At 72.3% G+C, this 113,369-nt stretch carries 108 protein-coding genes, 1 pseudogene, 1 riboswitch and 1 other annotated feature (2 of these 111 cut by a window edge); of the genes and pseudogenes, 73 read left to right on the top strand and 36 right to left on the bottom strand.

Annotated features, from left to right (window positions below):
• A protein-coding gene (locus tag H7A72_RS11600) for a nucleoside triphosphate pyrophosphatase (RefSeq protein ID WP_370543534.1) crosses the window boundary here: on the bottom strand, positions 1-97 show its 5' end (the start). The gene continues 575 nt to the left of window position 1, outside the view; 97 of the gene's 672 nt are visible here — the first part of the coding sequence; its start codon is at positions 95-97; its stop codon lies beyond the left edge, outside the window.
• A gap of 146 nt (positions 98-243) precedes the next feature.
• Between H7A72_RS11600 and H7A72_RS11595 the strand changes: the two genes are divergently transcribed.
• Positions 244-1,506, top strand: a complete 1,263-nt coding sequence (locus tag H7A72_RS11595) for a lipase family protein (RefSeq protein WP_223277623.1) — start codon at positions 244-246, stop codon at positions 1,504-1,506.
• Between the two features lie 62 nt (positions 1,507-1,568).
• Here H7A72_RS11595 and H7A72_RS11590 read toward each other — a convergent pair whose 3' ends face one another.
• Genes H7A72_RS11590 through H7A72_RS16915 form a run of 3 tightly spaced genes read right to left on the bottom strand, consistent with a single transcriptional unit; the run spans position 1,569 to position 4,347 of the window.
• Complete coding sequence (locus H7A72_RS11590; RefSeq protein WP_185220611.1) at positions 1,569-2,465, bottom strand: hypothetical protein; 897 nt, start codon at positions 2,463-2,465, stop codon at positions 1,569-1,571.
• Between the two features lie 49 nt (positions 2,466-2,514).
• Positions 2,515-4,191: a DUF885 domain-containing protein gene (locus H7A72_RS11585; protein ID WP_185220610.1), complete on the bottom strand. Its 1,677-nt coding sequence runs from the start codon at positions 4,189-4,191 to the stop codon at positions 2,515-2,517.
• Positions 4,192-4,221: 30 nt separating this feature from the next.
• Entirely contained in the window at positions 4,222-4,347 is a 126-nt protein-coding gene (locus H7A72_RS16915; RefSeq protein WP_255494307.1) for a hypothetical protein, read from the bottom strand.
• A gap of 60 nt (positions 4,348-4,407) precedes the next feature.
• Here H7A72_RS16915 and H7A72_RS11580 point away from each other — a divergent pair, with 60 nt between their 5' ends.
• Positions 4,408-5,214 carry a methyltransferase domain-containing protein gene (locus tag H7A72_RS11580; RefSeq protein WP_185220609.1) on the top strand — a complete coding sequence of 269 codons (807 nt, stop codon included), beginning with the start codon at positions 4,408-4,410 and terminating at the stop codon, positions 5,212-5,214.
• A 56-nt stretch (positions 5,215-5,270) separates the two neighbouring features.
• A complete protein-coding gene (locus tag H7A72_RS11575; RefSeq protein ID WP_084450332.1) occupies positions 5,271-5,828 on the top strand; it encodes a ribonuclease H in 558 nt (185 codons plus the stop codon).
• 10 nt (positions 5,829-5,838) lie between these two features.
• Here the strand turns inward: H7A72_RS11575 and H7A72_RS11570 are convergent, their stop codons facing one another.
• Entirely contained in the window at positions 5,839-6,495 is a 657-nt protein-coding gene (locus H7A72_RS11570; protein WP_200811168.1) for an MOSC domain-containing protein, read from the bottom strand.
• Between the two features lie 452 nt (positions 6,496-6,947).
• Between H7A72_RS11570 and H7A72_RS11565 the strand changes: the two genes are divergently transcribed.
• Positions 6,948-7,601, top strand: coding sequence for a hypothetical protein (locus tag H7A72_RS11565; protein WP_185220608.1), 654 nt, complete (start codon positions 6,948-6,950; stop codon positions 7,599-7,601).
• A gap of 79 nt (positions 7,602-7,680) precedes the next feature.
• On the opposite strand, the gene H7A72_RS11560 is transcribed toward H7A72_RS11565, so the two are convergent.
• Both H7A72_RS11560 and H7A72_RS11555 read right to left on the bottom strand, forming a co-directional pair.
• Complete coding sequence (locus tag H7A72_RS11560) at positions 7,681-7,944, bottom strand: acyl-CoA carboxylase subunit epsilon (RefSeq protein WP_084450416.1); 264 nt, start codon at positions 7,942-7,944, stop codon at positions 7,681-7,683.
• Between the two features lie 38 nt (positions 7,945-7,982).
• Complete coding sequence (locus H7A72_RS11555) at positions 7,983-9,623, bottom strand: acyl-CoA carboxylase subunit beta (protein WP_072625195.1); 1,641 nt, start codon at positions 9,621-9,623, stop codon at positions 7,983-7,985.
• Positions 9,624-9,647: 24 nt separating this feature from the next.
• On the opposite strand from H7A72_RS11555, the gene H7A72_RS11550 reads away from it, so the two are divergent.
• Genes H7A72_RS11550 through H7A72_RS11535 form a run of 4 tightly spaced genes read left to right on the top strand, consistent with a single transcriptional unit; the run spans position 9,648 to position 13,281 of the window.
• Positions 9,648-10,436 (top strand): biotin--[acetyl-CoA-carboxylase] ligase, encoded by a 789-nt coding sequence (locus H7A72_RS11550; RefSeq protein ID WP_185220607.1) that lies wholly within the window; start codon positions 9,648-9,650, stop codon positions 10,434-10,436.
• A 42-nt stretch (positions 10,437-10,478) separates the two neighbouring features.
• Positions 10,479-11,588, top strand: a complete 1,110-nt coding sequence (locus H7A72_RS11545) for an adenylate/guanylate cyclase domain-containing protein (RefSeq protein ID WP_223277622.1) — start codon at positions 10,479-10,481, stop codon at positions 11,586-11,588.
• A gap of 23 nt (positions 11,589-11,611) precedes the next feature.
• On the top strand, positions 11,612-12,280 hold the full coding sequence (locus H7A72_RS11540; protein ID WP_084450335.1) for a response regulator transcription factor: 669 nt from the start codon (positions 11,612-11,614) through the stop codon (positions 12,278-12,280).
• Positions 12,277-13,281 carry a HAMP domain-containing sensor histidine kinase gene (locus H7A72_RS11535; RefSeq protein WP_223277621.1) on the top strand — a complete coding sequence of 335 codons (1,005 nt, stop codon included), beginning with the start codon at positions 12,277-12,279 and terminating at the stop codon, positions 13,279-13,281. The genes H7A72_RS11540 and H7A72_RS11535 overlap by 4 nt, the downstream gene beginning before the upstream one ends.
• A 5-nt stretch (positions 13,282-13,286) precedes the next feature.
• Here the strand turns inward: H7A72_RS11535 and H7A72_RS11530 are convergent, their stop codons facing one another.
• Positions 13,287-13,820 carry a GtrA family protein gene (locus H7A72_RS11530; protein ID WP_223277620.1) on the bottom strand — a complete coding sequence of 178 codons (534 nt, stop codon included), beginning with the start codon at positions 13,818-13,820 and terminating at the stop codon, positions 13,287-13,289.
• A 55-nt stretch (positions 13,821-13,875) separates the two neighbouring features.
• On the opposite strand from H7A72_RS11530, the gene H7A72_RS11525 reads away from it, so the two are divergent.
• On the top strand, positions 13,876-15,048 hold the full coding sequence (locus H7A72_RS11525) for a 5-(carboxyamino)imidazole ribonucleotide synthase (RefSeq protein WP_185220606.1): 1,173 nt from the start codon (positions 13,876-13,878) through the stop codon (positions 15,046-15,048).
• A 41-nt stretch (positions 15,049-15,089) separates the two neighbouring features.
• Positions 15,090-15,578 (top strand): 5-(carboxyamino)imidazole ribonucleotide mutase, encoded by a 489-nt coding sequence (purE, locus tag H7A72_RS11520; RefSeq protein ID WP_185222375.1) that lies wholly within the window; start codon positions 15,090-15,092, stop codon positions 15,576-15,578.
• Positions 15,579-15,580: 2 nt separating this feature from the next.
• Here the strand turns inward: purE and H7A72_RS11515 are convergent, their stop codons facing one another.
• Entirely contained in the window at positions 15,581-16,033 is a 453-nt protein-coding gene (locus H7A72_RS11515; protein ID WP_072626292.1) for a CoA-binding protein, read from the bottom strand.
• A 128-nt stretch (positions 16,034-16,161) separates the two neighbouring features.
• Between H7A72_RS11515 and H7A72_RS11510 the strand changes: the two genes are divergently transcribed.
• Both H7A72_RS11510 and H7A72_RS11505 read left to right on the top strand, forming a co-directional pair.
• Entirely contained in the window at positions 16,162-17,337 is a 1,176-nt protein-coding gene (locus tag H7A72_RS11510) for a nucleotide sugar dehydrogenase (RefSeq protein WP_223277618.1), read from the top strand.
• 206 nt (positions 17,338-17,543) lie between these two features.
• Positions 17,544-18,699 (top strand): annotated as a pseudogene (locus H7A72_RS11505) (acyl-CoA dehydrogenase family protein).
• A gap of 103 nt (positions 18,700-18,802) precedes the next feature.
• Here H7A72_RS11505 and H7A72_RS11500 read toward each other — a convergent pair.
• The gene (locus tag H7A72_RS11500; protein WP_185220605.1) at positions 18,803-19,663 is read right to left on the bottom strand and encodes a 3-hydroxybutyryl-CoA dehydrogenase; all 861 of its coding nucleotides are present in this window, start codon (positions 19,661-19,663) and stop codon (positions 18,803-18,805) included.
• A 96-nt stretch (positions 19,664-19,759) separates the two neighbouring features.
• Between H7A72_RS11500 and H7A72_RS11495 the strand changes: the two genes are divergently transcribed.
• The 3 genes from H7A72_RS11495 to H7A72_RS11485 are packed head-to-tail and all read left to right on the top strand — an operon-like array spanning position 19,760 to position 22,595.
• Complete coding sequence (locus H7A72_RS11495) at positions 19,760-20,500, top strand: (Fe-S)-binding protein (RefSeq protein ID WP_072625187.1); 741 nt, start codon at positions 19,760-19,762, stop codon at positions 20,498-20,500.
• Positions 20,497-21,972 (top strand): LutB/LldF family L-lactate oxidation iron-sulfur protein, encoded by a 1,476-nt coding sequence (locus tag H7A72_RS11490; protein ID WP_185220604.1) that lies wholly within the window; start codon positions 20,497-20,499, stop codon positions 21,970-21,972. Before H7A72_RS11495 ends, H7A72_RS11490 begins: the two co-directional genes overlap by 4 nt.
• Positions 21,969-22,595 carry an LUD domain-containing protein gene (locus H7A72_RS11485; protein ID WP_185220603.1) on the top strand — a complete coding sequence of 209 codons (627 nt, stop codon included), beginning with the start codon at positions 21,969-21,971 and terminating at the stop codon, positions 22,593-22,595. The genes H7A72_RS11490 and H7A72_RS11485 overlap by 4 nt, the downstream gene beginning before the upstream one ends.
• Before the next feature lie 4 nt (positions 22,596-22,599).
• Here H7A72_RS11485 and H7A72_RS11480 read toward each other — a convergent pair whose 3' ends face one another.
• Entirely contained in the window at positions 22,600-23,964 is a 1,365-nt protein-coding gene (locus H7A72_RS11480) for an LCP family protein (protein WP_223277617.1), read from the bottom strand.
• Positions 23,965-24,057: 93 nt separating this feature from the next.
• Here H7A72_RS11480 and H7A72_RS11475 point away from each other — a divergent pair, with 93 nt between their 5' ends.
• Entirely contained in the window at positions 24,058-25,038 is a 981-nt protein-coding gene (locus tag H7A72_RS11475) for a glycosyltransferase family 2 protein (protein ID WP_223277616.1), read from the top strand.
• Between the two features lie 19 nt (positions 25,039-25,057).
• A complete protein-coding gene (locus tag H7A72_RS11470; RefSeq protein ID WP_185220602.1) occupies positions 25,058-27,220 on the top strand; it encodes a SpoIID/LytB domain-containing protein in 2,163 nt (720 codons plus the stop codon).
• A 9-nt stretch (positions 27,221-27,229) separates the two neighbouring features.
• On the opposite strand, the gene H7A72_RS11465 is transcribed toward H7A72_RS11470, so the two are convergent.
• On the bottom strand, positions 27,230-27,868 hold the full coding sequence (locus H7A72_RS11465; RefSeq protein ID WP_084450343.1) for a CoA transferase subunit B: 639 nt from the start codon (positions 27,866-27,868) through the stop codon (positions 27,230-27,232).
• Between the two features lies 1 nt (position 27,869).
• Positions 27,870-28,691 (bottom strand): CoA transferase subunit A, encoded by an 822-nt coding sequence (locus H7A72_RS11460; protein WP_185220601.1) that lies wholly within the window; start codon positions 28,689-28,691, stop codon positions 27,870-27,872.
• A 296-nt stretch (positions 28,692-28,987) separates the two neighbouring features.
• Between H7A72_RS11460 and H7A72_RS11455 the strand changes: the two genes are divergently transcribed.
• Positions 28,988-30,598 carry a peptidoglycan-binding protein gene (locus H7A72_RS11455; RefSeq protein ID WP_072625182.1) on the top strand — a complete coding sequence of 537 codons (1,611 nt, stop codon included), beginning with the start codon at positions 28,988-28,990 and terminating at the stop codon, positions 30,596-30,598.
• Positions 30,599-30,648: 50 nt separating this feature from the next.
• Here H7A72_RS11455 and H7A72_RS11450 read toward each other — a convergent pair whose 3' ends face one another.
• The gene (locus H7A72_RS11450) at positions 30,649-31,362 is read right to left on the bottom strand and encodes a TIGR03089 family protein (protein ID WP_084450345.1); all 714 of its coding nucleotides are present in this window, start codon (positions 31,360-31,362) and stop codon (positions 30,649-30,651) included.
• Between the two features lie 48 nt (positions 31,363-31,410).
• Between H7A72_RS11450 and H7A72_RS11445 the strand changes: the two genes are divergently transcribed.
• Genes H7A72_RS11445 through H7A72_RS11430 form a run of 4 tightly spaced genes read left to right on the top strand, consistent with a single transcriptional unit; the run spans position 31,411 to position 37,299 of the window.
• Entirely contained in the window at positions 31,411-33,507 is a 2,097-nt protein-coding gene (locus tag H7A72_RS11445) for a PDZ domain-containing protein (RefSeq protein WP_185220600.1), read from the top strand.
• Between the two features lie 32 nt (positions 33,508-33,539).
• Positions 33,540-35,444, top strand: coding sequence for a glycosyltransferase family 4 protein (locus tag H7A72_RS11440; protein ID WP_185220599.1), 1,905 nt, complete (start codon positions 33,540-33,542; stop codon positions 35,442-35,444).
• Positions 35,441-36,451, top strand: coding sequence for a lysylphosphatidylglycerol synthase domain-containing protein (locus tag H7A72_RS11435; RefSeq protein ID WP_185220598.1), 1,011 nt, complete (start codon positions 35,441-35,443; stop codon positions 36,449-36,451). Before H7A72_RS11440 ends, H7A72_RS11435 begins: the two co-directional genes overlap by 4 nt.
• Positions 36,451-37,299 carry a methyltransferase domain-containing protein gene (locus tag H7A72_RS11430; RefSeq protein WP_185220597.1) on the top strand — a complete coding sequence of 283 codons (849 nt, stop codon included), beginning with the start codon at positions 36,451-36,453 and terminating at the stop codon, positions 37,297-37,299. Before H7A72_RS11435 ends, H7A72_RS11430 begins: the two co-directional genes overlap by 1 nt.
• 4 nt (positions 37,300-37,303) lie before the next feature.
• On the opposite strand, the gene H7A72_RS11425 is transcribed toward H7A72_RS11430, so the two are convergent.
• Positions 37,304-38,122: an aminoglycoside phosphotransferase gene (locus H7A72_RS11425; protein WP_185220596.1), complete on the bottom strand. Its 819-nt coding sequence runs from the start codon at positions 38,120-38,122 to the stop codon at positions 37,304-37,306.
• Between the two features lie 32 nt (positions 38,123-38,154).
• Here H7A72_RS11425 and H7A72_RS11420 point away from each other — a divergent pair, with 32 nt between their 5' ends.
• A complete protein-coding gene (locus H7A72_RS11420; protein ID WP_185220595.1) occupies positions 38,155-39,075 on the top strand; it encodes a DNA-3-methyladenine glycosylase in 921 nt (306 codons plus the stop codon).
• Positions 39,076-39,093: 18 nt separating this feature from the next.
• Here the strand turns inward: H7A72_RS11420 and H7A72_RS11415 are convergent, their stop codons facing one another.
• Positions 39,094-39,930 carry a 2-phospho-L-lactate transferase CofD family protein gene (locus H7A72_RS11415; protein ID WP_185220594.1) on the bottom strand — a complete coding sequence of 279 codons (837 nt, stop codon included), beginning with the start codon at positions 39,928-39,930 and terminating at the stop codon, positions 39,094-39,096.
• A 179-nt stretch (positions 39,931-40,109) separates the two neighbouring features.
• On the opposite strand from H7A72_RS11415, the gene H7A72_RS11410 reads away from it, so the two are divergent.
• The 3 genes from H7A72_RS11410 (at position 40,110) to H7A72_RS11400 (ending at position 44,932) form a co-directional block, all read left to right on the top strand.
• On the top strand, positions 40,110-40,379 hold the full coding sequence (locus tag H7A72_RS11410) for a WhiB family transcriptional regulator (protein ID WP_072625172.1): 270 nt from the start codon (positions 40,110-40,112) through the stop codon (positions 40,377-40,379).
• A gap of 14 nt (positions 40,380-40,393) precedes the next feature.
• The gene (locus H7A72_RS11405) at positions 40,394-43,465 is read left to right on the top strand and encodes a glycosyltransferase (protein WP_185220593.1); all 3,072 of its coding nucleotides are present in this window, start codon (positions 40,394-40,396) and stop codon (positions 43,463-43,465) included.
• Positions 43,466-43,540: 75 nt separating this feature from the next.
• Complete coding sequence (locus H7A72_RS11400) at positions 43,541-44,932, top strand: DUF5719 family protein (RefSeq protein WP_185220592.1); 1,392 nt, start codon at positions 43,541-43,543, stop codon at positions 44,930-44,932.
• Between the two features lie 21 nt (positions 44,933-44,953).
• Here H7A72_RS11400 and H7A72_RS11395 read toward each other — a convergent pair whose 3' ends face one another.
• Entirely contained in the window at positions 44,954-45,349 is a 396-nt protein-coding gene (locus H7A72_RS11395) for a metallopeptidase family protein (protein WP_223277615.1), read from the bottom strand.
• 71 nt (positions 45,350-45,420) lie between these two features.
• Here H7A72_RS11395 and H7A72_RS11390 point away from each other — a divergent pair, with 71 nt between their 5' ends.
• From H7A72_RS11390 to H7A72_RS11365, 6 genes are all read left to right on the top strand, one after another.
• A complete protein-coding gene (locus H7A72_RS11390) occupies positions 45,421-45,804 on the top strand; it encodes a DUF3499 domain-containing protein (protein WP_072625168.1) in 384 nt (127 codons plus the stop codon).
• Positions 45,805-45,847: 43 nt separating this feature from the next.
• A complete protein-coding gene (locus H7A72_RS11385; protein ID WP_185220591.1) occupies positions 45,848-47,281 on the top strand; it encodes a phosphomannomutase/phosphoglucomutase in 1,434 nt (477 codons plus the stop codon).
• A gap of 1 nt (position 47,282) precedes the next feature.
• On the top strand, positions 47,283-47,474 hold the full coding sequence (locus H7A72_RS11380; protein ID WP_185220590.1) for a Trm112 family protein: 192 nt from the start codon (positions 47,283-47,285) through the stop codon (positions 47,472-47,474).
• 7 nt (positions 47,475-47,481) lie between these two features.
• A complete protein-coding gene (locus H7A72_RS11375) occupies positions 47,482-48,657 on the top strand; it encodes an SIS domain-containing protein (RefSeq protein WP_185220589.1) in 1,176 nt (391 codons plus the stop codon).
• On the top strand, positions 48,654-50,078 hold the full coding sequence (locus H7A72_RS11370) for a mycothione reductase (RefSeq protein ID WP_185220588.1): 1,425 nt from the start codon (positions 48,654-48,656) through the stop codon (positions 50,076-50,078). The genes H7A72_RS11375 and H7A72_RS11370 overlap by 4 nt, the downstream gene beginning before the upstream one ends.
• A 70-nt stretch (positions 50,079-50,148) precedes the next feature.
• Positions 50,149-51,111, top strand: a complete 963-nt coding sequence (locus tag H7A72_RS11365) for a DUF808 domain-containing protein (protein WP_185220587.1) — start codon at positions 50,149-50,151, stop codon at positions 51,109-51,111.
• 5 nt (positions 51,112-51,116) lie between these two features.
• On the opposite strand, the gene H7A72_RS11360 is transcribed toward H7A72_RS11365, so the two are convergent.
• Positions 51,117-52,580 (bottom strand): DUF222 domain-containing protein, encoded by a 1,464-nt coding sequence (locus H7A72_RS11360; RefSeq protein ID WP_185220586.1) that lies wholly within the window; start codon positions 52,578-52,580, stop codon positions 51,117-51,119.
• A 176-nt stretch (positions 52,581-52,756) separates the two neighbouring features.
• Here H7A72_RS11360 and ahcY point away from each other — a divergent pair, with 176 nt between their 5' ends.
• Entirely contained in the window at positions 52,757-54,202 is a 1,446-nt protein-coding gene (gene ahcY, locus H7A72_RS11355) for an adenosylhomocysteinase (protein WP_084450359.1), read from the top strand.
• 96 nt (positions 54,203-54,298) lie between these two features.
• Here the strand turns inward: ahcY and H7A72_RS11350 are convergent, their stop codons facing one another.
• Both H7A72_RS11350 and H7A72_RS11345 read right to left on the bottom strand, forming a co-directional pair.
• Entirely contained in the window at positions 54,299-55,270 is a 972-nt protein-coding gene (locus H7A72_RS11350; protein WP_185220585.1) for an MsnO8 family LLM class oxidoreductase, read from the bottom strand.
• Between the two features lie 9 nt (positions 55,271-55,279).
• The gene (locus H7A72_RS11345; RefSeq protein ID WP_185220584.1) at positions 55,280-55,627 is read right to left on the bottom strand and encodes a multidrug efflux SMR transporter; all 348 of its coding nucleotides are present in this window, start codon (positions 55,625-55,627) and stop codon (positions 55,280-55,282) included.
• An 11-nt stretch (positions 55,628-55,638) separates the two neighbouring features.
• A riboswitch (guanidine-III (ykkC-III) riboswitch) is annotated at positions 55,639-55,705 on the bottom strand.
• 91 nt (positions 55,706-55,796) lie between these two features.
• On the opposite strand from H7A72_RS11345, the gene mtrA reads away from it, so the two are divergent.
• The 6 genes from mtrA (at position 55,797) to H7A72_RS11315 (ending at position 63,087) form a co-directional block, all read left to right on the top strand.
• Positions 55,797-56,474 carry an MtrAB system response regulator MtrA gene (mtrA, locus tag H7A72_RS11340; protein WP_084450423.1) on the top strand — a complete coding sequence of 226 codons (678 nt, stop codon included), beginning with the start codon at positions 55,797-55,799 and terminating at the stop codon, positions 56,472-56,474.
• A 2-nt stretch (positions 56,475-56,476) separates the two neighbouring features.
• Positions 56,477-58,201 (top strand): MtrAB system histidine kinase MtrB, encoded by a 1,725-nt coding sequence (mtrB, locus tag H7A72_RS16910; protein ID WP_191322184.1) that lies wholly within the window; start codon positions 56,477-56,479, stop codon positions 58,199-58,201.
• Positions 58,198-59,976, top strand: coding sequence for a GerMN domain-containing protein (locus H7A72_RS11330; RefSeq protein ID WP_185220582.1), 1,779 nt, complete (start codon positions 58,198-58,200; stop codon positions 59,974-59,976). Before mtrB ends, H7A72_RS11330 begins: the two co-directional genes overlap by 4 nt.
• Positions 59,977-60,073: 97 nt before the next feature.
• Entirely contained in the window at positions 60,074-60,811 is a 738-nt protein-coding gene (locus H7A72_RS11325; protein ID WP_185220581.1) for a ComF family protein, read from the top strand.
• Between the two features lie 177 nt (positions 60,812-60,988).
• Positions 60,989-61,669: a ribosome hibernation-promoting factor, HPF/YfiA family gene (gene hpf, locus H7A72_RS11320; RefSeq protein ID WP_185220580.1), complete on the top strand. Its 681-nt coding sequence runs from the start codon at positions 60,989-60,991 to the stop codon at positions 61,667-61,669.
• 227 nt (positions 61,670-61,896) lie between these two features.
• Positions 61,897-63,087, top strand: a complete 1,191-nt coding sequence (locus H7A72_RS11315; RefSeq protein ID WP_185220579.1) for a winged helix-turn-helix domain-containing protein — start codon at positions 61,897-61,899, stop codon at positions 63,085-63,087.
• Positions 63,088-63,167: 80 nt separating this feature from the next.
• Here the strand turns inward: H7A72_RS11315 and H7A72_RS11310 are convergent, their stop codons facing one another.
• Positions 63,168-63,374, bottom strand: a complete 207-nt coding sequence (locus tag H7A72_RS11310) for a hypothetical protein (RefSeq protein WP_185220578.1) — start codon at positions 63,372-63,374, stop codon at positions 63,168-63,170.
• 117 nt (positions 63,375-63,491) lie between these two features.
• Between H7A72_RS11310 and secA the strand changes: the two genes are divergently transcribed.
• Positions 63,492-66,281 carry a preprotein translocase subunit SecA gene (gene secA / locus H7A72_RS11305; protein ID WP_084450365.1) on the top strand — a complete coding sequence of 930 codons (2,790 nt, stop codon included), beginning with the start codon at positions 63,492-63,494 and terminating at the stop codon, positions 66,279-66,281.
• A gap of 20 nt (positions 66,282-66,301) precedes the next feature.
• On the opposite strand, the gene H7A72_RS11300 is transcribed toward secA, so the two are convergent.
• Both H7A72_RS11300 and H7A72_RS11295 read right to left on the bottom strand, forming a co-directional pair.
• Positions 66,302-66,838 (bottom strand): Rv3235 family protein, encoded by a 537-nt coding sequence (locus tag H7A72_RS11300; protein ID WP_072625153.1) that lies wholly within the window; start codon positions 66,836-66,838, stop codon positions 66,302-66,304.
• Positions 66,835-67,695, bottom strand: coding sequence for a LysM peptidoglycan-binding domain-containing protein (locus tag H7A72_RS11295; RefSeq protein ID WP_072625152.1), 861 nt, complete (start codon positions 67,693-67,695; stop codon positions 66,835-66,837). Before H7A72_RS11295 ends, H7A72_RS11300 begins: the two co-directional genes overlap by 4 nt.
• 118 nt (positions 67,696-67,813) lie before the next feature.
• Here H7A72_RS11295 and H7A72_RS11290 point away from each other — a divergent pair, with 118 nt between their 5' ends.
• The gene (locus H7A72_RS11290; RefSeq protein ID WP_072625151.1) at positions 67,814-68,353 is read left to right on the top strand and encodes a hypothetical protein; all 540 of its coding nucleotides are present in this window, start codon (positions 67,814-67,816) and stop codon (positions 68,351-68,353) included.
• Between the two features lie 6 nt (positions 68,354-68,359).
• Here the strand turns inward: H7A72_RS11290 and H7A72_RS11285 are convergent, their stop codons facing one another.
• Entirely contained in the window at positions 68,360-68,575 is a 216-nt protein-coding gene (locus H7A72_RS11285; protein WP_072625150.1) for a helix-turn-helix domain-containing protein, read from the bottom strand.
• Between the two features lie 121 nt (positions 68,576-68,696).
• On the opposite strand from H7A72_RS11285, the gene H7A72_RS11280 reads away from it, so the two are divergent.
• Genes H7A72_RS11280 through H7A72_RS11265 form a run of 4 tightly spaced genes read left to right on the top strand, consistent with a single transcriptional unit; the run spans position 68,697 to position 72,517 of the window.
• A complete protein-coding gene (locus H7A72_RS11280) occupies positions 68,697-69,368 on the top strand; it encodes a hypothetical protein (RefSeq protein ID WP_072625149.1) in 672 nt (223 codons plus the stop codon).
• Positions 69,368-70,663 carry a P-loop NTPase gene (locus H7A72_RS11275; RefSeq protein WP_072625148.1) on the top strand — a complete coding sequence of 432 codons (1,296 nt, stop codon included), beginning with the start codon at positions 69,368-69,370 and terminating at the stop codon, positions 70,661-70,663. Before H7A72_RS11280 ends, H7A72_RS11275 begins: the two co-directional genes overlap by 1 nt.
• A 43-nt stretch (positions 70,664-70,706) precedes the next feature.
• The gene (locus H7A72_RS11270; RefSeq protein WP_084450366.1) at positions 70,707-72,131 is read left to right on the top strand and encodes a wax ester/triacylglycerol synthase family O-acyltransferase; all 1,425 of its coding nucleotides are present in this window, start codon (positions 70,707-70,709) and stop codon (positions 72,129-72,131) included.
• Positions 72,131-72,517 carry a hypothetical protein gene (locus tag H7A72_RS11265; protein WP_185220577.1) on the top strand — a complete coding sequence of 129 codons (387 nt, stop codon included), beginning with the start codon at positions 72,131-72,133 and terminating at the stop codon, positions 72,515-72,517. The genes H7A72_RS11270 and H7A72_RS11265 overlap by 1 nt, the downstream gene beginning before the upstream one ends.
• Here the strand turns inward: H7A72_RS11265 and H7A72_RS11260 are convergent.
• The 3 genes from H7A72_RS11260 to H7A72_RS11250 are packed head-to-tail and all read right to left on the bottom strand — an operon-like array spanning position 72,514 to position 73,848.
• Positions 72,514-72,999, bottom strand: a complete 486-nt coding sequence (locus H7A72_RS11260) for a DUF2505 domain-containing protein (protein ID WP_072625145.1) — start codon at positions 72,997-72,999, stop codon at positions 72,514-72,516. The two genes, H7A72_RS11265 and H7A72_RS11260, sit on opposite strands and share 4 nt — an antisense overlap.
• Positions 73,000-73,030: 31 nt before the next feature.
• On the bottom strand, positions 73,031-73,552 hold the full coding sequence (locus tag H7A72_RS11255) for a hypothetical protein (protein WP_084450368.1): 522 nt from the start codon (positions 73,550-73,552) through the stop codon (positions 73,031-73,033).
• Entirely contained in the window at positions 73,549-73,848 is a 300-nt protein-coding gene (locus H7A72_RS11250; protein ID WP_185220576.1) for a hypothetical protein, read from the bottom strand. Before H7A72_RS11250 ends, H7A72_RS11255 begins: the two co-directional genes overlap by 4 nt.
• Before the next feature lie 181 nt (positions 73,849-74,029).
• On the opposite strand from H7A72_RS11250, the gene H7A72_RS11245 reads away from it, so the two are divergent.
• The gene (locus tag H7A72_RS11245) at positions 74,030-78,814 is read left to right on the top strand and encodes an NAD-glutamate dehydrogenase (protein ID WP_185220575.1); all 4,785 of its coding nucleotides are present in this window, start codon (positions 74,030-74,032) and stop codon (positions 78,812-78,814) included.
• A gap of 42 nt (positions 78,815-78,856) precedes the next feature.
• Positions 78,857-80,317 carry a sensor histidine kinase gene (locus H7A72_RS11240; RefSeq protein ID WP_185220574.1) on the top strand — a complete coding sequence of 487 codons (1,461 nt, stop codon included), beginning with the start codon at positions 78,857-78,859 and terminating at the stop codon, positions 80,315-80,317.
• A gap of 74 nt (positions 80,318-80,391) precedes the next feature.
• Here H7A72_RS11240 and H7A72_RS11235 read toward each other — a convergent pair whose 3' ends face one another.
• Positions 80,392-80,640 carry a WhiB family transcriptional regulator gene (locus tag H7A72_RS11235; RefSeq protein ID WP_007925026.1) on the bottom strand — a complete coding sequence of 83 codons (249 nt, stop codon included), beginning with the start codon at positions 80,638-80,640 and terminating at the stop codon, positions 80,392-80,394.
• Between the two features lie 208 nt (positions 80,641-80,848).
• Between H7A72_RS11235 and H7A72_RS11230 the strand changes: the two genes are divergently transcribed.
• Together H7A72_RS11230 and H7A72_RS11225 are read left to right on the top strand one after the other, a co-directional pair.
• Positions 80,849-81,247: a hypothetical protein gene (locus tag H7A72_RS11230; protein ID WP_143445465.1), complete on the top strand. Its 399-nt coding sequence runs from the start codon at positions 80,849-80,851 to the stop codon at positions 81,245-81,247.
• Positions 81,247-82,950, top strand: coding sequence for an amidase (locus H7A72_RS11225; RefSeq protein ID WP_185220573.1), 1,704 nt, complete (start codon positions 81,247-81,249; stop codon positions 82,948-82,950). The genes H7A72_RS11230 and H7A72_RS11225 overlap by 1 nt, the downstream gene beginning before the upstream one ends.
• 44 nt (positions 82,951-82,994) lie before the next feature.
• Here H7A72_RS11225 and H7A72_RS11220 read toward each other — a convergent pair whose 3' ends face one another.
• Genes H7A72_RS11220 through H7A72_RS11195 form a run of 6 tightly spaced genes read right to left on the bottom strand, consistent with a single transcriptional unit; the run spans position 82,995 to position 91,189 of the window.
• Positions 82,995-87,152, bottom strand: a complete 4,158-nt coding sequence (locus H7A72_RS11220) for an FtsK/SpoIIIE domain-containing protein (RefSeq protein WP_185220572.1) — start codon at positions 87,150-87,152, stop codon at positions 82,995-82,997.
• Positions 87,153-87,204: 52 nt separating this feature from the next.
• Positions 87,205-87,801: an energy-coupling factor transporter transmembrane protein EcfT gene (locus tag H7A72_RS11215; RefSeq protein WP_185220571.1), complete on the bottom strand. Its 597-nt coding sequence runs from the start codon at positions 87,799-87,801 to the stop codon at positions 87,205-87,207.
• Positions 87,798-88,487 carry an energy-coupling factor ABC transporter ATP-binding protein gene (locus tag H7A72_RS11210; RefSeq protein WP_185220570.1) on the bottom strand — a complete coding sequence of 230 codons (690 nt, stop codon included), beginning with the start codon at positions 88,485-88,487 and terminating at the stop codon, positions 87,798-87,800. Before H7A72_RS11210 ends, H7A72_RS11215 begins: the two co-directional genes overlap by 4 nt.
• Complete coding sequence (locus tag H7A72_RS11205; RefSeq protein WP_185220569.1) at positions 88,481-89,638, bottom strand: thiolase family protein; 1,158 nt, start codon at positions 89,636-89,638, stop codon at positions 88,481-88,483. Before H7A72_RS11205 ends, H7A72_RS11210 begins: the two co-directional genes overlap by 7 nt.
• A complete protein-coding gene (locus H7A72_RS11200; RefSeq protein ID WP_185220568.1) occupies positions 89,635-90,612 on the bottom strand; it encodes an AMP-binding protein in 978 nt (325 codons plus the stop codon). The genes H7A72_RS11205 and H7A72_RS11200 overlap by 4 nt, the downstream gene beginning before the upstream one ends.
• A complete protein-coding gene (locus H7A72_RS11195) occupies positions 90,599-91,189 on the bottom strand; it encodes a biotin transporter BioY (RefSeq protein WP_185220567.1) in 591 nt (196 codons plus the stop codon). The genes H7A72_RS11200 and H7A72_RS11195 overlap by 14 nt, the downstream gene beginning before the upstream one ends.
• A gap of 196 nt (positions 91,190-91,385) precedes the next feature.
• Here H7A72_RS11195 and H7A72_RS11190 point away from each other — a divergent pair, with 196 nt between their 5' ends.
• The 7 genes from H7A72_RS11190 to H7A72_RS11160 are packed head-to-tail and all read left to right on the top strand — an operon-like array spanning position 91,386 to position 95,983.
• Positions 91,386-92,615, top strand: a complete 1,230-nt coding sequence (locus H7A72_RS11190) for a CpaF family protein (protein WP_185220566.1) — start codon at positions 91,386-91,388, stop codon at positions 92,613-92,615.
• Positions 92,612-93,478 carry a type II secretion system F family protein gene (locus H7A72_RS11185; protein WP_185220565.1) on the top strand — a complete coding sequence of 289 codons (867 nt, stop codon included), beginning with the start codon at positions 92,612-92,614 and terminating at the stop codon, positions 93,476-93,478. Before H7A72_RS11190 ends, H7A72_RS11185 begins: the two co-directional genes overlap by 4 nt.
• Positions 93,475-94,428 carry a type II secretion system F family protein gene (locus tag H7A72_RS11180; protein WP_084450381.1) on the top strand — a complete coding sequence of 318 codons (954 nt, stop codon included), beginning with the start codon at positions 93,475-93,477 and terminating at the stop codon, positions 94,426-94,428. The genes H7A72_RS11185 and H7A72_RS11180 overlap by 4 nt, the downstream gene beginning before the upstream one ends.
• A 28-nt stretch (positions 94,429-94,456) precedes the next feature.
• Positions 94,457-94,681, top strand: a complete 225-nt coding sequence (locus tag H7A72_RS11175) for a hypothetical protein (protein WP_072625131.1) — start codon at positions 94,457-94,459, stop codon at positions 94,679-94,681.
• Positions 94,678-95,073, top strand: a complete 396-nt coding sequence (locus H7A72_RS11170; protein ID WP_223277614.1) for a TadE family protein — start codon at positions 94,678-94,680, stop codon at positions 95,071-95,073. Before H7A72_RS11175 ends, H7A72_RS11170 begins: the two co-directional genes overlap by 4 nt.
• The gene (locus tag H7A72_RS11165; protein WP_185220564.1) at positions 95,070-95,510 is read left to right on the top strand and encodes a pilus assembly protein; all 441 of its coding nucleotides are present in this window, start codon (positions 95,070-95,072) and stop codon (positions 95,508-95,510) included. Before H7A72_RS11170 ends, H7A72_RS11165 begins: the two co-directional genes overlap by 4 nt.
• The gene (locus H7A72_RS11160) at positions 95,507-95,983 is read left to right on the top strand and encodes a pilus assembly protein TadG-related protein (RefSeq protein WP_185220563.1); all 477 of its coding nucleotides are present in this window, start codon (positions 95,507-95,509) and stop codon (positions 95,981-95,983) included. The genes H7A72_RS11165 and H7A72_RS11160 overlap by 4 nt, the downstream gene beginning before the upstream one ends.
• Before the next feature lie 10 nt (positions 95,984-95,993).
• Here H7A72_RS11160 and H7A72_RS11155 read toward each other — a convergent pair whose 3' ends face one another.
• Together H7A72_RS11155 and H7A72_RS11150 are read right to left on the bottom strand one after the other, a co-directional pair.
• A complete protein-coding gene (locus tag H7A72_RS11155) occupies positions 95,994-96,800 on the bottom strand; it encodes an alpha/beta fold hydrolase (RefSeq protein WP_185220562.1) in 807 nt (268 codons plus the stop codon).
• A gap of 338 nt (positions 96,801-97,138) precedes the next feature.
• Positions 97,139-98,406 (bottom strand): IS3-like element ISTesp1 family transposase gene (locus tag H7A72_RS11150; RefSeq protein WP_185220561.1). Its coding sequence is split into 2 segments (ribosomal slippage): positions 97,139-98,103 and positions 98,103-98,406, totalling 1,269 coding nucleotides; the frame shifts between segments, so codons are not numbered across the junction.
• Positions 97,973-98,107: a sequence feature (AL1L pseudoknot), on the bottom strand. It overlaps the preceding gene by 135 nt.
• On the opposite strand from H7A72_RS11150, the gene H7A72_RS11145 reads away from it, so the two are divergent.
• The 17 genes from H7A72_RS11145 to H7A72_RS11065 all read left to right on the top strand — a co-directional run.
• Complete coding sequence (locus H7A72_RS11145) at positions 98,405-98,908, top strand: hypothetical protein (protein WP_185220560.1); 504 nt, start codon at positions 98,405-98,407, stop codon at positions 98,906-98,908. The genes H7A72_RS11150 and H7A72_RS11145 overlap by 2 nt on opposite strands.
• Before the next feature lie 54 nt (positions 98,909-98,962).
• Positions 98,963-99,568, top strand: coding sequence for a hypothetical protein (locus tag H7A72_RS11140; RefSeq protein WP_185220559.1), 606 nt, complete (start codon positions 98,963-98,965; stop codon positions 99,566-99,568).
• A 111-nt stretch (positions 99,569-99,679) separates the two neighbouring features.
• Entirely contained in the window at positions 99,680-100,435 is a 756-nt protein-coding gene (locus tag H7A72_RS11135) for a hypothetical protein (protein ID WP_185220558.1), read from the top strand.
• Between the two features lie 494 nt (positions 100,436-100,929).
• A complete protein-coding gene (locus H7A72_RS11130) occupies positions 100,930-101,523 on the top strand; it encodes a hypothetical protein (RefSeq protein WP_185220557.1) in 594 nt (197 codons plus the stop codon).
• Positions 101,508-102,380, top strand: coding sequence for a hypothetical protein (locus tag H7A72_RS11125; protein ID WP_185220556.1), 873 nt, complete (start codon positions 101,508-101,510; stop codon positions 102,378-102,380). Before H7A72_RS11130 ends, H7A72_RS11125 begins: the two co-directional genes overlap by 16 nt.
• Before the next feature lie 70 nt (positions 102,381-102,450).
• Entirely contained in the window at positions 102,451-103,155 is a 705-nt protein-coding gene (locus H7A72_RS11120) for an SAF domain-containing protein (RefSeq protein ID WP_185220555.1), read from the top strand.
• Between the two features lie 5 nt (positions 103,156-103,160).
• Positions 103,161-103,952, top strand: a complete 792-nt coding sequence (locus H7A72_RS11115; RefSeq protein WP_185220554.1) for a hypothetical protein — start codon at positions 103,161-103,163, stop codon at positions 103,950-103,952.
• The gene (locus tag H7A72_RS11110; RefSeq protein ID WP_185220553.1) at positions 103,949-105,607 is read left to right on the top strand and encodes a CpaF family protein; all 1,659 of its coding nucleotides are present in this window, start codon (positions 103,949-103,951) and stop codon (positions 105,605-105,607) included. The genes H7A72_RS11115 and H7A72_RS11110 overlap by 4 nt, the downstream gene beginning before the upstream one ends.
• A 154-nt stretch (positions 105,608-105,761) precedes the next feature.
• Positions 105,762-106,448 (top strand): type II secretion system F family protein, encoded by a 687-nt coding sequence (locus H7A72_RS11105; RefSeq protein WP_185220552.1) that lies wholly within the window; start codon positions 105,762-105,764, stop codon positions 106,446-106,448.
• The gene (locus H7A72_RS11100; RefSeq protein ID WP_185220551.1) at positions 106,445-107,335 is read left to right on the top strand and encodes a type II secretion system F family protein; all 891 of its coding nucleotides are present in this window, start codon (positions 106,445-106,447) and stop codon (positions 107,333-107,335) included. The genes H7A72_RS11105 and H7A72_RS11100 overlap by 4 nt, the downstream gene beginning before the upstream one ends.
• Positions 107,336-107,388: 53 nt before the next feature.
• Positions 107,389-107,604, top strand: coding sequence for a hypothetical protein (locus H7A72_RS11095; protein WP_084452132.1), 216 nt, complete (start codon positions 107,389-107,391; stop codon positions 107,602-107,604).
• 41 nt (positions 107,605-107,645) lie between these two features.
• Positions 107,646-108,041 (top strand): TadE family protein, encoded by a 396-nt coding sequence (locus tag H7A72_RS11090; RefSeq protein ID WP_185220550.1) that lies wholly within the window; start codon positions 107,646-107,648, stop codon positions 108,039-108,041.
• Positions 108,038-108,454, top strand: a complete 417-nt coding sequence (locus H7A72_RS11085; RefSeq protein ID WP_185220549.1) for a TadE/TadG family type IV pilus assembly protein — start codon at positions 108,038-108,040, stop codon at positions 108,452-108,454. Before H7A72_RS11090 ends, H7A72_RS11085 begins: the two co-directional genes overlap by 4 nt.
• Positions 108,455-108,459: 5 nt before the next feature.
• Positions 108,460-108,882, top strand: a complete 423-nt coding sequence (locus tag H7A72_RS11080) for a TadE/TadG family type IV pilus assembly protein (RefSeq protein WP_084452138.1) — start codon at positions 108,460-108,462, stop codon at positions 108,880-108,882.
• On the top strand, positions 108,879-111,524 hold the full coding sequence (locus tag H7A72_RS11075; RefSeq protein WP_185220548.1) for a LysM peptidoglycan-binding domain-containing protein: 2,646 nt from the start codon (positions 108,879-108,881) through the stop codon (positions 111,522-111,524). The genes H7A72_RS11080 and H7A72_RS11075 overlap by 4 nt, the downstream gene beginning before the upstream one ends.
• The gene (locus H7A72_RS11070; protein ID WP_185220547.1) at positions 111,521-112,939 is read left to right on the top strand and encodes a DNA/RNA non-specific endonuclease; all 1,419 of its coding nucleotides are present in this window, start codon (positions 111,521-111,523) and stop codon (positions 112,937-112,939) included. The genes H7A72_RS11075 and H7A72_RS11070 overlap by 4 nt, the downstream gene beginning before the upstream one ends.
• Position 112,940: 1 nt before the next feature.
• Positions 112,941-113,369: the 5' portion of a hypothetical protein gene (locus H7A72_RS11065; RefSeq protein WP_185220546.1), read on the top strand. Its footprint extends 78 nt past the window's final position; 429 of the gene's 507 nt are visible here — the first part of the coding sequence; it begins with the start codon at positions 112,941-112,943; its stop codon lies off the right edge, out of view.

Below are 113,369 nucleotides of genomic sequence, written 5' to 3'. Positions count from 1 at the left end.
CGTCGACATCGCTGACGACGACGCGGGGGTCGATGCCGGTGGCGCGCAGCAGACCGAGGCGGGCGGGGGAGGCGGAGGCGAGGACGAGTGAGTGCACGACCACATCATCTCCGGTTGTGGGCACGTGACCGGTAGGGAACTATGGTTTCCACCGCCACTGAGACGACGTCGTCCGGCCCAGGAGCACCACACCTGTCCGGGGGACCGCCACCTCTCCTGACAGACAGGACTCGCATGTTTTCAATGACGAAGCGTGCCGTCGCGGCCGCCACCCTCGCGGTGGCCGTGGGCCTCCCCCTCGCCGGGACCGCATCCGCCGGACCCGACGACACCCCGGGCACCGCAGGTGCCGCGACCCTCACCGACACCCCCGAGGCCGCGCGCCCCGCCTTCTACGAGCCGCCGGCGACGATCCCGAGCACGCCCGGCACGATCATCCGCAGCGAGCCGGCCCCGCTGCTGCTCGACCCCTTCAACCTCTCATCGAGTGTCGTCACGGCCACCCGGATCATGTACTCGTCCACCGATGGCGAGGGCACACCGATCGCGGTGACCGGCACGGTCTTCGTCCCCAAGACTCCGTACGTCGGCGCGTCGCGGCGTCCGTTCATCTCCTACACCGCCGGCACCCAGGGCATGGGCGACTCCTGCGCCCCCTCCCGTCAGATGGAGAGCCTCGTCGAGTACGAGGGGCTGGGCATCGCCCGCACCGTCGGCCGCGGCTACGCCGTCGGCGTCACCGACTACCAGGGCCTCGGCACCCCCGGCACGCACACCTACATGATGCGTGAGGCCCAGGGCCGTGCCTCCCTCGACATGGCCCGCGCCGTCAAGAACCTCGAGGGCAGCGGTATGGACGCCCAGACCCCCATCGGCCTCATGGGCTACTCGCAGGGTGGCGGCGCTGCAGCGGCTGCCTCCGAGCTCGCCGCCAGCTACGCACCCGAGCTCAACATCAAGGGCTCGGCCATCGGTGCACCGCCGGCCGACCTCGCCAAGGTCGGGGCCAACATCGACGGCACGACCTATACCCTCTTCGCGCTCTTCGCGACGCTCGGCCTGGCCACCAGCGAGCACATCGACCCGGGCACGGTGTTCAACGCCGAGGGCAAGGAGCTCGCAGGCAGGGTCGAGAGCGCCTGCGTCTTCGACCTCTTCTCGTACGCCAACCTCGACACGTCGAAGTACACCGTGAGCGGCAAAAAGCTCGGGCAGCTGCTCACCGAGGAGCCCTTCGCCACCGCGGTCGGCAAGCAGCGCATCGGCAAGCTCAAGCCCAATGCTCCGGTGCAGATCAACCACTCCATCGGTGACGACGTCATCCCCTACGGGGTGGGCAAGCAGCTCGGGAGCGACTGGTGCGACAAGGGCTCCCGGGTCACCTTCAACGCGGGCGTGGTCCCGACCCACGTCGGCGGGATGCCGGGGCACATCGCCAAGTCCATGGTGTTCTTCGAGGACCGCTTCGCCGGTCGCAACCAGCTGAGCTCCTGCTGGCGCCTCTGACCAGGACGTGACGAAGGGGGGTGCGGCCGGTTGGACCCGGCCACACCCCCTTCGTCATGCCGTCAGGAGAGCGAAGCCCCGGTGATCGCCCCGGCGGAGCCGGAGCCCACGCGCTCGAGGTCGAGGGTGAGTACGAGGGTGCCACCGTCGCGGTTGCCGTAGGTGACGGTCGTGGTGCCGCTCGACGTCCGCGACCACCGCGGTCCGCCCGACGGGTTGGTCGAGCCGAAGGTCAGCTCGACCGCGTCGCTCGTGTAGGTCCACGCGCCGGACTCGCCCTTGCCCCAGGCGAGCACGAAGGCGTCGGCGTAGTCGGTGAGCGAGGTCGGCAGGCCGTCACCGGTCTGCGGTGCGTCGGCGCTGAGCGTCGCGCTGCTCACCGCGTGCTCGGTGCCGGAGGCGGCGTCGCCGGCGTCGAGCCGGACGGTGAGCGTGTCGGTCCCGTCGCTGTAGCGGACCTCGACGGAGCCGCCGTCGTGGGTGAGGCCCTGCCGCTGCCACCCGCCACCGCCGACCGCGCGCTGGCCGAAGAGCGAGCTCACGGCGCTCGCCGAGGCGTAGGTCGAGGCGACCGACCGGTCACCCCGGCCCCAGGCGCGCACGAAGGTGTCGGCGTAGGCGCCGATGTCCTTGGGCGGGGAGGTCGGGGCGCTCGCGCCCGGACCCGACGACGTGGACGAGGGGGAGGACGAGCCACTCGGGTCACCGGCCGAGCCGTCGCCCGTGGCCCGGCTCGTGCCCCCGTCGCCCGTGGCCCGGCTCGTGCCCCCGTCGCCCGGGGAGGGGGAGGAGGTGACCGTCTGCGTCGTCGGTGCATTGCTCGTCGAGCTCGAGTAGGTGACGGTCACCGTGCCGTCGGTCTCGGTGGGCTCGTCGGACCCCGACGAGCACCCCGCGAGCGCCGCCGCGAGCAGTGCGGTGACGGCGAGGACGGACACGGACCCCCTGAAGTGCTTCACGCCCAGCATCGTAGGCCCCGCCCGGGGACGACCTCGTGGGCAAGGGTGCTCAGCCGAGGACGGCCGAGCGCAGGGTGTCCAGGCCCACCCCGCCCACGTCGAGGGCTCGCCGGTGGAAGGCCCGCAGGTCGAAGTCGGCTCCCTCGCGACGGGCGGTCTCCTCGCGCAGCTGCAGCCACAGCCGCTCGCCGATCTTGTAGCTCGGTGCTTGGCCCGGCCACCCGAGATAGCGGTCGAGCTCGAAGCGCAGGAAGCCGTCGTCCATGTTGGCGTGGGCCGAGAGGAAGTCCCACGCCTTGTCGTAGGTCCACGCGCCGCCACCGACCTCGGCCGGCGCCTCGAAGCCGCAGTGCACCCCGATGTCGAGGACGACGCGGGCCGCGCGCAGCGACTGCCCGTCGAGCAGGCCCATCCGGTTGCCGGGGTCGTCCATGTGGCCGAGCTCGGCCATGAGCCACTCCGCGTAGAGGGCCCACCCCTCGCCGTGACCCGACGTCCACGACGCGAGGCGCCGCCAGCGGTTGAGCAGCTCCTTGCGGTGGACCGTCTGGCCGACCTGCAGGTGGTGGCCGGGGACGCCCTCGTGGTAGACGGTCGTCAGCTCGCGCCAGGTGCCGAACTCGGTGACCCCCTTGGGCACCGACCACCACATGCGGCCCGGACGGGAGAAGTCGTCGCTCGGGCCCGTGTAGTAGATGCCGCCGGTCTCGGTCGGCGCGATGCGGCACTCGATGGTGCGCACCGGTTCGGGGATGTCGAGGTGCGGCGAGAGCAGCTTGATGGCCTCGTCGGCGGTGCGCTGCATCCACTCGCGCAGCGCGTCGGTGCCGTGCAGCTGGTAGCGCGGGTCGGCGTCGAGGGCCGCGACGGCCTCCTTGACGTTCGCGCCGGGCTGGATGCGCTCGGCCACGGCCGTCATCTCGGCGGTGATGCGCGCGAGCTCCTCCTGGCCCCAGGCGTAGGTCTCCTCGAGGTCGATGCGCGCACCGAGGAAGGCGCGCGAGTGCAGCGCGTAGCGCTCGCGACCGCAGGCGTCGGCCTCGGGTGCCCGGTCCCGCAGGGGCGCCAGGCGCGACGCGAGGTCACGGTAGGCACCGGCGGCGGCCTCCACCGATCGCCGGAGGTCAGCCGCGACGGAGTCGGGGAGCGGGCCGTCGTCGGTGCGCGCGTCGGTGAGCAGGCCGGCGAAGTAGCCGTCGGGGGCGGTGAGGTCGGTGCACTGCTCGATGCACCGCTCGTACTGACGAAGGGGAGCGATCTCCCCCTTCGTCGCGGCGGCGGTGAGCGAGGCGGTCCACTGGTCGAGCGCGGCGGGCACCCGGCCCATGCGGGCGGCGAGCGTGGCCCAGTCGTCGGCGCTCGCCGTCGGCATGAGGTCGAAGACGTCGCGCACCGACTGCAGCGGCGAGGCGATGACGTTGAGCTCGGCGAGGTCGAGGCCGGCGTCGTGGAACTCCTCGGCCAGCCCGAGCCGCTCGCGCATCGCCTCGACGGTCACCCGGTCGACGTCGTCGACGGGGGTCGCCCGGTCGAGCGAGGCGAGCGTCTCCCGCCGCAGCCGGGAGTGCGCGGCGAAGCCCTCAGGGGACAGGTCGTCGAGCTCGCCATCGTGGCCGGGCAGGCCGAGGTAGGTCGCGGTGATCGGCGACAGGCCCACCTCGCGGTCGAGGTGGGCCTCGGCGATCCGGTCGACGTCGGTCTGGGGGCGGCGCTGCTCGTGGGTCACCCTGCGGACGCTACTCCGAGGCGTCGGCCGTCAGACGAGCGAGGTGGAGATCGCCGTGGCGTAGAGCAGGGGCGGCAGCAACCCGATGAGCACGACCTCGGAGGAGAGGGTGATCTCGGGGAACCACGGGACGAAGGAGGCCGCTGCGCCGGCCACGAGCGTCTCGCGATCCGACGGCACCGCGGCTGGAGGGCGCGCCGGTGCCACGATCGAGGCATGGACCGCTACCTCCACGGCCATGCCGAGCCGGTCGTCGCGTCGCACGCAGCACGGACCGTCGAGAGCTCGGCCGCCTACCTCCTCCCGCGCCTGCGTCCGGGGCTGCGGGTGCTCGACGTCGGGTGCGGGCCGGGCTCGATCACGCTCGACCTCGCGCGACGCGTCTCCCCGGGCGAGGTCGTGGGCGTCGACGCCTCGGCGCAGGTCGTCGCGCAGGCGCGCAGCGCCGCCCGGGAGGCGGGGGACGAGCGCACGACCTTCGAGGTCGCCGATGCGATGGCGCTGCCCTGGGCGGACGACTCCTTCGACGTCGTGCACGCCCACCAGGTGCTCCAGCACGTCACCGACCCCGTCGGCCTGCTCCGCGAGATGGCCCGGGTCGCCCGGCCGGGTGGTCTCGTCGCTGCTCGCGACGCCGACTACGAGGCGATGACCTGGGCGCCCGCGCACCCCGGCCTGACCAGCTGGCTCGAGCTCTACCGGGCGGCAGCGCGGGGGGCGGGCGCCGAGCCCGACGCGGGCCGCCACCTGCTCGGGTGGGCGCACGCCGCCGGCCTCACCGACGTCACCGCGACGGCCTCGGTGTGGTGCTACGCCGACGACGAGGCGCGTGACTGGTGGGGCGGCCAGTGGCAGCGCCGGGCGGTCGAGTCCGGGTTCCACGACGAGGTCCTGCGGCAGGGCCTGGCCGACGAAGGGGGCATCGCCCACGTCGTCGAGGGCTGGCGGGCGTGGACGAGCTCGCCCGACGGATGGTTCGTCGTGGTGCATGGCGAGGTCCTCGCCCGGGTGCCGGCCGGGTGAGTCCCCGGTGCGATACTCGGGGCCGCCCGTGACCCCCCTTCGCCTGGAGTGCCTGCATGACGATCACCGCCGCCGCTGACGGCTCCGCCCTCGGCAACCCCGGCCCCGCCGGCTGGGGCTGGTACATCGACGACGAGCGCTGGGCCTGCGGCGGCTGGCCGCACGGCACCAACAACATGGGCGAGCTGACCGCCGTCCTCGACCTGCTCCAGCAGACGGCGCACCTCGACGAGGAGCTGCACGTCATCTGCGACAGCAAGTACGTCATCAACTCGATCACCCAGTGGATGCCCGGCTGGAAGCGCAAGGGCTGGCGCAAGAAGGACGGCAAGCCGGTCCTCAACGTCGAGATCATGCAGGCGCTCGACGCGGCGATGCAGGGGCGCCGGGTGAGCTTCGAGTGGGTCAAGGGGCACGCCGGCCACGAGCTCAACGAGCACGCCGACCGGCTCGCCACGAGTGCCGCCGCGGCCTGGTCGAAGGGGGCCGCCCCCGAGCCCGGCCCCGGCATCCCGGGTGCCCGGTCGAGTGGTGCGACACCCCCGGCCCCGGTGCTCGGGGCGGCGTCAGGCCGGTCGGCGGCCGAGGACGAGGGTCCGCTCTCGCTCTTCTGAGGGGTGCGGGTCAGAGCCGGGCGAGCAGCTCCTCGCGACGGTGCTCGGCGAGGGCCCCGGATTCGATGGCGAGCCGGACGGCGTCCCGATCCCCGAGGAAGGCCCGCAGCAGGGTCGGCACGCTGAGCCCGGAACCTGACCGGGTGACGGTGATCGGGTCACCCGGGCGGATCTCGCCGGGGTGGTTGACCTGGAGATAGGCCCCGCTGCGTCCGTGCGCGGCGAAGCGCTTGACCCAGCCGCGCTCGCCCATGCGCTCGGCAAAGGTCGCGCACGGCACGCGCGGCCCGCGGACCTCGAGCACGGCGGCCCCGACGTGCCAGACGTCGCCGACCTCGCTCGCGTCGACGTCGAGGCCGCTCGTCGTGAGGTTCTCGCCGAACATGCCGTCGGGCAGCTCTCGGCCGAGGGTCTGCGCCCAGGCGTCGAGCTCCTCGCGGGCGAAGGCGTAGACGGCCTGGTCGCTCCCGCCGTGGTGGCGCCCGTCACCGATGTGGTCACCCGCGACGCCCGAGACACCTGAGCCGTCCTCGACGCGCTTGGGGCCCGGGTCGGCGACGGTGATGACGTCGACCGGCTGCTTGCCGATGCCGGTGGGCCTCCCCTTCGGCACACGCTGGAGCAGTGGTCGGCCGATGTTGACGCTGCGGACGCGGGGCTCACTCACCGGGCGAGCCTACGTCGCCCCCTTCGCTCCGCCCCCGCGGTTGAAATACGCCCCGCGTGTCCGAGCACGCGAGGTGTATTTCAACCGCCGTCCACATCCGGGACGGAAGGGCTGACCTCATCCACAGCCGGGCTGGGTGAGTCGTCCGGCGGCGATGTCCGATCCAGCCTGTACGCATGTTGAGAGCCTCGACGCTGGCGAAGGTGGCTCGAGTCGAGGAAGCCGCCCTCGACTCCGGGGGAGTGCTGAGCCGGCGCCAGACGACGGAGTTCGGCCTGCACCGCGACGTCGTGGCGAGGCTCGTTCGCGATCGTAGGTGGGCCCGGTGCGGCACCCGGTCGGTGGTGACTCACTGCGGGCCGATCGATCCGATCGGCTTGCGTTGGCGAGCGGTCCACGAGGTGGGCGGTGGTGCCCTCGTCGACGGGGTGAGCGCCTTGCAGGCCGCAGGCTTGCGCGGGCTGGCCGACGAGATCGTGCACGTCTCGGTGCACAAGCTGAAAAGGGCTCCGGACGTCGAAGGCGTGGAGGTGCACAAGCTCGCGCGCAGACTGTGCGACGACGATATGCCGACCGGCCTGCCACGGACCCGACCTGCACTGGCCGCCCTCCGCGCGGCGCAGTGGGCGGTCAGCGATCGCCAGGCGGCACTGTTCCTGGTGATGCCGGTCCAGCAGCGCATCGTGACCGGCGAGCACCTGAAGGAGGCCCATCAGTGGTACGTGGGTCGGCGGCGTCGTGCCCTCGTCGCCCGGCTCATCGACGACATCGTCGGCGGCGCCCAGGCGCTCGGGGAGCTCGACCTCGCGGCCCTGTGCCGGGCCCGGGGTTTGCCGTCACCGGAGCGACAGTTCGTGGTCGACGGGCGTGGCGGCCGCTACTACCTCGATGTCCGCTGGAAGATCGGCCTCGTCGTCGAGGTCGACGGACGGCACCATCTGGAGGGTGTCTCACCCGTCGAGGACATGTTGCGCCAGAACGACATCGCGATGCGCAGCGACATGATCCTGCGCGTCCCCCTGCTCGGGCTGCGTCTCGAGCCCGACGCCTTCCTCGACCAGATCGTCGAGGCACACCGCCTGCTCAGCCTGCGAGCGGCTGGGTGACCATCGGGGCTGACGAATGAAATACACCCCGCGTGTCTAAACACGCGGGGTGTATTTCAACCGCCGGAGGGGCAGCGGGTCAGCGGGGGAGGGCCGAGGCTCGCCAGCCGCCGCGCGAGGGGTGGACCGGGCCACGCACGAGGCGCTCGCGGGAGGCCCAGCGCGAAGGGGGAGCCGCCGGGGCCTCGTCCTCGCCGCCACCCAGCCCGGACAGGACCGCGACGAGGGCCGCGACCTGCTCGGGGGAGGCGTCGCCGAGGACCTCGATGCGCGGGCCGGCAGGGGTCTCGGCCTGCTCGGTGGCCTCGGACTGCTCGGTGGGCTGAGCCTGCGAAGCCGTCACAGCGTGGAGCCGCTGGGTGGGCTGAGCCTGCGAAGCCGTCACAGCGGAATGTTCCCGTGCTTCTTGGCCGGCAGGCTCTCGCGCTTGGTGCTCAGGGCCCGCAGCGCCTTGGAGACGTTCATGCGCGTGTTGCTCGGCGTGATGACCGTGTCGATGTAGCCCCGCTCGGCGGCGACGTAGGGGTTGGCCAGCGCGTCCTCGTAGGCGGTGATGAACTCCTGACGCGCCTCGTCGAGGTCGCGCCCCTCGGCCTCGGCGGCCGCGAGCTGCTTGCGGTAAAGGATGTTGACCGCGCCCTGCGCACCCATGACCGCGATCTGGGCGGTCGGCCACGCAAGGTTGATGTCGGCACCGAGGTGCTTGGAGCCCATGACGTCGTAGGCGCCGCCGTAGGCCTTGCGGGTGATGACCGTGACGAGCGGGACGGTCGCCTCGGCGTAGGCGTAGATGAGCTTGGCGCCGCGGCGGATGATGCCGTTCCACTCCTGGTCGGTGCCGGGCAGGAAGCCTGGGACGTCGACGAGGGTGAGGACCGGGACGTTGAAGGCGTCGCACGTGCGCACGAAGCGCGCGGCCTTCTCCGAGGCGTCGATGTCGAGGGTGCCCGCAAACTGCATCGGGTTGTTGGCGACGACACCGATCGAGCGGCCCTCGACGCGGGCGAAGCCGCAGATGATGTTGGGCGCGAAGAGCGGGTGCACCTCGAGGAACTCACCGTCGTCGACGATGGTCTCGATGACCTGCTTCATGTCGTAGGGCATGTTGGCCGAGTCGGGGATGATCGTGTCGAGCACCAGGTCGGTGTCGTTGACCGCGAGGTCGAGCTCCTCACCGAAGCGCGGGGCGTCCTCGAGGTTGTTGCTCGGCAGGTACGACAGGAGCGCCTTGACGTAGTCGATGGCGTCCTCCTCGTCGGAGCCCATGTAGTGCGCGACACCCGACTTGGTGTTGTGCGACCGGGCGCCACCGAGGTCCTCGAACTCGACGTCCTCGCCGGTGACGGTCTTGATGACGTCGGGGCCGGTGATGAACATGTGCGAGGTCTGGTCGACCATGACGGTGAAGTCGGTGACGGCGGGGGAGTAGACGGCACCGCCGGCGCAGGGGCCCATGATGAGCGAGATCTGCGGGATCACACCCGACGCGTGGACGTTGCGCTTGAAGATCTCGCCGTAGAGACCGAGTGAGACGACGCCCTCCTGGATGCGCGCCCCACCGGAGTCGTTGAGACCGATGACCGGGCACCCGATCTTCATCGCGAAGTCCATGACCTTGGTGATCTTCTCGCCGAAGACCTCGCCGAGGGACCCGCCGAAGACGGTGAAGTCCTGGGCGAAGACCGCGACCTGGCGACCGTCGACCGTGCCGTAGCCGGTGACGACGCCGTCGCCGTAGGGGCGGTTGGCCTCCTGGCCGAAGGCGGTTGAGCGGTGCCGCGCGTACTTGTCCATCTCGACGAAGCTGCCCTCGTCGAGGAGGAGGTCGAGGCGCTCGCGGGCGGTCTTCTTGCCGCGCGCGTGCTGCTTCTCGATCGCGCGCTCCGATCCGGCATGCGCGACCTCGGCCACCCGGCGCTTCAGGTCGGCGAGCTTGCCGGCCGTCGTGTGGATGTCGATGTCGGCGGGGACGTCGGTGCCACCGATCGCCTGAGCGTCAGTGGTCTCGGTGCTCTGGGACATGGGGCGCAGCCTAGCCTTGCCGCCATGCTCCCTCCGATCGACGTCCACCGACTGACCGAGGCGTTGCCCACGTCACACGGGTGGGCCCCCGTCACCCATCTCGACGAGGTCGGCTCGACCAACGCCGAGGCCCTCGACCGGGCCCTGCCGTGGTCTCCCGTCCTCGCCGAGCTGCAGACCGCCGGACGCGGTCGTCTGGGCCGGGCCTGGCAGGAGACCCGCAGCGCGGGACTGGCGATGTCCGTCGTCGTGCCCCGCGTGCCCGACCCCGGCTGGCTGCCCCTCGCCGCCGGCCTGGCCGTCCGCGACGCCGTCGCCGCCCTCGGCGTCGAGACCGAGCTGAAGTGGCCCAACGACGTCCTGCTCCCCGCCGACGACGGGCGCAAGGTCTGCGGGATCCTGTGCCAGATGCTGCCCACCGGGGAGGGGGTCGTCGTGGGCATCGGCATCAACGTCCACCACGCACGGGACCAGCTCCCCGTGGCGACGGCGACCTCCCTTCGCCTCGCGGGCGCCGACGCCGACCGCACCGAGCTGGCCGCCGCGGTCCTCACCCGGCTGCGGGCCCTCCACGCTGACCTCGCCGACGGCAGCGACCGGGCGAAGGGGGTCCACCTCGCCTACCGCGCCGCGTGCGGGACCATCGGTCGGCTCGTCGACGTGCACCGGCCCGACGGGTCCGTGGAGACGGCGCGGGCCGTCGACGTCGACGCCGACGGCAGGCTGGTCATCAGCGTTGACGGTCGCTTCGATACGGTGGCGGCAGGTGACGTGCAGCACATCCGCCCCGCGGGCACGCCACCTCGCCCGTGACCGCGACCGGTCACCCGACCCCACACGCGCACGGAGGTGGCCTTGTCGAGCAGCCCGCCTGATGGTCCGTCGCCCCCTCCCGAGCTCTCCCCCGACCCGGCTCTCGAGGCCTTCGAGCGCGCCATGCTCGGCCGCCCCGCGAGCATGGGGCGCCGTGAGGTCTCCCGCGGCGCGGGCGTCTCGATCCGCTCGGCCCGCAAGTTCTGGCACGCCATGGGGTTCCCCGTCGTCCAGGAGGGCGACGCGATGTTCACCGAGGCCGACCTCGACGCGCTGAGCCGCGTCGCGGCGATGGTCCGTGAGGGTGACATCCCCGAGGAGTTCGCCCTCGCGATGACCCGGGCCATCGCCCGCACCATGGACCGCCTGGCGGCCTGGCAGGGCCAGCTGGTCAGCGAGGAGATCGCCCGGCTGCGGCGCGGTGACGCCCTCGAGGGCGACCCCGACGAGCCGGCCGACGACACGACCCCGCGCGGTGCCGCGGCCACCTCGACCCGCGACGCCGAGGCCGCGGCCGCCTGGCTCGCCGAGCTGTCCGACGAGCTCGAGCCGCTGCTGGTCTACGTGTGGCGTCGCCAGCTCACCGCGACGATCCAGCGGCTGCTCACCGTCGAGGAGGACGGCAGCCGGGCCTCGGTCATCGGCTTCGCCGACCTGGTCAACTTCACCTCGGTCGTGCGCCGGCTCACCGAGCGCGACCTCGCCCGCATGGTCCAGCGCTTCGAGGACCTGTGCACCGACGTCGTCACCGCCCACGGCGGCCGGGTGGTCAAGACCGTCGGTGACGAGGTGCTCTTCCAGACCTTCGAGGTCGCGCCCGCGGCGGCCATCGCGCTCGACCTCGTCGAGGCGATGGGCGAGGACGACCTGCTGCCCTCGGCCCGGGTCGGCATGGCCTACGGGCCGGTCGTGCGTCGCCTCGGCGACGTCTTCGGCACGACGGTCAACCGCGCGAGCCGGCTGACCGCGGTGGCACCGCCCGGTGGGGTCTTCGTCGACGACGCGCTCGCCCGCCTCCTGGAGCCGCTGAGCGGCTTCTCGACCCTGCCGACCCGCCCGCGCGAGCTGCGCGGCATCGGCGAGGTGGCCCCGAGTCGCCTCGTGCGCGTCACCGGTGTGCGGCGTCCTGCGGATGTCACCGCGCACGTCTGAGCTCGAGTTCCTATGATCGCGCCATGACACGAGTGCTGCTGGCCGAGGACGACGCCGCGATCTCCGACCCGTTGGCCCGGGCCCTCGTCCGCGAAGGATACGAGGTGACGGTCCACGAGGACGGGCGTGACGCGCTCGACGCGGCGACCGGTGCCCCGCCCGACCTGCTGGTCCTCGACCTGGGTCTGCCCACGCTCGACGGGCTCGAGGTCTGCCGTCGGATGCGCGCGACCGGCTCCGACGTCCCGGTCCTGATCCTCACCGCCCGCGCCGACGAGGTCGACACGGTCGTGGGGCTCGACGCGGGTGCCGACGACTACGTCACCAAGCCCTTCCGCCTCGCCGAGCTCATGGCGCGCGTGCGCGCGCTCCTGCGCCGTCGCTCCGACGACGCCGTCGAGCCGACCGGCCCGCTGCGCATCGACGGCGACAGCCGCCGCGTGTGGTTCCACGGCGAGGAGCTGGCCCTGACGGCCAAGGAGTTCGCCGTGCTGAGCGTCCTCGTCCGCGAGGCCGGTCGGGTCGTCACCCGCGAACAGCTCATGGGTGAGGTCTGGGAGACGGAGTGGTACGGCTCGACCAAGGCCCTCGACATGCACATCAGCGTCCTGCGCCGCAAGCTCGGTGACGACGTCGCCGACCCGAGACACATCGCCACCGTCCGTGGCGTCGGGTTCCGCTTCGACTCGTGACCGGCTCGGGCCGGGTGCGCCGCCTCCTCGTCGCGGCGATCGTCGGGGTGGCCGTCGTCACCGCGCTCGTCCTGGGCAGCGTGGCGATGGTCTCGGGGTCGCCGCACGACGCGGTCCTGGGCCTCGACCTCGTCGCCTGGACCGTCATCTCACCGCTCGTCGCCGTGGTGACGGTCGGCGGGGTGGCGCTGCTCGTCCTGCGCGTCCTCGAGCGACGGCGCCAGCGCGGTCTGGCCTTCCTCGACCGGCAGGTCCGGGCGATCCGCGAGGGGGAGGGGGCACTGCCCCGCCCGCTCGTCGGCCTCACCGAGATCGACAAGGTCACCGGCGACCTCGCGCGGCTGGCCGGTGAGCTCGCCCAGCAGCGCGCCCTCGACCGGGACTTCGCCGCCGACGCCTCGCACCAGCTGCGCACGCCCCTGACCGCCCTGCTCATGCGCCTGGAGGAGATCGGCCAGACCGACGACCTCGAAACGATCCGCGACGAGGCGGCGGTGGCGGTGACCCAGGTCGAGCGGCTCACCGGCGTCGTCGACACGATGCGCTCACGCTCGAAGGGGGAGGCGGCGCAGCTGCCCGAGATCTCCCTCGACTCGGTCCTCGCGGGGCTGCAGCGCGAGTACCAGCCGGCCTTCTCCGCGGCCCACCGCACGATGCGGGTCGTCGGCCCGCCCGGGCTGGCCGTGCGGGCCTCGCCGGTCGACCTCTCCCAGATCCTGCAGACCCTCATCGAAAATGCGCTCGCCCACGGCGCCGGTCGGGTCGAGATCGAGGTGCGCGGCTCGGGCACCTCGGTCGTCATCGAGGTGCGTGACGAGGGCGAAGGGATCCCCGCAGCGATCGCCCCGCACATCTTCGAGCGGTCGGTGACCTCGCACGGCTCCGGGCTCGGCCTGGGACTGGCCCGGCAGCTCGCCGAGCGCAACGGTGGTCGGCTCGAGCTCGTCCAGGCCCAGCCGGCCGTCTTCTCGATCTTCCTCTCCGGCCCCGGCAGCCGCTGAGCGGGTCAGGCCGGGGGGTCCTCGTCCGACAGGGGAGAGGTGCCGACGTCCATCGGCTCGTGCGCGAAGACGAAGCGGCGGTAGGTCCAGAAGCGGAAGAGCGTGCCCAGGCCGATGCCGAAGACGGTCGCGATGTTGTCGGCCAGCCGGGACTCGAAGCCGAGGACGTAGTGCGAGATCACCAGACACAGCGTCGAGATGACCAGCGCGAGGCCGTTGACGACGAAGAAGAGGGTGACCTCGTGGTGCACCGGGCGGGAGCGTCGGTGCGCAAAGGTCCAGCTGCGGTTGCCGAACCACGCGAAGAGCGTCGCGGCGACGCCGCTCAGGATGCGTGCCGTCGTCGGCTTGCCCTCGAGGACGGTGTGGGTCAGGAGGTTCATGCCGCCGAGGTCGATGACGAAGCTGATTGCGCCGATGAGCCCGAACTTCGCGACCTCGTGCCAGATCGTGTCGACGAGGCGCCCGAACCCGCCGCGGCGACGGGGCGGCGTGACGTCGTCTGCGGCCTCGGAGGCCGTCCGTGTGGTGTCTGGCATCCCGAGCAGCGTAATCCGCGACGGCCGGCGCTGTCGGCCACGTATCCTCGGGCAGGTGTCGACACCCCCACGTGCCCCCGGAGGATTCCCCGTCGTCGGTGTGATCGGTGGTGGTCAGCTCGCCCGGATGTGTGCCGGACCGGCCGCCGAGCTCGGCGTCACCCTCGCCGTGCTCGCCGAGGCGCCCGACGCCGCAGCCGCGCTCGTCACCCCCTTCGCCCCGGTCGGTGACCACACCGACGTCGCGTCGGTGCGCGACTTCGCCCGGCACTGCGATGTCGTCACCTTCGACCACGAGCACGTGCCGGCCGACGTCCTCGAGGCGCTGGTCGCCGACGGCGTCGCGGTCCACCCGACCCCTCAGGCGCTGCGGCACGCCCAGGACAAGCTCGTCATGCGGCGCGCCCTCACCGGTGCCGGCGTCCCGTGCCCCCGGTGGGCTGCGGCCCGGACCGAGGCCGACGTCGTGGCCTTCGGCGACGAGACCGGTTGGCCGCTCGTCGTCAAGACCCCGCGCGGCGGTTACGACGGCAAGGGGGTGCTCGTGGCCGACACCGTCGACGACGTGCGCGACTGGCTCGCCGCCGCGGCGGAGCGTGACGAGGAGCTGCTCCTCGAGGAGGCCGTCCCCTTCGTCCGCGAGCTCGCCGTGCTGCTCGCCCGCAGCCCCTCCGGCCAGGCCGCGGCGTGGCCGGTCGTCGAGACCGTCCAGACCGACGGCATCTGCACCGAGGTCATCGCGCCGGCCCCCGACCTGGCCCCCGAGGCCGCCGAGGCGGCGACCCTCGTCGGGCTCGACATCGCGGCCGCCCTGGGCGTCACCGGGGTGATGGCCGTCGAGCTCTTCGAGCTCGCCGACGGCTCGGTCGTCGTCAACGAGCTCGCGATGCGCCCGCACAACTCCGGCCATTGGAGCATGGACGGCGCGGTGACCGGGCAGTTCGAGCAGCACCTGCGCGCCGTCCTCGACCTGCCGCTCGGCTCGCCCCGGGCCCGCGAGCCGTGGACCGTCATGGGCAACGTGCTCGGCGGCGAGCACCAAGACCTCTACCCCACCTACCGGCACCTCATGGCCCGCGACCCCGAGCTCAAGGTGCACCTCTACGGCAAGGGCGTGCGCCCCGGTCGCAAGATCGGCCACGTCAACGTCAGCGGCACCGACCTGACGGACCTGCGGGAGCGGGCACGGCACGCGGCCGACTACATCCAGGGAGTGATCGTGGAATGAGCAGTGTGAGCAGCACCGAGGGTCCACGTGTCGGGCTCGTCATGGGCAGCGACAGCGACTGGCCGACGATGGAGGCGGCCGCCGACGTGCTCGAGGAGTTCGGCATCGCCTTCGAGGCCGACGTCGTCTCCGCGCACCGCATGCCCACCGAGATGGTCGAGTACGGGCAGCAGGCCGAAGGGAGGGGCCTGCGGGTGATCATCGCCGGTGCCGGCGGCGCCGCGCACCTGCCCGGCATGCTCGCCTCGGTGACGCCCCTGCCGGTCGTGGGCGTGCCTGTGCCGCTGAAGCACCTGGACGGCATGGACTCGCTGCTGTCGATCGTGCAGATGCCCGCCGGCATCCCCGTCGCGACCATGGCCGTCGGGGGAGCGCGCAATGCCGGCCTGATGGCCGTGCGCATCCTCGCCGCCGGCGAGGGGGAGGAGCCGCAGCGGCTGCGTCAGGAGCTGGCCCGGTTTGCCGAGGACCTGTCGGCGCAGGCCCACGCGAAGGGGGAGCGGCTGCGCCAGCGCGTCGCCGGCGGCTGAGCTCAGCGCGCGGCGCCCTCGTTGCGCAGCTGGCGCCACTCGATCTTGGGGCAGGTGTTCATGACGACCTGCAGGCCGGCCTCCTTGGCGCGGTCGGCCGCGGCCGGGTCCTCGACGCCGAGCTGCATCCAGATCGCGTCGATCTTCAGGCGGTCCTTGTGGGCGATGGCCTCGTCGACGAGCGCGCCGACCTCGCCGCTGTTGACGAAGAGGTCGATGACCTTGACGTCGCCGTCAGGGATGTCGGAGATGGTGGCGTAGCCCTGATCGCCGTCGACGACCTCGGCCTCGTGGTGCACCGGGATGATCGCCTTGTGCATCTCGTACTTGAGCCAGCGAGCCACGCGGTGCGCGTCGCGCTCGGTGTTGTTGCTCAGTCCGACGACGACCCACGTGCCGGGGTCGGCGATGAGGCGCCGCATGGTCTCGGTGTCGTTCTTGTGCGTCAGGCTCATGGAGACCATCCAACGCCCCCGTGGCCGGGGAATCAACGGCCCACGCCACGCCTTGTCACGGAATGTCCGTCTTCGTCGGCCATAATGCGCCGGGGAGCCCACCCCAGACCCGAGCAGTGAGGAAGCACGTGACTACCAAGATCGCCGTCGTCGGGACCGGATACGTCGGCCTGTCCATGGCCGTCCTGCTGGCCCAGCACAACGAGGTGGTCGGCTTCGACATCGACGCTCGCCGCGTCGAGATGCTGGGTGCCGGCACGAGCCCGATCCAGGACGAGGAGATCATCCACTTCCTCGCCCACCGTGACCTGGACCTGACCTTCACGCTGGACAAGCAGACCGCCTACGCGGGGGCCGACTTCGTCGTCATCGCGACGCCGACCGACTACGACCCGGACACCAACTACTTCAACACCAGCTCGGTCGAGGGCGTCGCGCGCGACGTCATGGAGATCAACCCCGACGCCGTCATGGTCGTCAAGTCCACGATCCCCGTCGGCTTCACCAGCGGGCTGCGCGACAAGCTCGGCACGGACAACCTCATCTTCAGCCCCGAGTTCCTGCGCGAGGGCAAGGCCCTGCAGGACAACCTCCACCCCAGCCGGATCGTCGTCGGCGAGGTCAGCGACCGCGCCCGCCGCTTCGCCGACCTGCTCGTACAGGGCGCCGAGGACACCGACGTGCCGGTGCTGCTCACCGACTCCACCGAGGCCGAGGCGATCAAGCTCTTCGCCAACACCTACCTCGCGATGCGCGTCGCCTACTTCAACGAGCTCGACACCTTCGCGGCCACGCACGGGCTCAACACCCGCCAGATCATCGACGGCGTCGGCCACGACCCGCGCATCGGCACGCACTACAACAACCCGTCCTTCGGCTACGGCGGCTACTGCCTGCCCAAGGACACCAAGCAGCTGCTGGCCAACTACCAGGACGTCCCGCAGAACCTCATGCAGGCCGTCGTGGACTCCAACCGCACCCGCAAGGACTTCGTCGCCGAGGACATCCTGCGCCGCCAGCCCAAGGTCGTCGGCGTCCACCGCCTGATCATGAAGGCCGGGTCGGACAACTTCCGGGCCTCCTCGATCCAAGGCATCATGAAGCGCCTGAAGGGCAAGGGCGTGCAGGTCGTCATCTTCGAGCCGGCGCTCGACGAGGACGAGTTCTTCGGGTCGAAGGTCTACCGCGACCTCGAGGAGTTCAAGGCCGTCGCCGACGTCATCATCGCCAACCGGCAGACCGCCGACCTCGCGGACGTCGCCGACAAGGTCTACACCCGAGACCTCTTCGGCACCGACAGCTGAGTCTCGTCCGGCTGGATCCGGCCAGCTTCGGGTCGGCTCCGGTTGGTCCGGTCGGCTCCACTCGACCTGCGCCTGATCGTGGCTGGCGTCGACGTGGTGTGAGCAGGCGACAGACCGTGGGCGTGCGTCTTGTCGTTGAACACCTGTGCAAGGGCGAGGCGGCGGCCGGTAGCATCACGGCCGTGAGCGCGAACCCCGACTTCGACATGTTCCGTACCTCCGAGGACCACGAGGCGATCCGTGAGGCCGTCCGCGCCGTCGCGGAGGCGAAGATCAAGCCCTTCGCCGCCGAGGTGGACGAGGAGTCCCGCTTCCCGAGCGAGGCCAACCAGGCCCTCATCGCCTCGGACTTCCACGCGGCCCACGTGGCCGAGGAGCACGGCGGCGTCGGTGCCGACGCCCTCGCCGTGTGCATCATCATCGAGGAGGTCGCGCGCGTCTGCGCGTCGTCCTCGCTCATCCCGGCCGTCAACAAGCTCGGCTCGATGCCGGTGATCCTCGGCGGGTCCGAGGAGATCAACGCCCGGTACATGCCGCGCCTGGCGAAGGGGGAGGGCTTCAGCTACGGACTCTCCGAGCGCGAGGCCGGGTCCGACACGGCGGGCATGAAGTGCAAGGCCACCAAGGACGGCGACGACTGGGTCCTCAACGGCCAGAAGGCATGGATCACCAATGCCGGTGAGTCCGAGCTCTACACCCGTCCTGGCGGTCACCGACCCCGACGGTCCGCGCGGCAACAACATCTCGGCCTTCGTCGTCGAGAAGTCCGACGAGGGCTTCGGCTTCTCGGAGAAGGAGCGCAAGCTCGGCATCAAGGGCAGCCCGACGCGAGAGCTGCACTTCGACAACTGCCGCATCCCCGGCGACCGCATCGTCGGCGCCGAGGGCGAGGGCCTGAAGATCGCCCTGCGCACCCTCGACCACACCCGTGTGACGATCGGCGCGCAGGCCGTGGGCATCGCCCAGGGCGCCCTCGACGAGGCGCTGGCCTACGTCAAGGAGCGCCAGCAGTTCGGCAAGCACATCGCCGACTTCCAGGGCATCCAGTTCATGCTCGCCGACATGGCGATGGAGCTCGAGGCCGCGCGCCAGATGGTCTACGTCGCCGCGGCCAAGTCCGAGCGCCACGACGCCGACCTGTCCTTCTTCGGTGCCGCGGCAAAGTGCTTCGCCTCCGACGTCGCGATGAAGGTGACGACCGATGCGGTCCAGCTCCTCGGGGGCGCCGGCTACACGCGCGACTTCCCGCTCGAGCGGATGATGCGTGACGCCAAGATCACCCAGATCTACGAGGGCACCAACCAGGTCCAGCGGGTCGTCATGGCGCGCCAGCTGCTCAAGGGTCTGCCCACCGCGCGCTGACCCGCGTCGGACTCAGCACGAGAAACCTCCCCTTCGCAAGGGTTTCAAACCCTTGCGAAGGGGAGGTTTTCCGGGTGACCCGAGAATCGAGTGACGGGTGAGCTCAGCCGTCGTAGGTGTAGAACCCGCGACCGGCCTTGCGGCCGAGGAGGTTGGCGTCGACCATGCGGGCGAGCAGCGGCGGGGGAGCGTAGAGCGGCTCCTTGAACTCCTCGTAGAGCGACTGGGCGACGGCCATCGTCGTGTCCAGGCCGATGAGGTCGGCGAGGGCGAGCGGGCCCTGCGGGTGGGCCGCGCCCAGGACGAAGCCCTGGTCGATGTCCTCGGCGGTCGCGAAGCCCGACTCGTACATGCGGATCGCGCTGAGGATGAAGGGGATGAGCAGGCTGTTGACGACGAAGCCGGCGCGGTCCTGGCAGGTGATGGCGTGCTTGCCGAGCTCGCCGTCGACGTAGCTGCGGGCCCGCTCGACCGTCTCGTCGGCCGTCATCAGCGACGGGACGAGCTCGACAAGCTTGAGGACCGGCACGGGGTTGAAGAAGTGGACGCCCAGGACGTTCGCCGGACGCTTGGTGACGGTCGCCAGCTTCATGATCGGGATCGAGCTGGTGTTGGAGGCGAGGATCGCGTCCGGCGACTCGACGATCTCGTCGAGCTGCTTGAAGAGGTCGACCTTGGCGCCCTCGTCCTCGACGATCGCCTCGACGACCATGTCGCGGTCGGCGAGCTCGGTGAGCTCGGTGACCACCCGGATCCGCTCGAGGACCGCGTCGGCACTCTCGAGCCGGCCGCGCTCCTGCGCGCGGCGCAGTGACTTCTCCAGCCGTCCGCGACCGGCGTCGGCGCGCTCCTGGCTCGACTCGACGACGACGACGTCCGAGCCCGCCCGGGCACAGACCTCGGCGATTCCGGCACCCATGAGGCCGCACCCGACGACCCCGATCCTCTGCAGCGTGTTGTCCATGGGCCGAGCGTATCCGGCGTGTGATGGGCGTCACCGGGACGGGTCCGTGGCATAGCCTGCAGATGGCACCGGCACCACCGTCGAGGAGGCAGCAGCATGAGAGTCGCCCTCATGGCCACGTGCATCGGGGACACGATGTTCCCCGACGTCGCGCAGGCCACCGTCCGACTGCTCGAGCGGCTGGGGGTGGAGGTCGACGTGCCGCCGGCGCAGACCTGCTGCGGCCAGCCGATGATCAACACCGGCTACTTCGACGAGGCCGAGCCGGTCGTGCGCTCGTACGCGCAGACCTTCGCCGACCACGAGGCCGTCGTCCTCCCTTCGGGATCGTGCGCCGGCTCCGTCCGCCACCAGCACGGCATCATCGCCCGCCGCTCCGGCGACGCCGACCTCGTCGCGGCCGTCGACCGCCACGGCCCGCGTGCCTACGAGCTGTCCGAGTTCCTCGTCGACGTGCTCGGGGTGACCGACGTCGGCGCCTCGTTCCCGCACGCGGTCGCCTACCACCCGACGTGCCACTCCCTGCGCATGCTCGGGGTGGGCGACCGGCCCCGCCGCCTGCTCGAGGCGGTCCGTGGCCTCGAGCTGGTGGACCTGCCGCAGGAGCGGGAGTGCTGTGGTTTCGGCGGGACCTTCGCGGTCAAGAACGCCGACGTCTCCGCCGCGATGGGGCAGGACAAGGCGGCGCACGCGGTCGCGTCGGGTGCCGAGGTCCTCGTCGCCGGCGACTCCTCGTGCCTCATGCAGATCGGCGGAATCCTCTCGCGCCAGGGCTCCGGCGTGCGGACCATGCACCTCGCCGAGGTCCTCGCCGCGACCGAGGAGGTGCCGGCATGAGCAACGCCACCTTCCTCGGCATGCCGCCCTTCCCCGAGGCGGCCGTCGACGCCCTGGCCGACGACCAGCTGCGCCGCAACCTCCACAACGCCACCCACACGATCCGGGACAAGCGCGCCGGGGTCATCGGCGAGCTCGACGACTGGGAGGGTCTGCGCACCCGCGCCGCCAGCCTCAAGGACCGGGCGCTCCACGGGCTCGACGAGCACCTCGTGCGGCTCGAGAATCAGCTGACCGCGCGCGGCGTCACCGTCCACTGGGCGCGCACCGCCGACGAGGCCTGCCAGATCGTCGGTGACATCGCGGCCGGCCACGGCGTCGACGAGGTCGTCAAGGTCAAGTCGATGGCCACCCAGGAGATCGAGCTCAACGAGGCCCTCGAGCGGCGAGGCATCTCCGCCTGGGAGACCGACCTCGCCGAGCTCATCGTCCAGCTCGGGCACGACCTGCCGAGCCACATCCTCGTGCCCGCGATCCACCGCAACCGCACCGAGATCCGCGACATCTTCACCCGCGAGATGGGCCAGGTCGGGCGGCCCGCCCCCGACGACCTGACGGACGACCCGGCGGCCTTGGCCGAGGCGAGCCGCCTGCACCTGCGGGAGAAGTTCCTGCGGGCCAAGGTCGCCGTCTCCGGGGCCAACTTCGCCGTCGCCGAGACGGGGTCGCTCGTCGTCGTCGAGTCCGAGGGCAACGGCCGCATGTGCCTCACGCTGCCCGAGGTCCTCGTGAGCGTCGTCGGGATCGAAAAGGTCGTGCCCACCTGGGACGACCTCGACGTCTTCCTCCAGCTGCTCCCGCGCTCGAGCACGGGGGAGCGGATGAACCCCTACACCTCGACGTGGTCCGGTGTCACCGAGGGTGACGGCCCGCAGGAGTGCCACGTCGTCCTGCTCGACAACGGCCGCTCCCGCGCCCTGGCGGACGAGGTCGGCCGGCAGGCGCTGCGGTGCATCCGCTGCTCCGCCTGCCTCAACATCTGCCCCGTCTACGAGCGCACCGGCGGCCACGCCTACGGCTCGGTCTACCCGGGCCCCATCGGCGCGATCCTCAACCCCCTGCTCAAGGGGGTCGGCGAGAGCGACCAGGTGGACTCCCTCCCCTTCGCCTCGAGCCTGTGCGGGGCCTGCTACGAGGTCTGCCCGGTCAAGATCGACATCCCGAGCGTGCTCGTCGACCTGCGCTCGCAGGTCGTCGACGCGCACCGCGAGGACCGCGTCCCCGCGCCCGAGGCCGCCGCGATGAAGGCGGCCGCCTGGGCCCTGTCGGACGCCCGTCGCCTCTCGCTCGGCCAGCGCGCCAGCGGGCTCGCGGGCCGGGTCCTCGACCGGGTGAGCCGACGCGACAACGCCTCCGGAAGAGCCGTGCTCGGCTGGTTGCCATCGATCGGGCACAAGTGGACCGAGGCGAGGGACCTGCCCGTCCCGCCCCGGCAGTCGTTCCGGCAGTGGTGGAAGGGGAGGTCGCGATGAGCAGCGCGCGTGAGGAGATCCTGGCCGCGGTCCGCGAGGCGGTCCGTGGCGCCGAGTCGGGCGCGGCGCCCGAGCCGCAGCCGACGCTGCCGCCCGCCGATCCCGGGCAGATGCTCGACCGCTTCGCCGAGCTCGTGTCGGACTACCGGGCCACCGTCGTGCGCTGCCGCCCCCACGAGGTGCCGGTCCACGTGCTCACCGCCCTGCGCGAGAGCGAGCGGGTCCTCGTGCCCGAGGGGGTGCCCGACGCGGTCCACGACGCCGTCGTCGAGCGCCTCGGCGCAGCCGCCGTCTCCACGGGCGACGTCGGTGACCACGAGCTCGAGGACTTCGACAGCGTCGTCACGACCTGCGCGGTCGGCATCGCCGCGACCGGCACGGTCGTGCTCGACCACGGCACCGGGCAGGGGCGGCGGGCGCTCACCCTGCTGCCCGATCGGCACGTCGTCATCGTCCGCGCCGGCCAGGTCGTCCCCGACGTGCCGCACGCCGTGCGTCGCCTCGACCCGCTGCGCCCGCAGACCTGGATCAGTGGACCCAGCGCGACGAGCGACATCGAGCTCGACCGGGTCGAGGGCGTGCACGGCCCGCGCACCCTCGTCGTGCTGCTCGTGAGCGACTGAGCGGTCAGCTGTCGTCGGGCTCGACGGTGATCGGCCGGTCCGCCTTGAGGTCCTCGAAGAGCTTGGGTGCCTGCGTCTCGTCCCACTGGACGGCCGAGCCCACCGGCGTCGGTAGGTTGTTGCTGGACACCGGCACGGTCACCGAGTTGCCGTCGCCCTTGGCGATGCTGCGGAAGGCCCAGAAGGCCCGTGCCGTGCCGATCATCGAGTCGTCCTCGCCGACGGTGAGGGCGCCCTCGCTGTCCTTGCCGAGGGAGTGGATCTTCCACGGCTGGAGCATGGTGCTCGGGGTGACGACCTTGCCCATGAGCGCACCGAGGAACTGGCGCTGGCGCTTGGCGCGACCGAGATCGCCCTCGGGGTCGGAGTAGCGGGCGCGCACGTAGCCCAGGGCGGTCTTGCCGTCCATGTCCTGGCAGCCCTTCTTGAGGTCGATGTGCGCCTTGGGGTCGTCCATGTCGTTCTTGACGCAGATGTTGACCCCGCCGACCGCGTCGACGACCTGCGCGAAGCCGCCGAAGCCGATCTCCATGTAGCCGTCCATCTTCAGCCCGGTGTTGTGCTCGATGGTCTGGCTGAGCAGCTTGGGCCCGCCGATGCTGAAGGCGGCATTGATCTTGTTCATGCCGTTGCCCGGGATCTCGACGTAGGAGTCGCGAGGGATCGACAGCAGCGTGGACTTCCCGCCGCCGGTGTGCAGCACGAGGATCGAGTCGGTGCGAGCCCCGCCGGTGTCGGAGCCGGTCCCGAACTCCCGACGCTGCTCGTCGGTCAGGCCCTCACGGGAGTCGCTGCCGACGAGCAGGACGTTGCGGCCCTCGCTGTCGGGGCGCTCGCCCTCGGGGGTCGCGTCGACCTTGGCGACATTGGACCAGGCGCTGTTGACCGCCCAGATCATCCCGCCGCCCCAGAGCAGGGCGAGGACGAGCAGGCAGATGCCCACGGTGCGCAGCGGGTTGCGGCGACCTCCCCCCTTCGGTCCTCCGGTGCCGACGGGGCGGTCTGCAGGCCGGCGGGGGCCGCCCCCACCGCCTGCCGGGCGGCGGGGTCCACCGTCACCCGCGGAGGGGCGACGTGGGCGATCGGGCGACGGGCGCGAAGGGGGAGTCCCAGCGGGCATGACCCGGGTCCGGGGCTCCTCGGTGGGCTGTCGGGGGCGAGACGCCGCCGGACGGGGCCGCGTCGGCCGCTCGCCGGCGGTTGCGGGGGCGCGGCGTGGTGCCTGTCGACGGCCGGTCGGGATGGCCCGCGCGCTCTCGTCGTCGGCACGGCCGCGACGCACGTCGAAGGTCATCGCGTCGTCGTCGCCCCGACGACCTGCGGAGCGGTCGTCGGAGGGCCGACGTGGGCGGTGGGGGCGTTCAGGCATGCCGACGAGGATAAGAGCAAAGGCTGGCAGGTCGCCGGACGAGAGCGGCGAGTCCGAGATGAGGCGACGGTGACGACGTTCATACTGGAGCGCGTGTCCCCCCGAGTCAGCGTCGTCATGCCCGTCCTCAACGAGGAACGCCACCTCGCCGACTCGGTCCGGATGGTCCTCGGCCAGGACTGGCCCGGTGAGCTCGAGGTCGTCCTCGCGCTCGGCCCCTCGCACGACCGCACCGACGCCGTCGCCGCCGACCTGGCGGCCGCGGACCCCCGGGTGCGCACCGTGCCCAACCCCTCCGGGCGGACCCCGGACGCCCTCAACGCCGCCATCGGCGCCTCGACCGGTGACATCGTGGCCCGCGTCGACGCCCACGCCGAGATCCCCGTCGACTACCTCAGCCGAGCCGTCGCGGCCCTCGAGGAGACCGGCGCCGACAACGTCGGCGGGATCATGGACGCCGTCGGGGTCAGCCCGCTCGAGCGGGCCATCGCCTGCGCGATGAAGAGCCCCCTGGGCGTCGGTGGTGCCCGCTTCCACACCGGTGGCGGCGCCGGCGAGGCCGACACGGTCTACCTCGGGGTCTTCCGCCGCTCGGCCCTGGAGCGCGTCGGTGGCTACGACCCGCACTTCGAGCGGGCGCAGGACTGGGAGATGAACCACCGCATCCGCGAGTCCGGGGGCCGGGTGTGGTTCACCCCCGACCTCGTCGTCACCTACCGGCCGCGCTCGACGCTGGGCCGGCTCGCCGACCAGTACTTCAACTACGGCCGGTGGCGCCGGGTCGTCGCCCGCCGGCACCCGGGCACGGCCAATGCCCGCTACCTCGCCCCGCCGACGATGGTCGTCGGGACGCTCGCGGCGACGGCACTGGGCCTCGCCTGGCGCCCGGCCCTGCTCGTGCCCACCGGGTACGCCGCGGCCGTCACGGCGGGCGGATGGCTCATCTCCAAGGGGGAGGACCCGGCCGTGCGCGTGCGCGTCCCCGCCGCGATCGCGACGATGCACTGGTCGTGGGGCGTCGGCTTCCTCACGAGTCCCTCACACCTCTCCCAGGGCCTTCCCGATGGGGCCTGACGGGAGGACAATCACCCACATGATCAGGGTGGTGCCCCGTCGAGGCCTGCGTGCCCTCGTCGCCATGACGAGCGCGCTCGCGATGACCCTCGTCGGGGTCGGTGCCGCCGGTGCCGACACGGACCGGGCCGGTGCGGCGCCGACGACGACCACCGCCGCCGCCGCGGTCCCCGCCTCGTGGTCCTTCTCCGGCAGCGGCTTCGGGCACGGCGTGGGCATGAGCCAGTACGGTGCACTCGCCCAGGCCAAGGCCGGGCGCAGCGCCCAGCAGATCCTCGCGAGCTACTACACCGGCACGACCTACGACCAGGTGCCCGACACCCAGACGATCCGGGTCAACATCGTCTCCGGTGCCACGACGACGAGCGTCAGCGGGCGCGCGACCGGCACCAACGGCGGGCGGCTCACCGTCGTCGGCGGCGGGCGCACCCTGACGACGGGCGCCGGCCAGACCCTCACCCTGCGCCGCAGCGGATCCTCCGTCGTCGCCTCGTGCAGCGGGTGCTCGCCGACCTCGGTCAGCGGCTCGTCGGTCCAGGTGACCTGGGACGAGTCCCGCACCGATCTCGGCCTCGGCGCGAAGAGGTACCGGCACGCCCCCTTCGTCATCACGCCGACCCCGGGCGCCGCGACCCTGCAGGGCGTGCTCCACCTGCGTCTGGCCGACGAGTACCTCGACCAGATCCGCGAGGTGCCGTGGAGCTGGCCGGGCGCCGCGCTCGAGGCCCAGGCCGCGGCCGCTCGCAGCTACGCCCTGCGCAAGGTCTCCGCCGGCGTGCGGTCCGCGTGCGCCTGCCACGTCCACGACAGCATCAGCGACCAGGTCTACGGGCCGGTGCCCGAGGGGGCCGAGGCGAGCGCCTGGCCGCAGTGGCGGGCCGCCGTCGCCGCGGGCGGCAGCAGCACGACGGGCTACGTCCCGCGCTACGGCGGGCAGATCATCGAGGCGCTGTACTCCTCGTCGTCGAGCGGCCGCACGGTCAACAACGAGGATGTCTTCCTCGGGGAGCCGGTGCCCTACCTGCGCAGCGTCTCCGACCCGTGGAGCACCTCGGCCGACAACCCCCGGCGCAGCTGGACGACGACGGTCACCGGCACCAAGCTGGCCAGCGCCTTCGGTCTGCCCGACGTCGCCGCGCTCAACCTCTCCGACCGCACCTCCGCGGGCACCGTGCGCACCGCGGTGGCGACCTCGTCGACGGGTGCCACCCGCAGCATGGGTGGCGACGCCATGCGGCGGGCGCTCGGCCTGTCGTCCGCCGCCACCCAGCGGCCGATCTCCCGGACCGCCGGTGCCAGCGCCGCCGATCTCGCGGCAGAGGTCGCGCGCAGCAGCGTCCCGGTCTCGGCGCGGAGCGTCGTCATCGCCAGCAGCTACGAGAGCGACGTGGCGCACCTCGTCATGGCCCGGCCGCTGGCCGGCTCGCTGGGAGCCCCGCTGCTGCTCAGCGGGCGCAACCAGCTCACCGGGGCGACCGTGCGCGAGCTGGACCGTCGCGGCTCGCAGGTGACGCGGGCCTACGTCGTCGCCGGGTCGCCGATGGTCACCTCGAGCGTCGTCGACCAGCTGCGGGCCCGCGGGATCGCCGTGACCCGGGTCGGCCTGTCCGACAAGGACGCCACGGGTGCCGCCGTGGTCGACCTCATGCGTCAGCAGGGCCCGGTCACCGTGGCCGCGGCCTCGACCCAGGCGAGCGTCCCCGAGGCCGGTGCCTTCGCCGCCGTCGCCGGGCCGCGGCGTGAGCCGATCGTGTGGGCGGGCTCGACGCGGGTCGGCTGGCGGTCCAAGGCCGCCCTGACGCGCGCCGGCGTGCGCACCGTGCGGCTCATCGGCCCGACGACGCGGGTCCCCTCCGCCGTCGCGAGCGACCTGGTTGCCAGCGGCTTCCGGACCATGCGCTTCTCCGGGTCGAGCTCCTCGCTCGTCTCGGCCCAGCTCGCCGACTACTTCCGCAACAGCTACACCGGCACCCGGGTCGTGCTGGCCCGCACGGGCGGGGGCCGCACGAGCGACCCGGCCATCGCCGCCGGGCAGCGCGCGCCCGTGCTCGTCGTCACGACGAGCGCCCCGGGGTCGGTGACCTCTCTCGTGCAGCGCAGCCCGCAATGGCCGGCCGTTCGGGCGCTCGGCCCGACGACCCGGGTCAGCTCCGCGAGCCTGACCAAGGTCCGTCGGGCCTGAACCGGCTCCTCAGACGAGGTCGACGGTCAGCTCGGCACCGGTCTTGTCGACGACCTCTTCGGTGGTGACGCCGGGAGCGAGCTCGCGCAGGACGAGCCCGTCGGGGGTGACGTCGATGACGGCCAGGTCGGTGATGATCCGCTGGACCACGCCCTTGCCCGTCAGGGGCAGGGCGCACTCCTGCACGATCTTGTGCGAGCCGTCCTTGGCGACGTGCTCCATGAGGACGATGACCTTCTTCGCGCCGTGGACGAGGTCCATGGCGCCACCCATGCCCTTGACCATCTTGCCGGGGATCATCCAGTTGGCGATGTCGCCGTTGGCCGCGACCTGCATCGCGCCGAGGATGGCCGCGTCGACCTTGCCGCCGCGGATCATGCCGAAGCTCGTGGCCGAGTCGAAGATCGAGGCGCCCTTGCGCAGGGTGACCGTCTCCTTGCCGGCGTTGATCAGGTCGGCGTCGACGTCCTCGTCGAGCGGGTAGGCGCCCACACCGAGGATGCCGTTCTCCGACTGCAGGACGATCTCGACGTCGTCGGGCACGTAGTTGGGCACGAGGGTCGGCAGGCCGATGCCCAGGTTGACGTAGTCGCCGTCGGTCAGCTCCGCGGCCGCGCGGGCGGCCATCTGCTCACGGGTGAGCGCCATGTCAGGCACCTGCCTTCGTCGAGTCGGTCGTGGGGGTGACGGTGCGCTTCTCGATGCGCTTGTCGGCGGCCTGCTCGGGGGTGAGCGGGACGACGCGCTGGACGTAGATGCCCGGCAGGTGGATCGCGTCGGGGTCGAGGTCGCCGGGCTCGACGAGCTCCTCGACCTCGGCGATCGTCACGCGGCCGGCCATGGCGCACAGGGGGTTGAAGTTGCGGGAGGTGGTGCGGAAGACGAGGTTGCCGTGCCGGTCGCCCCTCCACGCGCGCACGAGCGCGAAGTCGGTGGCGATGGCCTCCTCGAGGACGAACTCGTGGTCCTCGGTCACCGTCGTGCCGTCGGGCTGGCGGGAGGCGACGGCGAAGGTGCGCGTCTCCTTGGCGGGGGAGGCGACCGCGATGTTGCCGGCGTCGTCGTAGCGCCACGGCAGGCCGCCGTCGGCGATCTGCGTGCCGACGCCCGTGCGGGTCCAGAAGCCGGCGATGCCGGCGCCGCCGGCACGCAGCTTCTCCGCGAGGGTGCCCTGCGGCGTCAGCTCGACCTCGAGCTCGCCGGAGAGGTACTGGCGGGCGAACTCCTTGTTCTCCCCGACGTAGGAGGAGACCATCCGCCGGATCTGGCCGCCGGCGAGCAGCAGGCCCAGACCCCAGTCGTCGACGCCGCAGTTGTTGGAGATGCACTCCAGGTCACGCACCCCCGTCGACTGCAGCTCGGCGATGAGCACGCTCGGGATCCCGCAGAGCCCGAAGCCGCCCACCGCCAGGGTGGCGCCGTCGGGGATGTCCGCGACGGCCTCGGCAGATGAGGAGACGACCTTGTCCATGACGGCCACGGTAGACGGTCGTCGACGGTGCACCGGTGTGCCCCCGCCACATGCCTCCCCGGGACGAAGGGGGTGACTCGCCACCTGCGCGCGGGTCGCGTCCTCGCGACAGGGCCGGAACCGCTGGTGAACCACAGGGACGTAATTACCCCAATGGGTCTGGCGTGTTCTGTGTGACTCGTGGAATAAGAGTGACTGGCCTTGATGTCTGGGAGCACTGTGACTGGTGTGACGGGACGGGGAGGCCGACCCCTGATCGGGTTCCCCTGCCCGCGTCCCACCCAAGGAGCTCCTGCGTGTCACGTTCCGTCCGCCTGGTCGGTGCTGCTCTCATCCCGGCCTTCACCCTGCCCATCGCCAGCACCGCCGCCGCTCGGCCCAGCGCCGTCCCCGAGCCGCCGACGAACCGGAACCTGCCCAAGGAGCTGGACGTCGCCTCGCCCTACATCCCGCAGTCGGTGTGCGACCCCGACCCGAAGCCGGGCGTCACGGCCTTCGCCCGACTCATGGCCAACCACTACAGCGAGTTCAACTACGGCATCTCGCGGGCCTGCAACTACGGGCTGACCGAGCACTCCGAGGGTCGCGCCCTGGACTGGATGCTCAATGCCTACGACCCGCACGAGCGCGCCGTCGCCGACGGGGTCATCAGCTGGCTGCTCGCCCCCGACTCCGAGGGCCGGCCCGCGGCGATGGCGCGCCGCTTCGGGATCATGTACATCATCTGGAACCGCCAGATCTGGGGCACCTACAACATGAGCGCCGGCTGGCGCCCCTACAACGGCGTCAGCCCGCACACCGACCACATCCACTTCTCCTTCAGCTGGGACGGCGCGATGCAGCGCACGTCGTGGTGGACGGGCAAGGCGTGGACCGGCGTGACCACCACTCCCGGTGGGCCCTCGGTGCCGATCCCGGACCCGGACTCCTACCCCACGCTGCGGCAGGGGGCCTCCGGCCCGGACGTGCAGCTGGCGCAGAAGGTCATCGGCGTCACCGCAGACGGCGCCTTCGGTCCGGCGACGAAGTCGGCTCTCATCTCGTGGCAGCGCAAGAACGGCGTCCCGGCCACCGGTGTCCTCGACGAGGCGACGTGGAACCGCATGGTCCTGCTCGGCGAGATCCCTGCCCGCGGCGACGACCAGGGCGGCGACCTGGCCAAGCACATGAAGACCTCGGTGCGTCTCGGCTCGACCGGCGAGGCGGTCAAGGCGCTCCAGCGCACGCTGAAGATCTCGGTCGACGGCACCTTCGGCCCCGCGACGGACAAGGCGGTGCGTGCCTTCCAAGAGGAGAAGCAGCTGCGGGTCGACGGCTTCGTCACGCAGAACGTGTGGAAGGCGCTCGCCGGCGTGCCGTACGTCAAGAACGGCACCAAGCCCAAGCCGAAGCCCGAGCACGACCACCCGCCGGTGGCCTCGCCCAAGGCGCCGGCGCCCCCGTCGAGCGCCGTCGTCGTCACCAAGACCGAGTTCGACAAGGTGCGCTCGACGGTCCTGGCGAACGGCGCGCGCGGTGCGACCGTCAAGGTGCTGCAGCGTGCCCTCGGGGGCGTCGCCGTGGACGGCGCCTTCGGCAGCGGTACCGCCAAGGCGGTGCGCAGCTTCCAGCGCTCGGCCGGGCTGTCCGCGACGGGCATCGTCGACGACCGCACGTGGACGGCGCTCGAGGCCCGGGACTACCCCTTCCTCGCCTACCGCCGCACGGTGCTCAAGCCGGGTTCGACCGGCTACCCGGTGCAGGTCGTGCAGACCTACCTCGGCCTCAAGGCCGACGGGAAGTTCGGCACGGCGACCCAGGACGCGGTGCGTGCGCTGCAGGGTCGTCACGGGCTGGCCCGCACGGGCTATGTCGGTGCCGTGACCTGGCAGGCCCTGGAGCGCGAGGTCCGCGCCCGCCGCGGCTGACCGGGCAGGGGTCCGGGGGCTGCACGGCCCGCGACGGAGGGCGTCACAGCTCAGGCGGTGACGCCCTCCGTGCGTGCCCGGCGGTCGAGGGTCGCCTCGTCGGTCTGGCCGAGGTGCACGACGAGCGAGCCGCCGTCGGCCCACACCGCCAGCGCGGTGCGCAGCAGGGCCTCGGCGGAGGGGTCGACGAGCTGCACCCGGGAGCCCGGCGGGCTCGTGGCCCCGGCCCGCGCGAGGGCGACGAGCTCGCCGTAGCCGGTCTCCTCGCCCGCCAGGCGCAGCGCGACGTCGTCGTCCTCGGGCTCGGCCCACGGGCTGAAGAGGTCGCCGAAGGTCGACAGGTCGGCCGCCTCGTCCATGACCCCGTCGGGCAGGTCGTGGTCGGACCGTCGGGCCAGCGCGGCCCGGGTGACGAGGACGGCGGGGCCGTCGTCGGGCAGCCGCTCGGGGTCATCGGTGACGACGAGGTCGGCCCCCGCGCCACCGTCGAGGTCGACGACCGCGCCGACTGACCAGACGGCCCAGGCCCAGTAGAGCAGCCGCCAGTGGGGGCGCAGGGCGAGGCGGACGACGGAGCCGGGCTCGAGATCCCACTCCTCCTGCAGGGCATTGGCCGCCTTGCTGACCCAGGTGCCGAGGACGCGGCCGGACAGCTCGACCCGCTCGCCGGTCGTCGGCCCCGGCAGGTCGTCGTAGCAGGTGACCCGCGGGGCGGCGGAGTCGGTGCGGTTGATCGTCGTCAGGACCTCGGCAGGGGTGGGCATGCCTCCACCCTACGAAGGGGAGTCCGTCCGCCGGATAGCGTGGCCGCCGTGGACCCGTCGACGCACGCCCCGCGTGACCTCGCCCCGGCTCTCGAGCGATGCGTGGTCGCGGCGGCTCTGTGGGTCGTCGTCCTCGGCTTGGCCGGGTCGCTCATCGCGTGGGTCGGCGCCTGGGTGCCGCTCGTCGGCGCGCTGACCGCCGTCATCGCGGCGGCACTCGCCTGGCGCATCTCCGGACGGCTCCCGCGGCCCGGGGGAACCCCCCTTCGTCCCGTGCCGGCGGCGGCGCTCGTCGTGGGCGTCCTCGCGGTGACCGCCTGGACGGGCCTCACGCACTCCGAGCAGGTGCTGCCTCGGCGCGACTCGGCGAGCTATCTGCAGGCGACGATCTACCTCGCCGAGAACGGCGTGCGGCCGGTGGCGATCGACGCCGAGACGATCGGCGGACCCGAGACCCTCGCCGAGGAGGGCCTGACCCTCGAGGCGCCCGCCTTCTACGAGACCGGGTCGCCGCAGGAGCCGGTCGTGCAGCCGCAGTTCGTGCCCGGACCGGCGCTCGTCTACTCGCTGCCCTGGTGGGCCGGGGGCGCGATGGCCACGCTGTGGGCCCCTGCGGCCCTCGGCGGGCTCGCGCTGCTGGCGATCGGCCTGCTCGTCGCCCGCACCGTCTCGCCGTGGGCGGCCGCGCCGGCGGCGGTCCTCGTGGGTGCCTGCTTCCCGTGGCTGCACACCGCCCGGTCGACCTACTCCGAACCCCTCGCCGGGCTGACGCTCGCCGCCGGCTTCCTCGCCCTGACCCTGCTCGTGCGCGCCGCCGAGGACCGCCGGCCCGCGGAGGGCGGGGGTGCTGGCACCTGGGCCGGCGCCGCGCTGCTCGCGGGCGCCCTCGTCGGGGGCACCTCGATCGTGCGCATCGACGCCCTGCGCGAGACGATGCTGCTCATCCCGGTCGCCGCCCTGCTGCTGGCCCGTGGCCGCGGCTGGGCGCGCGGCCTGCTCGTCGGCGCCGGGGCGACCACGCTGGCGGGCTTCGCCGTCGCGGGGGTCATGAGCTGGCGCTACCTCGGCGAGATCGGCTCCTCCCTCGTGCCGCTCGTCGCTCTCGTGGTCCTCATGTCGCTCGTCTGCTGGTGGCTGCTGCGGCGCTCGCGACGCGGCTGGTCCCTGCCCGCCGCGCTCGCGTCGCGGCTGCCCGCCGCCCTCGCCGTCGCCGTGGTCGTCGTCGGGGTGGGGCTCTCCCTTCGACCGCTGGTGATGACGGTGCGGCAGGATCCTCGCGACCCCGGAGCCATGTACGTCGCCCGGATGCAGGCCAAGCTCGGCCTGCCGGTCGACGGCGGCCGCACCTATGCCGAGCACTCCGTCGAATGGCTCGCCTGGTGGGTGGGGCCAGCCGCACTGGTCGTCGCCCTCGTCGCGCTGGCGCTCCTCTGGCGCGCGCTCGGCACCTGGTGGGCGAAGGGGGGACCCGTCCCGTCGTGGGGTGCCGCGCTCTTCGTGACGACCGGATCGACCCTGCTCACGCTGTGGCGCCCGGGCATCACGCCCGACCACCCGTGGGCCGACCGGCGACTGCTCGTCGCCCTGCCGCTCGTCATCGTGCTCGCCGTCGCGGCCGCGGCATGGGCCGGACGGTGGGTTCGTCGTCGCCACGGCACCCTCGCCGCCGGGGTGGTCGCCACCGGGCTCCTCGCGGTGACGGCGGTGCCGACGGCGCTGGCGACCTGGCCGCACCGCGCGGAGCGGGTCGAGGCCGGGGGACTGGCCGCGGCGGCCGACTACTGCCGGGCCCTCGAGCCCGGTGACGTCGTCCTCGCCGTCGACGACTGGGCGGTCAACCACTGGACCCAGGTGACCCGCGGCATGTGCGGTGTGCCGGCCGTCGCCACGACCGGGCGGCTGCGGGACGACCCGGACCGGGTGCGGGCGGCGGCGCAGCGGCTCGACGAGCGGGTCCGGGCGCGCGGTGGCCGGGTGCTCCTCGTCGCACACCGCGAACGCTCCAGCCTCACCGACATCGGTGCCCGCGACGTGCAGGAGGTGCTCGACACGACGATCCCCGAGGACCCGCACGTGCTGGAGACCCGACCGGAGCGACTCGACCCCCTTCACCTCACCGTGTGGACCGGCCGTGTCGGCCGATGAGCCGGCCGGACGTCGCATAGGCTGCCCACGACATGGATGACGCCACGTTGAAGATCGCGGTCGTCGGGCCGACCCACCCCTACAAGGGCGGCGTGGCCTCGCACACCACGACGCTCGCCCACGAGCTCGAGGCGGCCGGTCACGACGTGACCCTGGTGTCCTGGAGCCACCTCTACCCGAGCTTCTTCTACCCGGGGGAGCAGTCGGTGCCGAGCTCCGGCGACCCCGACGTCCCGCCCTTCCCCCGCACCGTCCGCGCGCTGTCCTGGGCCCGTCCCGACTCGCTGGTGCGCGCCGGGCGCAGGCTGCGCGAGGTCGACATCATCATCGTCGTCCACGTCATCCCACCGGTCGTCCCCCTGCATCTGACGCTGCTGCGGGCCGCCGGCGTCGGCCGCACGGCCATGACCGGCCGTGGGCCGCGCAGCGTCGTCATCGCCCACAACGTCCTGCCGCACGAGCCGCACCCCGGTGACGCGGCCCTGATGCGCACCTTCTTCCGCCGGGTCGACGCCGTCGTCGTCCACTCGGCCGAGCAGTCGCGGCTGGCCCGCGAGCTCGACGCCGAGCACGTCGTCGTCACCGACCTGCCGCCGCACCTGCCCGGGGGCGACCCCGCGGAGCGACCGGACCACCGGGGCCCGGCCCGGCTCCTGGCCCTCGGTCTCGTGCGCGGCTACAAGGGGATTGACGTGCTCCTGCGCGCGATGCTGCGGGTGCCCGACGTGACCCTCACGGTGGCCGGCGAGATCTGGGGCGACGCCGGCGACGAGATCCGACGGCTCGCCGAGCACCGCAGCCTGCGCGACCGGGTCGAGATCCACAGCGGCTACGTCCCCGCCGAGCGCATCGCGCCCCTGCTCGCCCAGCACGACGTGCTCTCGCTCACCTACCGCAGCGCGACCGCGAGCCAGAACGTCCTGCTCGCCCACCAGCACGGGCTGGCCGTGCTCGCCTCCGACGTGGGGACCTTCGGCGACCAGGTGCGCGACGGCGTCGACGGCTACCTCGTGCCACCCGAGGACGAGGACGCGATCGTCGAGGTGCTCCAGCGGCTCGTCGACCCCGACGAGGTCGCGCGCATCCGCGGGGGCGTCACGCCGCCCGACCTGCACGCGCCATGGGCCCGCTACGTCGGCACCCTCGAGGCGCTGAGCGCCCCCGACGTCCTGGCCGACCCGACCTTCGCCGCGCCGGCGCGCCGCCAGTCGCGACTCGGGCGGATCGCCGACCGGGCCGAGGACGTCGTCGCCCTCGCCCGCCTCGCCCGTGACCGTCGTCGCCCCCGGCTGGAGCTGAGCCGCAGCGACTTCCCGGCGTGGGTGCGCGCCACCGACGTCCTCGCCCACGACGACGAGGCCCGGCGGGCCCGCGAGCTGGCGCGCGACCTCGGGCTGCCCCGGGGCGGTGACGAGCTCGCCGAGTGGGCGGCGCTCGGCGCGCTCGAGGTGCTCGTCGGGATGCAGGACGACGGCGGGCGGCGTGAGGCACTGATCATCGACGCCTCCGGCAGCGGGTCCCCCTTCGGCCGGTGGGCCCGGGCCGCGGGCTACGTGCCGGTCGAGGTCGAGCTCACCGGAGCCCGCTCGTCGATGACCCTGCTCGACGTCGACACCGCCACGCTCGACGTCGTCACCCGGCTCCACCCCGACGACGCGACCGCCGCCGACATCGACGAGACGCTCACCCAGGCCGGCTGGGCCCTGCGGTCCGGCGGGCTGCTCTGCCTCACCCTCCCCGTCGGCGGCACCGGCGAGGACGTCATCGGGGGAGCGGCCGACCTGCGGGCGGTCGTTGCCCGCGCGGCCGACGCGGGCTTCGCGCTCGTGGGTGACGTCGACGGCGACCTCACGGCGAGGCTGCGGCACGCCTCGCGGGTGAGTGCCGACCCCGACGCCGCCCACGCGCTCGTCCGGCTCACGCTGCGGCGCCGATGAGCCGGGTCGGGGCGGGAGCGCCCGGGAGGCCGCGGCGGACCCGGCGCAAGCGTGTCCTCGACGTGCTGCGCATCGGCTTCCTCTTCCTCGTGCTCGTCGCCGTCGGGGCCGCCCTGTGGTCCAACTGGGAGGAGGTCCGCGGTGACCTCGGGCGGATCGGCCCGGTGACCCTCCTCGCCGCCACCGCGCTCGCGATGCTCTCGCCCTTCGTCACCGTGCTCGGCTGGCGGGTGCTGCTCGCCGACCTCGGGTCCCGTCTGCACATCGCGCCCGCGAGCGGGGTCTTCTTCGTCGGGCAGCTCGGCAAGTACCTGCCCGGGTCGGTGTGGTCGGTCGTCGTGCAGACCGACATGGCCCACCGGCTGGGCGTACCGCGGCGGCGCACGGCGGTCGTCGGGCTGCTGACGATCGCCCTCTCCGCGCTCACCGGCATGATCCTCGGGCTGCCGGCGCTGCCCGTGCTGCTCACCCGCGGGGACGCGGTCGTGCCGTGGTGGTCGCTCGTGCTCATCATCGGCGTGCTCGGGGTGCTGCTCTGGCCGCCGGTGCTCAACCGCGGCATCCGCACGATGCTGCGGCTGCTGCGCCGCGACCCGCTCGAGCACGACCTCACCCACGCGGCCGTCGGCCTGTCGAGCCTGTGGTTCGCCAGCTCCTGGCTCGTCGGTGGGCTGTCGGTGTGGGTCATGGCACGCAACCTCGCACCCGACGACGCCGACGCCTCGCGCCTGCTGCTCGTCGCCGTCTCGGGCTATCTCCTCGCCGCCGGCATCGGCATGTTCAGCATCGTCGTGCCGGCCGGCGTGGGGGTGCGCGACGGCGTGATGATCCTGCTGCTCGCCACGTCGATGTCGGTCTCGGCGGCGACCGCGGTCGTCGTCGTGGCCCGCTTCCTCACCGTCCTGGCCGATGTCGTCTGGGCCGCCGTCGGGTGGCTCTGGGCGAAGACGCACGACCTGCTCCCTTCGCCCGCCGGCCCGGGCGCCGCCCCGCAAGGAGATCGCTGATGACCGACCCGATGCCGACCGGCCAGGTCGCGGCTCCTCCCGGCGGCCGCCTGCTCGCCCTCGCCAAGCGGGGTGCCGAGCACCTGCTGTGGGGCCGCGTCGCCGTCCAACGTCGCCTGGAGGTCCGCACGAAGGGGGCCCGCCCCGTCCCCACGAGCGTGCCCCCGACCGGCGTGCTCACCGACGAGGCGACGTGGCGGCGCGCCACCGAGGAGGCACGCCGGCTCCGCCTGCCGCTCCACCGCGATCTGCCGAAGAACTGGGACGCCCTCGGGGCCGTCGCCGCCGTGCTCGACCTCGTCGACGACGGCACCCGCAGCGCGCGGGTCATGGACGCCGGCAGCGCCCGTTACTCATCGGTGCTGCCGTGGCTGCGCCTCTTCGGCTGCGGCGCCGCCCCCGGGTCGCTCATCGGCATCAACCTCGAGTTCGGCCGGCAGGTGACCCGCGACGGGGTGGTCTTCCGCTACGGCGACGTCACCGACACCGGCCTGCCGACCGGGCACCTCGACGCCATCACCTGCATGTCGGTCATCGAGCACGGCGTCCCGCTCGAGGGCTTCGTCGCCGAGTCGGCGCGCCTGCTGCGCCCCGGCGGTGTGCTCGTCGTCTCGACGGACTACGACCAGGACCCGCCGGACACGACGGGCAAGGTGATCTACGGCTCGCAGGTCCACATCTTCTCGCCGGACGAGATCCGTGACCTCGTGGCCATGGCCGACCGCCACGGCCTCGAGCTCGTCGGCACGATCGATGAGGCGACGCTGGCGCACAGCGAGCGACCGGTCCACTGGGCGAGGATCGACCTCGACTACACCTTCATCCTGCTGACCTTCCGCAGGCGCTGAGGCCTCAGGGCCGGATCCGCGCCAGCAGCGGCCCGAGTGCCGCCTCGTAGGCCCGGAGGTCCGCCGGGCGGTCGCTGACGATGCGGAAGATCGCCGCCCGCAGCATCGCCTGCCTGCGCGGGCCGGTGACCCATGCGTCCATGGCGAGAGGATCAGCGTGCCCGCGCACCACTCCGTCGAGCACCGCCGTCGCCTCGGCCCACAGGGCCGGCCGCCAGTACGGGGCGAGGTCGATGACGACGGGAGCGCCTCGCGGGTCGAGCAGGATGTTGCCGGCGAGGTCGCCGTGGACGAGCTGCGCGGGCCCGAGGTCGGTGTCGTCGCGTGCCGCGGCCAGACGCGCGAGCAGGTCGACGCGCTCGGCCCCGACGGCGTCGGCAGGCAGCGGGCGCTCGCCGAAGGCCACCCGCTCGGCCTCGGCCCACCGCCCCACCGGAGGCTCCTGCGCCGGCGGCCAGGAGGTGACGACCCGGGCGAGCTCCGCGTGCAGCACGGCGCCGACGGCCCGGGTCGCGGCGAGGTCGGTGAGCTGTCGGGTCCCGGGCTCGAAGCGCGAGGCGGCCCAGCCGTCGACGACCCAGCTGCCGTCGCGTGCGGGCACCGGCATCGCGATCCGCAGGTCGCGGTGGTCGCGCCCGGGGCGCATGTCGAGGTCGACCGCCAGCCGGGCGAGCACCGGGCTGAGCAGGTCCTGGACCCGTGGCCCACGCCCGGGGGAGAGCACGAGGTCGCCGGCGCGGACGCTGCCGCCCTGCCCGCCGGTGAGGGGCTCGATGTCGCCCGGGACCGCAAACATGTCGAGCACGTGCTCCGTCGGTCGCATGCCTGTCACCGTACGGCGGCACAATCGACGGCGTGACCTCCGCACCCATCACCCGGCGCCACCGCCCGCCGGTGCCCGTCGACCTCGGGCTGGTGCTGCCCCCCTTCGTCCGTGGTGCCGGGGACCCGACGAGCCACCGCGCCCGCGACGGCTGGTGGTTCGGCTGGACCACGCCGGCCGGCACCGTGACCCTCCACCTCAGGGCCGAAGGGAGCGATGTCGTCGCCTCGGCGTGGGGAGACGGTGGCGACTGGGTGCTCGACCGGCTCCCTGACCTCGTCGGCGGCCGCGACGACCCCGAGGCCTTCGTCCCGCACCACGAGCTCGTCGCCCGCGGGTGGCCGCGGATGCGCGGCTGGCGGGTCCCTGCCAACGGCCTCGTCGTGCAGATGCTCGTGTGCTCCGTGCTCGAGCAGCGGGTCACGGGGCGCGAGGCCTTCAGCAGCCAGCGCCAGCTCGTGCGCCGCTACGGCTCGCCCGCCCCGGGGCCCGGCGAGGAGCTCGGGCTGATCTGCCCGCCCACGCCCGCCGAGTGGGCCCGCATCCCCTCGTGGGCCTGGCTGCGGGCCGGCGTCGACAGTGCCCGGTCACGTGTCGCCGTCGGCGTGGTGCGCGTGGCCGGACGGCTCGACGAGTGCGCCGACCTGCCGCTGGAGCAGGCGCACGCGCGGATGCGCTCGCTCCCCGGCATCGGTGTCTGGACCGCCGCAGAGGTCGCCCAGCGTGCTCTCGGCGATGCCGACTCACCGAGCTTCGGTGACTACCACGTCGCCAAGGACGTGACGCTCGCGCTCGACGGGGTCGTCGGCGACGACGCCCGCATGGCCGAGCTGCTCGAGCCCTATGCCGGTCAGCGCTATCGCGCCCAGAGGGTCATCACCGCCACCGCCGGCCACCGTCCCCGCCGGGGCCCCCGACGGTCCCTGCCGACCCACCTGCCGACGCGCTTCTGAGGCGGCCGGCCGGGCGCGTCAGGCGTGGGCGAGGACGTCGGCGGGGGAGGCGTCGGTGGGCAGCCAGGTGACGCGCAGGTCGCGGTAGAGGCCGGCGACACCGGAGGCCGTGGGGTCGATGCCGACGGCGGCCAGCGAGGGGCCGAGGTCGGTGAGGTCCGGGGTGATGCCGACGATCGTCGCCGAGGTGCCGCGGAGGGCGTCACGGACGCCGGGGACGCCGAGCACGATGCCGATCGACAGGACCGGGTCACCCCCGGGGAGCACGACGACGTCGGCCTCACGGATCGCGTCGAGGACGCCCGGTGCCGCCGCGGCGCGGTCCATGCCCGCGACGACGAAGCGGGTGGCGGTGGGGGAGCCGAGCTCGTGGCGCCACTGCTGGACGTGGACGGCTCGCTGCTCGTCCTGCTCGTCGAGGACGACGTGGGTCTCGACGGGGACATCGCTCATGGGGAGCAGCCGGACCCCCTGCGCCGGCAGGCCGCGGCGCTCGGCGAGGCGCTGGGTGACCTCGCTGGGCGTGGCGCCCTGGCCGAGCCATGCGGTGCGGGCCAGGTGGGTGCCGATCTCGCGGTCGGTGACCGGGTACCACTGGGGCTGGACGCCGAGGGCGTGCAGCTCGTCGGTGACCAGGGAGGGGGCGCCGCCGGCGGTGCCGGGGTCGTCGGGGGAGAGGTCGGCGAGGAGCCCGTCGATCTCCGGGGAGATCCGCAGTCCCCACAGGGAGATGTCGTCGCCGGTGTTGGCGATGACGGTGACCTCGGGGGCCGGGGCGGGGCCCTCGGGGTGGTCGACGAGGCCGCGGACGAGTCGGGAGCCGGCGGGGCCGCCGGAGATCACGGTGATGCGCATGGGGACATGCTCTCAGCCGACGAAGGGAGCGCCGCCCCCAGTGGACCGTTCGACGCTTCCATAGCCTGCTCGGCTTGACGACGCACGCATGACACGCATGTAATTACAGACATGTCAGGCCGAAGAACCATCGGTGTGGCGTGAAGTACAGGGTCGAGTGCCGAGGTCGAGGAGGGACCATGCACGAACTTCAGCTGATCACCGGTGGAGAGCTCGCCGACGAATCCACGGAGCTGTCCTGGCAGGAGCGTTCACTCTGCGCCCAGACGGACCCCGAGGCGTTCTTCCCCGAAAAGGGAGGATCCACGCGCGAGGCCAAGAAGGTCTGCGTCGGGTGCGAGGTGCGACAGGAGTGCCTCGAGTACGCCCTCGAGCACGACGAGCGCTTCGGCATCTGGGGTGGCCTGTCCGAGCGCGAGCGACGCAAGCTCAAGAAGCGCGCAGTCTGACTGTCGGCGAGGTCGTGACGCAGCCCACCCCCGCGAGTTCCACCGCCACACCCTCTCGGCGGACGACGGCGCCCCCGGCGACCGTCACCGCAGTCGTCGTCGCGCGCGACCGTGAGGGGGCCGGGCAGGTCCTGAGCGCCCTCCTCGCCCAGGACCGTCTGCCCGACCGCATCCTCCTCGTCGACGGCGCGATCGACGGACTCGGCGACACGAGCGACCTCCTCGCTCCGGTCGGCGAGGCCGACATCGAGGTCCTCACCACGACCCTCGGCCCCCGACGCGGGGTCCGCCGGATCCTGCCGGCGATGATCGACCGGTTGCCCCGCGCCGACGTGGGCCGCGACCTCGTGTGGGTCCTCACCTCGCGCACGCGACCGCACCCCCAGGCGCTGCGCCGTCTCGTCGCCGCCAGCGGCCGGGGTGTCGGTCTCGCCACGCCCAAGCTCGTCGACGAGCGCGACCCGAGCCGCCTCGTGCGGATGGGCCTGCAGGTGACCCGCTCCGGCCGCATCGTCCCCCACCCCGAGGCCGGCACGACCGACCAGGGCCAGCACGACGCCGACGTCGACGCCATCGCCGCGCCCCTCGAGGGGCTGCTCATCGACCGTGACACCTACGAGCGGCTCGACGGGCACGACCCCTCCCTGGGCGACTTCGGTGGCGACCTCGACCTCGGCTGGCGCTCGCAGCGGGCCGGCCGCCGGGTCGTCGTCGTCCCCACGGCCGCCGTCGCGGTGCAGCCCACGGCGGCCGAGCGGCACCCGTCCCACGAGCACCGGCGTCAGGCCCGCCGGGCTGCGCTGACCCGGGCGCACGTCGCGACCGCGCCACTGCTCGCGCTGTGGGTCCTGCTGAGCAGCCTCGTCACGGGGCTGGCGCTCGTCGTCCTCAAGCGCCCCGGCATGGGGGCCGACGAGCTCGCGAGCATCCCCGCCGCTCTCGACCTGCGGACCCTCCGGTCCCGGCTGCGGGGGCGAGCCCCGCGCGAGGTCGCGCGCGCCGACCTCGACGCGCTCTTCGTCACCCCCGCCGACGCCCGTCGTCGGATCGTCGACGATGCCCGCAGCGGCGTCGGGCGCGATCCGGGCGTCGAGGCCCGCTCCCTCGAGGTCGAGCGCAGGGGAGGGTGGTTCGCCCACCCGCTGCTGTGGCTCGTCCTGCTCGCCGCGGGGCTGTCCGCGTGGTCGGCCCGCCACATCACCGGCGAGCTGCGCCACCGCGTCGACTCGGGTCTGGTCGGCGGCGAGCTGCTCGGCGGTCGCGCGACCGCCGGCCAGCTCTGGGACGCCTGGTGGACCGGCTGGCACGGTCAGGGCTGGGGGGCCGCGGGCGAGCAGAGCCCCGCTCTCGTCGTGCTCGCCGGGCTGTCGGCGCTCGTCTCCTGGCTCCCCGGCCTCGGCGCGAGCCACTCGCCCGCCGGTGTCGTCCTCGCCCTCCTCGTCGTCACGGCCCTGCCGGTCGCGGCGGCCACCGCCTGGGGCGCCAGCCGCACCTTCTCGACGCACCGGTGGGTGCGTGCCGCGGCCGCCCTGGCGTGGGTGACCACCGCGCCGGCCGCGCTGGCCGTGGGCGAAGGGAGGATCGGTGCCCTCCTCGCGCTGGTCCTGCTGCCGCGCATCGCCGCCGGTCTCGTGCGCGCGACGCGCCGTCACACCGCCTACAGCGACACCGTGCGCACGGCGCTGTGGGCGACCCTGCTCGCGACCGTGGCCCCCGTCTTCGGAGTGGCGACGGTCGTCGTCGGCCTCGGTCTGCTCCTCGTCGGTGACGCGCGCCGTCGGGCCCGCGGGATCACCCTCGCGCTCACCCCCTTCGTCCTCGCCGGGCCGTGGCTGCTCGCGCTCCAGGCGCAGCCCGCCCGCCTGCTCTCCGGGTGGGGTCTGACCGACCTGCAGATCGCGACGCCCGCGACCCGGCTCGCCCTGGGGCAGCTGCCCGGTGGAGCCCCGACGACGTGGTGGACCGCGGCGGTCCTCGCCCTCGGGGTCCTCGCCTTGGCCGTGCCCGGCCGGCGCCCCGGCTCGTGGGTCGCCGCCGGAGTCGGTCTGGTCGGTCTGGCCTGGACCCTCGGGGCGCCGCACCTCGTCCTCGGCCACCGTCCGGCCGGTGCCGCGGACCCGGGGGCCGCCGTGACCGCGTGGGCCGGCCTCGGCCAGATCGTGCTCGTCGGCAGTGCCCTCGTCGCGGTGCTCCTCGCCTCCGACACGCTGCCGGACCGGCTGCGCGGTGCCGGCCGTCGACTGTGGCTCCTCGTGCCGGCGGTCGGCCTGACCGTGGCGGCCGTCGGCAGCGGGGTCGTCGTCGGCCAGCACTCCTACGGCGACGGGCTGACGACCTGGCGCGACCCGCGCCCGCTCGTTGCGACCGCCGCTGCCGAGGGGGATCTGGGCGCCAGGACCCTCGTCGTCGAGCCCGCCGGCGAGGGTGTGACCTACCGCCTCGTCGGGGCCGAGCCCGGTGACCTGGTGCGCGACCTGGCCGAGAGCTCGCCCCCCGTACCCGGCGAGGAGGACGTGGCGGCCGCCGTCGCGCAGCTCCTCGGCGCCGGCGAGGGGCAGCGGCTGCCGGCCGACGTACTCGCCGAGCAGGGCGTCTCCCACCTCGTCGTGGTCGACCCGAGCGAGGCCCGGCGCCGACTCGTCGACGCCTCACCGGGCCTGAGCCGACTCGGCTCCAGCGCCGGGACCACGACCTGGGCGGTGCGCTCGGACCTCACCGGCGATTCCGTGCCCTCGCGCGTGCAGGTCTCCACCGAGCGGACCAGCGAGGCCGTCGCCGTCGAGGGCCCGCACGCCGACACCGACGGCGACGTCTCCGTCCCACGGGCCGACACGCTCACCATCGCCGAGTCGCTCGACTGGAGCGACCGCGCGCAGGTGCGCGCCGACGGGCGCCTCCTCACCGCCCAGACGCACAGCGCGGTCCCGACCTACGAGCTGCCGGAGCGCACCGACGAGGTGAGCGTCTCCTTCGGGGCCGGCCACCCGTGGTGGAAGCTCGGGCAGGGGATCGCGCTCGTCCTGGCCCTCTACCTGGCCCTGCCGACCGAGCGGCGGATCGACCCCGACGAGGAGGACGCCCGATGAGCCCGTCCCGCCCCTGGCTGACCCCGGTCTCGCGGGTGCTCGCCGTCGCGGTCGTCGCCGGTGCCGGCGTGGTCGGTGCCGACCGCATCGGGGCCGCGCCCGAGGCGACCTCCGCCCCCGGACGGCGCGTCGAGCGCCGCGCCCACCCTGACGACCTCCTACTGCCCTGGAGACCCCTTCGCGGGTGGGGCAGAGGACTCCCCGGCCGTCGACGTCACGGGGGCGATCGACGCGATGGCCGCTCCCGGCGAGGTGCTCGACGGTGTCGTCAGCCCCTCGGACGACCCGGGCCGGATCACCGTCGAGGAGTTGTCGAAGGCGAGCGCCACCGACCCCAAGGACTCCTCCGAGAGCGGCCCGACGCAGGTGTCGCGCGACGAGCTCGGCGCCGAGTCGGTGCGCGTGCGGGGCACCGGCGAGCGGGCTCCGGGCCTCGTCGCGACCGAGTCCTTCACCGCCTCCGGTGAGGACGTCCAGGGTCTGGCCGCCCTCCCGTGCGCCGCTCCCACGGCCGATGCGTGGCTCGTCGCCGGCGGCGGCGACCGCGGCCGGCAGGAGCGGCTCGTCCTGACCAACCCGGGCGGCAATGCCGTCAGCGCCCGGGTCGAGGCCGTCGGTGCCGATGGCGGCGGCGACGCCAAGGACCGCTCGGTGGTCGTGCCGGCCGGCGGCCGCAGCACCGTGCTGCTCGACAGCCTCGGCGGCACCGAGGCGCCGCAGGCCGTGCACGTGACGACGACCGGCGGTCTCGTGGCCCCGGTGATCGTCGACCAGCATCTCGACGGGCTGACCCCGGCAGGCGTCGACGTCGTGGGCCCGACCGCGCAGCCGGGCACGCGCCTGGTCCTCCCGGGCAATGCCAACGGCTCCGACCGCGGTCTGGTCATCGCGGCTCCCGGCGATCGCGACGCCGTCGTCCAGGTCCGCCGGCTGAGCGAGGATGCCGCCCGCAGCGCCGAGGTCGTCACCGTCCCGGCCGGTGAGGTCGTCGACGTCGACCTCGAGACCTCCGACGGCATGCGCTCCTGGGTCGTCGAGTCCGACGAACCCGTCGTCGCCGCCTCCTGGACCCGGGCCGAGGGCACGCAGGGGCGCAGCGACATGGCCTGGTCGGTCGCCACGCCCGCGATCGGGCGACTGGCCGGGGTGGCGCTGCCGAGCGCGAGCGCCGACGACGCCCGGACCTTCGTCGAGGTGACCGCGGCCGACGCTCCCGCCGAGGTGGAGGTGCTCGTCTCCCGGGACGGTGAGGTGAGCACCGAGGAGGTGAGCCTCGACGAGGCGCGCAGCAAGGCGCTGCCGGTGGGACGGGCCGATGCCGTGTGGGTGCGCCCGGTGAGCGGCCGCGTGCACTCCGCGGCGCTCGTCCTGAGCGCGCCCGGCGCGCAGGAGGCGCAGGCCGCCTCGCTGCCGCTGCTGCCCTCGCGTGTCGCCGTGCGCGACGTGCCGGTTGTCCAGGCCCGCTGACCTCCCTTCGCCGGGTTGGGCTCAGCGGGGCGGATCGACCTCGTCGGGGTCGACCCCGAGCAGGCGCGCGACCTGCTCGACCATGACCTCGTGGACGACCTCCGCCTGGTCGGTGCCGCGGGAGATCGTCTCGACGGGGCGGCGGTAGACGACGATGCGCGCCGGCAGGGGCCCGTGCGCCGGCCACAGCCGGGCGAGGGGCACGCCCTCCTCCCAGCCGGCGGGGTCCGACGGAGGGATGTCCTCGACGGCGAACTCCACGTCGGCCCACCGGCGCCCGAGCACGCCGCGGAAGCGCTGTGCGGTGTCGATGACGAGGTCGTCGAAGGCCTCCGCCCGGGTCGCCATCGCCGGGACGGCAGGGTGCGCGAGCGGGCCGCGCAGGCCCCGGCCACGACGATCTCGATGACGACTCACCCTCCCGATCGTAGGTGGCGGCCGACGGCGTGGCGTCGCACATCGCGGCGATCGTGGCCTAGCCTGCACGGGTGTCCGTCTCTCGCCAGTGCTCCCGTGCCGCGTGCCCGCGACCGGCGGCGCGGACCCTGACCTACGTCTACTCCGACTCCACGGTCGTCCTCGGCCCGCTCGCCACCTACGCCGAGCCCCACGCCTACGACCTGTGCGACGACCACGCCGACCGGCTCACCGCTCCTCGCGGCTGGGACGTCGTGCGGCTGGCCGCCGACCAGCCGGCGCCGGCCACCCACGACGACCTCGTTGCGCTCGCCGAGGTCGTGCGCCGCCGCCCCGAGCCGCAGACCGACTCCGAGCGCACCCGGCACGTCGCCACCAGCGCGCGACCGGAGCCGACGAGCGTCACCGAGACCGGTCGCCGAGGCCACCTGCGCGTGCTGCGCGATCGCGACTGATCCCGCACCCCGACGCCCCCGTCGGGCGAACTAGGCTGGCGCGGTGACCACCACGCTCTCCGACTTCGTCAAGGCCTACGACGTGCGCGGGCTCGTCCCGCAGCAGCTCAACATCGACGTGGCGCACGCCCTCGGTGCCGCTTTCGCCGAGGTCGTCGCCCTCGAGGAGGGCGCCTCGGCCGTCGTCATCGGTCACGACATGCGCCCCAGCTCCCCGGAGCTCGTCGACGCCCTCGCCCGCGGGATCACCGCGCGTGGGGTCGACGCGATCCTCATCGGGCTGGCCAGCACCGACGGCCTCTACTACGCCAGCGGGGCGCTCGGGCTGCCGGGCGCGATGTTCACCGCGAGCCACAACCCGGCCCGCTACAACGGCATCAAGTTCTGCCGCACCGGGGCCCGCCCGGTCGGGCAGGAGTCCGGTCTGGCGCAGATCCGCGACCTCGCCCAGGCCCACCTCGACGCCGGGGTGTCCGCCTTCGACGGGGTCCGCCCCGGCACCGTCACCCGACGAGACGTCCTCGTCGACTACGCCACCTTCCTGCGCGGCCTCGTCGACCTGTCGGGCTGCCGCCCCCTTCGGGTCACCGTCGACGCCGGCAACGGCATGGGTGGGCTGACCGTCCCCGCCGTCCTCGGCACCGACTCGGGGCTGCCCGGCCTGCCCCTGACGATTGACCCGATGTACTTCGAGCTCGACGGCACCTTCCCCAACCACGAGGCCAACCCCCTCGACCCCAAGAACCTCGTCGACCTCCAGGAGCGGGTCCGCAGCCACGGCGCCGACATCGGCATCGCCTTCGACGGCGACGCCGACCGCTGCTTCGTCGTCGACGAGCACGGTGACCCGGTGAGCCCGAGCGCGATCACGGCGATGATCGCCAGTCGCGAGATCGCCCGCGAGGTCGCCGCCGGTCGCGCCGCCGCCGACGTGGCGATCGTGCACAACGCGATCACCTCGGCCGCGGTGCCGCAGATCATCACCGAGGCCGGTGCCCGCCCCGTGCGCACGCGCGTGGGCCACAGCTACGTCAAGGCCGACATGCGCGAGCACGACGCGGTCTTCGGCGGGGAGCACTCGGCGCACTACTACTTCCGCGACTTCTGGTTCGCCGACACCGGCATGCTCGCCGCGATGCACGTGCTCGCCGCGCTCGGCGAGAGCGATGCCCCGCTGAGCCAGGTCATGGCGCCCTACGAGCGCTACGTCGCCTCCGGCGAGATCAACTCGACCGTCGCGGACGCCGCCGCCGTCACCGAGGTCGTGCGGTCGCGGCACGCCACCGAGGGGACGAGCGTCGACGAGCTCGACGGGCTCACCGTCACCCTGCCCGGCGCCGACGGCGCCCCGCAGTGGTGGTTCAACCTGCGCCCGAGCAACACCGAGCCGCTGCTGCGGCTCAACGTCGAGGCCGCCGACGAGGCGACCATGGCGCGGGTGCGCGACGATGTCCTGACGACGATCCGAGAGGCCTGACATGAGCGAGTCCACGATGCAGCCCTGGCTGCGCGAGATCCTGCGCTGCCCCGCGTGCCGCGCCGAGCTGCGCGACGAGACCGGCGCGGCCGGCCCCGAGCTGGTGTGCACCGGCGCCGAGTGCGGCCTGGCCTACCGCGTGGACGACGGCATCCCCGTCCTCCTCGTCGACGAGGCCCGGCCCCGGGGCTGAGGCGACCATGGCCCCCTTCGACGAGACGCTGCTCGACGACGAGGGGCACCGTCGCGCCGTCGACACCACCGACATGCTGCGGGCCCTGGCGGGCTCCGGGGCCCAGGTGCGGCGGGCGATGACCACCTGTGCCGAGACCGATCTGGCCGGTATCTCGCGCGACCGTCCCCGGGCGGTGCACGTCGCCGCGGTCGGGGGAGCGGAGGCGGTCGGCTCGGTCCTCGACCTGCTCGTCTCGCGCAGCGGTCCCGTCCTGCTGAGCGCCGACGGCTCCGGCCCGCTGCCGGGCTGGGTCGGCACCCTCGACCTCGTCATCGCCGTCTCCCTCTCGGGGCGGGCCGAGGGCCCCGTCCGCCAGGCGCGCGAAGCCGCCCGGCGCGGCGCCCAGCTGCTGACGATCGGCGCTCCTGACAGCCGGCTCGCCGATGCGGCCGCGCACGCCCGCGGGGTGCACGTGCCCGTCGAGGTACCGGGTGGGCACTCGCGCACGGCGATGTGGGGGCTGGTCACCCCCGCGCTCTTCGCCGCCACCGCCTGCGGGGTCGCCGAGGTCCCACCCGAGGTGCTCGCCGCCGTGGCCGACCGACTCGACGATCAGGCCGAGCGCTTCCGGCCCGATGCGGAGTACTTCGTCAACCCCGCCAAGACCCTGGCCCTGGAGTTGTCCGAGCTGGCGCCCGTCGTCCTCGGCGACGGACCGGTGACGGGCGTCGCGGCGCACCGAACGAGCGCGATGCTCGCCCGCACGGCGCGCACGCCCGCCACCTGGGGCCGGCTGCCCGATGCGGCGGCCCAGGTCGTCGCCTGCCTGTCCGGTCCCTACGCGGGTGGCCAGCAGGCGCCCGACGGCGGGCGAGACGTCTTCGCCGACCCCTACGTCGACGGCCCCGCTGGTCCACAGCTCGGGCTGCTCCTGCTGCGCGACCCGGTCCCGGCGGCCGGCGACGACCCGAGCGAGGTCGAGCGGCACAACACCGCCCAGTCGGTCGCCGACCACGCCGGGGCCAGCGGGGTCCGGGTCCTCGAGCACACGGCCTCGCCCGGCCACCCGCTCGAGCGGCTCGCCGAGCTCGTCGCGCTCACCGACTTCGCGGCCACCTACCTCGCCATCGGTCACGGGCTCGACCCCGCGACCGCCCCCGGCATCTCCGACCTCCACCTGCCCAGAAAGGCCCCCGAGTGATCGACGTCGACATCGCTGTCATCGGCAGCGGATCCGGCAACAGCCTGCTCACCGACGACCTGTCGGACCGCAGCTTCGCGATGATCGAGGGTGGTGCCGTCTTCGGCGGTACCTGCCTCAACGTCGGCTGCATCCCGACGAAGATGTACGTCCACGTCGCCGAGATCGCCACCGCGGTGCGCGAAGGGGGGCGGCTCGGTGTCGATGCGACGCTCGAGCGGGTGCGCTTCACCGACGTGCGCGACCGCGTCTTCGGGCGGATCGACCCGATCTCCGCGGCCGGTGAGGCCTATCGCCGCGACGAGGAAGGGGTGCACCTGCTGCGCGGTCGGGCGCGTTTCACCGGGCCGCGCGAGCTCGAGGTGGCGCTGCTCGACGGTGGGACCGAGCAGGTCCGTGCCCGCCAGGTGGTCGTGGCCACCGGGTCCCACGCCGTGATCCCCGACGAGCTGGCGGCAGCCGCCGAGCGCGAGGGCGTCGAGCTGCACACCTCCGACACCGTGATGCGGCTGCCTGACCTGCCGGCGCGGATGCTCGTCGTCGGGGCCGGCTACATCGCCATGGAGATGGCGCACGTCTTCTCCGCCTTCGGTACCGAGGTCGTCGTCTCCGCCCGTGGAGACCGCCTGCTGCGCCACCTCGACGGCGACATCTCGGCGGCCTTCACCGCGGCCGCGGCGGAGCAGTGGGACGTGCGCTTCCGGACCACCGTCACCGACCTGCGTCGGACCGGCAGCGGCGTCACGGCCACCCTCTCCGACGGGTCGACGGTCGACACCGACGTCGTGCTCGTCGCCACGGGCCGCCGGCCGAGCACCCAGGACATGGGGCTGGACGTCGCCGGGGTGGAGGTCCACGACGACGACCGGGTCGTCGTCGACGAGCACGGCCGGACCACCGCCGACGGGGTGTGGTCCCTGGGCGACGCGTCATCCCCCTTCCAGCTCAAGCACGTCGCCAACCACGAGGCGCGCGTCGTCGCCCACAACCTCGCCCACCCCGACGACCTGCAGTCCTACACCCACACGGCCGTCCCGGCCGCGGTCTTCACCCACCCCCAGATCGCCTCCGTCGGGCTCACCGAGGAGGAGGCCCGCGCGCAGGGGCTCGACATCAGCGTCAAGGTGCAGCGGTACGGCGACACCGCCTACGGCTGGGCCATGGAGGACACGAGCAGCATCTGCAAGGTCATCGCCGACCGTCGTACCGGGCGTCTGGTCGGTGGGCACCTCGTCGGCCCGCAGGCGTCGACCCTCATCCAGCCGCTCATCCAGATGATGGCCTTCGACCAACCGGTCGCCGACATGGTCCGTGGCCAGTACTGGATCCACCCGGCGCTCACCGAGGTCGTCGAAAATGCGCTGCTCGGGCTCGACTTCAACCCGCCCGAGGACCACGTGGAGTCGCCGCCGCTCGCCTGAGCGCACCGACCGTCCGGCTCCCATACGCTGTCCCCGTGCACACGACCCACACGATGACCGGATCCCGGCGATGAGCGGCGGTCTCTTCGCCCTGCTCGACGACATCTCGGTGCTGGCGCGGGCCGCAGCCGCGTCCATCGACGACGTTGCCGCAGCCTCGGGCCGGGCCAGCGTCAAGGCCGCCGGGGTCGTCGTCGACGACACGGCCGTCACCCCGCGCTACGTCGAGGGGCTCGACCCCAAGCGCGAGCTGCCGATCATCAAGCGGATCACCGTCGGGTCGCTGCGCAACAAGCTCGTCTTCATCGTGCCCGCGATCCTGCTGCTCAACGCCTTCATCCCCTGGCTGCTCTCCCCGCTGCTCATGCTCGGCGGCACCTACCTGTGCTTCGAGGGCGGGGAGAAGATCTGGGAGAAGGTCTCCGGCCACGGCCACCACGCCGGGGAGGAGGAGCAGGTCGGCGACGAGGACACGATCGTCAAGGGTGCCGTGACGACCGACTTCATCCTCTCCGCCGAGATCATGGTCATCTCGCTCAAGGCGGTGCTCGACGAGGGGCTCGACGACTCCTTCTGGTACCTGCTCGCCGTGATGGTCGTCGTGGCGATCGCCATCACCCTGGTCGTCTACGGGACCGTGGCGCTCATCGTCAAGATGGACGACATCGGCCTGGCCCTCTCCAAGCGCGAGTCCGGCCTCTCGCAGACCGTCGGCCAGAGGCTCGTCTCCGGCATGCCCAAGCTGCTCACCGTGCTGTCCGTCGTCGGGGTCGCCGCGATGCTCTGGGTCGGTGGCCACATCATCCTCGTCGGCCTCGAGGAGACCGGCTGGCTCCCGCAGCCCTACGAGTTCGTCCACCACCTCGAGGAGGTCGTCCACGAGGCGACCGGTGCCCTCGGCGGCATCCTCGGGTGGCTGACCAACACCGTGGGCTCGGCGATCCTCGGTCTGCTCGTCGGTGCCGTCGTCGTGGCGGTCATGCACGTGCTGCCCTTCGGCAAGGACGAAGGGGAGACCGCCGGGGCCCACTGACCCGCTTACGCGGCCCTGAGCCACTCCTCGAGGAGGATCTCGACGCGGGACGCGGTGTGGACGTCTCGGCCGTGGCCGAGGATCGGCGGCGCGTGCGAATGGACCGTGCGCCCGGTGGGCGTGGACAGCGTGATCGCGTGGGGCCCTCCGCCGGGGTCGGGACCGTCTGCATCGAGGCCGGTCGACTCGATCCGGACGGTGAACCCCGGGGCCTCCTTGTCGAGGTTGTGGCGCTGACAGACCCCGAGACCATTGCCCGCGGAGGTGGGTCCGCCGCGTGCTGCGGGGAGGGCGTGGTCGATCTGGGTGATGGGGGCATCGCACCACGGGATGCGGCAGGTCTGGTCGCGCAGCTCGATGAGGCGTCGCAGCCCACCGGTGTGCACGCGCTGCCGGGAGGTCATGGCAACCAGGTCTCGTCCGTCTGCCCCGGTCCACAGCCGGCGCAACCAGGTGCCGGCCCCATCGTCGCCCTCGGCGGCGCACACGGCGAGGAGGTGCTCGCGAGCTTGCGTCGCGGGCACGGCCCCAAAGCCGGTGACCTCGACGCGCTCGCCGACGCCCCGGCCGCCGGCCGGACCACGCGTGGGGTCGACGACCGCGGCGTCCATGACCATCCCGATCTCGACGGGTTGGGGCTGCCCGGAAGCTCGTCCGGACAACAGCTCGAGCGCTGTATCGGCCTGCCACGCCCCCGCGCCGCGCTCGTCGGCGGCTCGCTCGGCGTCCATGACCGGGTCACCGGTGGCGGTGCGTCGGGCTGCCTCGGCGGACTTGAGCGCGGCCAGGGCACCGACCACCTGCACGACGGGGCCGAGGATGCTCAGCCGGGCCATGCCATCGGGTGCCGGTCGCGCAGAGACGTGTCGGGAGGCTGCGGCGCGCCGGCGCCGCTCGACGATGGCGGCCTGGTCGAGGTCGATGCAGGCGCGGTGCGCGGCCGCTGCCAGACCTCGGTCACCGAGGGTGGTCAGGCACTTCGTCAGGCGGCGGTCGGCCTCGCGGCGGTTGGCCGGGGACAGGCACGAGGTCTCGCGAGCGACGATGGTGGCGCGCCACTCGCTGATCCGACCCGAGGTCAGGGCGGCCATGGTGTGGGGCAGGTCGGTCACGAGCGCGCGGGCCACGCCCACGTGGCGGTCGGCCTGGCCGGGGGAGCAACGTCGCGCCAGAGCGACCTCGGTCCGCGAAGCTCTGCGCAGGACGGCGGCCTCACGTCGGGTGATCTCACCGCTGGCCCGCTGTTGCCCGGCACGCTCGTCGCGGTCGGCCACGAAGGCTGCGGTGGCTCGGGCCTGCACCGCGGACGCGGCTCCCTTCGCCGCCTCGAGCACGGCGACCACCCCGAGGAGGTCCGCCTCGCCCAGGCCGGTGACGTCGGTGCCCGACAGCTCGGCGAGCGTCGCCCGCAGACCCGCGAGCACGCCCCCTTCGTCGTCAGTGGTCGACGCTGTCGTCGGCTGCGTCATCGCGGCCCCCTTTCCCCACCACCCAGTATCGAACATGTGTTCGAGAACGTCAAGGGTTGGGGCAAGATGGTGGACCGCGGGCACTAGACTGTCGGCGCCGGCGTGGGTGATGACCCGCGACAGGCCCAGAAGGGTCGCGCCGGGTCCGATCCCACACCTGTCACAGGAGTTTTCACGTGTCCTTCGACTACAAGGTCGCCGACCTGGGCCTCGCCGAGGCCGGCCGTCACCAGATCCGCCTCGCCGAGCACGAGATGCCCGGCCTGATGAGCCTGCGCGAAGAATATGGCGAGAGCCAGCCGCTCAAGGGCGCGCGCATCGCCGGCTCGCTGCACATGACCGTCCAGACCGCCGTGCTCATCGAGACCCTCACGGCGCTGGGCGCCGAGGTCCGCTGGGCCAGCTGCAACATCTACTCGACGCAGGACGAGGCCGCCGCGGCGATCGTCGTCGGCGCCGGCACCCCCGAGGACCCGCAGGGCGTCCCGGTCTTCGCGTGGAAGGGCGAGAGCCTGCAGGAGTACTGGGACTGCACCGAGCAGATCCTCACCTGGGCCGACGGCGGGCCCAACATGATCCTCGACGACGGTGGCGACGCCACGATGCTCGTCCACAAGGGCAAGGAGTGGGAGGCCGCCGGTCAGGTGCCGCCCACGACCGACGAGGACTCCGAGGAGTTCGGCGTCTTCAAGGCGCTCGTGCGCCGCACCTTCGAGACCGACCCGCAGAAGTGGACCACGGTCGCCGCCGGCATCAAGGGCGTCACCGAGGAGACCACGACCGGCGTGCACCGCCTCTATCAGCTCGCCGAGGCCGGCGAGCTGCTCTTCCCGGCGATCAACGTCAACGACGCCGTCACCAAGAGCAAGTTCGACAACAAGTACGGCACTCGTCACTCCGTCCTCGACGGTCTCAACCGCGCCACCGACGTCCTCGTCGGCGGCAAGGTGGCCGTCGTCGCGGGCTACGGCGACGTCGGCAAGGGCGTCGCCAGCGCACTCGCCGGTCAGGGCGCCCGCGTCGTCGTCACCGAGGTCGACCCGATCTGCGCGCTCCAGGCCGCGATGGAGGGCTTCGAGGTCACGACGATGGACAAGGCCGCGACCTACGGCGACATCTTCGTCACGACGACCGGCTGCTACGACGTCATCACCGCCGAGCACATGTCGTCGATGAAGAACAAGGCGATCGTCTCCAACATCGGCCACTTCGACAACGAGATCGACATGGCCGGCCTCGCCCGCATCGACGGCGTCACCAAGACCGAGATCAAGCCGCAGGTCCACGAGTGGACCTTCGCCGACGGCCACTCGATCATCGTGCTGTCCGAAGGCCGCCTGATGAACCTCGGCAACGCCACGGGTCACCCGAGCTTCGTCATGTCCAACTCCTTCGCCAACCAGACGATCGCCCAGATCGAGCTCTTCGACAAGGCCGATGAGTACGTCGACGAGGAGGGTCGGCCGAGCGTTACCACCCTGCCCAAGCACCTCGACGAAAAGGTCGCCCGCCTGCACCTCGACGCCCTCGGCGTCGAGCTGACCGAGCTGACCAAGGGTCAGGCCGAGTACCTCGGCGTCGACGTCGCAGGGCCCTACAAGCCGGAGCACTACCGCTACTGAGCCCAGTCACAGCGGGGCCCGGAGACACCCGTCTCCGGGCCTCGCTGCGTCCGGTGGCTGAGGTACGACGCAGGAGCGTCGCAGGCCCCCGGTCGGTCAGGGGTGGAGCGTGGCGAGGGCGGCGTCGCTGTCGCGCAGGGCGGCGCGGTCGTAGGTGGAGGAGAAGGCGAGGACCTCGTCGGCGCCGGTGCGCTCGACGATCGCGGTGAGCTGCTCGGCGACGTCGCCGGCGGTGCCGTGGACCGCCTGGTCGAGGTGCCGCTCGACCTGCTCCTGCTGGCGGGCGGTGAGGCGCAGCGCAGGCTCCGGACGAAGGGGAGGGAAGGCCCCGGTCGTGCGCGACTCCACCATGGCCCAGGCCTCGGGCAGCACGAGGTCGCGGGCGCGTGCGGGTGCGTCGGCGACCAGCACGTCGACGCTGACGAGCACCCGCGGCGCGTCGTCGGGGTGGCGCGGGCGGAAGGCGGCGCGGTAGTCCGCCAACGGCGTCAGATCACCGTGAACCAGCGGCCCACCGACGACCACCGGCAGCCCCAGCCGCGCCGCGACGGCCAGACCCGACCCGGTCGCGAGGACGAAGAGCGGGGGAGCGGGCACCCCCTTCGGCATCGCGGTGACGGGACCGGCATCGGCCAGCAGGTCGACCAGGGCGCTGACGTCGCCCGCGAAGTCGTCCGGGCCGTAGTCGTGCACGCCGAGCGCGTCCCGGACCGGCGCGGTGAAGCCGAGCGACCGCCCGACCCCGAGGTCGACGCGGCCGGGGTGGAGGGCGGTGAGCATCTTCGCCTGCTCGGCCACGACGATCGGCCGGTGGTTGGGCAGCATGACCCCGCCCGAACCGACCCGGATGCGCTCGGTCCGGGCCGCGATCGCCGCCATGAGCAGGGGCGGGCTCCCGCTGGCGATGCCCGGCACGGCGTGGTGCTCCGCCACCCAGATCCGGTCGAAGCCCAGCTCCTCTGCCCGGTGGGCGCGCTCCACGGTGTCGTGCAGCGCGAGGGCGGTCGGCTCCCCGGCCCGGGTGCGTGAGCGGTCGAGCAGGCTGATCGGGACGGGCCGGGTGGTCACCCATCGAGCCTAGGCTGCCCCGGTGTCGTGGGCATCGGAGGGCGAAGGGAGCAGCTTCAGCCCGATGACCGCGCCGACGATGCCCACCAGCAGCAGGGCCTTGAGCGGGGTGAAGGTCTCGGCTCCTGTGACCATCGCCCAGGTGACCGTGAGGGCGGCCCCGACCCCGGTCCACACGGCATAGCCGGTGCCGATGGGGATGGTGCGCACGGCCAAGGCGAGGCCGCCCATGCTCAGGGCGAGGGCGACGAGGAAGAGCAGGGTGGGACGCAGGCGGGTGAAGCCGTGGGACGCGGACAGCGCCGCCGCCCAGACGGCCTCGAGCATCCCCGAGACAACGAGCACGAGCCAGGACATGACAACTCCTCGATGAGTCCGTCGTGTCGTGGTGCGGGTACGGCTCCGTCGTCCGCAGGCCCGATCGCCGGACCTCTGGTCCGAGGCTACCGGCCGTGGCTCACGGTGTCGGCCGGGCCCCTGTGTGATGATGAGCAGGCAGCTGCACACCCCGTGGGAAGGCAAGACCGTGAAGGGACGTGTCCTCGTCGTCGACGACGACCAGGCGCTGGCCGAGATGCTCGGGATCGTCCTGCGCAAGGAGGGCCTCGACGTGGCGCACGTGGGCGACGGTGCGAGGGCGATCGACGCCTTCCACGAGTCGCGACCCGACCTCGTGCTCCTCGACGTCATGCTGCCCGGCATGGACGGCATCGAGATCTGCCGCCGGCTGCGGCAGGAGTCCGGGGTGCCGATCGTCATGCTCACCGCCCGCACCGACACCGTCGACGTCGTCGTCGGTCTCGAGTCCGGCGCCGACGACTACATCGTCAAGCCCTTCAAGCCGCAGGAGCTCATCGCCCGCCTGCGCGCGCGGCTGCGCCGTGGCGACGAGCCCGAGCCCGAGCGGCTGACGATCGGCGACCTGACGATCGACGTCGCCGGTCACTCGGTCAAGCGTGGCGACCAGTCGCTCGGCCTGACCCCTCTCGAGTTCGACCTCCTCGTCGCGCTCGCCCGCAAGCCGTGGCAGGTCTTCAGCCGCGAGGTGCTCCTCGAGCAGGTCTGGGGCTACCGCCACGCCGGTGACACCCGCCTGGTCAACGTGCACGTCCAGCGGCTGCGCTCGAAGATCGAGCACGACCCGGAGAACCCCCAGATCGTCGTCACCGTCCGCGGGGTCGGGTACAAGGCAGGGCCGTCCTGACGATGACCTCGGCCCTCGACACCGAGGAGGCCGGGGCCCCGGACGCGGCGCGCGCCGGGCAGCCGGCCGAGCCCGAGCAGCCCACCGACGGCTGGCTCGTGCGGCAGGTCAAGCAGCTCGTGGGGCACTGGCGGCGCTCGCTGCGCTTCCGGGTCGTGACGAGCACCCTGATCCTCGGCCTCGTCGTCGTCTCGATCATCAGCCTGACGATGTACCGCTCGATCGCCGACGGGCTGATCGACGACCGGATCAACCGCGCCCAGGCCGAGTCGCGTGACCTGACCAACGATGCCCAGGCCCGCTTCAACAGCTACACCGGCGCCGCGGCGGCCGGCGAGCTGTCGGTCTTCGCCAACACCGTCGTCAACAGCACGCTCAAGGCGCCGGCCGGCGACGACAGCCGCTACGTCGTCTTCACCCGCAGCCTCAACAACACGACCGACGTGCGCATCCCCTCCGAGGAGTCGGACGACGTCAGCCTCGAGGCGGTCCCGAGCTCGCTGCGCCAGTCGGTCTCGGCCGACCCGACGAGGCAGTCGACGACGACGATCGAGCTGGCGCGACCGACGCACGACGACGTCGGCTCCGACCTGCCCGGCACGGCCACCACGGCCGACACCGTGCCGGCCGTCGTCGTCGGGTCGCAGGTCGAGCTGCCGAGCGCCGGCACCTACGACATCTACCTGATCTACCCCATGGACCAGGAGGAGGCGACCCTCGACACGATCTCGCGCTCCTTCATCCTCGGTGCGCTCTTCCTCATCGCGCTCGTCTCCGCCATCGCCTACATCGTGACGAGCATGATCGTCACCCCCGTCCGTCGGGCCGCGGCCGCCGCCGAGCGGCTCTCCTCCGGGCACCTCAACGAGCGCATGTCAGCGCGCGGTCACGACGACCTCGCCCTGCTCGGGCAGTCCTTCAACGACATGGCCGACAACCTGCAGACCCAGATCCGCCAGCTCGAGGGGCTGTCGAGGGTGCAGCAGCGCTTCGTCTCGGACGTCTCCCACGAGCTGCGCACGCCGCTGACGACGATCCGCATGGCGGCCGACCTGCTGCACTCCTCGCGCGACGAGATGGACCCGGTCGCCGGCCGGTCGGCCGAGCTGCTCCACGACGAGCTCGACCGCTTCGAGGAGCTGCTCGCCGACCTGCTCGAGATCAGCCGCTACGACGCGGGTGCGGCCGTCCTCGAGCAGGACCCCGTCGACCTCTTCGCCATCGTCGACCGGGTCGTCGACTCCACGGCGTCGATCGCCGACACGCGGGGCAGCGAGGTCACCATCCACCGCCAGCCGGGCCAGACGGCCGTCGCCGAGGTGGACTCCCGGCGCATCGAGCGGGTCCTGCGCAACCTCGTCGTCAACGCCATCGAGCACGGCGAAGGCCGTCCGGTCGACGTCTGGGTGGCCGCCGACGACGATGCCGCGGCCGTGCTGGTCGTCGACCACGGAGTCGGGCTCAAGGCCGGCGAGGCCTCCCTCGTCTTCAACCGCTTCTGGCGGGCCGACCCGGCCCGCACCCGGACCACGGGCGGGTCCGGCCTCGGGCTGGCGATCGCCATCGAGGACGCGCGGCTCCACCACGGCTGGCTGCAGGCGTGGGGCGAGCCGGGGGAGGGGTCGCGGTTCCGGCTCACCGTGCCCCGCACCGCAGGTGGCCAGTTGGCCTCCTCGCCGCTGCCGCTCACCCCGCGTGAGGGCGACCTGCCCCGGGACGAGGCATGAGCCCCGGCGACCTGTCCCGCCGGGGCTTCCTTGGGATCGCGGCGGCCGGCGCCCTGGCCGGTTGCGGGCTCGGCACCGACTCGACGATCCGCCCGGGTCTCGAGGTCGACGGTGAGCCGCCCGTGCCCCTCAACCGCATCCCCAACCGCCCGGAGGAGGGCGCCAGCGCCGACGAGATCATCCTCGGCTTCCTCCATGCCGGGGCCACGAGCGGCGAGCGGCTCGACATCACCCGCTCCTACCTCACCGACGCCATGGCCCGCGGCTGGATCCCCGACAGCCAGACGGTGATCTACGACGACGGCGAGCCGGAGGTGCGGCCCATCACGGGGCGCCGCAATGCCTACCGGATCAAGGTGCACGTCGCGGCGATCATCGACACCGAGGGTCGCTACACCGTCGCGCCGCCCAACCTGTGGGAGGTCTTCGACTTCGAGATGACCCAGGTCGAGGGCGAGTGGCGCATCGACAAGCTCGAGGACGGGTTCGGTCGCCTGCTGCAGGACCAGGAGGTCGGCTACATCTTCCGCGACTTCCCGGTGCACTACCCGGCCATCGGCTGGAACACCCTGGTCGTCGACCAGCGGTGGTTCCCCCAGGACCAGCTGGCGACCCGACTCGTGCGGGCGCAGCTGGGGCGCGTGCCCGACTACCTCGAGGACGCGGTCTCCACGGACAACGGCGCGCGACTGGTCGTCGACGCCGTCCCGGTGCGCGACGGGGTCGCCCGCGTCGACCTCGACGTCGAGTCCGTCGCCGACGACACGACGACCCGCAAGAAGCTCGCGGCCCAGCTCGTGGCCACCCTGATGTCCGTGCCGCAGGTGACCGAGGTGAGCATCACCCTCTCGGGCAACGCCCTTGAGCTGGGGATCGACGCACCGCTGACGACGCCCGAGCAGCTCGGCTTCGTCGACCGCACGCAGACGGGCACCCCGTCGGTCTTCGCCCGGGCCGAGGACAAGGTCGTCAAGGTCGGCGACCGGCTGTCCGCGGTCTCCGAGCAGCACATGCGCACCGCCGCGACGAAGTTCGAGCCGATCCCTGACGGCTCCCGGATCATGGGTGCGCGCCTCGACGGTCAGGAGCTGGGCGTGCTCGACCGCACCCGGCGCGAGCTGACCCGATACCGCGACAACGGCACCCACGTCGCGGTGCCGACCTTCGCCGCCGACATGACCCGCCCCTGCTACGACTACTTCGGGGTGCTGTGGGTCGGCGGCTCGGGGCTGGGCCGCGAGACGGGACACCGGCTCTGGGCCGTCAACGCCACCGCCGACACCGACGACACCTCGGCCTCGGCGCCCAAGCACGTCCCCACCCCGTGGCTGGGTCGGCGCTTCGTGCGCGCGGCCGTCGTGTCACCGGAGGGCAGCCGGATCGCGGTGATCTCCGAGGAGTCGCTGGGCACCGGCAGCACCCTCGAGGTGGCCGGCGTGGTGCGTCGGGCCAACGGCCTGCCGCTCAAGACCTCGCCGCAGACCTTCCGTGTCGGCGCCCAGCTGGTCGAGATGGTCGATGCCGTGTGGGTTGACCCGACGACGCTGGCCGTCATAGGTCGGCGCGACAAGCAGTCGGTGCTCCAGCCCTATCTCGTCCACGTCGGGGGGACGGTCGACGAGGTGGCCGAGCGACCCGGCGCCGCGCGGATCACGACCACCGGCGACGAGCGCGACATCGTGCTCATCACCGAGGGGAACAAGGTGTTCCAGCGCTCGGGTGGGCGGTGGCAGTCCTTGCCCGCCCTCACCGGTGTGGCTGCGGGAGGCGTGTGACCCTCCCTTCGTCCACAGCCCGAAGGGAGTGACCCGCGCCGTCCACAGGAGGTCACCACCGACGACCGCCGGCGTACGACGGAGCAAGACTGCCGTCGTGGGATCTGCGATCGGTGGGGTGCTGCGCGCGGCGGTCGACCTCGTGCTGTCCCGGACGTGTGCGGGGTGTGGTTCGCCCGACGTCGGCCTGTGCCCCGGGTGCCGCCTCGAGCTGGCCGACCTGGCCCTCGACGACCTCGGCCCGCTGGCGCCGCGTCCCGTCCCGCCCGGCTGGCCGGGGTGCCACGGCACGCTGCGCTACGACGGGGTCGCCTCGCGGCTGGCGACGGCCTTCAAGGACGAGGGGCGGCGAGATCTGGCTGCACCCATGGGCGCCCTGCTCGCCGATGCCGTGGCCCGTGCCCTGGCCACGACCTCCCCGTCCGCAGGGCTGCCGGTGCTCCTCGTCCCCGTGCCCTCCTCACGGGTGGCGATCCGCCGTCGGGGAGACCAACCCATGCTCCTGCTCGCCCGCCGGGCGGCCCGCGTCGTGGGTCCCACGGTGCAGGTGGCGACGGCGCTGACGACGGTCCGGCGCACCGCCGACCAGGCCGGTCTCGACCAGGCGTCGCGGCGGGCCAACCTCCACGGGGCGATGCGGGTGACCGACCCCCGCCGGGTCCGCGGCCGGCACGTCCTCGTCGTCGACGACGTGCTGACCTCCGGTGCCACGCTCGCCGAGGCGCACCGCGCGGTGCTCGCCGCGGGGGCGGCCGACGTGTGTCTGGCGGTCGCGATGGTGACCCCGCGCAGGTCATCGGCCGTTCACCTATCTTTCCGTGCGCGCTCGGACTAACGTGTCGTCATGGGTCCCTCGTTCGACCGGCACGGCCGGAGAGACGCAGGGGCCTTCCGCGTCCTCGGGCGGCGGCCCGAGGACGACCCCGGGCCCCGACGGGAGGTGGTGCCCCGGCTGTGAGGCCCTCGCCAGGCGCTTACCCCAAGCACCACCCGACGTCCCCAGGAGGACTCCGTGGAAATTGCCATCACCGGACGCCATGTCACCGTCTCCGACCGACTGCGTGACTACCTCGACAGCAAGCTGTCGAAGGTGCCGCAGCTCGATCCCCGCGTGCAGCGGATCGAGGTCATGGTGAGTCACGAGCCCAACCCCCGGCAGTCCAAGGTCAGCGAGCGCGTCGAGATCACCTGCCGGTCCAAGGGGCCGGTCATCCGCGCCGAGGCCTGCCATGACGACCGCCAGGCGGCTGTGGACCTCGCCGTCGACAAGCTGCTCGAGCGGCTGCGCCGCGCCCACGACAAGCGGCACGTCCTGCGGGGCCGCCGTCGCACGTCGGTGGCCGCCGCGACGGCCGACCTCACCGAGCCCCTGCAGACCGACCTGGCGACCGAGGACGAGGAGACCCCCGACCAGTTCGGCACGATCGGCGACAGCCCGATCGAGGTCCGCGAAAAGGTCCACGAGTCGGCGCCGATGACCCTTGCCGAGGCGGTGCGTCGCATGGAGCTCGTCGGTCACGACTTCTTCCTCTTCCACGACTCCGACAACGACCGGCCGAGCGTCGTCTACCGCCGGCGGGGCTGGTCCTACGGCGTGATCCACCTCGACGTCCAGGACGCCGTCAACGGCACCGCCCTCGACGGCGCCGCGGTCGACGGCACCCGCGTCGACGAGCCCGTCTCCGTCCGCTGAGCCTCTCTTCGTCCGGCACGACCCGCGTGGTCGGGTGGCGCGGACGAAGGCTCGGACGGCCCTAAGGAAAAGTCCGGACCGCTTGGTCTTCGACCTCACGTCGAGCAGGCAGTCCGGACTTTTCCATGAGTCGGGCCGCCCCGACCTTCGTCCGCGCCAGCGGTGATCCGCCGGGTCGGGACTGTCCGAGGTCCGGGTTGTCGGAGGGGGTAGGGCAGTCTGGCCTCGTGCGTACACTGACGGAGGCGGGGGCCCGACGGATCGCGATCGCGGCCCAGGGGCTGGCTCGTCCGCGGCCGGAGCGGGAGCCGACGACGCGGGACCTGCAGCGGGTGGTCGACACCGTCGGGCTCATCCAGATCGACAGCGTCAACGTGCTCGCGCGCAGCCATTACCTGCCCGTCTTCTCCCGCGTCGGCCCCTACGACACCGCCCTGCTCGACCGCATGCGCGACCGGGCGCCGCGGCGACTCGTCGAGTACTGGGCCCACGAGGCCAGCCTGCTGCCGCCGAGCACCTGGCCCCTCATGGAGCACCCACGGATGCGCCGGGCCAGGGAGGAGTCGTGGGGCGGCATGCAGGCGGTCGCGCGCGACCAGCCCGATGTCGTCTCGGCCGTGCTCGCCGAGGTCCGCGCCGGCCGTCCGCGCACGGCCCGGGAGATCGAGGCCGCGCTGGGACACGAGCGCACGGGCGACAAGGAGCACTGGGGCTGGAACTGGTCGCAGGTCAAGCACGCCCTCGAGCACCTCTTCTGGGCGGGCGAGATCAGCTCTGCCGGGCGGACCTCGCAGTTCGAGCGACGCTATGCCGCCCTCGAGCGCGTCGTGCCGCCCGCCCACGCGCCACTCTGGCTCGACCCCGCCGCGCGGCCCGCGGCCGACGAGGCCTACACCGAGCTCGTGCGCATCTCCGCGCGTGCCACGGGTGTGGCGACCGAGGCCGACCTCGCCGACTACTTTCGGCTCAAGCGGGTCCACGTGCGTCCGGCGATCGAGCGGCTCGTCGCCGCGGGTGAGCTCGAACCGGTCGACGTCCGAGGGTGGGCCGAGCCGGCCTGGCTGCACGCCGAGGCGCGTCGGCCCCGGGCCGTGCAAGCCCGGGCGCTGCTGTCCCCCTTCGACAGCCTCGTGTGGTGCCGGCCGCGGGTGGAGCGGATCTTCGACTTCCACTACCGGATCGAGATCTACACGCCGGCCGAGCAACGGGTCCACGGCTACTACGTGCTGCCCTTCCTCCTCGGCGACGAACTCGTCGGTCGGGTCGACCTCAAGGCCGACCGCACCGGCGGGGCGCTGCTGGCCCGCCAGATCTCGTGGGAGCCCGGCCGTGGGGGAGCCGACGACCGGCGCGAGCTCGCCGAGGAGATGGGTCAGATGGCGACCTGGCTGGGGCTGGGCGAGGTCGTCGGCGCCTGAGCCGACCCGGCGGCGTCGGTCACGCCAGGCGTTCCCAGTGGATCGCCGGCCCCACGGATCCGTCGGGTGCCTCGGCGGCCTCAACCGCGTCCACCTGCCGCCGGGTGCAGGGCGAAGCCGATCTCCCACGGCAGCCCCTCCCGCTCGCCGGGGCGCAGGTCCACGACCCCGACGAAGGGGAGGTCGGCACCGGTCATCGCCCGCAGCCGCACGTGACCGTCCGCGAGGACCGGCACGATGCCAGGGAACTGGCCGTGCGGAACCTCGTCGGCGGGGTGCTCGTTCACCCGGGTCAGAGTGCCCGGTCGGTCACCGGGCCCGCAAACGATTAGCCTGTGGTCAGACTGCTCTGGGGCGGCGACGCTGTGCCGTGCCCGGATCGACCACGTCAGGAGTTCAGGTTCGTGAAGATCGTCGAGCGCATCCTCCGCGCCGGAGAGGGCCGCACCGTCAAGCGGCTCGAAGGCATCGCCGCCCAGGTCAACGCCATCGAGGAGGACTTCGAAAAGCTGACCGACGCCGAGCTGCGGGCGGAGACCGATGTCTTCCGCAAGCGCCTGAAGGACGGCGAGACGCTCGACGACATCCTTCCCGAGGCCTTCGCGGCGGTCCGTGAGGCCAGCCGACGCACCATCGGCAAGCGGCACTTCGACGTGCAGATCATGGGTGGCGCGGCCCTGCACCAGGGCAACGTCGCCGAGATGAAGACCGGTGAGGGCAAGACCCTCGTCGCGACCCTGCCGTCGTACCTCAACGCCATCGAGGGCAAGGGCGTGCACGTCGTCACGGTCAACGACTACCTCGCCGAGTACCAGGCCGAGCTCATGGGCCGTGTCCACCGGGCCCTGGGTCTGGAGACGGGCGTGATCCTCGGCTCGATGAACCCCGAGCAGCGCCGCGCCGAGTACGCCAAGGACATCACCTACGGCACCAACAACGAGTTCGGCTTCGACTACCTGCGCGACAACATGGCGTGGAATACCGACGAGCTCGTCCAGCGCGGCCACAACTTCGCCATCGTCGACGAGGTCGACTCGATCCTCATCGACGAGGCCCGCACGCCGCTCATCATCTCCGGCCCGGCCGACCAGCCGACGAAGTGGTACGTCGAGTTCGCCAAGATGGTCCGCAAGCTCGAGCGCGGCCACGGTGCCGACCTCATGCGCGGCATCGAGGCCGAGGGCGACTACGAGGTCGACGAGAAGAAGCGCACCGTCGGCATCCTCGAGCCGGGCATCGAGAAGATCGAGGACCTGCTCGGCATCGACAACCTCTACGAGAGCGTCAACACCCCGCTCATCGGCTACCTCAACAACGCGATCAAGGCCAAGGAGCTCTTCACCCGCGACAAGGACTACGTCGTGATCAACGGAGAGGTCCTCATCGTCGACGAGCACACCGGCCGCATGCTCGCGGGCCGCCGCTACAACGAGGGCATGCACCAGGCGATCGAGGCCAAGGAGGGTGTGGAGATCAAGAACGAGAACCAGACCCTGGCGACGATCACCCTGCAGAACTACTTCCGCATGTACGACACCCTCTCGGGCATGACGGGTACCGCCCAGACCGAGGCGGGCGAGCTCAACTCGATCTACAACCTCGGCGTCGTCCCGATCCGCACCAACAAGCCGATGATCCGCAAGGACCAGGCCGATCTCGTCTACCGGACCGAGCAGGCGAAGTTCAACGCCGTCGTCGACGACATCGCCGAGCGCCACGAGACCGGCCAGCCGGTGCTCGTCGGCACGACGAGCGTCGAGAAGAGCGAGTACCTCTCGCAGGAGCTGCGCAAGCGCAAGATCACGCACGCGGTGCTCAACGCCAAGCACCACGAGAGCGAGGCCGCGATCGTCGCCGACGCCGGCCGCAAGGGCGCCGTCACCGTCGCGACCAACATGGCCGGTCGAGGCACCGACATCATGCTCGGTGGCAACCCCGAGTTCCGTGCCGTCGCCGAGCTGAAGAAGCGCGGGCTCGACCCGGAGGAGACGCCGGAGGAGTACGAGGCGGCGTGGGACGACGCGCTCGCCGCCGCCGAGAAGGCGGTCGAGGCCGAGCACGAGGAGGTCACCGAGCTCGGTGGTCTCTACGTCCTGGGCACCGAGCGGCACGAGTCGCGCCGCATCGACAACCAGCTGCGCGGTCGTTCCGGTCGTCAGGGTGACCCGGGGGAGTCGCGCTTCTACCTCTCCCTCGAGGACAGCCTGATGCGCCTGTTCAACGCCGGCTTCGTCGACCGGGTCATGCAGACGGCCAAGATCGACGACGAGACGCCGATCGCCGGCAAGATGCTCACCAAGTCGATCGAGGGCGCGCAGAGCCAGCTCGAGGGTCAGAACTACGAGACCCGCAAGAACGTCCTCAAGTACGACGACGTCCTCAACCGCCAGCGCACCGTCGTCTACGACGAGCGGCGTCGGGTGCTCAAGGGCGAGGACCTCGAGGAGCAGATCCGCCTCTTCATGACCGATGTCGTCAGCGGCTACGTCGACGCCGAGACGGCCGGCGGATTTTCCGAGGACTGGGACCTCGACCGTCTCTTCACCGCCCTCAAGGCGATCTACCCGGCGACGGTCACGCCCGAGCAGCTCATCGACGGTGCCGGCTCCCGCGCCGGACTGACCGCCGCGAGCCTGCGCGAGGAGATCGTCACCGACATCCACGAGGCCTACGACCGCCGCGAGGCCGAGCTCGGCGAGCCGGTCGCGCGCGAGCTCGAGCGTCGCGTCGTGCTCTCGGTCCTGGACCGCAAGTGGCGCGAGCACCTCTACGAGATGGACTACCTCAAGGAGGGCATCGGCCTGCGTGCGATGGCCCAGCGCGACCCGCTCGTCGAGTACCAGCGCGAGGGCTTCCAGCTCTTCGAGGCGATGAACGAGGCGATCAAGGAGGAGTCGGTCGCCTACCTCTTCAACAGCGAGGTCCAGGTGCCCGAGGTGCCGCAGTCCTCGACCCAGCCCCGCAGCGCCGCCGAGATGTTTGGTGACGCCGACGGTGAGCCGGCCGCTCGCCCGCAGGTCACCGCCAAGGGCCTCGAGGACGGCCCCCGTCAGCGCAACCTGCACTACTCCGCGCCGTCGGAGGACGGCGGGGTCGAGGAGCACGACGAAGGGGGGTCCGCCTCCGGTGGGTCCCGCTCGGAGCGTCGGGCCGCGGCCAAGAAGGCGAAGAAGGCGGCCAAGAAGGGCCGCTGACCGCGGTCGCCGCCGGCGACTCAGCCGACCTGCAGCGCCTGGACGACCCAGCGGTGGTCGCGCCCGGCCAGCCGCAGGGCCAGGGCGCGCACCCGGCCGCCGTCGACGAGGACGACCGAGGCCTCGACGATGTCGTCGGCCGGCTCGCACAGGTGGACGCGCAGCACCCGGGTGCGGTGTGCCGCGCCGGTCGAGGTGCGACGACGGCCGGCGCGTGAGCCGCGACGGGCCACGACGGCGTAGACCTCTGGGCTCGTCCAGCGCATCACCTGGCTCGGCGGCCGGACCCCGTGCATGACCTCGACGAGCCCCTGGGCGATGTGTGCCGCCCACTGGCGTGGGTCGGGCAGGTCGCGGGCCCGGGTGGCCTGCTGCCCGAAGATCTGCTCGTCGCTCGCCGCGGCGAAGTCGACGGCCAGGGCGTCCTGGACGTAGGGCGTGGCCCGACCCGCCTGCTCGGCGGCGCCCTCGGCGTGGGTGGGCAGCGGCACTCCCGGCGGGCTGATCCGGGGTGCTGGCAGGACGCGCAGCGGGGCGCTGGGTGCGGTGCTGGTCATGGGGTCCCCCTCGTGGCCGGGACGGTGCCCGGGTCGTGGTCGTGGCTGGGTGGCGTCAGGCGGGTGCCCGGAAGCAGGTGGTGCGGGTCGGGTCCGATCACGGCGGAGTTGGCGGCGTGCCACCGCGGCCAGGCGGCGGCGACCTCGGCGTCGGTCGCGCCCGGGCCCAGGTGCGTGGCGGCGATCGACCACAGCGTTTCGCCGCGGCGCACGACGACCTCGCGGGTCGAGCTGGGGCGCTGGCGGCCGGTGAGCAGCGTCGGGTCGGTGCGCTGTCGGGCGCGCGGCCGGCTCGGCGTCCACCCGGGCGAAGGGGGTGTCACGGCCACGCGCGGACCGGCACCGGTTGAGGTGGTCGGGCTGGGGAGCCACCCTGGAGCAGGTGCGCTCTCGGCTCGGGTGCTCGGGGACGGGGCGTCACCCGCGCCGGGGGATGGGCGCCACCCCGGCGCGGGGGGCTCGCTGGCGTCGACGACCCGGACCGCGGCCACGGCGGTGCCGGGCAGGACCGAGGCCGTGACGGAGGCCCCCAGGACGATCGCGGCCCACCGGCGCACGATCGCCGGGGTGACCCGGTCGCGTGCCCGGCGGGAGAGCGCCCCCAGTCGCCCGGGCAGCCGGGCGAGCAGGACGAGGGCGAGGGAGAGGGTGAGCCACCCGGCGATGCCGGCGGCCACGAGGGCGGCGAGCCCGGTGATCGCGGCGGCGGGGTCACCGCCGGGGGCGCCCGCCGTCGCGAGCAGCCGCTGCGCGCCCGTGGCGGTCGCGGCAGTGAGGGCCACGCCTCCCGGCAGGGCGCACCCGATGCCGAGGGCGAGGAGTGCCTCGCGTGCCCGGACTGCTCGACCTGCTGCCACCGGGTCCCCCTTCGCTCGTGCTCGTCTGATGTCGAAACGCACCATTCGATGTCGTGTGGTGTTGATTGACAGCAAACCACGTCAAACGAAGGTTGGCAACAGGGTCTACATTGGGCCGGTGCGCTGGGACCGGCTCTTCGACGACCTCGAGGCGCAGCTGGCTGCCCGCGCACGGCTTGAGCTCGACGCCGAGGTGGCCGAGCGCACCCGCACCGAGCGCTCCAAGATCACGCTGGGGGAGCGGGTCGTCGGCGCCACCGGCTCGGCGCTCGTCGTCCGGCTGCGGGGTGCCACCGTCGTGCGCGGTGTCCTCGAGGACAGTGGTGACGGCTGGCTGCTGCTCGTCGAACCCACCGGTCGTCAGTCGCTCGTCGCGACCGCTGCCGTGCTCGGCATCTCGGGCCTGGGGCGCCCGCGCGACGACACCAGGGCGCGCCGCTTCGGCATCGGCTCGGCCCTGCGCGGCATCAGCCGCGACCGCCGGGCCGTCGTCGTCGTGGACGTCGACGGCGGGTCGGTGCACGGCACGATCGACGCCGTCGGTGCCGATGCCTTCGACATCGCCGAGCACCCGCTGGACAGCCCCCGCCGGGCCGAGCACCTGCTGGGCGAGCGGGTCATCCCCTTCGCCGCGGTTGCGGTCGTCGGCTCGGCCTGAGCCGGGTCACTCCTCGCGGCCGCCCTTGGCGACGAACTCGCGGGTCTGGGCGTACATGCGCTCGATGTAGGCGTCGAGCTCGTCGACCTCGACCCGCCACTGGCCACGACCGCCGACCTTGATCGCCGGCAGGTCGCCGCTGCGGACGAGGGCATAGGCCTGCGCGGCGGAGACGCCGAGGACCTCGGAGACCTCGGTGAGCGGGACGAACTTGCGCGGCATGGGGCCAGTCTGCCACCGGGAGGCCGTGCTCCCGAGCAGGCCCTGTGGACAGACGACGCGCGCGGTCGCCCCGCGCGGGGCATGATGCAGGTCAGCCGCACCCGACCCTCGAAGGACCGCCGTGAGCGACCTGCCCACACCCGCTGCCCGCCGCCTGACCAAGCCCTCGTGGAAGGACACCCGGCTGCTCGTCGGGGTCCTGCTGGTCCTGCTGTCGATCATCATCGGCGCGCTGGCGATGCGGGCCGCGGACGACCGTGTCGGCATGTGGGTCGCCTCCGAGCAGCTCACCCCCGGCGAGACGATCGAGACGAGCGACCTCGAGCGGGTCGACGTCCAGCTCGGCGACGCCCAGGGCGACTACCTCATGTCCAACGAGCGCCTGCCCAACGGCGCCGTCATCGACCGCGAGGTCCGCCCCGGCGAGCTCGTGCCACGCGCTGCGGTCGTCAACCCCGTCGACCTCGACGTCCAGCGCGTCGCCGTGCACGTCGACCCCGCCTACACGAGCAACCTCGTCAAGGGCTCGCGGGTCACCGTCTTCACGGCCGCACCCCCGACGAAGGGGGCGGACGGCGCCCCCGCCGGCGACGAGCCTCAGTACGAGGAGTTCATCAGCCGGGCCACGGTCCACTCCCTGCCACGCGGCGGCGGGGTCATGGGGTCGAGCAGCCGGACGTCGGTGATCATCGTCGTCCCCAAGGACCGGGTGCCCGAGCTGCTCACCCTCGACACCGCCGAGACCCCGATCCGGCTGGCCATCGAGTCCGGCAGCCCGGAGAGCCAGGACTGATGGCGACCACCGTCCTCACCGCCCTCGGCCACGACTGGGAGGGCAGCATGGTCCAGGTCGTCGACCAGCTGCCCGGCGTCACCGTCGGCCGACGCTGCGTCGACCTCGCCGACCTGCTCGCCGCCGCGTCCGCCGGTCTCGGCGACGTCGCCCTCGTCTCCGCCGACCTGCGCGGGCTCGACCGGGACGCCCTCGCGCACCTGCGCGCCCACGGGGTCGCGGTCGTCGGGGCCAGCCGTGACGGCCAGGAGGCCCAGGAGCGGCACCTGCGTCAGCTGGGCGTCGAGCGCCACGTCCACACGGGCACGCCCCGGGAGGAACTCGTCGACGTCCTCACCTCGACGACCGCAGCGTCCGCCCCCTTCGTCACGGGGGCGGGGGAGCCGCTGCCGGGGGAGGACCCGCCGACCGCGCCCATCGTCCCCGTCACCGACGAGACGCCCGAGCCGCAGCGTGGGCGGGTGGTCGCCGTGTGGGGCCCCACCGGAGCGCCCGGCCGCAGCACCCTCGCGGTCAACCTCGCGAGCGAGCTCGCGGGTCTCGGCCAGCCCGTCGTGCTCGTCGACCTCGACACCTACGGCGCGTCCGTCGCCCAGCTGCTGAGCGTCCTCGACGAGGCCCCCGGCATCGCGGCCGCGGCCCGCGCGTCCGAGCTGGGCACCCTCGACCTGGCCTCGCTGGCGCGGCTGGCCGTCGAGGTCGCACCCCGCTTCCGCGTCGTCACCGGCATCCCGACGCCGACCCGGTGGACCGAGGTGCGCAGCTCCGCCGTCGAGCAGGTCATCGACCTGTGCCGCTCGCTCGCGGCCTTCGTCGTCCTCGACTGCGGCTTCGGCATCGAGGACGACGAGGAGCTGAGCTACGACACGACGGCGCCGCGACGCAATGCGGCGACGCTCACCGCGCTCGATGCGGCCGACGAGCTCCTGCTCGTCGGTGCTGCCGACCCCGTGGGGCTGCAGCGGATGGTGCGTGCGGTCCAGGCGGTCGGCCAGGTGGCGTCGCCGACGCCACGGCCCGTCGTCAACCGGCTGCGCGCTGGCTCGGTCGGGCCCGACCCGCGCCGTCGGGTCGCCGAGTCGATGGCCCGCTTCGCGGGGCTGGAGGACATCACCTTCCTGCCCGACGATCAGGCCGGCGTCGACGCCGCGGTGCTCGCCGGGCAGACGCTCGCCGAGGCCGCGGCCGGCAGCCCCCTGCGTCAGGCGATTGCCGCCCTGGCCGCCGACCTCGCGGGCGTCGCGGCACCCGTCGGCGAGGTCCGAGGGCGCCGCCGACTGCTGCGACGTGCGTGACGGCGAGGTACCCCGGGGCGCGCGCACGTGCCACGATGTGCCCGTGGTGAACAGACTCGGTGCCCTCGACTCGTCCTTCCTCTACCTCGAGGAGCCCACCCTGCCCATGCACGTGGGGTCGGTCATGGTCTTCGAGCCGCCGGCCGAGGGCTTCGACTACGACAGCTTCGTCGCCGTCGTCGGTGACCGCATCGCCGGGCACTCGCGTTACCGCCAGCGCATCCGCGAGGTCCCGGGGCGCCTGGACAACCCCGTGTGGGTCGATGACGAACACTTCGACATCGGCTACCACGTGCGCCGGTCGGCCATCCCCTCGCCGGGGGCCCGCAGCGACCTCGAGGACTACGTCGCGCAGATCATGACCCGGCCGCTCGACCGGTACCGGCCCCTGTGGGAGGCCTACTTCGTCGAGGGTCTCGACGGGGGGCGCTTCGCCGTCGTCACCAAGGCGCACCAGGCGATGGTCGACGGCATCAGCGCCGTCGACCTGGCCCACCTGCTGCTCGACCCCGACGCCGTCCCCGTCGACGACCGCGAGGGCCAGCCCGGGTCCGCGCCCTCCGACCTGCGCCTGGTCGCCGACGCGCTCCTCGGCTCGGTCCTCAACCCGGCCCGGGTCGTGCGCGGTGTCGGGGCGGGGCTGCGCGACGTCAGCCGCACCGGCCGGGTCGTCACCGGTACCGCCGGCCGCCTCGTTGCGACCCTCGCTCGCGTGGGGGCACGCCCCGCGCCGGACTCGCCGATCAAGGCGACCGTCGGCGCCGCGCGCCGCTACGTCATGGTCGAGACCGATCTGGACGACTACCGCAAGGTGCGCGGCCGGCTGACCCGGGGGCGCTACGTCGACGACGTGTCGATCAACGACGTCATCCTCGCCACGGTGGCCGGGGCGCTGCGGGCCTGGATGCAAAACCGCGGGCTGCCGGTCACGGCCACGACGACCCTGCGGGTCATGGTGCCGCTGAGCATCGTCGACGGCTCCGGCGACCCGCTCACCGACAACGCGATGACCGCGTGCTTCATCGACCTGCCCATCGGCGAGAACACCCCGTCCATGCGGCTGCACCAGATCGCCTTCGCGATGCGGCAGCAGATCGAGTCGATCTCGGTCGAGGGCGTCGGCGCGACGTCGCTGGCGAGCATCGGGGGCTTCGCCCCGCCGACGCTGCACACGCTCGGCGCCCGGCTCGGCAGCGCCATGAGCCGCCGCCTGTTCAACTTCGTCATCACCAACGTGCCCGGTCCGCAGCAGTCCCTGCAGGTGGAGGGCTGCCGGCTCATCGAGACCTACCCGGTCATGCCGCTGGGCCGTGGTCAGGGCCTGGCGATCGGGCTGACCTCCTACGACGGCAAGGTCTACTACGGCCTCACCGGTGACCGTGACTCGATGCCCGACCTCGACCTGCTGGCGCGCTCGATCCAGGACGCGCTCGCCGAGCTGCGCACCGCCCCCAGGGGACGCGCGTGATGCGGGTCTACGTGCCGATGCTCCTGCCCGAGCTCGCCGACGTCGCCGCGACGGGACGTCTGCCGGAGCGCACCCCCTTCGCCGTGACGGACGCGGTCCGCGCCCTCGACCCGACGGCCGACGAGGAGGACCTCGAGTTCGAGGCGATGTGCCAGGCACTCGACGCGGCCCGCGACCTCGGTGCCGGTCGTCGCGTCGTCGCCGCAGCCGACGTCCCCGACGCCCCGGGCACCGGCGATGACGGTCGGCTCGACGCCGCCGTGGTCGTCGCGGTGGCCGACGTCGTGAGCTTCCACGTCGAGGAGGACGCGGGTGGCGTCGGCTCCGGCTACGACGACCTGCTCTGGTACGACGTCACCGAGCTTCCCGACCTCGCCGAGGGTTAGACCAGGCGCTCGGCGAGGAAGCGCGCCTCGGCGTCGATCGAGTCGATGATCGCCGGCTGGGCGGCCTGCTCGACCTTTTTGCCGACGAGCGGGATCGAGCACGTGAGGTCGGCGGCCACGGCCATCCGGGCACCGTTGCCGGCGGGGGTCAGGTCGATGGTGCCGCGCAGGCGCAGCGGGGCTCCCGAGACGGTGAGGTCGAGGTCGGCGCGGCGGGAGCCGTCGGCCGCCGCGGGGTGCCAGGTCTGCTGCTCGTCGATCTGCAGCGTGTCGCCGACCATCGACGCCACGGCCGCGGGCATGCCCTGGGTGGAGAGCGCTCGTCGCGTGCGCACGACGACGTCGGCGCCCTGCTCGGTCACTGACGCGGTCGAGCCGGGCACCTGGGCGTCGACCTTGGCCTGCTGGTACTCCTGCGTCGAGACGAGCGCGAAGGCCTCGTCGGGGCCGGCGGGCAGGGTGGCCTCACGGGTGATCCTCATGGGCACACGCTAGCGCTGCGGACCGGCGTCGTCAGGCACGCAGGGCGGCACTCGTCGTGCGCAGCAGCTCGCTCGCCCGGGCGCACTCGGCCGTGAGCAGCGTGCGGTGCCGACCGAGCGTCGTCACGACGTGGTGCACCCGCTCCTGCAGCGACTCGCGCACCCGCTCGGCCTCGTCGACCGAGTGGGCGTCGGCGACGCCGGTGATGCCCCAGCTGCGCTCGACCGTGCCGTCGCGCACGTCGAGCCCGGCCGCGCGGGCCTCCTCCTCGAGGGCGCGAAGGCGGGCGATCGCCTCGGCGAGCTCGGTGGCCGTCGAGTGCAGGGTGCGCCCGCACACGTCCATGGCATCGGCCGTGGACGCGGTGGCCTCGGCGAGGCGCTCTGCCCGGCGGCGTCGCTCGAGCGCGCTCGGTCCGCGCCACCCGGGTGCGGCGTCGGCCAGCGCAGCGCGCAGTGCCTCGGCGTCGGCGTGCAGCTGCACCGCACGGCTGCGCAAGGAGGATGCCAGGGCACTCAGCGAGCCGGGGTCGCCCAGCAGGGGGTGGCTCATCGCAGCTCGCGGACGTCGGGGCGTGCGTGCTCGCCGCCCCGCGCCGACGAGGAGGCCGACCGGGCGGCGCGCGGCCCCATCGCGAGGGCGAGCTCGCGGCACCCGGCAGAGATCTCGCGGAGGCTGTCGACGGTGTCGTCGACCATGCCGTCGAGCGCCCGCTGGGTCGCGTGGTCCCCGACCGTCACGAGGTGGTCGAGCAGCAGCTCGCCCGTGGCCGCGGTGTGCTCACCGGTGGCGGACAGGGCGTCGACGAGCGCGTCGAGGTCCTCGGGGCGAGGGTGCGAAGGGGGCATGGTCCGGCCAGCCTATCGACGCGCGTCGTCCCCGGGACGCGGGCCGTCCACAGGCCCGCGGCGGTCCCCCCTTCGCTCCGCCGGGGGGTGCACGTGACGCGCGTCATAGGGGGCTAGGCTCGTCGTGAGCGGGACGACGAGGTCCCGCGACACGTGACGATGCGACCGAGGACGCCCATCCATGGCACAGCTGCCTGCCCGCCCCGCCACCGACCCCGAGGGAGTGCTCGTCGACGCCGCCACCGCGGCCGGTGACGACGCCCCCTTCGTCGAGCGGTACCTGCGACACGTCGACGCGACCGCGCTGCGCGGTCGGTCCGCGGAGGACCTGGTGGCGATGGCCACCAGACACCGGGAGGTGGCCGCCACCCGGGCGCCGGGGCAGACGGTCGTCGACGCCGCCGACGGGGTGCTGCACGTCGTCACCTCGGACCGGCCCTTCCTCGTCGACTCGGTCCTCGGCGAGCTCGGGTCCGCCGGCATCGGGGTCTCGCTGCTCCTCCACCCGCTCTTCGTCGTCCGGCGCGACGCGCAGGGCGAGCTCGTCGAGGTGCTCGACACCGACCCCCGCACGCCCCACACCGACCCCGACCTGCACGACGAGTCGTGGATCCGTCTCGAGCTCGCCGACCGGTGCGACATGGCGCTCGTCCAGGACCGCATCGCCGAGGTCGTCGACGCCGTCGCCGCCGCCGTCGACGACTGGGAGAGCATGCGGGCGACGGTGACCGAGCTCGTGCAGGCCCTCGACGAGGGCCGGGGGGCCGGCAGCCGCGAGTCGCAGACCGCGGCCGCGGAGTTCCTGCGCTGGCTCGTCGACGACCACTTCACCTTCATCGGCTCGCGCGACCACACGGTCGACGGCGACGCGGTCACGGCCGTCCCCGGCAGCGGGTTGGGCGTGCTGCGTGACGACTCGACGGCCGAGGCAATCACGCCGCTCGGCGGCACCAGCGACGAGGGTGAGTGCCTGGCGATCGGCAAGTCGCACGCCGTGCTGCCCGTACACCGCGTGACCCACCCCGACCTCGTCGCCGTGCGCTTCCACGACGCCCAGGGCCGACTCGTCGAGCGCCGCCTCGCCGGGCTCTTCGCGTCGACCGCGTACACCAGCTCGGTGCTGACGATCCCGCTCATCGCCGACAAGGTGCAGCAGATCCTCTCCGACTCCGGGTGGGCCCGCGACAGCCACTCGGGCGCCTTCGCGATGCGCCTGTTCGAGACCTTCCCGCGGGACGAGCTCTTCCAGGCGCCGGTCGACCACCTGCGCCAGGTCGTCACCTCGATCCTGCAGATGGTCCACCGCATCCGCACCGCGACCTTCCTGCGGCTCGACACGGGCGGGCAGTTCGTCTCGGCGATCATCTACCTGCCCCGCGACCGCTACACGACCGCCGTGCGCCAGCGGGTCGAGACCGAGCTGCGCGAGGCGACCGGCGCCGACGAGGTGAGCTTCACCGCGCACGTCTCCGACGAGCCGATGGCGCGGCTCTACTACATCCTGCGCGGCTCGCAGGGCGTCGAGCTGCCGACCGGCGAGGCCCAGGAACGGCTCGAGGCGGCCGTCGCCGACGCCACGCTCACCTGGGAGGAGCGCCTCGTGCGTCGCGCCGACGAGCTCGTCGGCAGCGAGGTCGCCAGTTCGCTCATCGCCCCGTGGGCCGGCGGGTTCCCCGTCGACTACGAGGACGACTTCGACGCCGCCCAGGCCGTGGCCGACCTGAAGAACCTCGCCCTGCTGGGGGAGGGGACCCCCTTCGCCTGCGCGCTCTACGACCCCCGCCGCGGCCACGGCGGCGGCGAGGACCCGCGGGTGCGCCGGATCAAGCTCTTCAGCCTCGACGAGCTGATCCTCGACGACCTCATGCCGATCTTCCGCAACCTCGGCACCCAGGTCATCGAGGAGGAGCCCTACACGCTCACCCGCACCGACGGTGTCACCGCCGGTGTCTACGACATGAGCCTGCGGGTGCCCGACGCGGCCCTGTGGGAGGCGCACACCCACGAGGAGCTGCGCGAGCTCGTCGAGTCGGCGGTCATCGCCGTGCGGGCCGGACGTACCGAGTCCGACGGCTTCAACGCGCTGATCATCCGGGCTGGGCTCACCTGGCGGCAGGTCTCGCTGCTGCGCGCGATCGGGCGCTACCTGCGGCAGGCCGGCGGCACGTGGGGCCAGACGAGCCTCGAGTCCGCGCTCGCCGACAACCACACCATCGCCCGTGACGTCGTCGAGCTCTTCGAGACCCGCTTCGACCCCGACCGCTTCGAGGGGGTGGCCGGCGAGGACCGCGCCGCCGCCGAGGCCGAGGTGACCCAGCGCATCCACGACGCGCTCGAGGAGGTCAGCTCGCTCGAGCACGACCGGATCATCCGGGCCTTCGTCGGGGTCATCGCCGCGACCCTGCGCACGAGCTACTTCGTGCGCGACGCCGAGGGCGAGCCGCTGCCGCGCATCTCGCTGAAGCTCGAGCCGGCACGCGTGCCCGACATGCCCAAGCCGCACCCCGCCTTCGAGATCTGGGTGCACAGCCCGCAGGTCGAGGGCGTCCACCTGCGCTTCGGCGCGGTCGCCCGTGGTGGCCTGCGCTGGAGCGACCGACGCGACGACTTCCGCACCGAGGTCCTCGGGCTCGTCAAGGCCCAGATGGTCAAAAATGCCGTCATCGTGCCGACGGGCAGCAAGGGCGGCTTCTTCGGCAAGCAGCTGCCCGACCCGGGCGTTGACCGAGAGGCGTGGATGGAGGCCGGCCGCTCGGCCTACCGGGCCTTCATCTCCGGCCTGCTCGACGTCACCGACAACCGCGTCGAAGGCGCGATCGTCCCGCCCGAGCGGGTCGTGCGCCACGACGGCGACGACTCCTACCTCGTCGTCGCCGCCGACAAGGGCACGGCGACCTTCTCCGACCTGGCCAACTCCATCGCCCGCGAGTACGGCTTCTGGCTCGACGATGCCTTCGCCTCCGGCGGCTCGGTCGGCTACGACCACAAGGGCATGGGCATCACCGCCCGCGGCGCCTGGGAGTCGGTCAAGCGGCACTTCCGCGAGCTCGGCCACGACACCCAGACCGAGGACTTCACCGTCGTCGGCATCGGTGACATGAGCGGTGACGTCTTCGGCAACGGCATGCTGCTGTCCGAGCACATCCGGCTCGTCGCGGCCTTCAACCACCTGCACGTCTTCATCGACCCGCAGCCCGATGCGGCCGGCTCCTTCGCCGAGCGGCGACGGCTTTTCGACCTGCCCCGCAGCTCCTGGGACGACTACGACCGCTCCCTCATCAGCGAGGGGGGTGGCGTGTGGTCGCGCAGCGCCAAGTCGATCCCCGTGAGCGAGCAGGCCGCAGCCGCCCTCGGCCTCGACGGGGCCACGTCGATGACGCCGACCGAGCTGATCCACCTCATCCTCCAGGCGCCCGTCGACCTGCTGTGGAACGGCGGCATCGGCACCTACGTCAAGGCCGCCGACGAGTCCCACACCGAGGTAGGGGACCGGGCCAACGACGCCATCCGCGTCGACGGCGGTCAGGTGCGTGCCCGGGTCATCGGCGAGGGCGGCAACCTCGGGGCCACCCAGCGTGGCCGGATCGAGGCCGCCGGGGCCGGGGTGCGGGTCAACACCGACGCCGTCGACAACTCCGCCGGCGTCGACACCTCCGACCACGAGGTCAACATCAAGATCCTGCTCGGCGAGGCGATCCGCCGCGGCTCCCTCGACGAGGACGCCCGGGTCGAGCTGCTCGCCTCGATGACCGACGAGGTCGCCGAGCAGGTGCTGCGCGACAACTACGAGCAAAACGTCCTGCTCGGCAACGCTCGGGCCCAGCACGGCGACATGCTCGTCGTCCACGAGCGCCTCATGGAGACCCTCACCGCGCGCGGCGAGCTCGACCGCGAGCTGGAGTTCCTCCCGAGCAGCGCCGAGGTGCACGACCGGCTCGACGCCGGCGAGGGCCTGTCCTCGCCGGAGCTGTCGGTCCTGCTCGCCTACTCCAAGCTGGCGCTCAAGACCGACCTGCTCGACTCCGACCTGCCCGACGACCCGGCGACCGAGCGACAGCTGACGGACTACTTCCCGACGCCGCTGCGCGAGCGCTTCCACGACGAGCTGCGGGCACACCCCCTTCGTCGGGAGATCGTGACGACCGCAGTGGCCAACGACCTGGTCAACCGGGGCGGGATCACCTTCGTCCAGCGGGCGGTCGAGGAGACGAGCGCGACGTCCGCCCAGGTGGCGCGGGCCTTCCTCGTCGCCCGCGAGATCTTCGGTCTCGACGACTACGTCGAGCAGGTCGAGGCACTCGACAACGTCGTGCCGACGCAGGTACAGACCCGGCTCTACCTCGAGCTGCGCCGCCTCATGGACCGGGCGGTGCGGTGGTTCCTCGCCAACCGCGCCGGCCGTCTCGACGTCACCGGCGAGATCGAACGCTTCGCCGAGCCGGTCGCGAGCCTCGCCCCGCAGATCCCCGACCTGCTGCGCGGCTCGCAGGCCGAGCGGCTGGCCCGCAAGACGCAGGACCTCGTCGACGCGGGCGTGCCCACCGACCTGGCCCGGCGGACCGCGACCCTGCTCGACCTGTACTCCGTGCTCGACATCGTCGACATGTCCACCGACACCGGGCGCGAGCTCTTCGACGTCGCCGAGACCTACTACCAGGTCTCCGAGACCTTCGGCATCGACGAGCTGCTCATCATGGTGACGACCCTGCCGCGCGAGGAGCGCTGGGACGCCATGGCCCGGGGGGCGCTGCGGGACGACCTCTACGCGACCCTGCAGTCGCTGACGAGCTCGGTCCTCGAGCGCCACGGCGACGATGCCGCCTCGCGGCTGGCGCAGTGGTCGGCGCAGCACGACGAGGCCGTCGAGCGGGTGCAGACCCAGCTCGCCGGCATCCGACAGCTGACCTCGCCCGGTGTCGCGGCCCTGTCGGTGGCGCTGCGCACGCTTCGCTCGGTCACCCGCTGAGCACCCGGTCCGCCGGTGTCCGCACGTCACTAGGATCGTGACGTGCGGACACTGTCGGACTTCCTGCGGACCACCCCCGGCCTCGAGGCGGCCGACACCGAGTGGCTCCACCTGCTCGTCGAGGACTGGCACCTGCTCGCCGACCTGAGCTTCAGCGACCTCGTCCTCTGGCTGCCGCGCGAAGGGGGCTGGGTCGCCGCCGCGCACACCCGCCCCATGACCGGGCCGATGGTCTTCGTCGAGGACATCGTCGGCCAGGGTGAGGCGGCGGTCTTCGGGGACCTCGTGAGCCGGGCGGTGCGCGACGGGCAGAGCGAGCACGTGCGCGAGCGCGGGCAGGACCTGCTCCACGAGCGGGCTCGCCCGGTGCGTCGCGCCGGTCGCATGATCGGCGTGCTCAGCGTGCACGACCAGCTCGACAGCGGTCGGCCGCAGACGCGCCTCGAGGAGAGCTACGGCCACATGAGCGACGAGCTCTTCCTCATGGTCGCCGAGGGCAGCTGGCCGACGACCGGGTCACCGAGCGGCGCCCGCCGGGGCGCACCCCGCGTCGGTGACGGCGTCATGCGGCTCGACGTCGCGGGTGTCGTGGACTACGCCTCGCCCAATGCGCTCAGCGCGATCCGCAAGCTTGGTCACCAGGGCCCGATCGAGGGCGAGGTGCTGCTCCAGGTGATCAGCGGTGTCGCCGGGCAGCCGGGGCAGCTCGACGAGGGCCTGGCCCTCGTCGCCATGGGTCGGGCCGCGTGGCGCTCCGACCTCGCCGCCAACGGCGCTGCGCTCGCGCTGCGGGCGGTGCCGCTCATGCACGGCCGCGAGCGGCACGGCGCGATCGTCCTCGCGCGCGACGTCTCCGAGCTGCGGCGGCGCGGCGACGAGCTGATGACCAAGGACCAGACGATCCGCGAGATCCACCACCGGGTCAAGAACAACCTGCAGACCGTCGCCGCCCTGCTGCGGATGCAGTCGCGACGGGTGCCCGACAGGGTCGCTCGCACGGCCCTGGACGAGGCGGTCCGTCGGGTCGGGGTGATCGCCATGATCTACGAGGCGCTGAGCACCGGCTTCGCCGAGGCACTGGACTTCGACGACGTCGCGGTGCGCGGTCTGCGCGCGATCGTCGAGGTGGCGCGCACGACGGGGGCGATCGACTCCCGCTTCGCAGGGTCCTTCGGGATGATGCGGGCCGAGGACGCCACGGCCGTCGGGTTGATCCTCAGCGAGCTGATCCAGAACGCCGTGGAGCACGGGGTGCCCGAGGGCGGGACGGTCTCGGTCGAGGCCGAGCGCAGCACCGAGGACGACGTCGACATCCTGCGGGTGACCGTCGTCGACGACGGGGCGGGCCTGCCGACGGGCTTCCGCCCGAGCAAGGCGGGGCTGGGCACCCGGATCGTCACCTCGATGATCCATGACCTCGGCGGTCAGATCCGCTGGGACGACGCGGAGCCGCGGGGGACCCGGGTGCGCTTCAGCGCTCGGCTGCGGCCGGTCGACGGCTGACCGGCACCCGCCGGGACACGACGAAACCGCCCCCGAGCAGGTGCTCGGAGACGGCGGTCAGGTGGGACGAGGTCTCAGCCGGCGCGGCGGGCGCGGGCCTTGCGACGCTTGAGCGCGCGGCGCTCGTCCTCGGAGAGGCCACCCCAGACGCCGGCGTCCTGGCCGGACTCGATGGCCCACTTGAGGCAGGTGTCGACGACCTCGCACCGTCGGCAGACCTTCTTGGCCTCCTCGATCTGGGCGATCGCGGGGCCGGTGTTGCCGATGGGGAAGAAGAGCTCGGGGTCTTCGTCGAGACAGGCTGCGCGGTCGCGCCAATCCATGGGGGTGGTGCTCCTTGTCGTCGGGGAGGTCGTGCACGCTGTGTGTCGCTGGCCGAGGCCGACGTGGAGGTCGAGCCGCCGGGGCGTCCACGACCCAAAACACACATCATTGTTCACGCTACTGCTCCGTATGCCAACAGTCTGGGACGACGGCTTTGTTCCGCCGCGTCGTGTGATGAGTCACGAAGGGTCACCTACGCTGCTGGTCGTGACCCCGAGCAATCCCCCTTCGCACCTCACACCACCCGCCCTTGCCGCCGCGGCGGTGAGCGCCGTCGAGGCACTCCTCCTGCTGGTCACGGCCGGCCTCTACGGCCTCGAGCTGGCCGACGGGCGGGCCGAGGACCCGAGCACGGCGTCGATGTCGATGGTCGTGGCGATCATCTTCGCGATCCTGCTCCTGGCCCTCGCCGGCGCGTGGGCGAAGGGGGCCCGGTGGCCGCGCACCCCGACTCTCGTGTGGAACGTCCTGCTGCTGCCGGCCGCCTGGACCCTCGTGCAGAGCTCTGGCCTGTGGATCGGGCTGGGGCTGGCCGTGGTGGCCCTGGCCGGAGTGGTGGCCGCGCTCCTGTCACCCTCACCGGACCTGCCGGACGGGGTGGCCTGATGGGCATCGACGTCGTCGAGGCGAGCATCGCCTCCCTTCGTGCTGCGCTGGAGTCGGGGGAGACGACGAGCGAGGAGCTGGTCCGCGCCTACCTGGCCCGCATCGAGGCCTACGACTCCGCCGGCCCACGGCTCAACGCCGTCGTCGTGCCCAACCCCGCGGCCCTCGACGATGCCCGCGCCAGCGATGCCCGCCGGGCGAAGGGGGAGACCCTCGGCCCGCTCGACGGCATCCCCTACACGGCCAAGGACTCGTATCTTGCGACGGGGCTCACCTGTGCCAGCGGGTCGCCGGCCTTCGCCGACCTCGTCGCGCAGCGCGATGCCTTCACCATCGAGCGGCTGCGCGGGGCCGGTGCGGTGCTCATCGGCCTGACCAACATGCCGCCGATGGCCAACGGCGGCATGCAGCGCGGGGTCTACGGCCGGGCCGAGAGCCCCTACAACGGCGACTTCCTCACCGCGGCCTTCGGCTCCGGCAGCTCCAACGGCTCGGGCACGGCGACGGCGGCGAGCTTCGCGGCCTTCGGCCTGGGGGAGGAAACCTGGTCCTCCGGGCGGGCACCGGCGAGCAACAACGCGCTGTGCGCCTACACGCCCTCGCGGGGCGTGATCTCGGTGCGGGGCAACTGGCCGCTCGTGCCGTCGATGGACGTCGTCGTGCCGCACGCGCGCACGATGGCCGACCTGCTCGAGGTGCTCGACGTGGTCGTCGCCGACGACCCGGACATCACGGGTGACCTGTGGCGCACCCAGCCGTGGATCGAGGTGCCCGCGGCCTCGCAGGTGCGGCCGGGGTCCTACCCGGCGCTCGCCGCGGACGGCGCGGCGCCGCTGCGCGGGCTGCGGCTCGGCGTGCCGCGGATGTACCTCGGCACCGACGAGGAGGCGGGCACGGGCGTCGGCTTCGGCGGGCCGATCGGCGAGCGGATCGTGCCGCGGCCGAGCTCCATGGAGCTCTTCGCGGCGGCGCGAGCGGACCTCGAGGCGGCGGGGGCGGAGGTCGTCGAGACCGACTTCCCCGTGGTGTCCAACTACGACGGTGATCGTGCCGGTGCGCCGACGATCGCGACGCGCGGCCTGCTCCCGGAGGGCTATCTCGAGGAGGAGATCTGGGAGCAGTCGATGTGGGGGTGGGAGACCTTCCTGCGGGCCAACGGCGACCCCGCGCTGCACCGGCTCGCCGATGTCGACGGCTCGCGGATAGTCCCGCACCCCGAGGGCGCGCTGCCCGACCGCTACGGCGAGCTCGACTTCGACCTCGCTGACTACGTCGCCCGGGCGCGGCAGGCAGGGGTCGTCGAGGACGTCACGACCCTGCCCCTGCTCGAAGGGGGTCTGCGTGGCCTGGAGGAGACGCGCCGCGTCGACCTCGAGGCGTGGATGGACGACCTGGGGCTCGACGCGGTGATCTTCCCGGCGGTGGCCGACGTCGGGCCGGCCGATGCGGATGTGCGTGAGGAGTCGGCCGACCTCGCGTGGCGCAACGGCGTGTGGGTGGCCAACGGCAATCTCGTCCCGCGCCACCTCGGCATCCCGACGGTCACGGTGCCGATGGGCACGATGAGCGACATCGGCATGCCGATCGGGCTGACCTTCGCCGGGCGCGGCTGGGACGACAACCGCCTGCTGACGATCGCCGCGGCCTTCGAGGCGACGGGTCAGCGGCGCACCGAGCCCCCGCGCACGCCGCGGCTGGAGTGAGTCTGCCGGTCTCCGGTTGAGTGGGTTGAGGTATCTCCGACCGTCTATCCGGTCGTGGGCACCTCGACCCGCGGGAGGGCGACCTGCACCTCATCCGCTGCCCCGTCGACGACGAGGTATCCCCGACCGGCCACGCGCGGCAGGGGCGGGACCCGCAGGCCGAGCGCGTCGCCGTCTGACCGGGCCGACGGCTGGAGGAGCAGGCCGGTGCGGGTGCGCGCGAGGTCGGAGACCAGCCCGCGCACCTGGCCGACGGCCGTCTGGGTGGCCGTCGCGCCGATGACCAGCCCGCGGTCGGCGTCGAGACGACGCAGGATCTCCTTGAGCACGTCGGCGACGGCGGCACCCTCGAGCCGGTCGAGGTCGTCGGCGATGACCGCGAGGTCGGGGTGCCTCTGGCGCAGGGCGATCAGCTCGTCCCGGTCGTCCGCGCCGAGGACTGGGCAGTCGAGTCCGTCGGCGATCGCCCCCGACCCGACGACGACGAGCGGCTGCCCGGAAGCGGCCACCTGACGGGCGAGCAGCGATAGGGCCGTCGACCGACCACTGCGCGGCGGTCCGCAGACGAGGAACCGCCGCGCGCCGTCCGCCCGCCACACCACCGGGTCGCGACCGGAACCGCCGAGCCCCAGCGGGATCCGCTCCCGCGCCGCTGCGGGCAGCACGTCGAGCGGCACCGACCCGGGGAGCTCCTCGACGACCCACGGCGGCATGGTCGCTTCGCCCCCTCCAGAGGGGGCAAGTGACGGCAGCGCCACCTGCGCGAGGTCGCCGCCCGGCTGGAGCCGAGCCCGCCCGGGGACGAGCCGGTCCGAGACCTCGGTGCGGGTGAGCCCGGCCAGGGCGGCATCGCCCCGGTCGCTCAGGTGCAGCACGAGGCGGGTGCCGACGAGGGAGGAGACCCGGCCCGACAGCAGCTCGCGGCCACCTGCGACGACGACGCGCAGCCCGAGAGCGACGCCGTCGCGCATGAGCGTCTCGAGAGACTCGGCCGTCTCGCCGAGGTCGAGCGAGCCCCGCGGCCGCGTCACCCGGCCCCAGCCGTCGATCGCCAGGAGCAGGTGCGGCGGGGGCGGCGGACCCCCTTCGCCCTCGTGGGTGGCCCACCATGCGTCGAGGGTCGGGTGACCACTGGCCCGCAGCGCCGCCCGCCGCGTCGAGAGGTCGGACTCGAGACGCTCGAGGAAGCGCCCCACGACCGTCGCTGCCTCCCCGTCGACGATGCTCCCGACGTGCGGCAGGGCGGACAGCCCGGCCAACCGCGCAGACCCGTCACCGACGACCTGCACCTGCAGCCGGTCGGCCGACCACCGGTGCGCGGCGGCGGTGACGAGCGAGGCGAGGGCCGTGGTCCGACCTGAGCCGGGACAGCCGACGAGCATCCAGTGACCGTCGGTGGTCGCCCACTCCAGCCGTGACTGGCGCTGCTGCGCCGGCAGGTCCACGAGGCCGAAGGGAGCCCCCGTCACCTCGTCGTCGGGCAGCCGCGCCGCCTCGATGGTCTCCGGCAGCGGCGGCAGCCAGGGTCGGTGGGGCGCCGGGATGGCCAGCGACTGCGCCACCCGGGTCATCGTGCGGGCGAGGCGCTGCAGGTCGGTCGGCCCGAGGTCGTCGACGACGGGCGGCGCGGGCCAGGCCTCGTCGGGGCGGCGCACGAGCAGCGCCCCGCCGACACCGGCGGCGTGCCCGGCGACCCGGCCAGTCTGGAAGGCGCGCGGCGGACCACCACCGGTGCTCGCCAGGGCCCGGCCGGGGGCAGTCTCGGGGATCTCGGCCGCGTCGGGGCAGCCGATGACGTCGTCGCTGTCGGCGCGGTCGCGCACGCGCAGCGCGATGCGCAGGTTGACGTTGGCCTTGATGTCCGCCGAGACGATGCCGCCGGGGCGCTGGGTCGCGAGCACGAGGTGCACGCCGAGCGAGCGGCCCACGGCGGCGATGCGCATGAGGTGGGCCATGACGTCGGGCTGCTCCTCGGCGAGCATGCGGAACTCGTCGATGACGATCATCAGCCGGGGCAGCGGGTCGCCCCGGTGGTCGTCGATGTCCTTGGCCCCCGACGCGGCGAGGACGTGCTCGCGGCGGGTCAGCTCGGCGTCGAGGCTGGTCAGGGCGCGTTCGGCCGCGGCGGGGTCGAGGTCGGTGAGCATGCCGACTGTGTGCGGCAGCCGAGCGCACTCGGCGAAGGCCGCGCCGCCCTTGTAGTCGACGAGGACGAAGGTCATCTCCTGCGGCGACAGGTGCGCCGCGAGGGAGGCGACCCAGCTCTGGAGGAACTCGGACTTGCCCGACCCGGTCGTGCCGGCGACGAGAGCGTGCGGCCCGTCGCGGCGCAGGTCGATGCGGAAGTCCCCCTCGCCCGCCGCCCCGACGGTGACCTCGAGGTCTACGCCCCGCTCACCTCGCCAGCGCCCGACGACGGCGTCGGCGTCGTCAGGAGAGCGGTCGAGCAGGTCGACGAGCCGCGCGGCGCCGGGCAGGGCCCCGCCCCGCGCGTCGGGGGTGGCGTCACGCAGGGGGGTCAGGGCCGCGGCGAGGCGTCGCGCCCACGCGTCACCCGTGCCGTCGACGACACCGCTCGCCGCCTCCTGGCCGGCGACGAGCAGCCGTACCCGGTCGCCGTCGAGGGCGGCGACGGCCCTGGCCTCGTGCGGCAGCTGGTCGGGGGTGTCGGCGAGGGCGATGACGAGGACGCGGGCGGGACCCCCTTCGCTCATGATCGTGCGCAGACCTGGGTCGGTGCGCCGGTCCCCGACACCGTCGACCACGACGACGTGGGCCACCGGCAGCGGGTCGCCCTCGCGGCGCCGCTCGGGCGCGGTGGTGGCCCGTTCGGCGGCGAGACGGGCCAGGCCGGCGAGCAGCGCGGCCCCGGACTCGCGGTCGGTGGCGATGCGCGCCGACTCGGGCACGTCGTCGTGGGCCCGCAGGTGGACCAGCCCGGCGAAGGGGGACCACCACCCGTCGTCGTCCCCGACGACGCTCACCTGCACGTCGTGGTGCGAGTGGAGCGCGGTGAGCTGGCCGAGCAGGTGCCGAGCGAGCCGGTCGCGGGTGGCCGGCCGGCCGGCGATGCCGAGCACGCCGACCTCGGCGAGGTCGACGGACAGGGGGACGTCGTCGAGCACGGGGTGCTCGCGGGCACCGGCCCGGTGCTCGACCTCGATCATTGCGGGCAGGGCGCCGAGGCCGAGCCGCAGGCACAGGTGCTCGTCGTGCTGGGGACGCCTCTCCCACAGGCGTGCCGAGTCCCCACGGGCCGCATCGAGCAGCGCCGACGCGTCGGGTGCCGACCGCAGGCGGTGGCGTCGTTCGGCGCGCAGCGCGGCGGCGAGCCGCTCACCCGTGGCGGCCCGGTCGCGGACCCACTGGGCGTGGGCCTCACGGTGCTCGCGTCGCGAGGTCGTGCGGTCGGACAGGGTGGAGCCGAGGACGAGCAGCGGTGAGAGCAGGCCGAAGAGCAGCATCCGCGGCCCGAAGAACAGCGCGAGCAGCCCGGCGAAGGGCAGCGGCAGCAGCACCATGAGCCAGGGGATGCGGCGGCGGGCCGATGCGGTCGGCTCGGGTGGGAGCCGGATGGTCGCGGGTGCCGTCGGCTGGGGCAGGTGGGGCGTGGGGTTGACCGCGAGGGTCCCGTCGCCGCTCGGGGTGCGCCTGGCGGGTCGCTGGCGGTGGGCCTCGACGGCGAAGGTCGTGTGCCCGGCGATCACCCGGCTGCCGGAGCGGACGCGGGCGCCGTCGGTGGGCAGCGGCGCCTCGTCGACGGTGGTGCCGTTGGTCGTGCCGAGGTCGCGGACGTGGACGCCGTCGCGGTCGACGGTGAGCTCGACGTGCTCGCGGGAGAGGGCGTCGTCGGCGACCCGCATCGTCGCGGCATCGCCACGGCCGATGGTGTGCCGACCGGGCGTGAGCTCCAAGGTGCGTCCGGCGTCGGGTCCGCTCAGCGACACCAGGCGAAGGGGGGCCCGGCTCGCCTCTGTCGCAGCGGTATCCGTGGCGCCGACGATGAGCTCGGCCCCGTCGAGGAGGGGCGGCAACCCGAGCGGAGCATCGGGCGCGAGGGCCTCGCCGCGGACGGTGGCGGTCGCGGGGGCGTGCCCGGTCGCGGCGAGCAGGTCGCCGAGCGTGTGGTGCGCCTCGGCGCGCACGTCGATCGTCTCGGGCCCCCCGCTGCCGGTGTCGATGATCGTCATCCGCAGCTGCATGACGGCACCGTAGGTCGATCCGGGTCAGCGCCGCCGAGAGTTGTCCACAGGGTCAGTCGTCGAGGCCCCGCGCCGCGAGGGCATCACCCATCGCATCCGCCCGCCGCAGGGCGCCGACGATGAGCGGCACGGCGAAGGCGCGTGGGCTGGCGGCGAGACCCCGCGCGTGCTGGGCCTCGCGCACCCGCCGCCCCAGGTCGATGACCTGGGGCACGGCGCGGATCGCCAGCTGGAGCATCAGGCCCACCCGCTCGGGGTTGACCCCGACCCGCCGCAGCGGGCCGCACACCCGCACGACGACGTCGATGAGGTCGGTGGTGCGGGTCGTCAGCGTCACGAGGTTGGCGAGCAGCACGAGCGCGACGAGCACCCCGACGATGACGACGGCTCGCTGCCACCCCGCCACGACGGTTTGGAAGATCGCCAGCGGCACCATGACGAGCAGCAGCGGCCGCAGCATCTGCAGCAGCACCCGCACGGGCATCCGGGCCACGGCGTAGCCGGCCAGCACGACGAGCAGCGCACCGCCGGTGACCAGCGGCGAGCGGACGAAGGGGGAGGCCACGCCCACGAGCAGGAGCGCGAGGAGCTTCGCCCCGGCCGGCAGCCGATGCAGGAGAGAGTCGCCCTCGCGGTAGAGCCCGATCACCGGTCGTCGTCCATGAGCCGGAGGTAGTGGGCGATCGCGTCGGCGGGCGTGCCGTCGTGCACGAGGCGGCTGCGGTCGAAGACGAGCACCCGGTCGAAGTCCGCGAGCAGGTCGAGGTGGTGGGTCACGAGGACGACCTGCTGGGGCAGACCCCGCACGACCTCGGCGACCCGCCGCGCGTTGCGGATGTCGAGCAGCGTCGTCGGCTCGTCCATGACGAGCAGGTCGGGCTCGGTGACGAGCACGGCCGCCAGGGCGAGCAGCTGCTTCTGCCCGCCGCTCAGCAGGTGCGCCGGGTGGTCGCCGCGACCGGCGAGACCGTGGGCGGCCAGGGCCGCCTCGACCCGGGCGTCGACCTCGGTGCGGGTCAGCCCCCTTCGTCGCAGGCTGAAGGCGACGTCCTCGGCGACGGTCGGCATGACGATCTGCGCGTCGGGGTCGGTGAAGCAGAAGCCGACCCGTCGCCGCACCTCCTTGCCCTGGCGCGCCGTGTCGAGACCGTCGAGCGTCACCGTGCCCTGCTCGGGCACGACGAGCCCGTTGAGCATCCGGGCGAAGGTCGACTTGCCGGACCCGTTGGCCCCGATGACGCCGACCCGCTGCTCGGTCAGCTGCACGGTCACGTCGCGCAGCACCGGCGCGCCGCCGTCGAAGCCGTGCGTCACGTCGCGCACGTCGATCAGCATGCCTGCACCACCATCGCCACTCCCTGCCCGCCGCCGGCGGCGATCGCCGCGAGGCCCAGTCGCCCTTCGAGGCTCCTCCGTCGCACCTCAGGGAGCGAAGAGCCCACCAGCTGGTGGAAGAGCCGCACGACGAGCACGGCCCCGGAGGCTCCCCATGGGTGACCCAGTGCCAGCGCCCCACCCTCGGCACACACGCGAAGGGGGTCGACCCCCAGCTCGTCGCAGCACGCCAGGACCTGCCCGGCGAAGGCCTCGTTGATCTCGATGGCGTCGAGGTCGTCGAGCCCGATCCCGCTGCGCTGCAGGGCGATCCGGGTCGCGGGGACGAGCCCGCGGCCGGGGCGGCTCGGCTCGACGCCGGCCGTCGCTGTGGCGAGGATGCGCAGCCCGGGCACGCCCAGCCGTTCGTGGGTCGCCGCGTCGACGACCGCGACGACGGCGGCGCCGTCGCTGATGCCGCAGGAGTTGCCGGCGGTCACGCTCCCTTCGTCGCGGAAGGCCGGTCGCAGCCGCGCCAGCTTGTCGACCGTGAGCGTCGCCTTGGGCCGGTCGTCGCGGGTCACGCCGGCGACGGCGACGACTTCCGCGTCGAAGGCCCCCGCCTCCCGCGCGGCCACAGCCCGCGCGTGCGACCGGGCCGCGTACTCGTCCTGGCGCTCGCGGGTGACGCCGGCCTCGTGCGCGAGCAGGTCGTTGGCCACGCCCATCTCGGGGTCGTCCCACCCCGCCGGGGCGAAGGGGGCCCGCTCGTAGCGCACCGGGTCGGCACCGTCGACGGGTGGCCAGTGCCGCCACGGGGCCGTGCTCACCGACTCCACGCCGCCGGCGAGCACGGCGCTCGCGCCGCCGCGCACGAGCGAGACGGCGACGTCGATCGCGGCCAGACCGCTCGCGCACTGCCGGTCGACGGTGAGCGCGGGGACGGTGACGGGCAGCCCGGCCGCCAGCGACGCGGAGCGGGCCACGTCACCGCCGGGGCCCATGCAGTTGCCGAGCACGACGTCGCTGACGTCCTCCGGTGCCAGGCCGGAGCGGTCGAGGGTCGCGGCGAGCACGGGTCCGGCGAGCTGGTCGGCGGTGACCCCGGCGAGGGAGCGCCCGGCGGTGCCGATGGCCGAGCGGGCCGCGGCGACGATCACTGGGGCACTCATCGGTCAGCCGCCAGGGCCTCGCGGACGGCATCGCGGTCGACCTTGTCGTGCCGGGTGCGGGGGAGTGCGGGCAGGTGCAGCCAGCGGCGCGGCCGCTGGGCGGGAGCGAGCTGCTCGCGGGCGAGGGAGGTGAGGCGCTGCACGTCACCAGCATCGGTCACGGCTGCGGCGACGACCTCACCGAGGTCGGGGTGCGGCAGCCCGACGACGACCACGTCACCGCGCGCCAGAGGACGCAGCACGCCCTCGATGTCGGCGACCCGCACGGTCGCGCCGGCCGTCGTGATCCCGCCGGCGCGCCCGTGGACGATCACGCGACCGTCGACGACCTCGCCGCGGTCGCCGACGGTGACCCAGCCCCCTTCGCCCCGCAGGTCGTGGCTCGGCTCGAGGTAGCCGGCGCTGACATAGGGGGAGCGGACCCACAGCTCGCCGTCGCGCGCCTGCACGTCGACGCCGGGGAAGGGCCGCAGGTCGCCCGCGTGCTCGCCCCACGCGACGAAGGACAGCTCCGCCGCCCCGTAGTAGTGGTGCAGCCGCCCACCCGCGGCCGCCACCGCGGCGGCGGTCGCCTCGTCGACGCGGTCACCGGCGACGACGAGGCTGCGGCCGGCGAGGTCGGCCCCGTCCGCCAGCAGCCGACGAAGGGAGGTCGGCGTCAGGTGCGCATGGGTCGCCTCGGCGAGGCCCGGGGCGAGGCGCGCGCCGGCCCAGCGGGCGTGGACGGTGGCGAAGAGGTTCATCGTCGCCGTGACCGGGCCGGGCACCCACACCCGGCTCGCGGCGGTGGTGCCGGTGAGCTCGGCGACCGCCCCGAAGGAGTCGGTCCACGACGCCGTCGTCCGCACGACGGTCCGCGGGCGACCGGAGGTGCCTGAGGTCGGCAGGGCGACGAGCCGCCCCTGCCTCTCGGCCTCGACGAAGGCCGCGACCGGGTCCGCCGCCGCCAGGACGTTGACCTCAGACGAGGGCATCCTCGCGGGCCGTGCGCCGGGCGCGGATCAGACCCGGGTAGGCCGCGTGCACCCCCTTCGCGACGACGGCGGCGATGACGGCCTTGGCGAGGTCACCCGGGACGAAGGGGGCCGCGGCGACGAGTGCGGCGCTCACGGACAGGTCCGCGCGCAGGACCATGCCGATGACGCCGAGGAGGTTGAGCAGGAGGACGCCGCCGAGGACGTTGATCCCGATGCCGACCGCGGTGCGGTAGGGCGTGCCCATCGCCTGGGTCATCGCCCCGATCGCCCAGGCCGCGATCGGCCAGCCGATCAGGTAGCCGACGCTCGGCCCGGCGAAGACGCCCAGGCCGCCGCGGCCGCCGGCGAGCAGCGGCAGGCCGAGCGCGACGAGGGCGAGCAGGACGAGGACGGCCAGGACGCCGCGGCGGGCACCGAGGATCGCGCCGGCGAGCATGATGCCCAGCGACTGAGCGGTGATCGGGACGGCATTGCCGAAGGGGGCGATCGCCGGGACCAGCCCGAGGACGGCGATGATGCCGGCGAAGACGGCGACCTGCGCCAGGTCACGGCCGGTGGAGCGCTGGGTGGACACGGTGGGCCTCTCGGTCGGGGTTCGGCGCCGATCATGGCACGGTTCGGGACCGGATTCGAACACCGTTCAGCACGCGGATCGGGCTGGCCTGTGGATTCTCGAGATGCGGATCGCGCTCAATTCAGTACCGTCGTGGGCCAGTGGACCGGGGAGGTCCACGAGGACGACGCCACACGACGAAGGGGGGGATCCGCCGATGGATGCTGTCAAGACGGTCGAGACAGAGGTCCGCGAGCTCATCCGCCGCTCCGGGCTCGACCCGGTCCGCGAGACCGCCGAGGTCGCCGACCTCGTGCGCGCCGCCGTCTCCGACTACGACGAGCGCAGCACCCACGGCGGGCTGCCGATGCTCGGCAATGTCGAGGCCGCGGTCAAGTCCGTGCTCGACACCGTCGCCGGCTTCGGGCCCCTCCAGCGCTTCTTCGACGACCCGCAGGTCGAGGAGATCTGGATCAACAGCCCGAGCCAGGTCTTCGTCGCCCGCAACGGCGTCGCCGAGCTGACCTCGACCGTGCTCACCGCTGACGAGGTCCGCGACCTCGTGGAGAAGATGCTCAAGTCCTCGGGCCGACGCATCGACCTGTCGTCCCCCTTCGTCGACGCGACCCTGCCCGACGGCAGCCGGCTGCACGTCGTCATCCCCGACATCACCCGAGAGCACTGGGTCGTCAACATCCGCAAGTTCGTCGTCAAGGCCGACCACCTCGACGACCTCGTGCGGTTGGGCACGCTGACCAAGGAGGCGGCGACCTTCCTCCAGGCCGCCGTCGCGTCGGGGCTCAACGTCCTCGTCGCCGGCGGCACCCAGGCCGGCAAGACGACCCTGCTCAACTGCCTGTCGGCGGCGATCCCGCCACGGGAGCGGGTCGTGACCTGCGAGGAGGTCTTCGAGCTGAAGATCCCGCTGAGAGATGTCGTGTCGATGCAGTGCCGCCAGTCCAACCTCGAGGGACTGGGCGAGGTGCCGCTGCGGCGCCTGGTCAAGGAGGCGCTGCGCATGCGCCCGTCGCGGATCATCGTCGGCGAGGTGCGGCAGGCCGAGAGCCTCGACCTGCTCATCGCGCTCAACTCCGGCCTGCCCGGCATGTGCACGATCCACGCCAACTCGGCCCGCGAGGCGGTGACCAAGATGTGCACCCTCCCGCTGCTCGCCGGCGAAAACGTCGGCTCGCGCTTCGTCGTGCCGACGGTCGCCGGGTCGATCGACATCGTCGTGCACGCCGCGCTCGAGTCCGACGGCGTCCGCCGGGTGCGCGAGATCGTCGCGCTGCCCGGCCGGATCGAAAACGACGTCGTCGAGATCAGCGACATCTTCACCACCCGCGACGGTCGGCTCGTGCGCGCCGACGGCTACCCGCCGCACCGCGACCGCTTCCAGCGGGCCGGTTACGACGTCGCCGCCATCCTCGGGGGTGGGTCGCCGTGACCGGCGTGCTCGTGGGGGCCATCCTCGGGGCCGGCGTCTTCCTCATCTGGTGGTCCTGCTGGCCTCGTGAGGAGCGCCAGCGGGTCCAGCGGGAGAGTCGGGTCATGCGTGGGCTCGCCGACGACCTCGCCCAGGCCGGCTACCGCGGCATCGGGCCCCGACTACTCCTCGCCGCGTGCGGCATCGCCTTCCTGCTGATCTTCCTCACGGTCACCGCGCTCACCGGGGTGCCGGCGATTGCCCTGTGCTTCGCCGTCATGGCCGGCTGGGTGCCGGTCGCCGTCGTGCGGGTGCGGGCCCGCTCCCGCCGGGCGCACCTGCGGGACCTGTGGCCCGACGCCGTCGACAACGTCACCTCCGCCGTGCGCGCCGGTCTGGCGCTGCCGGAGGCGCTCGCCCAGCTGTCGGTCCGTGGGCCCGAGGAGCTGCGGCCCGCCTTCGCCGACTTCGCCAGCGACTACCGCACGACCGGCCGCTTCAACGACTGCCTCGACCGGCTGAAGGACCGTCTGGCCGACCCGGTGGGGGACCGGCTCGTCGAGTCGCTGCGCATCGCCCGTGAGGTCGGTGGGTCCGACCTCGGCTCGCTCCTGCGGACCCTGTCGACCTTCCTGCGCGAGGACGCGCGCACCCGCAGCGAGCTCGAGACCCGGCAGTCGTGGACGGTCAACGCCGCCCGGCTCGCCGTCGCCGCGCCGTGGATCGTGCTCGCGCTGCTGTCGACCCGCCCCGAGTCCGTGCAGGCCTACAACACCTCGACCGGGGTGCTCGTCCTCGCCGTCGGGGCGGTGTCCACCGTGGTGGCCTACCGGATCATGGTGCGCATCGGTCGGCTGCCCGAGGAAGAGCGGGTGCTGCGATGACCGACCTGCTCCACGACATCGGCCTCGGTCGCAGCGGCGCCTTGCTCGGGTTGCTGCTCGCCCTGGGCGCCCTCCTCGTCTGGCAGGGGCTGCCGAGACACCGTCAGGCGACCCTCGACGACCGGCTCGCGCCCTACCTGCGCGACACCCCCAAGCCCTCGCGGCTCCTCGCCGTCGAGGACGTCTCGCTCACCGCCGTGATCCCGACCGTCCTGCGCCCCGTCGTCAGCGACCTGGCCCGCCGCGTCGAGCAGGTGCTCGGCGGCACCTCGTCGGTGCGGCGGCGTCTGCTGCGGGCCGGGCGCGTGCCCGACACCGACCACTTCCGCGCCGAGCAGGTCGTCTACGGCTTCGCCGGGGCGGTCGCGGGCGGCTTCCTCGGCATCGTCTACGTGACCGGGCAGGGGCGCTCACCCCTCTTCCTGCTCGTGCTCGTCGTCCTCGGCTTCGCCATCGGCGTCGTCGCGCGCGACTCGCTGCTCAGCCGTGAGGCCGACCGGCGTGAGGCCCGAATGCTCGCCGAGTTCCCCACCGTCGCCGAGCTGCTCGCGCTCGCGGTGGGTGCAGGCGAAGGCGCTGCCGGTGCGCTCGAGCGGGTCGTGCGGCTGTCCGACGGCGAGCTGTCCGACGAGCTCGGTCGCTGCCTCGCCGACGCCCGCGCCGGGGCCAGCCTGCCGGCCGCCCTGCAGGGGCTGGCCGACCGCACCGGCCTGGCCTCGTTGGCCCGCTTCGTCGACGGCATCGTCGTCGCCGTCGAGCGCGGCACCCCGCTGGCGGAGGTGCTGCGCGCCCAGGCGCAGGACGTCCGCGAGGAGGGGCGTCGCCTGATCATGGAGGCCGGCGGCAAGAAGGAGATCGCGATGATGGTCCCGGTCGTCTTCGGCGTGCTGCCCGTCACCATCCTCTTCGCCATGTTCCCGGGCCTCGGCTTCTTCCAGTTCCAGATGTGACCGACCAGCACGCACCAAGGAGAAAGACATGAACGACCAGCTCATCAAGGCGCACGTCCGCCTCACCGATGCCGTGCGGCGGGCCACTGCGCGCCTCGACGACGAGACCGGCGACGTGCCCGGCTGGGTCCTCATCACCCTGATGACCGCGGCCCTCGTCACCGGTATCTGGGCCATCGCGGGGGAGCAGCTCAAGGGCATGTTCGAGCGCGCGATCACCGGGGTCACCGGCCCCGATCAGGTCCACAATTGATCGGTGCCGCGAGGCTGCACGACGATCGTGGGTCGGCCGTCGCCGACTTCACGATGACCTCTGCGCTGCTGCTCTTCGTCTTCCTCGGGGTCTTCCAGCTCGGGCTGACGCTGCATGTGCGCAACACCCTCATCTCGTGCGCCTCGGAGGGGGCTCGCTATGGCGCACGTGAGGGGTCGACGCCCCAGGAGGGCGCCGGCCGGACCGAGGACCTCATCGGCCGCAGCCTGTCCGCCCGCTTCGCGGGTGACGTGACGGCGCGGGTCGACACCACGGCCGCGGGGGTCGACGTCGTCGTGGTCGACGTCAGCGCACCCCTGCCGGTCATCGGGCCCTTCGGTCCCGGCGGTGCGATGGACGTCACCGGTCGAGCCTTCGCGGAGACCCAGTGAGCGTCCGCGAGCGTCTGGCCGACGAAGGGGGGAGCGCCGTCATCGAGTTCGTCTGGCTGGCGATCCTGCTGCTCGTCCCGCTCATCTACCTCGTGCTGTGCCTCGCCCGCCTGCAGGCCGGCTCCTATGCCGTGACCCAAGCGGCCCGCGAGTCGGCGCGCGCCTTCGTCACCGCCCGCGACGACGCATCCGCCTCCGCGCGGTCGCGGGCTGCGGCCGACATCGCCTTCGAGGACCAGGGCTTCCCGGGCAGTGGCGAGGTCGCCGTCGACTGCACCGACTCGCCCTGCCTGACTCCCGGGGCATCGGTGACCAGCCGCGCCGAGGTGAGCGTGCCGATGCCGCTCGTCCCCGCCTTCTTCCGTGAGGTGGTCCCGCTGGAGATCCCCGTCTCGGCGACCCAGACCGCGCCCGTGCCGAGGTACGAGGTGCGATGACCTCCCTTCGTGCTCGTGCCGTGGCCCGCTGTCGTGACGACAGCGGACAGCTGACCCTGCTCATCACCGGCCTGACCGTCGTCGTGCTGACGCTGATCATCGGGGCCCTCGCGGTCACCTCGTTGCAGATCTCGCGGATGCGTCTGCTCGACGCCGCCGACTCGGCGGCCCTCGACGCGACGGACGACAGCGCCAAGCTCGTCTACGACCGCGGTCTGGGCACGGAGCTGCCGCTCGACGACGCGACGGTGCAGGCCAGCGCGGCCGACCACCTCGCCGGCCGTTCCCGGCCCCACGGCCTGGTGAGCTGGCAGGTCGAGAGCGGGACCGGCAGCCCCGACGGCCGCACCGCGGTGGTGCGCCTGTCCGGCGAGGCGGACCTGCCGCTCATCGGGGGCCTGTTGCGCGATCTGGGCGGCTCGGTGACGGTGACCGTGGAGTCCCGGGCCCGGGCCGGGGTGACGCCGGGGTAGCCGGAGCCGATCAGGGAGCCTGCGTGTCGGGGTGGGCCCGGCGTGCCCAGTCGGCGACGGCGGCACCGACGATCGCGGGCTGCTCGAGGTGGACGTTGTGCCCGGCCGCGTCGACGACGAGTGCGCTCGCACGCGGGTAGTGGGGGATCAGCCGCAGCTGGTCCTCGTAGCCGACGACGTGGTCCTGCCGTCCGGCCACGAGGAGTGTCGGCCCCCGAAAGGTGGAGCCGCGCTCCTCGGGGACGGTGCCGAGCGCGTAGTCGGCGGCCAGCCGTTGCATCGCGGCCGGGTCGGCTGCGCGCACGCCCGGCAGCGCCCAGCGCTCGAAGGCAGCCCACGAGTCACGGGTCTGCCGCACCGCCATGCCGGTGAACTCGTCACGGTCCGCATCCGTCAGCTCGGCGAGGAGCCCCTCGTCGCGGTCGACGACGGTGCGCTCGGGCAGGGTGCGGCGGGAGGCGTCGGGGTCGACCACGGGTGCGATGAGGGCCAGTCCGAGGACCTGGTCGCCGAACTGGGCCACGAGGTGCCGGGCGAGCAGTCCGCCGAGGGAGTTGGCGACGAGCGCGAAGGGAGCCGAGCCGACCAGTGCGGAGGTGGTCTCGGTGAGCCACTGCGCGAGGTGGGGCAGGCCCCCTTCGCCGGTCAGGGCCGGGGTGCTGCCGAAGCCGGGCAGGTCGAGGTAGGTGCGCTCCCAGGCGCCGCCCTCGGCCAATGAGTCGTCCAGGGCGAGGAGCAGTCGGTGGTCGACGCCGTTGCCGTGGATGGCGATGAGGGGGACGCCGGCTCCGTGGCGCACAACGTGTGGGTGGGTCATGCGAGCAGCCAAGCACAGGGCCGACGGCGCGTCGTGCTCGGCGACGGTGGTGCGGGCGACGTTTCCGGGATGCGCACTCGGCGCCCGCGTGATGAAGTCGGGTGGGGACTGTTTCGCGACGTCTGTCGCGGCCGACCGAGAGGACATCTATGCGCCCGACACTGACGCGATCCACGCAAGCGGTGGCCTGTGCCGCAGCGCTGCTCGTCCTCACTGCGTGCGGTGGCGACGCTGACGGTGAGAGGGTGAGTACCACGAGCTCAGTGGCCAGCTCGTCCTCCTCGAAGCCGGCGTACGACGACGAGTATGAACCGCACTGGGTCTGATGGAGGCTCGGGCTATTGGATTCCGACCAAGGGGTGGTCGGACCGTTGCGTAGCGTAGAACGCTTCCTCGAACTCTGCTGGCGGGACGTCGCCCAGGTAGCCGTGGAGGCGGTCGTGGTTGTGCCAGTGGACCCAGGACAGGGTGGCGAGCTCGACATCCTCGATACTCTTCCAGGGCCGTCCCTGGCGTGCGGGGCCGCGGATTAGCTCGGCCTTGTAGTAGCCGTTCACGGTCTCGGCAAGGGCGTTATCGTACGAATCCCCGACGGTGCCGATCGAGGGCACCGCACCGATCTCAGCCAGTCGTTCTCCGTAGCGAATCGACGTGAATTGGCTGCCCGCGTCGCTGTGACACCGCAGCCCGTCGAGCTGGGTGCCGCGTGACCACCTGGCCATCTCGATGGCGTCGAGGACCATCGTGGTCCTCATGTGCGAGGCGACTCGCCACCCGACGATCGTGCGGGAGTAGGCGTCGATGATGAAGCAGACGTAGGCGACGCCGGCCCAGGTCGGCACGAAGGTCAGATCTGTGACCCACAACTGGTTCGGCGCGGTGGCGGTGAAGTCGCGGCCCACCAGGTCCGGGTGCCGCGGCATGCCCGGGTCTGGCGTGGTGGTGCGCACCCGCTTGGTGCGCCGCACGCCCTCGATACCCTCGGCGCGCATCAGCCGGGCGACCTGGTCGCGGCCGATGTCGTGACCAGAGCGTCGCGCGGCCTTCCAGATCTTCCGTGCCCCGTAGACCCGGTAGTTGGCTTCCCACAGCTGCCGCACCACCGGGCCCATCACCGCGTCACGTCGGGCACGGGCCGATGGCTGCCGGCTCTTGACCTGGTAGTAGCTGCTGGGGGCCACCTGCAGCACGCTGCAGATGAGCTCGACCCCCAGCCGCCGACCCGCGACGACGTCGTCGCGGTTGGCGTCGATGAACGCGGCTACTTCTTGTGCTGGCGGTCGAGCTCCGCCCCGAAGAAACTGGCGGCCCTCTTCAAGATTTCGTTGGCGCGCTTGAGCTCACGGTTCTCCTGCTCCAGAGCCTTCATCTTCGCCTCGTCAGTGGTACTGATGCCCGCGACGTGGCCCTCGTCGATATCAGCTTGACGGACCCAGGACCGCACCGACTCGGTGCCGTACCCCAACTGCTGGGCGACGCGCTGGACCGTGCCGTGCTCTGTGCCTAGCTCTGCGCGCAGAGTCCTGACCATCCGCACCGCAGCGGCCTTCTCGTCGGGGCTGTAGCGACGCGTGGTCGGCTTCCCCGGGGTGGTGTCCTTCGGCATGAGTACATCCTCGTTTCCAAACGATGGAGACTCCAACCAACCCAGTGCGGTTCAGTACGCCTACTCCGAGGCGAAGAAGAGCAACGAAGCGCTGCTCTCTCATGACTCGAACAAGCCACTGCCGGAGGACGTTGAGTGGGCCACGGCGAACTACATCAAGACGTACAACGAAGCTCTCGATGCGATCCAGGAAGCCGGAGCGAAACAGCGAGGCAACGTGTCTGTTCAAGCAACACATCTTGCAGAATCCAAGCCGGCGGCCCCAGGGGGATGGGACCTATCGATGTACCAGTGCAGCACCTCCACGGTGCGCCTGTACAAGGGAGGCAAGGATGTCACTGCCCACCCCTTGGATCCCAGCAAGCCCCTGCCGAAAGGGCCACGGAAGAATGTTCACCTGTTGAACTTCACCACCCCCGATGACGGCAAGACGTGGCAGCTCGACAAGGCCCAGATCCTCAGTGGCAAGGACGCGAAAAACTCCCCGTGCGAAGTCAGCTAGTGGGGAGAGGAACTACTACTCCGTGAGTTTTCGAAGCCGACCGAGAGGACATCCATGCGCCCGACGCTGACCCGATCCACCCCGGCCATGGCCTGTGCCGCCGCAGTCCTGAGCTTGGCAGCGTGTGGTGGTGACGCTGACGGTGAGAAGACGAGCGCCACGAGCCCAGAGAGCAGCGCGGCATCGTCGGAACCGACGTACGACGACGACTACGCCTACGCCGAGGCGAAGAAGACTATGCCGAAACTGCGGAGACACGACCCGAACAAGCCCATCCCCGCGAGCGCCGATTGGGCCACAGCCAACTACCGCAGGGCGTACAACGAGGAGGTCGCGAGTTTCAAGAAGTTGGGCGTAACCACCAGAGGGACCGTCCAGGTCACCTCCACTCAGTTGGCCGAGTCCAACCGTGACGCAGTTGGGGGGTGGGACCTGTCCGTGTACGTCTGTTCCGTGTCGACGACGCGCCTCTACGACAGCGAGGGCAACGACGTATCGGCAGACCCTGTAGACGCAAGCAAATCGCTGCCAAAGGGGCCTCGCAAGGGTGCTCACCTGTACAACTACACAACGGCAGATCAGGGCAAGACCTGGAAGCTGGACGAGGTGCTTTACCTGTCCGGCAAGGACGCGGAGGAGTCGCCTTGCGAGGTCAGCTAGGTGTCGCCGCACGGTCACCACGCACTGGGCGGCGTGACTGGACTCTCTGCTTCCCTGCCTTCGGGTGCACGGTCAGCGGTCGAGGGCTGAGAGACAATCTTGGGAGTGTTGATGCGCGCACGTGACGCGGCGACTCTTGAGGACCTGCACGCATACTTGCGTTCTGCGGGGCGCGAGTGGTTCGCCATGGGTCGGCGGGATGGCCCTGAGGTCTACGTGACCGACGAGGGGCCACTGTTCGTGACGCCCGTTCGCAGCCGACCGAGAGGACTTCCATTGCGCCCGACGATGACGCGATCCAGTGGGGCCTTGGCCTGCGCTGCCGCGCTACTGACCTTGGCTGCGTGCGGTGGCGACGCTGACGGCGAGAAGACGAGCGCGTCGAGTAGTTCGACGTCGGAGCCGACTTATGACGACGGGTACGCATACGCCGAGGCCAGGAAGGTCGCTCCGAAGCTGCGCAAGGTAGGTGCTGGAAAACTGCTGCCCGAGGACACCGCGTGGGCCACCTCGTCCTTCATCAAGGCATACAACGACGAGATGTCCTCACTGAAGGAGCAGGGCATCACTGAGAAGGGCTACGTGAAGGTCAACTCCATGCACGAAGAGGCGTCGAACCCTGACGCCGTCGGTGGTTGGGACCTGACGATGTACGAGTGCAGCACTTCAACCGTCCGCTTGTACAAGGGCGGCAAGGATGTCACCGGTACGCCCGGCGACCCAAGTACTCCGCTGCCGAAAGGGCCACGGAAGAATGTTCACCTGTTGAACTTCACCACTCCAGACGACGGCAAGACATGGCAGCTCGACAAGGCTCATCAGTTGTTGGGCGAGGACGCGAGGGATTCCCCGTGCCAAAGCAACTAGTGGGCGCCGCGCCGCCACCTAGCGTTGGATGGCCTGGCTGGACTCGCCATTGCTGCCTGCGGCTTGGTGCGCCGATTTGACCGTCGCGCTGTCCTGCTGCGGTCACGACCCGGCCTGGGCGAATGCTCGACCGGGGGCGCGCTCCGACGTCTCCGCGCCTTCTGGCATCGAAGTCGACCGAGGCTCTGGCGGTTGCCGAGGAGTCGAACGGTGACGCGCCAGCTGGTTGCTGCGCTCAAGGGCATGGGCCTGGGATCTCGACTGGGACAGACGGCACCCTCTGGGGCCGACTCCACGACGCGAATGGCGCTGCGGCACATGGGGAGTGCTACCCATCGCGACGAGACCGGACCCGCCCGTACGGTGGCTGGCAGGAACGACATGTGGGTGACGTAGACGACCGCGTCCCGAGATGCGTGAGTGAGCTTCCCATGATGAGGTGGCTTGGGGACCAATGTTCGCGACACCTGTCGCGGCCGACCGAGAGGACATCCATGCGCCCGACGCTGACTCGATACACCCAGGCGTTGGCATGCGCTGCTGCGCTGCTGACCTTGGCTGCGTGCGGTGGCGACGCTGACGGTGAGAAGACGAGTGCGTCGAGCAGCTCAACGTCATCGGAGCCCACGTACGACGACGACTACGCGTACGCCCAGGCGGAAAAGGTTCAGACGAAGGTCCGTGGCATTAAGCCCAACGAGCCAATTCCGAAGGGAGCGACGTGGGCCACGCGGTCGTACATCAAGGCGTACAACGAAGACATCGCCGATCAGAAGAACGCCGGTGTAGTGGAGAGGGGCTCGGTCACCGTAGATGAGATGCACCCGTTGGATTCAAACCCTGACGCGCCGGGTGGTTGGGATCTCACGATGTATCAATGCAGTACATCCACCGTCCGGTATTTTAAGGATGGGGAAGATGTCACCACGCGTCCCGAAGACCCGGACAAGCCGATGCCGTCTGGGCCCCAGAAGAATGTCCATCTGCTCAGCTTCAAGACGCCTGATGATGGACGCACTTGGCAGATTGACAAAGTCCAGCTCGTATATGGCGCTGAGGTCAAGGAGACGCCATGCGCAGGCGACTGACACTAGCGGTCGGGGTGGCAATATCACTAACTTTCACGACGACACTGCCGTCCGCAGCCTTTGTGCCTACGAAGACCATCATCGGCAAGAACGATAAGGGTTCTCGGTGGAAAGTGGTGGCTGATACGCCATCGGTTCCCAAGAGTCGGACCACAACGCAGCCGAAGGGCGCCGCCGAAGTGGTGTCAACTTCGTCAAGCAGGGCGACATCGCCCCCACCGCCGCCGCTCACGGACGAGCAGAGGGCGCATATCGCGGCACGCGTGGGTTCGTGCGTCGGCGCGAAGGTAGCCAGCGGTGCAGCTGTGTCGGACTGCTTTGGCTCCGCGCCCGCGGCGGATGTTGTTCCGGCCGCGCAGGTCGCACGACCGCGAGTGACGGCGGCATCGGTCCGGCAGGAAGCCGTTGACCAGATCACGTTGACCAAGCCTGACCTGCAGGCGTCGCCGTGTCTTGCCGATGCGGGCTCCTGTCGAGGCACGGTGGGCGTGCCGGTGTGGTTGTGGGTCGGTGACGGCGATGGGGGACTACCTAGCGAGTCGGCGTCGGCCACTGCCGGGCGCTTCTCGATCCAGGCGACCGCGAAAGTGTCGAAGGTCAAATGGTCCTTGGGCGACGGTCAAAGCACAGTGTGTTCTGGTGCAGGCACCAAGTACGACGAGGATGCCCATGGGTGGTCGGCTCCGGAGTGTGGTTTCGAGAACGGCTGGAAGAAGCCCGGGACCTACACGCTGACGGCGACGTACGTGTGGGACATCTCGTGGAGCGGTGACCAGACGGGGAGCGCGACGCAGTCAATGTCCTCGACTCGGCAGGTCACTGTGGGTGAGCTGCAGAGCGTCGTCAGCAGGAACTAGTTCCCTCCGGGGCGATTTCGCCGCCCGAGTACGGAGGATGTCGTTGTGATTTCAGGGGGATTTAGTACTGATGAGTGTTGAGCTCGCGTCCGAGACGACCGCGCCGGCGGCGGGTCCGCCGGTGACCAGGTCGGCATCGGAGCAGGTGAGCGCGGTCAAGCCGCGCCGCAACATGCGTCTGGTGCTGCTGGGCGTGGCGATGGCGGTGGTGTTCGCGCTGCTGGCGGTGTGGGCCGTCAACCGCGCCGGCGAGGCCCGCAGCGTCGTGGTGGTGACCAAGGACGTGCAGGCGGGCGACCAGCTGCGAGCCTCGGATCTGGCCACGACCCAGATTCGCGGTGGGGAGGACGTCAGCACCGTGTCGGGTCAGGACCTGGGGTCGCTGGTGGGGCGGCGGACCACACGCGCCCTGCCGGCGGGCACGTTGGTGGACGAGGCCTCGTTCGTGCAGCGGATCACTCCCCGCAGCGGGGACGCGATCGTGCCGATCTCCGTCACCTCCGCCCAGTACCCGGCGAGCGGGCTGGAGCGCGGTGACACCGTGCGAGTGGTCGTCACCGGCGGTGGTCAGTCGATCGAAGGCCTGGAGCCGGGGACCGCGTTCACCGGGGTGGTGCTGTCTCTGGGCGAGCCTGACGAGAAGGGCTCGATGACGGTGGACGTGTCGATCGCGTCGGGTGATGCTCCTTCTGCTGCCGCGGCGGCCGGTACCGGACGGGTCGCGATCCTGAACGTCGCACCGGGTGGTACGGGCGCGACCGGCGAGGACGGCTGATCCGGGTGGCGCTTCACATCCTGACGTCGCTGAGTGGTTCGCCGGGCGTGACCTCGACGGCGCTGACCTGGGCTCAGGTCAGCGACCGTCCGACCCTGCTGGTGGAAGTCGACCCTGCTGGGGGCTCGGCGATGCTGTGCATCGGGTGGCAGGGCGCGCACCCGCACAACCGCTCCATCCTCGATCTGGCCCGTCATCCCGGGCACGAGTACGTGCCGCGCATCTGGGAGCTGGCGATCCCGCTACCGCAGCGTCCTCGCGGCGCGTGGTTGGTCCCGACCGTGGGCAACGTGGCACAGATGCGCTCGTTGGTATCGGTCTTCGGGCCGCTGGCCGAGGCGCTCGCGCAGATCAGTCGGGAGTCCCATGTCGACGTCCTGGTGGATCTTGGGCGTTTGGGGGCGGCGGGGCCCTCGACACAGCTGTGGTCCCACGCGGACTCGGTGCTGCTCTTCACGGACACGACGCTGTCGGCGTTGAACACGCTGGCCGTCGGTGCCCCGGTGCTGGCGGACGAGCTCGATGCCATCGGTGCCCGCCACCGGTTGGCGGTGGTCCCGGTGCTGGGCAATGCGAAGGGGGAGTCCCACCGCCCGTACGGCGCCCGCGAGATCAGTGGGATCACCTCGGGTATCCCGGTGCTGGCGGGTGTGGCTCGGGATGGCAAGGCCGCCGGGTCACGTACCTGGGGCAAGCGGGGGCGGTACCCGCTGAGCGTGCGTCGCCTGATCGGTGCGGTGGATCAGCACACCCGCGGCGCAAACGAGTACCTGGCCGTGGCAGGGGGCGGCGCATGAGCCCCAAGCAGCAGCCCGATCCGTTGCAGCCGACCGACCTTCCGCTCTTCGCGCAGCGCCCGGCACCCAGTGCCCGTGCTCTGGCCGGGGCCGTTCCCGGTGCATCCGGCAGTGGGGCGCCGGTGCCGCCGCCACCCTCGTCGTCTCCTCGTGGGGTAGGTCCTGATGGCGACGACGAGGACACGCGTGAGGTCCCGGTGGTCGCCGCCTCCCGCCTGGAGGTGGGCCGCGCCGCGAAGGTACTCAGCGGTGATCGTCAGGGGCAGATCCGCCAGGCGCTGGAGCGGCTGGAGCGGGTGGACTGGGAAGCGGTGCAGCACCTGCGCAGCCAGGTCAGTGCTGCCCTGACGCTGGTGTCCGCCGACACCGTGCTGGACGAGTCCCGGCATCGGGCGACGGTCTCCCGCTTGACGATGCAGGCCATCGAGGACTGGGTGCAGGACCGGATCGCGCGTGGTGAGGGGCCATTGGCCCTGGACGCCCAGAATGCTCTGCGCGGGGCAGTGCTGGACTCGATGTTCGGTGCCGGGCGACTCCAGCCGTTGCTGGACCTGCCGGGGATCGAGAACATCGAGATCGAGGGGCACGACGGGGTCACGCTCGAGTTCAGCGACGGCTCCCTGGAGACCGGTCCGCCGGTCGCGGACAGCGACGCCGACCTGATCTCGGAGATCCAGCACCTAGCACGCACCTCGGCCACCGGCGAGCAGCAGTTCTCGATGGTCCGACCGTGGCTGCGGCTGGCACTGCCGGACGGGTCGCGCATGGCCGCCGAGGCCTGGTTGTCGCACCGGCCCTCGGTGACGATCCGCAAGCACCCGTACATCGACACCGACCTGGCACAGATGAAGGCGCTGGGTGCGATCGATGACTCGCTGCACGCCTTCTTGTCAGCGGCCATCCGGGCCGGCAAGAACGTCATGGTCTCTGGTGACGCGGGCTCGGGCAAGACGACTCTCGTGCGAGCGCTGCTCAACGAGCTCGACCCCAACGAGCGCCTGGCCACGATCGAGGCGCAGTACGAGCTGCTGATGCACCGCCTGCCGCACCGGCACCAGCGCGTGTGGGCGGCGGAGGCACAGAGCGGCGGCGAGGTCGGTGTCGACGGTCGCCCTGTCGGCGAAGTCTCGTTGACCCGACTGATCGAGCTGAGCCTGCAGAAGAACGTCAAGCGCATCGTCGTCGGCGAGGTCGTCGGCGAGGAGGTCATGGCGATGATGGAGGCCATGCAGGGCGGACGCGGATCTGTCTCGACCGTGCACGCCCACTCGGCGCTGGACACCGTCGAGCGTCTGGTCACGCTGATCACCCGCGCCCGGGGCAACCTCGACACTGCCTTCGGCTACCGGCTGGTGGCGCAGAACGTCGACCTGATCGTGCACATCTCACTAGTCGACGAGTCCCACCTGGAGGGTGGACGCAAGTGGCGTCACGTCGACGAGGTCGTCGCCCTCGAGGTCTCGCGAGACACGCACGTGGCCCACACGAGGATCTTCGAACCGGACGAGTTCGGACGCGCCCGCCCCACGGGAGCGCTGCCCCCGTGGATCAGCGACGTGGAGCGTCACGGATTCGACGCCGGCTGGTTGGACCCTGCAGCCAGCACGTGGGGGCCAGCTCCCGACCTGCTGGTCCGCGATCGGGGAGCGCGATGACGGGCCTGGTGATCATCTCGGCGATGGCCTGGCCCTTGGGTTGACCCTCGTGGTCGCCGGGTGGACCTCACCGCCCGCCCCGGCCTCTCGCCCCAAGCGGACGCGCACGGCGACCTTCAGCGCGACCGACCGGCGCAATCTGCTCATCGGGGCCGTGATCGGGCTGCTGCTGGCGTTGTACGGGTGGGTGATCGCGCTGGTCATCCTGCCCGTCTTTGCCGTGGCCCTGCCGTGGCTGATGCGCGTGGACCGCGGCACGACCCCGGAGCAGCTCGAGGCGGTCGAGGAGTGGGTGCGCTCTCTGGCCAGCGTCATCGGCGCGGGGCAAGGCATTGCCAGCGCGATCATCGCCACGCGCACCTCGTGCCCGCAGCAGATCCGGCCGCAGGTCGACATGCTCATCAGCCGCATCCATGCGCGGCGTCCCCTGACGGACGCGCTCTACGCTTTCGCCGACGACCTGGACAACCAGGTCGGTGACTTCGTGGCCACGGCCCTCATCCAGGCAGCGCAGCACGAGGGGGCCGGGTTGCGCGAGGCCTTGAGCGGTATCGCCGCCGATGTGACCGAGGAGGTGCGCGCCCGCCGGGACATCGAGGCATCCCGCGCGGGGGCGCGCACCCAGGCGCGGCTGATCACGGTCATCGTGGTCGCGGTGCTCGCCCTGTTTGTCTTCGTCACCCCGATCGGCGCGCAGTACCGGACGCCCAACGGTCAGGTCGGATTGCTGCTGCTGGCGATGCTTTTCCTCGGCGCGTTGTACTGGCTCAAGCGCGTGGCCAGTGTCAAGCCGTTGGCGCGGTTCCTCGTCACGCCCGCCCCGAGCGAGGGGCGATCATGAGCCCGCTCGTGCTGGCCATGCTGCTGTCCGCGGTCACGGGCATCGGTCTGACCTTCGTCATCGCGGGGTTGACGCCGTCCAGCCCGGCCCTGGACGCCGCAGTCGAGCGCCTGCGGCCTGACACGTTGCGCGCCGACCGTGCCCGCAGCGCGCCGAGGGGTGAGCTGACGCGGACCGAGCGGCTGGGTTCGTGGGCGTTGGCGCGCACCGAGCGGTACGCCTTCTTGCGGGCCCCAGAGGCCGACCTGGAGTTGCTGCAGATCCCGGTGGAGGTCCACTACGGCAAGAAGGTCATCGCCACGTTTGCGTCGCTGCTGGCGTGCACCTTCCTGCCGATGCTCCTGGGGCTCGGCTTCGTCATCCCCTTCGGCATCGGGGTGCTGTTCGCGGCCTTCGCGTGGTTCGTGCCGGACCTGAGCGTGCGCGACCGGGCCAGGGACAGCCGTGAGGACTTCGCCTACGCGTCCGTGTCGTACCTGCGTCTGGTGGCCATCGCCCGAAGGGCGGGTCTTGGGCTGGTGGCGTCACTGGACTCGGCGGCGCACAAGTCCGACTCGTGGATGTTCCTGCGCATCCGTGAGGAGCTGCGGCTGGCCCGCTGGGCCGGCGAGACTTCGTGGGATGCGCTCGAGCGGCTCGCTGGGCGCACGGGGGTGCCCGAGCTGAAGGAGGTCGCGGACATCATCCGCCTGGCCAACGACTCGGGCGCCAGCGTCAGCGACAACCTGCTCGCCCGCGCGGCCTCGATGCGCGACCGCCTGCTGACCCGCGAGCAGACGGCAGCCAACGCGGCCACCTCGTCGATGGGCATCCCGCTGGCCGCACTGGCCGTGCTCTTCCTCATCGCCATGCTCATCCCCGCAGCCATGCAGCTCTCACCGGGCTGACCCCCTTCGACCTGACCAACTGACCGAAAGCACCACCACCAGGGAGGAACCCAATGCTTCGCTTCTTCACCGTCATCGCCATGCTGTGCATGGCTCCCGTGCGCCGCCTCGACCGGGCGGTCGAGGCACGCGGCCAGGACCCCGAGGCCGGATTGACGACCCTCGAGTACGTCATCCTCGGCGCGCTGGTCCTGGCCGTCGTGGTCACCGTCGCCGCGGTGATCACCGGCAACCTCGAGGACTGGGCCGACCAGATCCCCAGCCCGTAACCCGGTGAACGGCTGCAGTCATGATGCTCTCGCCACGACACGTGGACGCGCCACGCACCTCGGGTCGGCTTCACGCCGACCACGGGGTCGTGACGCTCGAGGGTGCCGTGCTGGCTCCGGTCATCATCTTCGCGACGATGGTCATCGTCCAGGCGGCCGCGTACTTCATGGCCAACACCTCCGCGACCAACGCCGCGCAGATCGCGGTGGAGAGCGCGCGGGTGCAGGGGGCGGCCGACGCCGACGGTGTGACTGCCGGACGCAGGTACCTGTCAGGGGTGTCGGCCATGGAGGATGCCGATCTGAGGGTCTCCCGGTCGGCGACGACGGTGACCGCGACCGTGACCGCCTCGGCCCCCTCGATCGTCCCCTTGGTCCCCATGCCCGACGTGCGCGCCGAGATCAACGCTCCGGTGGAGCGGGTGACGCAGCCATGAGGTCGGACCGGGGGAGCATCAGCCTGGAGCTGGCGATCTGTGCACCGGTGCTGGTCGGCATGCTCGCGCTGGTGGGCATCTTCGGACGCACCGCGATGGCCACGTCGCACGTCGACGGGGCGGCCTTCAGCGCAGCCCGCGCGGCGTCGATCGAGCGCGAGGCGTCCCAGGCGCAGCCGGCAGCAGAGACCGCGGCCCGCGAATACCTCGACCAGCAGGGCATGTCGTGCGAGGACGTCACGGTCACCGTCGACACCAGCGGCTTCGCGACCCCGGTGGGCACGCCCGGCCAGGTCAGCGTGGACGTCTCCTGCCGGGTGCCGCTGTCGGACCTGGCGGCTCTCGTCCCGACCAACGACCGCACCTTCACCGGTGAGGCCGTCAGCCCGATCGACCGATACCGAGGAAGGTGAACGCAGTGGGGGAGACGCGACGGCGTCTGCGTGACGAGCGCGGCTATGCGGCGGTGTGGACCGTGGTCATCGGCAGCGCCCTGATGCTCGTGGGAGGGCTGGTCTACGACGTGGCCGACAAGGCCAACGAGGCCAGACGGGTGACGATGGTCGCCAACGAGACCGGCCGTGCGGCGGCCCAGGAGGTGACGACCGGCGTCATCTCCGGACGGTCCGACGGGGTCGACCCGCAACGCGCCGCGGAGGCCGCGGAGGCCTACCTTGACTCCACCGGCATGGACGGTCAGGTCACCGTCAGCGGCAGCCAGGTGAGCGTGACGACGACCCAGTCGTGGTCGCCGAAGATCATGCCCATCCTGCAGCCCGACACCCTCACGGCGACCGCCGTGACCGATCTGGAGCGCGTCACCCCCGGGAGCGCGCCATGAGCAACGCGCCCGCCTCCCGGACCACGGTGCTGGCACGCGGCCTGGCCTCACTGCTGGGCATCGTGCTGATCTTCGTCGGGCTGCCGCTCGCCCTGATCGTGCTGGGCGGCAACCCCCTTCCGTCGCAGCTGCCCAGTCTCGAAGAGGTCGGCGGCGCACTGACCCGCCCGGACGACGGCACGCTGCTCATCGGGATCGTGACCGTCGCCGGCTGGCTGGTGTGGGCGAGCCTGACGCTCTCCTTCCTCGTGGAGATCCCCGCTGCCATCCGCGGAGTCCCGGCCCCACGACTTCCCGGCCTGTCGTGGCAGCAAGGTCGCGCCGCGGCCATGACGGGTGCCGTTGCCGCGATGCTCGCCGTCGGGACACCTGCCGTGGCCCAGGCCGACCCGGGCCCCGTCGTCCGGGCCAGCGCGACGGTCCCGGCTGCTCAGCCCGAGCCGGAGCCCGTGCAGACCGTGACCGTCCGCGCCGGGGAGACCCTGTGGGGGATCGCCGAACGGGAGCTGGGCGACGGCCACCGCTACCCAGAGCTGGTCGAGGCGTCGGCTCACGTGGTGCAGCCCGATGGCGGTCGCCTGCGGGCGGGCGACTCCATCCGCCCCGGGTGGCAGGTCGTGGTCCCGCAGACCGTCGTCAGCGGCCACGCCGAAGGGGAAGCAGCACAGCCGAATCCCGCCCAAGCGGACCTCGAGCAGCAGATGAGCGGCGCCGCCCCTCCTCGGCACGGTGCAGGTCCAAGCCCCGTGCGGGCACAACCCGCCGCTGACCTGCGAGGTGGCAGCGAAGGCTCCGCGGATGCGGCACCCGTCGCCGGCACCGCGAGCACCGCTACCACCGTCGGGTTGGGCGTCATCGCGTGTGCCGGTGCCCTGGCGCTGGTGCGCTCACGACGACGACGTCAGCGACGCACCCGCCCGCCCGGCTGGCGCCTGGTCGTGCCGTCGACCGCGGCGAGCCGCGCACTGGCACGGCTCGAGGCCGAAGGCGACGAGGCTGCGCCGCGCGACCTCTATGCGGCGTTGGCTGATCTGGCACGTCGCTGCGCTCCCGGGGCGCTTCCCTCCCTTCGCGCGGCACGCCTGAGTGCCGAGACGATCGAGGTGTATGTCGTGGAGGAGGATCTGGCCGTGCCCCACCCGTGGGTCCCGGCCGGTGGAGGGACCTGGGTGCTCGACCGGTCCGGCGCGCCGGCCGGCACCGGTGACGGCTCCAGCCCGTGGCCCTGCCTGGTGACTCTCGGGCAGGACGACGACGGCGGTCACATCTTCATCAACCTCGAGCAGATCGGTGCGCTGCAGCTTGCCGGCGCCGGCCCCGACGTCGACGCGGTGCTGGCCGCCATCGCCATCGACCTGGCCACCTCGGCACATGATCGACCGCAGGTGAGCCTGGTGGGGGCCGGCGCAGACCTCGTGGAGGCGCTCGGGCTCCCGGACGTGACGTACACCCCCGACGTCGGTGAGGTCCTGGACCGCTGGGAAGGCAGTGCAAGGTCTGGATCGCCGCACGTCTTGCTGGTCGGTACCGATCTGAGCGCAGCCGAGGTGCAGCGGCTTCGAGCCCTGCGCTCGCAGGCACCTGCGGGGGCGCTGGCCGTCGTCTCGAGGTCCGAAGGCCTGTCTCAGTGGTCGCTGACCGTGGACGCCAGCGGGGGCACGCTCGCTGGGATCCTCGACCCCACCGGGATGATGGTGCGCCCACCACTCCTGGCTCGCCCCGACTACATGGACCTGCTTGAGCTGCTCCGCTCGACCTCCCATGAGCCGGTCCCGGGGCCCGGCTGGTCACAAGGCGCCCGTGTGGATCCCCTGACCCTGCAGACGCTGCCGCGCAAGAGCCTCGCCCGTCCCGCGGGGCCTGCCGACGAAGAGACGACCAGCCTCGCGCAGTTCACCAACGAGCACTCGCGCATACGGGTGCTGGGTCGTGTCGAGGTGACCGGCACCGGACCGCTGCCCGAGGACGAGGCGCTGGCCACCGAGCTGGTTGCCCTGATCGCCCTTCACCCGGGCTCCGACCTCGCGGGCGTCGCCCACCTGCTCGGGCTGCCGGAGCACGACGTGCACGGGGCCGTGCGCCAGACGCAGCAGTGGATGCATCCGTTGACGGACGGCGAGGCGAAGGGGGATGCCTTGCACCTGCAGCTGGAGGACGTGAGCGTCGACTGGCAGCACCTACGGAAGCTGGTGGGAACGACCTTGGCCGATGCGGACTCACCACGAGTCCGTGAGGCGCTTACACTCGTGACCGGCCAGCCCTTCGACGCCACACCCGAGGGCCGGTTCTCCTGGGCGATCAATGACCGGTGGGAGATCAGCGCCGCGGTGGCCGACATCGCCCACGAGCTCGCCCAACGATGCCTGCGCGCAGGTGACCCTGCAGGAGCTTCGTGGGCGGCTCGCAAGGGTCTGCTCGCCGAACCTTTGAGCGAGATGCTGTGGCGCGACGAGGTCCACGCAGCGTGGCAGGCGGGCCAACGGGACAAGGCGAGCAGCGTGCTTGACGAGGCCGAGTCCACGGTCGGTGACCTCTCCGGTCTCGCCCAGGAGGCCGCCGCCCTCGGGGAGGAGCCCCGCCCAGCGCCCGCCGGGCAGGCCACTCTTGCCCCGCAACGGCCGGAAGGGGTGAGGTCCCGATGAGCGCGCAGGTCACGCACGGGGCGGACACCGGCAGGTTGCGTGAGATCGCCGCTGGTCTGTCGGGGCTGTCCAAGCAGGTCGCGGGTGTCGAGCAGGCAGGGTCGTCGCAGCTGGGCACGTTGGTGGAGTCCTGGGTCGGCGACGACACGGAGGTCTTTGCCAGTGATTGGCGGGAGGCGTCGCCGCAGCTGACGGCTGCGGCGGACCGGTTGTCTGCGTTTGCCCGGCTCTTGGAGGAGCAGGCTGAGCAGCAAGATCGGGCATCCAGTGGCGGGGCGGTGCCCGGCGGGCACGGGCGAACGCCTCCTGGCCGTGATCCCCTCGACGATGTGCGTGAGCTTCTGCGAGGGCTCGACGGGAGGCGTCCTTCGTGGGTGAACGCGTCGACAGCGCTACCGCCCGCTGGGCCCTTTGCCGACAACCCGATTAGCAACTGGTGGGCAGACGTCAAACGCAAGGTCGGGAAGGTTGGCGTGGAGATCCCGGTACCGCCCACCCCCGGCGAAGCGGTCGACGCGGCCAACGACTGGTGGCAACACGAGGTGATCTTCACCGAGCGCGGCGCGGACGCACTGGATGCGATTGATGGCGCAGCCGACTTCGTGGAGTCGGTCCCGAAGTTGGACTACGTGATCCCGGTTCCCGGCACCCCCTTCGCGATCCCATCCGACAACCCCTTGTCGCGGTTTGGTGCGTCCACCGCGGCCGACGAGATCCGCTCGTGGGGTGACATGGCCCAGGACCCCAAGGGGTACTGGAAGAGGGAGTTGTCCTCGAACGGCGGCCGCGCCAACCTGGCGGCCTCTGTCCTGCTCGGGCCTGTCGGTCGCCTTGGCGGCCGCGGTGCGAGGCGAGTGGCCGATGAAGTCGAAGACATCTACCGGGGGATCCGACGCGACCCGGTGAAGAAAGTCGGCTCCTACGACATCCCAGAGGGAGCAGTTCGCGTCGACAGCGGCAAGAAGTTCAACTGGAACAAGGAACTGAACAATCCGAAACCGAACAGCACCTACGTCGTCGACAACCGATTCGTGTACGTCACCGACGAGCACGGTCGAGTCACCGAGGCACACGGTGTCCTGACGGACGACCAGGGTCACCGCAGCGGCTACCAGCAACGCAAAGCCGGTGGAGATGACCGGCTGCCGGGCGACCAAGGCGGGCACATCTTCGGCAAGGGCGTCGGCGGTCCGGGCGAGGGCATCAACTTGCTCGCCATGTCGAAGCAAGCAAACCAGTCCGACTACGCCCGTCTCGAGAACCAGTGGCGGACGCTGCTGAAGGAGAACCCACCGCCACGGATCGAGTCCAAGGTCATCCCGGTCTACTCAGGCGACTCCAAACGGCCCGAGGCCTTCATGGTCGAATGGACGAAGGACGGGAAGCACCAAGGCCGTACGTTGATAGAGAATTGAGGTGTCCGAGATGGGCATGTCGCAAGTGAATGACAAGCAGGAGGCCATCGCCAGGAGCTTGGTGGATGAAGCACCTGAGGGGTGGGTCCGGATTCAAGCCGAGGTGTCGTCGCTTGATGGTGTTACGACGTTTGACGCCATGTGGTTCGGTGCCGATGGCGCTGACGGGCACCGATTCCTTCCCGACATCGCAACGATCGAGTCGATGCGTTTGCACAAGGTGATGTACCAGCCGGGCAAGGGCACGTGGTTCTCCATGGAGTGCACTGTCGAAGCCACTCGGGAGTACCACTTCACGTTCAACTACGACCAGCCCGTGATGTTCGACGACCGCGAGCCCACCGAAGAGACGTGGATCAACGACCTGCGGCGGCACCCCCGCGACTGGGACAACATCCCTGACTGGCACCTGGTGAAGCAGCGCTACACC

The organism is Janibacter sp. YB324, from assembly GCF_014217915.1.
Classification (GTDB): domain Bacteria; phylum Actinomycetota; class Actinomycetes; order Actinomycetales; family Dermatophilaceae; genus Janibacter; species Janibacter indicus.
This window is presented reverse-complemented; position numbering and strand designations above follow the sequence as displayed.

Coding starts and splice junctions, on each gene's coding strand:
- H7A72_RS11595 (WP_223277623.1), top strand. CDS start 244: ATGACGAAGCGTGCCGTCGCGGCCGCCACCCTCGCGGTGGCCGTGGGC.
- H7A72_RS11580 (WP_185220609.1), top strand. CDS start 4,408: ATGGACCGCTACCTCCACGGCCATGCCGAGCCGGTCGTCGCGTCGCAC.
- H7A72_RS11575 (WP_084450332.1), top strand. CDS start 5,271: ATGACGATCACCGCCGCCGCTGACGGCTCCGCCCTCGGCAACCCCGGC.
- H7A72_RS11555 (WP_072625195.1), bottom strand. CDS start 9,623: ATGTCCCAGAGCACCGAGACCACTGACGCTCAGGCGATCGGTGGCACC.
- H7A72_RS11550 (WP_185220607.1), top strand. CDS start 9,648: ATGCTCCCTCCGATCGACGTCCACCGACTGACCGAGGCGTTGCCCACG.
- H7A72_RS11540 (WP_084450335.1), top strand. CDS start 11,612: ATGACACGAGTGCTGCTGGCCGAGGACGACGCCGCGATCTCCGACCCG.
- H7A72_RS11530 (WP_223277620.1), bottom strand. CDS start 13,820: ATGCCAGACACCACACGGACGGCCTCCGAGGCCGCAGACGACGTCACG.
- purE (WP_185222375.1), top strand. CDS start 15,090: ATGGGCAGCGACAGCGACTGGCCGACGATGGAGGCGGCCGCCGACGTG.
- H7A72_RS11515 (WP_072626292.1), bottom strand. CDS start 16,033: ATGAGCCTGACGCACAAGAACGACACCGAGACCATGCGGCGCCTCATC.
- H7A72_RS11500 (WP_185220605.1), bottom strand. CDS start 19,663: ATGGACAACACGCTGCAGAGGATCGGGGTCGTCGGGTGCGGCCTCATG.
- H7A72_RS11495 (WP_072625187.1), top strand. CDS start 19,760: ATGAGAGTCGCCCTCATGGCCACGTGCATCGGGGACACGATGTTCCCC.
- H7A72_RS11490 (WP_185220604.1), top strand. CDS start 20,497: ATGAGCAACGCCACCTTCCTCGGCATGCCGCCCTTCCCCGAGGCGGCC.
- H7A72_RS11485 (WP_185220603.1), top strand. CDS start 21,969: ATGAGCAGCGCGCGTGAGGAGATCCTGGCCGCGGTCCGCGAGGCGGTC.
- H7A72_RS11480 (WP_223277617.1), bottom strand. CDS start 23,964: ATGCCTGAACGCCCCCACCGCCCACGTCGGCCCTCCGACGACCGCTCC.
- H7A72_RS11470 (WP_185220602.1), top strand. CDS start 25,058: ATGATCAGGGTGGTGCCCCGTCGAGGCCTGCGTGCCCTCGTCGCCATG.
- H7A72_RS11465 (WP_084450343.1), bottom strand. CDS start 27,868: ATGGCGCTCACCCGTGAGCAGATGGCCGCCCGCGCGGCCGCGGAGCTG.
- H7A72_RS11460 (WP_185220601.1), bottom strand. CDS start 28,691: ATGGACAAGGTCGTCTCCTCATCTGCCGAGGCCGTCGCGGACATCCCC.
- H7A72_RS11450 (WP_084450345.1), bottom strand. CDS start 31,362: ATGCCCACCCCTGCCGAGGTCCTGACGACGATCAACCGCACCGACTCC.
- H7A72_RS11440 (WP_185220599.1), top strand. CDS start 33,540: ATGGATGACGCCACGTTGAAGATCGCGGTCGTCGGGCCGACCCACCCC.
- H7A72_RS11435 (WP_185220598.1), top strand. CDS start 35,441: ATGAGCCGGGTCGGGGCGGGAGCGCCCGGGAGGCCGCGGCGGACCCGG.
- H7A72_RS11430 (WP_185220597.1), top strand. CDS start 36,451: ATGACCGACCCGATGCCGACCGGCCAGGTCGCGGCTCCTCCCGGCGGC.
- H7A72_RS11425 (WP_185220596.1), bottom strand. CDS start 38,122: ATGCGACCGACGGAGCACGTGCTCGACATGTTTGCGGTCCCGGGCGAC.
- H7A72_RS11415 (WP_185220594.1), bottom strand. CDS start 39,930: ATGCGCATCACCGTGATCTCCGGCGGCCCCGCCGGCTCCCGACTCGTC.
- H7A72_RS11410 (WP_072625172.1), top strand. CDS start 40,110: ATGCACGAACTTCAGCTGATCACCGGTGGAGAGCTCGCCGACGAATCC.
- H7A72_RS11380 (WP_185220590.1), top strand. CDS start 47,283: ATGAGCGAGTCCACGATGCAGCCCTGGCTGCGCGAGATCCTGCGCTGC.
- H7A72_RS11375 (WP_185220589.1), top strand. CDS start 47,482: ATGGCCCCCTTCGACGAGACGCTGCTCGACGACGAGGGGCACCGTCGC.
- H7A72_RS11365 (WP_185220587.1), top strand. CDS start 50,149: ATGAGCGGCGGTCTCTTCGCCCTGCTCGACGACATCTCGGTGCTGGCG.
- H7A72_RS11360 (WP_185220586.1), bottom strand. CDS start 52,580: ATGACGCAGCCGACGACAGCGTCGACCACTGACGACGAAGGGGGCGTG.
- H7A72_RS11345 (WP_185220584.1), bottom strand. CDS start 55,627: ATGTCCTGGCTCGTGCTCGTTGTCTCGGGGATGCTCGAGGCCGTCTGG.
- mtrB (WP_191322184.1), top strand. CDS start 56,477: ATGACCTCGGCCCTCGACACCGAGGAGGCCGGGGCCCCGGACGCGGCG.
- H7A72_RS11330 (WP_185220582.1), top strand. CDS start 58,198: ATGAGCCCCGGCGACCTGTCCCGCCGGGGCTTCCTTGGGATCGCGGCG.
- H7A72_RS11300 (WP_072625153.1), bottom strand. CDS start 66,838: ATGACCAGCACCGCACCCAGCGCCCCGCTGCGCGTCCTGCCAGCACCC.
- H7A72_RS11285 (WP_072625150.1), bottom strand. CDS start 68,575: ATGCCGCGCAAGTTCGTCCCGCTCACCGAGGTCTCCGAGGTCCTCGGC.
- H7A72_RS11275 (WP_072625148.1), top strand. CDS start 69,368: ATGGCGACCACCGTCCTCACCGCCCTCGGCCACGACTGGGAGGGCAGC.
- H7A72_RS11265 (WP_185220577.1), top strand. CDS start 72,131: ATGCGGGTCTACGTGCCGATGCTCCTGCCCGAGCTCGCCGACGTCGCC.
- H7A72_RS11260 (WP_072625145.1), bottom strand. CDS start 72,999: ATGAGGATCACCCGTGAGGCCACCCTGCCCGCCGGCCCCGACGAGGCC.
- H7A72_RS11255 (WP_084450368.1), bottom strand. CDS start 73,552: ATGAGCCACCCCCTGCTGGGCGACCCCGGCTCGCTGAGTGCCCTGGCA.
- H7A72_RS11250 (WP_185220576.1), bottom strand. CDS start 73,848: ATGCCCCCTTCGCACCCTCGCCCCGAGGACCTCGACGCGCTCGTCGAC.
- H7A72_RS11245 (WP_185220575.1), top strand. CDS start 74,030: ATGGCACAGCTGCCTGCCCGCCCCGCCACCGACCCCGAGGGAGTGCTC.
- H7A72_RS11235 (WP_007925026.1), bottom strand. CDS start 80,640: ATGGATTGGCGCGACCGCGCAGCCTGTCTCGACGAAGACCCCGAGCTC.
- H7A72_RS11225 (WP_185220573.1), top strand. CDS start 81,247: ATGGGCATCGACGTCGTCGAGGCGAGCATCGCCTCCCTTCGTGCTGCG.
- H7A72_RS11220 (WP_185220572.1), bottom strand. CDS start 87,152: ATGCAGCTGCGGATGACGATCATCGACACCGGCAGCGGGGGGCCCGAG.
- H7A72_RS11210 (WP_185220570.1), bottom strand. CDS start 88,487: ATGCTGATCGACGTGCGCGACGTGACGCACGGCTTCGACGGCGGCGCG.
- H7A72_RS11205 (WP_185220569.1), bottom strand. CDS start 89,638: ATGAGTGCCCCAGTGATCGTCGCCGCGGCCCGCTCGGCCATCGGCACC.
- H7A72_RS11200 (WP_185220568.1), bottom strand. CDS start 90,612: ATGCCCTCGTCTGAGGTCAACGTCCTGGCGGCGGCGGACCCGGTCGCG.
- H7A72_RS11190 (WP_185220566.1), top strand. CDS start 91,386: ATGGATGCTGTCAAGACGGTCGAGACAGAGGTCCGCGAGCTCATCCGC.
- H7A72_RS11180 (WP_084450381.1), top strand. CDS start 93,475: ATGACCGACCTGCTCCACGACATCGGCCTCGGTCGCAGCGGCGCCTTG.
- H7A72_RS11175 (WP_072625131.1), top strand. CDS start 94,457: ATGAACGACCAGCTCATCAAGGCGCACGTCCGCCTCACCGATGCCGTG.
- H7A72_RS11160 (WP_185220563.1), top strand. CDS start 95,507: ATGACCTCCCTTCGTGCTCGTGCCGTGGCCCGCTGTCGTGACGACAGC.
- H7A72_RS11155 (WP_185220562.1), bottom strand. CDS start 96,800: ATGACCCACCCACACGTTGTGCGCCACGGAGCCGGCGTCCCCCTCATC.
- H7A72_RS11145 (WP_185220560.1), top strand. CDS start 98,405: ATGAGTACATCCTCGTTTCCAAACGATGGAGACTCCAACCAACCCAGT.
- H7A72_RS11140 (WP_185220559.1), top strand. CDS start 98,963: ATGCGCCCGACGCTGACCCGATCCACCCCGGCCATGGCCTGTGCCGCC.
- H7A72_RS11135 (WP_185220558.1), top strand. CDS start 99,680: ATGCGCGCACGTGACGCGGCGACTCTTGAGGACCTGCACGCATACTTG.
- H7A72_RS11130 (WP_185220557.1), top strand. CDS start 100,930: ATGCGCCCGACGCTGACTCGATACACCCAGGCGTTGGCATGCGCTGCT.
- H7A72_RS11125 (WP_185220556.1), top strand. CDS start 101,508: ATGCGCAGGCGACTGACACTAGCGGTCGGGGTGGCAATATCACTAACT.
- H7A72_RS11120 (WP_185220555.1), top strand. CDS start 102,451: ATGAGTGTTGAGCTCGCGTCCGAGACGACCGCGCCGGCGGCGGGTCCG.
- H7A72_RS11110 (WP_185220553.1), top strand. CDS start 103,949: ATGAGCCCCAAGCAGCAGCCCGATCCGTTGCAGCCGACCGACCTTCCG.
- H7A72_RS11100 (WP_185220551.1), top strand. CDS start 106,445: ATGAGCCCGCTCGTGCTGGCCATGCTGCTGTCCGCGGTCACGGGCATC.
- H7A72_RS11095 (WP_084452132.1), top strand. CDS start 107,389: ATGCTTCGCTTCTTCACCGTCATCGCCATGCTGTGCATGGCTCCCGTG.
- H7A72_RS11085 (WP_185220549.1), top strand. CDS start 108,038: ATGAGGTCGGACCGGGGGAGCATCAGCCTGGAGCTGGCGATCTGTGCA.
- H7A72_RS11075 (WP_185220548.1), top strand. CDS start 108,879: ATGAGCAACGCGCCCGCCTCCCGGACCACGGTGCTGGCACGCGGCCTG.
- H7A72_RS11070 (WP_185220547.1), top strand. CDS start 111,521: ATGAGCGCGCAGGTCACGCACGGGGCGGACACCGGCAGGTTGCGTGAG.